The organism is Desulfovibrio sp. X2 (assembly GCF_000422205.1).
Taxonomy (GTDB): Bacteria; Desulfobacterota; Desulfovibrionia; order Desulfovibrionales; family Desulfovibrionaceae; genus Alkalidesulfovibrio.
This window is the reverse complement of the sequence record NZ_ATHV01000013.1, coordinates 1-83,503: the sequence shown is the minus strand read 5'-3', so window position 1 is coordinate 83,503 and position 83,503 is coordinate 1. Positions and strand designations below refer to the sequence as shown.

General features: G+C 68.7%; 76 protein-coding genes. 38 read left to right on the top strand and 38 right to left on the bottom strand.

The window, feature by feature from the left end; all coding sequences use genetic code 11:
* Nucleotides 1-65: 65 nt before the first annotated feature.
* The gene (locus DSX2_RS04890) at nt 66-992 is read right to left on the bottom strand and encodes a LysR family transcriptional regulator (protein ID WP_020880041.1); all 927 of its coding nucleotides are present in this window, start codon (nt 990-992) and stop codon (nt 66-68) included.
* A gap of 93 nt (nt 993-1,085) precedes the next feature.
* Between DSX2_RS04890 and DSX2_RS04885 the strand changes: the two genes are divergently transcribed.
* Nucleotides 1,086-1,487: a CidA/LrgA family protein gene (locus DSX2_RS04885; RefSeq protein WP_020880040.1), complete on the top strand. Its 402-nt coding sequence runs from the start codon at nt 1,086-1,088 to the stop codon at nt 1,485-1,487.
* Nucleotides 1,480-2,181 (top strand): LrgB family protein, encoded by a 702-nt coding sequence (locus DSX2_RS04880; protein ID WP_020880039.1) that lies wholly within the window; start codon nt 1,480-1,482, stop codon nt 2,179-2,181. Before DSX2_RS04885 ends, DSX2_RS04880 begins: the two co-directional genes overlap by 8 nt.
* Nucleotides 2,182-2,340: 159 nt before the next feature.
* On the opposite strand, the gene rfbA is transcribed toward DSX2_RS04880, so the two are convergent.
* Entirely contained in the window at nt 2,341-3,225 is an 885-nt protein-coding gene (gene rfbA, locus DSX2_RS04875) for a glucose-1-phosphate thymidylyltransferase RfbA (RefSeq protein WP_020880038.1), read from the bottom strand.
* A 121-nt stretch (nt 3,226-3,346) separates the two neighbouring features.
* Between rfbA and DSX2_RS04870 the strand changes: the two genes are divergently transcribed.
* From DSX2_RS04870 to DSX2_RS04855, 4 genes are all read left to right on the top strand, one after another.
* The gene (locus tag DSX2_RS04870; RefSeq protein WP_020880037.1) at nt 3,347-4,054 is read left to right on the top strand and encodes a DUF1614 domain-containing protein; all 708 of its coding nucleotides are present in this window, start codon (nt 3,347-3,349) and stop codon (nt 4,052-4,054) included.
* Nucleotides 4,055-4,061: 7 nt separating this feature from the next.
* The gene (locus DSX2_RS04865) at nt 4,062-4,643 is read left to right on the top strand and encodes a DUF523 domain-containing protein (protein WP_020880036.1); all 582 of its coding nucleotides are present in this window, start codon (nt 4,062-4,064) and stop codon (nt 4,641-4,643) included.
* Entirely contained in the window at nt 4,640-5,470 is an 831-nt protein-coding gene (locus tag DSX2_RS04860) for a molybdenum cofactor biosynthesis protein B (protein ID WP_020880035.1), read from the top strand. Before DSX2_RS04865 ends, DSX2_RS04860 begins: the two co-directional genes overlap by 4 nt.
* A gap of 192 nt (nt 5,471-5,662) precedes the next feature.
* The gene (locus DSX2_RS04855) at nt 5,663-8,911 is read left to right on the top strand and encodes a UvrD-helicase domain-containing protein (RefSeq protein WP_020880034.1); all 3,249 of its coding nucleotides are present in this window, start codon (nt 5,663-5,665) and stop codon (nt 8,909-8,911) included.
* Nucleotides 8,912-8,981: 70 nt separating this feature from the next.
* On the opposite strand, the gene DSX2_RS17920 is transcribed toward DSX2_RS04855, so the two are convergent.
* A complete protein-coding gene (locus tag DSX2_RS17920; protein WP_328285324.1) occupies nt 8,982-9,152 on the bottom strand; it encodes a hypothetical protein in 171 nt (56 codons plus the stop codon).
* Between the two features lie 188 nt (nt 9,153-9,340).
* On the opposite strand from DSX2_RS17920, the gene cbiR reads away from it, so the two are divergent.
* From cbiR to DSX2_RS04815, 8 genes are all read left to right on the top strand, one after another.
* A complete protein-coding gene (gene cbiR / locus DSX2_RS04850; protein WP_020880032.1) occupies nt 9,341-10,120 on the top strand; it encodes a cobamide remodeling phosphodiesterase CbiR in 780 nt (259 codons plus the stop codon).
* A gap of 1 nt (nt 10,121) precedes the next feature.
* Nucleotides 10,122-10,628 carry a bifunctional adenosylcobinamide kinase/adenosylcobinamide-phosphate guanylyltransferase gene (locus tag DSX2_RS04845; protein ID WP_020880031.1) on the top strand — a complete coding sequence of 169 codons (507 nt, stop codon included), beginning with the start codon at nt 10,122-10,124 and terminating at the stop codon, nt 10,626-10,628.
* Between the two features lie 15 nt (nt 10,629-10,643).
* Nucleotides 10,644-11,714 (top strand): bifunctional oligoribonuclease/PAP phosphatase NrnA, encoded by a 1,071-nt coding sequence (locus DSX2_RS04840; RefSeq protein WP_020880030.1) that lies wholly within the window; start codon nt 10,644-10,646, stop codon nt 11,712-11,714.
* 25 nt (nt 11,715-11,739) lie between these two features.
* Nucleotides 11,740-14,505, top strand: a complete 2,766-nt coding sequence (polA, locus tag DSX2_RS04835; protein ID WP_020880029.1) for a DNA polymerase I — start codon at nt 11,740-11,742, stop codon at nt 14,503-14,505.
* 177 nt (nt 14,506-14,682) lie between these two features.
* A complete protein-coding gene (gene mscL / locus DSX2_RS04830) occupies nt 14,683-15,090 on the top strand; it encodes a large-conductance mechanosensitive channel protein MscL (RefSeq protein ID WP_020880028.1) in 408 nt (135 codons plus the stop codon).
* Nucleotides 15,091-15,324: 234 nt separating this feature from the next.
* Nucleotides 15,325-15,570, top strand: a complete 246-nt coding sequence (locus DSX2_RS04825; RefSeq protein ID WP_236615082.1) for a DUF1844 domain-containing protein — start codon at nt 15,325-15,327, stop codon at nt 15,568-15,570.
* Between the two features lie 10 nt (nt 15,571-15,580).
* Nucleotides 15,581-16,636 (top strand): N-acetyl-gamma-glutamyl-phosphate reductase, encoded by a 1,056-nt coding sequence (argC, locus tag DSX2_RS04820; RefSeq protein ID WP_020880026.1) that lies wholly within the window; start codon nt 15,581-15,583, stop codon nt 16,634-16,636.
* 248 nt (nt 16,637-16,884) lie between these two features.
* Nucleotides 16,885-17,970: an EAL and HDOD domain-containing protein gene (locus DSX2_RS04815; RefSeq protein ID WP_020880025.1), complete on the top strand. Its 1,086-nt coding sequence runs from the start codon at nt 16,885-16,887 to the stop codon at nt 17,968-17,970.
* A 79-nt stretch (nt 17,971-18,049) separates the two neighbouring features.
* On the opposite strand, the gene DSX2_RS04810 is transcribed toward DSX2_RS04815, so the two are convergent.
* Together DSX2_RS04810 and DSX2_RS04805 are read right to left on the bottom strand one after the other, a co-directional pair.
* Nucleotides 18,050-19,327, bottom strand: a complete 1,278-nt coding sequence (locus tag DSX2_RS04810) for an SO_0444 family Cu/Zn efflux transporter (protein WP_020880024.1) — start codon at nt 19,325-19,327, stop codon at nt 18,050-18,052.
* A gap of 91 nt (nt 19,328-19,418) precedes the next feature.
* On the bottom strand, nt 19,419-19,841 hold the full coding sequence (locus DSX2_RS04805) for a helix-turn-helix transcriptional regulator (protein WP_020880023.1): 423 nt from the start codon (nt 19,839-19,841) through the stop codon (nt 19,419-19,421).
* A gap of 285 nt (nt 19,842-20,126) precedes the next feature.
* Between DSX2_RS04805 and DSX2_RS04800 the strand changes: the two genes are divergently transcribed.
* From DSX2_RS04800 to eat, 3 genes are all read left to right on the top strand, one after another.
* Entirely contained in the window at nt 20,127-21,449 is a 1,323-nt protein-coding gene (locus DSX2_RS04800) for a deoxyguanosinetriphosphate triphosphohydrolase (protein WP_020880022.1), read from the top strand.
* Nucleotides 21,450-21,538: 89 nt separating this feature from the next.
* Nucleotides 21,539-23,017, top strand: coding sequence for a 30S ribosomal protein S1 (locus DSX2_RS04795; RefSeq protein WP_020880021.1), 1,479 nt, complete (start codon nt 21,539-21,541; stop codon nt 23,015-23,017).
* Between the two features lie 485 nt (nt 23,018-23,502).
* Nucleotides 23,503-24,873 (top strand): ethanolamine permease, encoded by a 1,371-nt coding sequence (eat, locus tag DSX2_RS04790; RefSeq protein ID WP_020880020.1) that lies wholly within the window; start codon nt 23,503-23,505, stop codon nt 24,871-24,873.
* Between the two features lie 103 nt (nt 24,874-24,976).
* On the opposite strand, the gene DSX2_RS04785 is transcribed toward eat, so the two are convergent.
* The 4 genes from DSX2_RS04785 to DSX2_RS04770 all read right to left on the bottom strand — a co-directional run bounded on the left by DSX2_RS04785 (nt 24,977) and on the right by DSX2_RS04770 (nt 27,024).
* The gene (locus DSX2_RS04785) at nt 24,977-25,375 is read right to left on the bottom strand and encodes a PA2779 family protein (RefSeq protein WP_035040712.1); all 399 of its coding nucleotides are present in this window, start codon (nt 25,373-25,375) and stop codon (nt 24,977-24,979) included.
* A gap of 158 nt (nt 25,376-25,533) precedes the next feature.
* On the bottom strand, nt 25,534-26,040 hold the full coding sequence (locus DSX2_RS04780) for a tetratricopeptide repeat protein (protein WP_020880018.1): 507 nt from the start codon (nt 26,038-26,040) through the stop codon (nt 25,534-25,536).
* On the bottom strand, nt 26,037-26,615 hold the full coding sequence (locus DSX2_RS04775) for a C39 family peptidase (protein WP_020880017.1): 579 nt from the start codon (nt 26,613-26,615) through the stop codon (nt 26,037-26,039). The genes DSX2_RS04780 and DSX2_RS04775 overlap by 4 nt, the downstream gene beginning before the upstream one ends.
* Before the next feature lie 10 nt (nt 26,616-26,625).
* Nucleotides 26,626-27,024: a PA2779 family protein gene (locus tag DSX2_RS04770; protein WP_020880016.1), complete on the bottom strand. Its 399-nt coding sequence runs from the start codon at nt 27,022-27,024 to the stop codon at nt 26,626-26,628.
* A gap of 284 nt (nt 27,025-27,308) precedes the next feature.
* Between DSX2_RS04770 and DSX2_RS17460 the strand changes: the two genes are divergently transcribed.
* Nucleotides 27,309-29,756, top strand: coding sequence for a PAS domain-containing sensor histidine kinase (locus DSX2_RS17460; RefSeq protein ID WP_020880015.1), 2,448 nt, complete (start codon nt 27,309-27,311; stop codon nt 29,754-29,756).
* A gap of 94 nt (nt 29,757-29,850) precedes the next feature.
* Here the strand turns inward: DSX2_RS17460 and DSX2_RS04760 are convergent, their stop codons facing one another.
* The 4 genes from DSX2_RS04760 to DSX2_RS18520 form a co-directional block, all read right to left on the bottom strand.
* Nucleotides 29,851-30,903: a sulfite exporter TauE/SafE family protein gene (locus DSX2_RS04760; protein WP_020880014.1), complete on the bottom strand. Its 1,053-nt coding sequence runs from the start codon at nt 30,901-30,903 to the stop codon at nt 29,851-29,853.
* A gap of 26 nt (nt 30,904-30,929) precedes the next feature.
* On the bottom strand, nt 30,930-31,226 hold the full coding sequence (locus DSX2_RS04755; protein ID WP_020880013.1) for a hypothetical protein: 297 nt from the start codon (nt 31,224-31,226) through the stop codon (nt 30,930-30,932).
* Nucleotides 31,227-31,296: 70 nt separating this feature from the next.
* Nucleotides 31,297-31,875, bottom strand: a complete 579-nt coding sequence (locus DSX2_RS04750) for a hypothetical protein (protein WP_020880012.1) — start codon at nt 31,873-31,875, stop codon at nt 31,297-31,299.
* A gap of 4 nt (nt 31,876-31,879) precedes the next feature.
* Complete coding sequence (locus DSX2_RS18520; protein ID WP_020880011.1) at nt 31,880-32,050, bottom strand: hypothetical protein; 171 nt, start codon at nt 32,048-32,050, stop codon at nt 31,880-31,882.
* Between the two features lie 125 nt (nt 32,051-32,175).
* Between DSX2_RS18520 and DSX2_RS18515 the strand changes: the two genes are divergently transcribed.
* The 10 genes from DSX2_RS18515 (at nt 32,176) to DSX2_RS04705 (ending at nt 43,233) form a co-directional block, all read left to right on the top strand.
* Nucleotides 32,176-32,340 carry a hypothetical protein gene (locus tag DSX2_RS18515; protein WP_172640007.1) on the top strand — a complete coding sequence of 55 codons (165 nt, stop codon included), beginning with the start codon at nt 32,176-32,178 and terminating at the stop codon, nt 32,338-32,340.
* Nucleotides 32,337-34,397, top strand: coding sequence for a S16 family serine protease (locus tag DSX2_RS04745; RefSeq protein WP_020880010.1), 2,061 nt, complete (start codon nt 32,337-32,339; stop codon nt 34,395-34,397). The genes DSX2_RS18515 and DSX2_RS04745 overlap by 4 nt, the downstream gene beginning before the upstream one ends.
* 3 nt (nt 34,398-34,400) lie before the next feature.
* A complete protein-coding gene (locus DSX2_RS04740) occupies nt 34,401-35,930 on the top strand; it encodes a sensor histidine kinase (RefSeq protein ID WP_020880009.1) in 1,530 nt (509 codons plus the stop codon).
* Entirely contained in the window at nt 35,927-37,348 is a 1,422-nt protein-coding gene (locus DSX2_RS04735) for a sigma-54 dependent transcriptional regulator (protein WP_020880008.1), read from the top strand. Before DSX2_RS04740 ends, DSX2_RS04735 begins: the two co-directional genes overlap by 4 nt.
* A 132-nt stretch (nt 37,349-37,480) precedes the next feature.
* Nucleotides 37,481-38,776: a phosphoribosylamine--glycine ligase gene (gene purD, locus DSX2_RS04730; protein WP_020880007.1), complete on the top strand. Its 1,296-nt coding sequence runs from the start codon at nt 37,481-37,483 to the stop codon at nt 38,774-38,776.
* Nucleotides 38,773-39,273 (top strand): 5-(carboxyamino)imidazole ribonucleotide mutase, encoded by a 501-nt coding sequence (gene purE / locus DSX2_RS04725; protein ID WP_020880006.1) that lies wholly within the window; start codon nt 38,773-38,775, stop codon nt 39,271-39,273. Before purD ends, purE begins: the two co-directional genes overlap by 4 nt.
* Before the next feature lie 87 nt (nt 39,274-39,360).
* On the top strand, nt 39,361-41,304 hold the full coding sequence (locus DSX2_RS04720) for a molybdopterin-dependent oxidoreductase (RefSeq protein WP_020880005.1): 1,944 nt from the start codon (nt 39,361-39,363) through the stop codon (nt 41,302-41,304).
* A 4-nt stretch (nt 41,305-41,308) separates the two neighbouring features.
* Nucleotides 41,309-41,887 (top strand): DUF2914 domain-containing protein, encoded by a 579-nt coding sequence (locus tag DSX2_RS04715; protein ID WP_020880004.1) that lies wholly within the window; start codon nt 41,309-41,311, stop codon nt 41,885-41,887.
* Between the two features lie 147 nt (nt 41,888-42,034).
* Entirely contained in the window at nt 42,035-42,646 is a 612-nt protein-coding gene (locus DSX2_RS04710) for a C-GCAxxG-C-C family protein (RefSeq protein WP_020880003.1), read from the top strand.
* Nucleotides 42,646-43,233, top strand: a complete 588-nt coding sequence (locus DSX2_RS04705) for a rhodanese-like domain-containing protein (RefSeq protein WP_020880002.1) — start codon at nt 42,646-42,648, stop codon at nt 43,231-43,233. The genes DSX2_RS04710 and DSX2_RS04705 overlap by 1 nt, the downstream gene beginning before the upstream one ends.
* Before the next feature lie 119 nt (nt 43,234-43,352).
* Here the strand turns inward: DSX2_RS04705 and DSX2_RS04700 are convergent, their stop codons facing one another.
* From DSX2_RS04700 to DSX2_RS04680, 5 genes are all read right to left on the bottom strand, one after another.
* Nucleotides 43,353-43,601, bottom strand: a complete 249-nt coding sequence (locus tag DSX2_RS04700; protein ID WP_020880001.1) for a phage regulatory CII family protein — start codon at nt 43,599-43,601, stop codon at nt 43,353-43,355.
* A gap of 417 nt (nt 43,602-44,018) precedes the next feature.
* Nucleotides 44,019-45,182: a GNAT family N-acetyltransferase gene (locus DSX2_RS04695; protein ID WP_020880000.1), complete on the bottom strand. Its 1,164-nt coding sequence runs from the start codon at nt 45,180-45,182 to the stop codon at nt 44,019-44,021.
* A 193-nt stretch (nt 45,183-45,375) separates the two neighbouring features.
* Nucleotides 45,376-46,776: a TRAP transporter large permease gene (locus tag DSX2_RS04690; protein ID WP_020879999.1), complete on the bottom strand. Its 1,401-nt coding sequence runs from the start codon at nt 46,774-46,776 to the stop codon at nt 45,376-45,378.
* Entirely contained in the window at nt 46,773-47,381 is a 609-nt protein-coding gene (locus tag DSX2_RS04685; protein ID WP_020879998.1) for a TRAP transporter small permease, read from the bottom strand. Before DSX2_RS04685 ends, DSX2_RS04690 begins: the two co-directional genes overlap by 4 nt.
* Before the next feature lie 19 nt (nt 47,382-47,400).
* A complete protein-coding gene (locus tag DSX2_RS04680; RefSeq protein WP_020879997.1) occupies nt 47,401-48,393 on the bottom strand; it encodes a TRAP transporter substrate-binding protein in 993 nt (330 codons plus the stop codon).
* A gap of 324 nt (nt 48,394-48,717) precedes the next feature.
* Between DSX2_RS04680 and DSX2_RS04675 the strand changes: the two genes are divergently transcribed.
* Both DSX2_RS04675 and DSX2_RS04670 read left to right on the top strand, forming a co-directional pair.
* On the top strand, nt 48,718-49,164 hold the full coding sequence (locus DSX2_RS04675) for a universal stress protein (RefSeq protein WP_020879996.1): 447 nt from the start codon (nt 48,718-48,720) through the stop codon (nt 49,162-49,164).
* 420 nt (nt 49,165-49,584) lie between these two features.
* Nucleotides 49,585-51,096 carry a DASS family sodium-coupled anion symporter gene (locus tag DSX2_RS04670; protein ID WP_020879995.1) on the top strand — a complete coding sequence of 504 codons (1,512 nt, stop codon included), beginning with the start codon at nt 49,585-49,587 and terminating at the stop codon, nt 51,094-51,096.
* A gap of 222 nt (nt 51,097-51,318) precedes the next feature.
* Here the strand turns inward: DSX2_RS04670 and DSX2_RS04665 are convergent, their stop codons facing one another.
* The 5 genes from DSX2_RS04665 to DSX2_RS04645 form a co-directional block, all read right to left on the bottom strand.
* On the bottom strand, nt 51,319-52,557 hold the full coding sequence (locus tag DSX2_RS04665) for an ABC transporter permease (protein ID WP_020879994.1): 1,239 nt from the start codon (nt 52,555-52,557) through the stop codon (nt 51,319-51,321).
* Nucleotides 52,554-53,309 (bottom strand): ABC transporter ATP-binding protein, encoded by a 756-nt coding sequence (locus DSX2_RS04660; protein WP_020879993.1) that lies wholly within the window; start codon nt 53,307-53,309, stop codon nt 52,554-52,556. The genes DSX2_RS04665 and DSX2_RS04660 overlap by 4 nt, the downstream gene beginning before the upstream one ends.
* 16 nt (nt 53,310-53,325) lie before the next feature.
* A complete protein-coding gene (locus tag DSX2_RS04655; protein ID WP_020879992.1) occupies nt 53,326-54,561 on the bottom strand; it encodes an efflux RND transporter periplasmic adaptor subunit in 1,236 nt (411 codons plus the stop codon).
* 29 nt (nt 54,562-54,590) lie between these two features.
* A complete protein-coding gene (gene pgm, locus DSX2_RS04650) occupies nt 54,591-56,243 on the bottom strand; it encodes a phosphoglucomutase (alpha-D-glucose-1,6-bisphosphate-dependent) (protein ID WP_020879991.1) in 1,653 nt (550 codons plus the stop codon).
* Between the two features lie 158 nt (nt 56,244-56,401).
* Entirely contained in the window at nt 56,402-56,671 is a 270-nt protein-coding gene (locus DSX2_RS04645) for a hypothetical protein (RefSeq protein ID WP_020879990.1), read from the bottom strand.
* 448 nt (nt 56,672-57,119) lie between these two features.
* On the opposite strand from DSX2_RS04645, the gene DSX2_RS04640 reads away from it, so the two are divergent.
* Nucleotides 57,120-57,986 (top strand): class I SAM-dependent methyltransferase, encoded by an 867-nt coding sequence (locus DSX2_RS04640; protein WP_020879989.1) that lies wholly within the window; start codon nt 57,120-57,122, stop codon nt 57,984-57,986.
* Between the two features lie 149 nt (nt 57,987-58,135).
* Here DSX2_RS04640 and DSX2_RS04635 read toward each other — a convergent pair whose 3' ends face one another.
* Together DSX2_RS04635 and DSX2_RS04630 are read right to left on the bottom strand one after the other, a co-directional pair.
* Nucleotides 58,136-58,753: a LysE family translocator gene (locus DSX2_RS04635; RefSeq protein ID WP_020879988.1), complete on the bottom strand. Its 618-nt coding sequence runs from the start codon at nt 58,751-58,753 to the stop codon at nt 58,136-58,138.
* A 68-nt stretch (nt 58,754-58,821) separates the two neighbouring features.
* On the bottom strand, nt 58,822-60,216 hold the full coding sequence (locus DSX2_RS04630; RefSeq protein ID WP_020879987.1) for a phosphomannomutase/phosphoglucomutase: 1,395 nt from the start codon (nt 60,214-60,216) through the stop codon (nt 58,822-58,824).
* An 87-nt stretch (nt 60,217-60,303) separates the two neighbouring features.
* Between DSX2_RS04630 and hflK the strand changes: the two genes are divergently transcribed.
* A complete protein-coding gene (hflK, locus tag DSX2_RS04625; RefSeq protein WP_052014688.1) occupies nt 60,304-61,383 on the top strand; it encodes an FtsH protease activity modulator HflK in 1,080 nt (359 codons plus the stop codon).
* Complete coding sequence (gene hflC / locus DSX2_RS04620; RefSeq protein ID WP_020879985.1) at nt 61,380-62,237, top strand: protease modulator HflC; 858 nt, start codon at nt 61,380-61,382, stop codon at nt 62,235-62,237. The genes hflK and hflC overlap by 4 nt, the downstream gene beginning before the upstream one ends.
* A gap of 120 nt (nt 62,238-62,357) precedes the next feature.
* On the opposite strand, the gene DSX2_RS04615 is transcribed toward hflC, so the two are convergent.
* A complete protein-coding gene (locus tag DSX2_RS04615) occupies nt 62,358-63,170 on the bottom strand; it encodes a LexA family transcriptional regulator (RefSeq protein ID WP_268870069.1) in 813 nt (270 codons plus the stop codon).
* 239 nt (nt 63,171-63,409) lie between these two features.
* On the opposite strand from DSX2_RS04615, the gene DSX2_RS04610 reads away from it, so the two are divergent.
* Nucleotides 63,410-64,093, top strand: a complete 684-nt coding sequence (locus tag DSX2_RS04610; protein WP_020879983.1) for a helix-turn-helix domain-containing protein — start codon at nt 63,410-63,412, stop codon at nt 64,091-64,093.
* A 4-nt stretch (nt 64,094-64,097) separates the two neighbouring features.
* Here the strand turns inward: DSX2_RS04610 and DSX2_RS04605 are convergent, their stop codons facing one another.
* Nucleotides 64,098-64,358, bottom strand: coding sequence for a helix-turn-helix transcriptional regulator (locus tag DSX2_RS04605; protein ID WP_020879982.1), 261 nt, complete (start codon nt 64,356-64,358; stop codon nt 64,098-64,100).
* 417 nt (nt 64,359-64,775) lie between these two features.
* Between DSX2_RS04605 and DSX2_RS04600 the strand changes: the two genes are divergently transcribed.
* From DSX2_RS04600 to DSX2_RS04590, 3 genes are all read left to right on the top strand, one after another.
* Nucleotides 64,776-65,459 carry a S24 family peptidase gene (locus DSX2_RS04600; RefSeq protein WP_020879981.1) on the top strand — a complete coding sequence of 228 codons (684 nt, stop codon included), beginning with the start codon at nt 64,776-64,778 and terminating at the stop codon, nt 65,457-65,459.
* Between the two features lie 130 nt (nt 65,460-65,589).
* Nucleotides 65,590-66,438, top strand: a complete 849-nt coding sequence (gene panB / locus DSX2_RS04595; RefSeq protein ID WP_020879980.1) for a 3-methyl-2-oxobutanoate hydroxymethyltransferase — start codon at nt 65,590-65,592, stop codon at nt 66,436-66,438.
* Complete coding sequence (locus DSX2_RS04590; RefSeq protein ID WP_020879979.1) at nt 66,435-67,391, top strand: hypothetical protein; 957 nt, start codon at nt 66,435-66,437, stop codon at nt 67,389-67,391. The genes panB and DSX2_RS04590 overlap by 4 nt, the downstream gene beginning before the upstream one ends.
* Nucleotides 67,392-67,975: 584 nt before the next feature.
* Here the strand turns inward: DSX2_RS04590 and DSX2_RS04585 are convergent.
* The 11 genes from DSX2_RS04585 to DSX2_RS04535 all read right to left on the bottom strand — a co-directional run bounded on the left by DSX2_RS04585 (nt 67,976) and on the right by DSX2_RS04535 (nt 82,426).
* Nucleotides 67,976-70,324 carry a GGDEF domain-containing protein gene (locus DSX2_RS04585; RefSeq protein WP_020879978.1) on the bottom strand — a complete coding sequence of 783 codons (2,349 nt, stop codon included), beginning with the start codon at nt 70,322-70,324 and terminating at the stop codon, nt 67,976-67,978.
* 507 nt (nt 70,325-70,831) lie between these two features.
* Nucleotides 70,832-71,917 (bottom strand): DUF1566 domain-containing protein, encoded by a 1,086-nt coding sequence (locus DSX2_RS04580; protein ID WP_020879977.1) that lies wholly within the window; start codon nt 71,915-71,917, stop codon nt 70,832-70,834.
* A gap of 63 nt (nt 71,918-71,980) precedes the next feature.
* Entirely contained in the window at nt 71,981-73,948 is a 1,968-nt protein-coding gene (locus DSX2_RS04575; protein WP_020879976.1) for a methyl-accepting chemotaxis protein, read from the bottom strand.
* A 552-nt stretch (nt 73,949-74,500) separates the two neighbouring features.
* Nucleotides 74,501-75,604, bottom strand: coding sequence for an acyltransferase (locus DSX2_RS04570; protein ID WP_020879975.1), 1,104 nt, complete (start codon nt 75,602-75,604; stop codon nt 74,501-74,503).
* A gap of 13 nt (nt 75,605-75,617) precedes the next feature.
* A complete protein-coding gene (locus tag DSX2_RS04565; protein WP_020879974.1) occupies nt 75,618-76,109 on the bottom strand; it encodes a GNAT family N-acetyltransferase in 492 nt (163 codons plus the stop codon).
* A 2-nt stretch (nt 76,110-76,111) separates the two neighbouring features.
* Complete coding sequence (locus tag DSX2_RS04560; RefSeq protein ID WP_020879973.1) at nt 76,112-77,140, bottom strand: hypothetical protein; 1,029 nt, start codon at nt 77,138-77,140, stop codon at nt 76,112-76,114.
* A gap of 16 nt (nt 77,141-77,156) precedes the next feature.
* Nucleotides 77,157-78,200, bottom strand: a complete 1,044-nt coding sequence (locus tag DSX2_RS04555) for a hypothetical protein (RefSeq protein ID WP_020879972.1) — start codon at nt 78,198-78,200, stop codon at nt 77,157-77,159.
* A gap of 3 nt (nt 78,201-78,203) precedes the next feature.
* Nucleotides 78,204-79,535, bottom strand: coding sequence for a KamA family radical SAM protein (locus DSX2_RS04550; RefSeq protein WP_020879971.1), 1,332 nt, complete (start codon nt 79,533-79,535; stop codon nt 78,204-78,206).
* A 44-nt stretch (nt 79,536-79,579) separates the two neighbouring features.
* Nucleotides 79,580-80,047: a DUF5818 domain-containing protein gene (locus DSX2_RS04545; protein WP_020879970.1), complete on the bottom strand. Its 468-nt coding sequence runs from the start codon at nt 80,045-80,047 to the stop codon at nt 79,580-79,582.
* Between the two features lie 290 nt (nt 80,048-80,337).
* Nucleotides 80,338-81,786 carry a sigma-54 dependent transcriptional regulator gene (locus DSX2_RS04540; protein WP_020879969.1) on the bottom strand — a complete coding sequence of 483 codons (1,449 nt, stop codon included), beginning with the start codon at nt 81,784-81,786 and terminating at the stop codon, nt 80,338-80,340.
* Nucleotides 81,787-81,889: 103 nt separating this feature from the next.
* Nucleotides 81,890-82,426 (bottom strand): PH domain-containing protein, encoded by a 537-nt coding sequence (locus DSX2_RS04535; RefSeq protein WP_020879968.1) that lies wholly within the window; start codon nt 82,424-82,426, stop codon nt 81,890-81,892.
* A gap of 119 nt (nt 82,427-82,545) precedes the next feature.
* On the opposite strand from DSX2_RS04535, the gene DSX2_RS04530 reads away from it, so the two are divergent.
* Nucleotides 82,546-83,436 (top strand): universal stress protein, encoded by an 891-nt coding sequence (locus DSX2_RS04530; RefSeq protein WP_020879967.1) that lies wholly within the window; start codon nt 82,546-82,548, stop codon nt 83,434-83,436.
* Nucleotides 83,437-83,503 lie beyond the last annotated feature (67 nt).

Sequence of the window (83,503 nt, the reverse complement as noted above, 5' to 3'; positions counted from 1 at the left end):
TACGCGGGGGCCCGATCGTTTCGTGCGCTCTTTGTCGTGCGCCCTGCATGCGGCGCGCTTTTCGATCAATCCGCCGCGCCCGTCGCGTCCGTCGCGTCCGGTCCGGACCGGCCCGTGCCGAAGTGCGCCGCGGCCAGGGCGAGCCAGGCCCGGGCGGGCGGCGAGAGGTGCGCCCCGCGCCGCCAGACGATCACCGCGCACCAGCGCAGGTCGGCCTCGTCCAGCAGCACCGCGCGCACGGGCAGCGCGCCCTGCCGCTCGGTCATGACGCGCGGCATGAGGGCCACGCCCAGACCCGCCGCCACCAGGGCGAAGATGAAGTCCACCTGGCCGCTGCGCGCCACGGCCTGGGGCGAGAAACCCCGGCGCAGGCAGGCGGCCTCGATGCGCGAGGTGAGGGCGAAGCCCTTGTCGTAGAGGATGAAAGGGGTCTCGGCGAGCTCGGCCAGGCGCACCGAGGAGCGCGCGGCCAGGGGATGGTCGCGCCAGAGCACGGCCATCAGAGGGTCGTCGCGCACCTCCAGGCGCGCGAAGTCGTCCGCCACGGGCAGGAGCGAGACGGCAAGCTCGATGTGGCCTTCCAGCACCGCCTCCTCCAGGGCCGCGCTGCCGCGCTCGAGGAGGTCGATCTCCACGCCAGGGTGCAGGCTGCGGTACTCCGCGATGAGCGGCGCGAAGAGCAGGCTGCTGCCGAAGGGAGGCAGCCCCAGGCGCAGCTTGCCCTGGATGAGCCCCTGCAGCTCGGCGAGGTCGGCCAGGAGACGGTCGCGCTCCGCGAGCATGGCCAGGGCCCGGCCGTAGACCACCTCGCCCGCGTCCGTGAGCCGCACCCCTCCGCCCAGCCGCTCCAGAAGCTGCGCGCCGCACTCGTCCTCGAGCTGCTTCACGGCCTTGCTCACGCTCGGCTGGGTCATGAAGGCCGTCTTGGCCGCGGCGGAAAAGCCGCCCTGCCGCACCACCTCGACGAAGACGCGAAGGTTCCGAAGTTCCATGCCCATTCCCATAGGGCATAACTTTCATTCCTACAATTCATTTCACAAATAGTTCAGGCGTGCCTAGCTTCGAGGTGCACAAGGAGAACGAACATGAGTTTCACATCGCTCAAGCTTTCCGGCCGCAGGGCGCTTCATCGCAGCAGATGGCTGCAGATCGGCGTACTCTCGGCCATCTGGTGGCCCTTCGACCGGCTCGCGAGCGCCCTGTCCCTGCCCATGCCCGGCGGCGTGCTCGGCATGGCGGCGCTGCTCATCCTGCTCCTCTCGGGCCGCGTGCCCGCCGGGTGGCTTCGCCGCGGCTCGTCGAGCCTGCTCGACCACATGATCCTCTTCTTCGTCCCCGCCACCCTGGCCGTGCTCGACCACCGCGAGCTGATGAGCCTCGTGGGCCTCAAGGTCCTGCTGGTCATCGTGGCGGGCACGGTGGCGGTCATGACCACCACGGCCCTGGCCGTGGAGTTCTGCTTCCGCCTGGGGAACCGCCATGCATAGCGGGCTCTGGCACGTCGCCCTGCCCGTGTTCTGGGCGCTGGCCACGCCGCTCTTCTATCTCGCGGCGCGCGCCGTGAACCGCCGCACCGGGGCCTGGTGGAGCTCGCCGCTGCTGCTCTCCTGGCTCTTCTGCCTGGTCCCGGCCCTTCTCCTGCACACCAGCTACCGCGAGTACCTGGTGGGCACGCACTGGCTCCTGACCCTGCTCGGCCCGACCACCGTGGCCTTCGCCCTGCCCATCTACGAGCAGCGCGAGCTGATCCGGCGCCACTGGCCTATCCTGGCCGTGGGGCTCGTGGTCGGCTGCTCCGTGGCGCTGGGCAGCTCGTGGCTGCTGGCCACCTGGCTCAGCCTCTCGCCGGAGCTCTGCCGCACCCTGCTGCCGCGCTCCTTCACCACGCCTTTCGCCATGGCCGCGTCCAGCGACGTGGGCGGCAGGCCGGACCTGACCGCGGTCTGCGTGGTCGTCACGGGGATTCTCGGGGGCATGGTGGGGGAGAGCCTGCGCAAGCTGCTGCCCCTGCGCTCGACCCTGGCCCGGGGGATGATGTTCGGCATGGGCGCGCACGGCGTGGGCGTGGCCAAGGCGCGCGAGGTGGGCCGGGAGGAAGGCTCCGTGGCCGGTCTGGTCATGGTCCTGGCCGGGCTCTCCTGCGTCGCCGTTGCCCCCCTGGTCGCCCTCTTCCTGCACTGAAAAAGGCGACCCAAGCGGCCGCCCCCGACACAAACGCCCCAGTCCCTCAGGCCGCTCAAAAAGCGCCGGATGCAAGGCGCAAGAAACGTTCAGACCCTCGCGTAGTCCACCTACGCGAGGGCCTGAACGTTTCGCAGCAACGCCGCGGACGGCGCGTTTTCAGCGCCCTGAACTGCGCTCCTCGCGCACGACGTCGAGGATGTATTGCCCGTAGGTGTTCTTGGACATCTCGCGGCCGAGCTCTTCCAGTTGGTCGAGGCCGATGTAGCCCATGCGGAAGGCGATCTCCTCGATGCAGGCCACCACGAGGTCCTGGCGCTGCTGGATGACCTGCACGAAGCCCGCGGCCTGGTGCAGCGACTCGAAGGTGCCGGTGTCGAGCCAGGCGTAGCCCCGGCCCAGGAACTCCACGCGCAGTTCGCCGCGCGCGAGGTAGGCGTTGTTCACGTCCGTGATCTCGAGCTCGCCGCGCGGGGACGGCGCGAGCCCCTTGGCGATGGAGACGACGGAGTTGTCGTAGAAGTAGAGCCCCGTGACCGCGTAGCGCGACTTGGGGCGCTCGGGCTTCTCCTCGATGCTGATGGCGCGGCCCGCGGCGTCGAACTCCACCACGCCGTAGCGCTCCGGGTCCTTGACCTTGTAGCCGAAGACCAGGCCGCCCTTCTCCAGGCGCGCGCACTCCTGCAGCTTCTTCGAGAGCCCCTGGCCGTAGAAGACGTTGTCCCCGAGCACCAGGCAGACCGGATCGGCCCCGATGAACTCCTCGGCCAGGAGGAAGGCCTGGGCCAGCCCCTCGGGCCGCGGCTGCTCGATGTAGGTGAGCGAGAGGCCGAGGCGCTCGCCCGTGCCGAACATCTGCCGGAAGCGCGGCAGGTCCTGCGGGGTGGAGATGATGCAGATGTCCCGGATGCCCGCGAGCATGAGCACGGACAGGGGGTAGTAGACCATGGGCTTGTCGTAGAGCGGCAGCAGCTGCTTGCACACGCCGCGCGTGATGGGGGAGAGCCGCGTGCCCGACCCGCCTGCCAGGATGATGCCCTTCATGGAATGCTCCTTCGTCCGGAAAATGGTGCGTGAGGCGAACGCAGGGTGCCGGTTTCTTGCCATGCGCGCAAGAGCGATCTATAGATGAAGACTTGATCGCACCCAAACCCCGCGAGGCGACATGCAAAGAGGCCCATCCTTCCATCTCCCGCTCGGCGGCGTCTTCATGGTCGTCCTCTTCCTGGTTCTGGCCTTTCTCTTCGCCTTCGTCCAGGTGGGTGTCATCACCATCGCCTTCGCCAAGCTCGGCCTGACCCCGAACCAGGGCTTCCTGCTGCTCATGGGCACGCTCTTCGGCGCGGCGGTGAACCTGCCGCTGTTCCGCACCGGGCGCCAGGTCAAGGTCTGCAAGCCGGACCTCTCCCTGATGTTCCGCCACCAGCGCGGCCCCTGGATGCGCTGCGAGGAGGGCACGCTCGTGGACCAGACCGTGGCCGTGAACATGGGCGGCTGCATCATCCCCTGCTTCCTCTCGGCCTGGCTCGTCTCGCACATGGGCGTCTCCCTGCCCCTGATCATCGCCGTGGTCGTTGTCAGCGCGGTCTGCTACAAGCTCGCCCGGCCGGTGCAGGGCGTGGGCATCGGCATCCCCATCCTGGTGCCGCCCCTGGTCACGGCGCTGGCGGCCATCACCCTGGCGCCGCCCGCGCAGGCCCCGGCGGTGGCCTACGTCTCCGGCTCGCTCGGCACGCTCATCGGCGCGGACGTGATGCACCTGCTCCGGCCCGCGACCATGAAGGAGTTGGAGGCCCCCATGCTTTCCATCGGCGGCGCGGGAACGTTCGACGGCATCTTCATCACCGGCATCCTGGCCGTGCTCCTGGCCTGAGGCAGCCATGCAGCCGCTTTTGGTCATGAGCGCCTGCCTCGCCGGGCGGAGGACGCGGTACGACGGGCGGCCCGTCTACGCCGCGCGCCTCGTGGAATATCTCGCGCGCGACTTCGAGATCCTGGCGCTCTGCCCCGAGGTGGCGGCGGGCCTGCCCGTGCCCCGCGAGCCCATCAACCTTTCCGGCACGCCCTTCTCGCCCCTGATGATCGGCGTCGCCACCGGCACGGACTACACCTTCCGCGTCACCGGCCGCATCCTGGAGATGGTGGAGGCCCTGGCCGGAAGGAATCCGGCGGCCTTCGTGCTCAAGAGCAGGTCCCCGACCTGCGCCGCGGTCACGCCCATCCCGGTGTACGACCGCGTGGGCCCCTCGCCGGACAAGCGGGAGAGCCGCGAGATCGGACGCTCCCTGGGCCTGTTCGCGCGCCAGGTGCGCCGCCGCTTCCCGGGCGTGCCCGTGGCCGACGAGCGCGTCCTGGCCGATTCCGCGGCGCTCGAATCCTTCGCCCGCGTGGCCCTGGCCCGGGCCCAGGCGCCCGCCGAGACCGCCCCCGCACCGGATTCATCCCCCAAGGAGAGACCATGACATCCCAGATGCGGCCCGCCCTGCTCGCCGTCACCGCGCCCGAGGGGCTGGCCTGCGACGCCGGGGACACCTGCGCCCTGGTCCAGGGTCCCCTGCCCGGCATCACCCTGCCCCTGCTCGCCTGCGCCCCGGGCTCGCCCCGGCCGCGCGCGGGCTGGATACTCTCGCTCGCGGGCGAGGCGGTGTTCCAGGCCACGGGCACGGCCGTGTGGCCCGGCCAGGGCACGGACGCCCCGGCGACGCCCACGCCCCCCGCCTCCCTGGCCACCCTGCTGCGCGCGAAAAAGCCCTGCGCCCTGTCCGTGGAGACGACCTTCACGGTGGAGCGACGCGGCATCTCGCTGGCCTGGATCACCCTCTCGGACAAGGGCAGCCGGGGCGAGCGCACGGACGCCTCGGGCCCGCTCATCGAGGAGCTCTGCGGCTCGGCCATGGAGCTCTCGCTGGCGCGCGGCCTGGTCATCCCGGACGACGAGGGGCTCTTGCGCGGGCTTCTCTCCTCGCTCGCGCTGGTGGAAGGCTTCGACCTCATCCTGACCACCGGCGGAACCGGCCTCGGCCCGCGCGACGTGACGCCCGAGGCGACGCTCGCCGTCATCGACAAGCGGCTGCCCGGCTTCGAGCGGGCCATGACCCTGACCTCGCTGGAGAAGACGCCGCACGCGGCCATCTCCCGCGCCGTGGCCGGGACCATCGGGCAGAGCATCGTGGTCAACATGCCCGGCTCGCCCAAGGCCGTGCGCGAGACGCTCGGGGCCATCCTGCCCGCCCTGCCCCACGCCCTGGACAAGCTCTTCGGCGACCCCACGGACTGCGGCCAGGGATGACATCTTCAAGGCAAATACAACCCATCGAAATAGTTGATGAACAAATAAGCTGACCCGGAGGCCACGCGGCGGTGGTCTTCGCGGCCGAAAACGGGTATGAAGGGACGGCTGCGGCCCGTGTCGACTGACGGCCGGGCGCGCACTTCACCAGGGGCCTTCTTACGACGCGCGAGGGACGCCGACGACGCCTGCATGGAACGGTTCAGAGCCGATTTACACATCCACTCACGGTATTCCCGGGCCACGTCCAAGGCCCTGACCCCCCGCCACCTCTCCGCCTGGGCCCTGGCCAAGGGCCTGGAGGTCATCGGCACGGGGGACTTCACCCATCCCAAATGGCTCGAGGAGATCGCCGAGTCCTGCGTGGACGACGGCTCAGGCCTCCTGACCCTGCGCTCGCCCAAGGGGCTCTCCTCGGAGATCCCGCACCTGGACGGCTGGCTGCCCCAGGGCCGCACGCGCTTCGTGCTCCAGGCGGAGATAAGCTCCATCTACAAGCGCGGCGGACGCGTGCGCAAGGTGCACAACCTGGTCTTCGTGCCCTCCCTGGACAAGGCGCGCGAGCTGAACGCCAGGCTCTCGGCCATCGGCAACCTCGCCTCGGACGGCCGCCCCATCCTGGGGCTCGACTCCAAGAACCTTCTCGAGATGGTCCTCGAGCTCGGCGGCATGTCCTTCCTCGTGCCCGCGCACATCTGGACGCCGTGGTTCTCGCTCTTCGGCTCGGCCTCGGGCTTCGACTCCATGGAGGAGTGCTTCGGCGACCTCTCGTCGGAGATTTTCGCCCTGGAGACCGGCCTGTCCTCCGACCCGGACATGAACCGCCTCATCTCCGGGCTCGACCGCTTCCGCCTGATCTCGAACTCCGACGCCCATTCCGGCGAGAAGCTCGGCCGCGAGGCCAACATCTTTTCCGGCGAGATGACCTACGAGACCATCTACCGCTCCCTCAAGGGCGAGGGGCTGGGCCAGGGATTCCTCGGCACCTACGAGTTCTTCCCCGAGGAGGGCAAGTACCACCTGGACGGCCACCGCAAGTGCGGCGTGGTGCTGGAGCCGCGCGACGCCATGGCCCGGGGCAACATCTGCCCGGTCTGCGGCAAGCCGCTGACGCTCGGCGTGCTGCACCGCGTCATGGAGCTGGCCGACCGCGAGGCGCCCGAGAACCCGCAGGGCCAACCCGCCTTCTCCTCGCTCATCCCGCTGTCCGAGGTCTGCGGCGAGGTCATCGGCGCCGGGCCCGGCACCAAGAAATCCCAGGCCCTCTACACCAAGGCCGTCTCCCGCTTCGGCTCGGAGATGGGCGTGCTCTGCGACGTGCCGCCCGAGGACCTCTCCCGGGTCCACCCCCTGCTCGGCGAGGCCGTGGGCCGCATGCGCCAGGGCAGGGTGCTGCGCGATCCCGGCTTCGACGGCCAGTTCGGCGTCATCTCGGTCTTCTCCCAGGCCGAGAAGCAGGAGATGCGCCAGGGCCGCTTCCTGGCCACGGGCCTTTCCGGCGGCCTGCTTCCGGGCGCGGAGGCCAGGCCCGCCCAGTCCGCCCAAGCTTCGGGCGAAAAGGCCGACACGGCCCGTTCCGAAATCGCTCCGGCAGGCGCGGCTCCCGCGCCCGGGAAATCCGGCGCGGACGCGGACGCGGCCCCGCTGACAGTCTTTCAGCCCGCGCGCCCCGCCGCGCCCGCCTGGAACGAGGCGCAGCAGCAGGCCATGGCGGCCGGGCCGCACCCGGTCCTGGTGCTGGCCGGTCCCGGCACGGGCAAGACCCAGACCCTCATGGGCCGCGCCGAGGCGCTCATGGCCGCGGGCACCCCGGCCTCGGAGATCCTGGCCGTGACCTTCACCCGCCGCGCCGCGGCCGAGATGCGCGAGCGGCTCGCCCGGGGCAAGGAGGAGGGCACGGCGCTTCCGCGCGCCGACACCCTGCACGCCCTGGCCTTCGAGTACTGGGCCGGGGCCTATGCCGAGGCGCCCACGGTCATGGACGAGGACTCGGCGCGCCGCGTCTTCGCCGAGTGCATGCCCGAGCTTTCCGGCGCGCGCCTGAAGCAGGCCTTCGCCGGGTACATGCTGGCCCGCGAGCAGCGGGCGGTGGACGACGCCATGCGCGAGACCTTCCGCCCCTACGTCAAGAAGAAGGAATACTGGAACCTGGTGGACTACGCGGACCTGCTCGAATTCTGGCTGGAGCAGATAGAGTCCGGGATTTACGTACGCCGCCACCGCCACCTGCTGGTGGACGAGGTCCAGGACCTCTCGGCCCTGCAGCTGGCCGTGGTCAAGGCCCTGGCCGGGCCGGAGGGGACCGGGCTCTTCGCCATCGGCGACCCGGACCAGTCCATCTATTCCTTCCGCGGCGCCCTGCCCGCGGTGGAGGCCGACCTGCGCGCGGCCTGGCCGAACCTCGAGGTCGTGCGCCTGACCGAGAACTACCGCAGCGCGCCGCCGGTGCTCACGCTCTCCGCGGCCCTGTTCCCGGGCCGCGCGCCGCTGCGCGCCCATCTTTCCGAGCCCGGCGAGCAGCTCATCTTCACCGCGCCGGACGCGGCCCGCGAGGCCGCCTGGATCGGCGAGCGCGTGCGCGCCCTGCTTGGCGGGTCGAGCGCCACGCTCGACGGCGGCCGAGGCGGGGGCCTTTCGCCCGGGGAGATCGCGATCCTCGTGCGCTTCAAGGCCCTGGCAGGCCCCATCCGCCGCACCCTGGAACGGCTGGGACTGCCCTGCTCCGTGCCCGAGGCCGAGGCCTTCTGGCTCGAGCCGCGCATCGCGGCCATCATGGCCACGGCCAAGGGATTCCTGGGCATGACCGTGCCCGACGAGGTGGCCCTGCAGACCGCAGGGCTTGCCGCCGAGCCCACGGACGAGGGCGCGGCCGAGGAGCCGGAACCGCTTTCCGTGCCGGAGAAAGTCCTGGCCAAGGGGCCGCTCGGCCTGGCCGCCTATTTCCAGGACCTCAAGCCCTTCGACCGCATGTTCTGGAACGGCAGGCCGTTCAAGGAGTTCTCGCGGGCCTTCGAGGTCCAGGGAGGCTGGGCCGGGCTCGTCAACTGGGTGGATCTGCAGAGCGCCACGGAGCAGGTGCGCCAGAAGGCGGAGCGCGTGCAGATCATGACCCTGCACGCGGCCAAGGGGCTCGAGTTCGGCGCGGTCTTCCTGCCCGCCCTGGAGGACGGGCTCCTGCCGTTCGCGGGCATGGGCTTCCTCTCGGGCAAGGCGTCCGACGAGAGGCCGGACGAGGCCGAGGAGAGGCGGCTGTTCTACGTGGGGCTCACGCGCTCCAGGGGCAGGCTCTACCTCTCCCGGGCCCAGAGCCGGATGCTCTACGGCAGGGAGCTCAGGCTTCCGGCCTCGCGCTTCCTGGAGGCGCTGCCGCAGGAACTCCTGCGCGCCTCGGTCATGGTTCCGAAGACCGTGCGCCAGGAGCGCCAGATTCAGCTGATGTAGCGGAATTTCCGGGCGGGGCGGGCAGGCGGGAAGCGCCTGCCCGGGCGGCGCTGCCCGTGACGGGCCGCGTTCAGTCCGAGAGGCCGACGGGCTCCACGGCCTCGGGGCCGGGCACCCGGCCGCGGCAGTAGACGTGGCGCTCGTAGAAGACCGAGACCCTGAGCGCCACCCCGTGGCTGAGCCCGCAGTCCTTGAGACGGCAATAGACATGAAGCGGATTCAAACTGTGTTGCAGGAACATGCGCATTCTTCTCATGGCCGAACCCCCTCGGCGTCTTCCAGCCGGCTGGTGCTGTCCTTGAGCGAAGCAATATCCGTGCCCGGCAGGCCCTCATCCGGCCTGCGCGCGCGGCCCGCGCCCGGGAGCCGCGGCCTTTGCCGGGCCGGGCGCACGACGCATTCCTGACGCCATGGACACGGAATAAAGACATGCCCAAGACCCGCAAACCGAGCAGCAGCCCTTCCCTGCCCCTGTCCGTGGGGCCCACTGACTTTCCTTTCCGCGTGGCCGCCCCCTCCTGGGTCTGGCCCGGCACGGTGGGAGAAAACTGCCGCCGCCTGGGCGAAATCTTCGACGAGATAGGCATCCTGCTCTTCGAGTCCAAGGCCTGCCTGGAATACGGGGAGGAGGACCTGCCCCGGACCCTGGCCGAGCTCTCCCTCAACTACCACCTGCACCTGCCGCTCGACCTGCCCTGGAAGGACGGAATCCTGGCGGTCAGCCACGTCATCACCTCCCTTCTGGACAAGACCGCCTTCCTCGACCCCTGGGGCTTCGTGGTGCACGCCCCGCCCCACGCCAAGCAGCTGGACGAGCTGGCCTTCTGCTTCATCCACAAGGGAATCAAGCCGGATCGGGTGCTGCTCGAGAACACCAAGGAGTTCAACCCCCTCGAATTCTGGTGCGACATCCGCTACCTGGGCCTGAACCTCTGCCTGGACCTCGGCCACCTGATGCTCTACGGCCAGGAGCGCCTGCTCGAACTGCCCAGGCTCTGGCCGCGCGTGAAGCTCGTGCACCTGTGCGCCCCGGCGCCGGACGGCCGCCACCTGCCGCTGACCGAGCTGGACGCCGAGGGCCGCGCGCTCGTGCGCATCATCCTCTCGCGCATGAGCCCGGACACCGTGGTCATGCCCGAGGTCTTCGACCCCGAGGGCCTGGCCGCCTCCATGGCCGTGCTGCACGAGGTCCTGAGCGGCGGGGGCTAGGATGGTCACGCTGGTGCTCGGGGGACAGTCTTCGGGCAAGTCCGACTTCGCCCTCTCGCTCCTCGACGCCGCGCCCGGCCGCCGCGTCATGGTGGCCACGGGACTGGCCGCGGACCAGGACTTCCGGGCCCGGATCATGGCCCACAAGCGCGGCCGGGAAGCCGCGCTGCCCGTGGTCGAGGCGCGCGCGGACCTGCCCGCCGTGCTCGGCGGGCTCCTGCCCGACCACGACGCCGTCCTCGTGGATGCGCTTGATTTCTGGCTGTATTCCTGCATGATGCAAGGTGAGGAAGAGGCCCGGCTCTCGGAACTGGAACAGGTTCTCGGGGCCGCGGGCGGGAAGGTGGTCGTGCTCGTCTCCCAGGAGGCAGGGCTCTGCCCCGTGGCCGGGGATGCGGCCACTCGCGCCTTCATTCGCGCCCAGGGCACCTGCAACAAGCGGCTGGCCGCGCTCGCCGACGCCGTCTGGCTGGTGGCCGCCGGTCTGCCGCTGCAACTCAAGGGTTGAGCCCGAAGGCACCAGATGGCCTATTTCCGCAAGCTCGACGAGGAACTGCGCCGCCTGACCGGCCTGCTGCAGAAGGACCAGCGCTGGCTGATCCTCATGACCGCCGACCCGGACGCCATGGGCTGCGCCATGGCGCTGCGCCGCATCATCGGCCGCAAGGTGGCCAAGGTGGGGCTCGCGCACATCAACGAGATCAGGCGGCCGGACAACCTGGCCATGATCCGCTACCTGCGCATCCCGACCAAGCTGCTCACGCCCCGCATCGCCGCGCGCTACGACCATTTCGCCCTGGTGGACTCCCAGCCGCACCACAATCCGGCTTTCCAGGACTTCACGTTCTCCATCGTCCTGGACCACCACCCCGTGAAGAAGGAGGCCCCGGTCAAGGCGGACTTCGCGGAGATCCGCACCGAGTACGGCGCCTGCTCCACCCTGCTCACCGAGTACCTCTACAACCTGGACATCAAGCCCGCGCCCTTCCTGGCCACGGCGCTGCTCTACGGCATCAAGTCCGACACCCAGAGCTTCGAGCGCGAGTTCTGCGACACGGACGTGCGCGCCTTCCGCTACCTCTCCAAGTTCGCCAACCAGATGGCGCTCAAGAAGATCGTGCGCAGCGAATACCACCTGCGCTGGCTCGACTACTTCCGCAAGGCGCTCGAGCAGCTGGAGATCTGCGACCAGGGCGCCTACGTCTTCATGGGCAAGGTGGAGAACCCGGACATCCTGGTCATCCTGGCCGACTTCTTCCTGCACGTGCACGAGATCGGCTGGACCGCTGTGGCGGGCCAGTGCAAGAACTCCCTGGTGGTCATCTTCCGCGGCGACGGCCTGACGCGCGACGTGGGCCAGATGGCCTCCGACCTCTTCGGGGACCTGGGCAGCGCGGGCGGCCACAGCCAGGCCGCGCGCGCCGAGATCGACCTCGCCAAGCTCACCGTCTCGCCCGAGGACCTGCTCTGCGGCCGCTTCGACGGCAAGAAGCTGCGCTGCTGCAACGGGCACCTGGGCGAGGCGCCGCCGAGCGCCGCCCCCAAAACCGTGCCCGAGGCCGCGCCCGACGGACCATCCGCGAAGAAACCCTGACCCGACCGCCCGTGCGGCCCGCGACATGCCCTTAAAAGACAGACTCAACCTCGCCCAGGACCCCGTCTACCTCGTGGACGGCTCGGCCTTCATCTACCGCGGCTTCTACGCCTTCCGCGACATGAGCACGCACGAGGGCTTTCCCACCAACGCCGTCTACGTGGTCCTGCGCATGATGCTCAAGATCCTGCGCGAGGAGCGGCCCGCGTTCATGGGCTTCTTCCTGGACGGCAAGGGGAAGACGTTCCGCGACGACATCTACGCCGAGTACAAGGCGCAGCGCCAGGCCACGCCCGAGGACCTGATCAGGCAGATCGAGCCCATCAAGCAGGGACTCGCCCTGCTCGGCCTGCCCATCATCGTCTCCGAGGGCTCGGAGGCGGACGACTGCATCGCCTCGGTGGCCGACCGGCTCAAGGGCGAGCGCCCCGTGGTCATCGTGGGCGCGGACAAGGACCTGCGCCAGTGCCTCGATGCGCGCGTCTGGCTCTGGGACCCGTCCGGCAAGCAGGAGAAGCTCGAGGGCGTGGCCGAGTTCACGGCCGCAACCGGGCTTTCGCCCGCCGCCTGGCCGGACTTCCAGGCCCTGACCGGCGACTCGGCGGACAACATCCCGGGCGTGCCCGGCATCGGCCCCAAGTCCGCGACCGAGCTCATGGCGGGCCGCGCGAGCCTCGAGGAGCTGTGGCGCGACCTGGCCGAGGTGCCCGAGAAGTACAGGAAGAAGCTCACCGGCCAGGAGGAGGCCTCGTACCGCTGGCGCGATCTGACGCGGCTGCGCACGGACTTCTGCCAAGACCTCTCCCTGGAGCGCCTCACCCTCGCCGCGCCCGACATCGCCGGACTCAAGGAGTTCATCAGACAGTACGAGTTCGGCTCGCTCGTGCGCGAGCTGCCGAGGGACATGGCCCGGGAGATTTCGCAGGGGCCGGGCACGGGCCAGGCCTCGGGCCCGAGCCATGGCAAGACGGCGGCTCAGGCCGCCTCCGCCGCGCAGGCCGGGTCCAAGGGCGCGAAAGGCGCCAAGGGCAAGGCTGCCGCCGCGCAGGGAAAGAATCTTTTCGACTTCATGCCCCAGGGCGCCGGGCAGACCGCCCCGGCCGCCGAGGCGGCGTCCGCCGTGGCGGGAACGGCCGGGACGGCGGCCGGGCTGCCGCCCCTCTCCGGCCTGGAGACGGGCTGCGTGCCCCCGGGAACGGGCACGGACGCGCACGGCGCGGGCGCCGACGCCGGGGCCTTCGCCCTGGGCCTCGGCGAGGCCGAGTGGCGCTTTGCCGGGAGCGAGGCCGAGCTTGCCGCCGCGCTTTCAGACTGCGCCTCCCTGGCCGTGCCCTCGCTCAAGGAACTGCTCGGCCGCGATGCCGCGTGGCAGAACGTGCCCCTCGCCCGCGTGCGCGACCTGGGCCTCATGGCCTACCTCCTGAACCCGGAGGAGCGCGAATACGGCCTGCCGCACCTGCTGGCCGCGAGCATCGGCGATCCGGACTTCACGCCCGCGCCGCACGGCGCGCCCGGCCTGGCCGCGCTGGAGCTCGGCCGCACCCTGGCCAAGCGGCTCGAGATCTCGGGCATGGGCGACCTCTACGCAACCCTCGAGCTGCCCCTGGTGCCCGTGCTCACGGACATGGAGCGCGCGGGCGTGGCCATCGACCTCACGGCCTTCACGTCCTTCCTGGCCGAGGTCACCGAGGGCATCGACACGCTGACCGCCAAGATCTACGCCGCCGCGGGCGAGGAGTTCAACGTGCGTTCGAGCCAGCAGCTCGGCCGCATCCTCTTCGAGAAGATGGGGCTGAAGCCCCGGGGCAAGACGCCGGGCGGCCAGCCCTCCACCTCCCAGGCGGCGCTGGAGAAGATGGCCGGGGACAGCGAGCTCATCGACCTGGTCCTGGAGTTCCGGGGCCTGGAGAAGATGCGCTCCACCTACCTCGAGCCCCTGCCGCGGCTCGTGGACGGCCAGGGCCGCATCCACACCACCTTCAACAACCTCTCCACGGCCACGGGCAGGCTCTCGAGCTCGGGCCCGAACCTGCAGAACATCCCCATCCGCGGCCCCATGGGCGGCCGCATGCGGGCCTGCTTCACGGCCGCGCCGGGCAAGCTCCTAGCCTCGGCCGACTACTCGCAGATCGAGCTTCGGCTCCTGGCGCACCTGTGCGGCGACCCCGGGCTGACCTCGGCCTTCAGGGCGGGCGAGGACATCCACGCGCGCACCGCGGCCATCTTGCACGGCAAGGAGCCGGACGAGGTCACGCCCGCCGAGCGGCGCGGCGCCAAGACCATCAACTTCGGCCTGCTCTACGGCATGGGGCCGCAGCGCCTCTCGCGCGAGCTGAAGATCACGCTCACCGAGGCCAAGGACTTCATCGCCCGCTACTTCGAGCGCATGCCGAGGGTGAAGGCCTTCTTCGAGGGCGTGGAGCAGGAGGCGCGGCGCGACGGCTTCGTGACCACCATGCTCGGCCGCCGCCGCCTGCTGCCCGGGCTCCGCTCGCGCAACGACAACGAGCAGTCCCAGGCCGTGCGCCAGGCCATCAACACGCGCGTGCAGGGCTCGGCCGCGGACATCATCAAGCTGGCCATGATCCGCGCCCACGAGGACGCGGAGCTGAAAAGGCTCGACGCGCGCCTGATCCTGCAGGTGCACGACGAACTGCTCGTCGAGGCCCCGGCGGCCACCGCGCAGGCCGCGGGCGAACGCCTGGCCGCGATCATGACCCACGTCGCCGACCTCGACGTGCCCCTGGCCGTGGAATGGGGCGTGGGAAAAAACTGGGCCGAGGCGCACTGACCTTTTCCCCGGCCTCTTTCGCCGAGCCTTTGCGGCCCCTTTGCGGTCCCCTTTGCGGCCCCTTTTGCGGAAGACTTCCTCTCCCGCATCTTCGGGCTTTGCCGTATTTGCCGCCTGCCCGATTTGTGGCATGTTCCGCCGCATGGGCCAGTGAAGGCCCAAGAGGAGGAGCACACCATGAAACTGCTCGAGGAATTCAAGACCTTCGCCGTCAAGGGCAACGCCGTGGACATGGCCGTGGGCATCATCGTCGGCGCGGCCTTCGGCAAGATCGTCAGCTCGCTCGTGGCCGACGTGATCATGCCGCCCATCGGGCTCGCGCTCGGCGGGGTGAACTTCACGGGCCTGACCGTGACCCTGCGCCAGGCCGCGGGTGACACCCCCGCGGTGGTCCTGCGCTACGGCGCCTTCATCCAGACCGTGGTGGACTTCGCCATCGTCGCCTTTGCGGTCTTCCTGCTGGTCAAGGGCATCAACTCGCTCAAGCGCAAGGAGGAGGCCGCCCCGGCCGCGCCGCCGGCGCCGACCAAGAGCGAGGTTCTGCTGGGCGAGATCAGGGACCTGCTGAAGGACGGCAACCGCTGATCCCCGGCGTTGCCGCTGCGGGCGCCGCACCGGGCGCGGCCGTCGGCGCCGCGCCTTGGGCGCTCCGGCTTCTTGAGGGCGCTGAGGTATTGCGGTACATGGGGTTGCACGTCTGATCGGCGGTATTATGGTATCGCCGAGTCCGACGTAAGCAAGGAGACGTTCATGACCGCGACCGACACGCCCGAACACGCCGCCGGCCACCCGACCGAAGGATGCGGCTGCGGCGGCCTGATGCCCGAGGTGACCTTCTCCACCTTCGTCCTGTCGCTGGCCTCCTCGGCCCTGGTGCACCTCGGCGAGGTGCCCGCGCCCGAAAGCGGCACGATGCAGGAGGACCTGACCCTGGCCAAGCACACCATCGACATCCTGTGCATGCTGAAGTGCAAGACCGCCAAGTGCCTGGAGCCCGACGAGGCCCGGCTGCTCGAGGACGTGCTCTTCGAGCTGCGCATGAAATACGTCGCCAAGACGAAGTAAAGGACCCGCAATGCCCTCTCTCTTTCGCGCCGGACTGGTCGGAGTGACCGGCTACACCGGCATGGAACTGGCCCGGCTCCTGGCCTCCCACCCGTCCCTCGAACTCGTGCGCGCCACCTCGCGCAGCGAGGCGGGCAGGCGCCTGGCCGACCTCTTCCCCCATCTGGAGAAGACCGCTCCCGGAGACGTGGTCGTGAGCGAGCCCGACGTGGCGGACCTGAAGGCCGCCTGCGACGTGGTCTTCCTGGCCGTGCCCCACGGCACCGCCATGGACATGGCGGGCGAGCTGCTCGACGCGGGCGCCCGCGTGGTGGACCTCTCGGCCGACTTCAGGCTGCACGACAAGGACGTGTACGAGAAGTGGTACGGCCTGGCCCACCGCCGCACCGACCTCCTGGGCGAGGCGGTCTTCGGCCTCGTGGAACTCTACCGCGAGAAGGTGAAGCACGCCCGCCTGGTGGCCAACCCGGGCTGCTACCCGACCTCGGCCATCCTCGGCCTGACCCCGGCGCTGGAATCGGGCATCGCGGAGCCGGACGGCATCGTCATCGACTCCAAGTCCGGAGCCACGGGCGCCGGTCGCGGGGCCAAGGTGCCCATGCTCTTCTGCGAGGTCTCGGACAGCTTCCGTGCCTACGGCATCGGCACGCACCGCCACACGCCGGAGATCGAGCAGGAGCTTTCCAAGGCCGCGGGCGGAGAGCTGACCGTCTCCTTCAACCCGCACCTGCTGCCCCTGAACCGGGGCATCCTCTCGACCATGTACCTGCGGCTCAAAAAGCCCATGACCACGGCCGAGGTGCGCGAGATCTACCTTTCCCGCTACGCTGACGAGCGCTGGGTCAGGGTGCTGCCCGAGGGCAGGTTCCCGGAAACGCGCAGCGTGCGCGGCACCATGTTCTGCGACCTAGGACTCGTGTCCGATCCCCGCACCGGGCGGCTGGTCGTGCTCTCGGCCATAGACAACCTCTGCCGCGGCGCGAGCGGACAGGCGCTGGCCAACGCCAACCTGATGCTCGGCCTGCCGGAGGACGCGGGCCTGACCCTGGCGCCGCTTGCGCCATGAGGTGAACCGACACGCTGCACCCCGACGACCTCACGGCCGAGCCGGTCTTCATCGCGCGGCAGCCCATCTTCGACCGCGCCGAGAACATCTGGGGCTATGAGCTGCTCTTCCGCACGAGCCAGCAGTCGGAGTGCTTCGACCTCGTCGACGGCGACGCGGCCACGAGCCAGGTCATCGCGGAGGGCTTCGTCCTCGCGGGCGACGGCATCCGTCAGGGGTCGCGCCTCCTGATCAACTTCCCGGGGCGCATGCTGCTCGAGGACGCGGCCTTCGCCCTGCCCCCGGACGTCTGCGTCATCGAGGTCCTGGAGACGGTCAGGCCGGAGCCCGACATCCTGCGCGCGCTCAGGCGACTGAAGGACGCCGGCTACATCCTGGCCCTGGACGACTTCGTGGGCGAGCCCGGCTACGAGCCGATCCTCGAGCTCGCGGACATCGTCAAGGTCGACATCCTCGGCCGCTCGCCGGGGGAGGTCATCTCCCTCTACAAGCAGCTGAAGCCTTACGGCTGCAAGCTTTTGGCCGAGAAGATCGAGACCGTGCGCATCTACGAGCTGACGCGCCAGCTCGGCTTCGAGTATTTCCAGGGATTCTTCTTCCACAAGCCGCAGATCCTCACCGGCCGCAAGATCAGCAGCTCGGAGCTCTCCAAGCTCCAGCTCCTGGAGAAGCTCGGCCACCCGGACTACGACGTCAACGACCTGGCCCAGATCATCGCCGTGGACATCTCCCTGTCCTACCGGCTGCTGCGCTACATCAACTCCGCCGCCTTCTCGCTGCGCTCCAAGATCGAATCCGTGCGCCAGGCCATCGTCCTGCTCGGGCAGAAGCAGCTCGCGCAGTGGCTGCGCGTGGTGGTCATGTCCGATTTCAGCCGCAACCAGCGCACCGGCGAGCTGGCCTACATCTCGGCCACGCGCGCCCGCTTCCTCGAGCTCATGGGCGCGGCGACCAAGGCGGGTCAGGCCCCGGAAGCCCTCTTCCTGCTCGGCCTGTTCTCGCTCCTGGACGCCATCATGGGCCAGAGCATGGAGGAGCTGATGGAAAAGCTCCCCCTGGACGACGACATCAGGAACGCCCTCATGGGGCGGGAGTCGCGCGCGGGCCGATGGCTCAGGCTGGTGGACCTCTTCGAGCGCGCCGCGTGGGACGAGCTGCGGGGGCTGCTGGACGAGATGGGGCTCGACCCCGAGATGGTGGCCAGGCTGCACGCCAGGGCCATGGCCTGGGCCGCCCAGATCCTCGGCTTCTCGGGCGTCGGGGAAGAGCCGGTCAAGGGCGACGCGGCTTCGCCCGCCACGCCACCAGCCGCGCCCGCACGCCCCCGCAGATAGCCTGCGGGCCTTTCCGCCCGGCCCCGGGCTCTCCGAAACGACCTGAAATCCCCCGAGTCCCGGCGCTCTCCTCAGCCCGCTATGCCTTGTGCAGCCTCTGGCGCAGCCAGGCAATGGCGAAGAGCAGCAGGAGCAGCCCTGCCGCGAGGTTGCCGAAAAGGCCCGGCCCGCTCTCGCCGCCGAGCGTCACCCAGCTCGAGACGTTCAGGCCGAGGCGGGCGTACAGCTCGTTGGCCACGAGGCCGAGGCCCAGCGAGCAGAGCGCGATGGCCGCGACGTAGAGCGCGGCGGCGCGGCGGCCGAGCATGCTGGCGACCACGGCCACGGTGGCCGCGTTGGTGGCCGGACCGGCGAGCAGGAAGACCAGGGCGGCGCCCGGGGAGAGCCCCTTGAGCGCCAGGGCGGCGACAAGGGGCGTGCTGGCCGTGGCGCAGACGTAGAGCGGCAGGGAGGCGAGGAGCGCCGCGACCATGGACCAGATGCCCGTGCCCAGGGACTGGGCCAGGAAGTGCGGCGGCATGAGCGCGGTGAAGCCGCCCGCCAGCACCGCGCCGCCCAGGAACCACGGGCCGATGTCGCCCGCGAGATCCCACAGGGCGTAGCGCAGCCCCGCGCCCAGGCGGGAGACGCGCGAGCCCTCGGAGTTCACCGTGGTGCAGCAGTGGCCGCAGCCGCAGCTGCCGGTCGCGGCCTCGGCCACCACGCGGTCCCTGATCGTGGCGTCCGGCGCCGCGCACCCGGGCGCGCCTGCGTCCGTCTCCGGCGGCAGGGGGTGGAAGAGGTCTATGGGACCGAGAGGGGCGGCGGCTTCGGAAGGGGCCGCAGAGCCGCCGGATGCCCCGGCCTGGAAGTCAATGTCCTTCCCCCCGGTTTCCGCTGGGGCCGCCTCCTTCTCCGCGGCCCACACGCTCCGGTCACCCTTCTCGCGGCGGTCGAGCCAGGAGACGCCGTAGCCGGTGACCAGGGCCGTGACCAGGGCGGCCAGGGGCCTGAGCAGGGTCATCAGCGGGTCGAGCAGGGCGTAGGTCACGGCGATGGAGTCCACGCCGGTCTCGGGCGTGGCCACCAGGAAGGCGGCCGCCGCCCCCTTGCCCGCACCCTGCTTCCTGAGCCCCGCCGCGGCGGGCAGGACGCCGCAGCTGCACAGGGGGATGGGCACGCCGAGCAGCGCGGCCTTGAGCACCGCGAAGCGGCTCCCGGGCCCCAGGTGGCGGGCCACCATGTCGTCGGGCAGGAGGGTCTTGAGGAGCCCGGCCACGAGGATGCCGAGCAGCATCCAGGGCGCGGCCTCCACGACCACGTCCCAGGAGGCGTAGAGGATCTTCACCAGGGGATCGACTGCGAAGAGCGGGCGCATTCGCTACCTCTCAATATGAACGCATAAGCATATATGCATATGTTTTTTCGCGCCGCGAGCTCGCGCGGGCGGGTGGTTTCTCCGGGTCGCCTCAGCCGTGCCGCACGTGCTCCAGTCCCTGCCTGATGAGGCCGAGGACGTGGTCGTCGTCCAGGGCGTAATAGGCGTTCTTGCCCTCGCGCCGGAAGCGCACCAGCCTGGCCGCGCGCAGGGCGCGCAGCTGGTGCGAGACCGCGGAGTGGGACATGCCGAGCAGCTCCGCGAGGTCGCAGACGCACAGCTCCGCCAGGGCCAAGGCGCTCAGGATGCGCGTGCGCGTGTGGTCGCCCAGGACCTTGAAGAGCTCGGCCAGGTAGAAGAGGTCCGCGTCGGGCGGCATGGCCCCGCGCACCCCGTCCAGGGTCCCGGCGTGGACCTCCCGCGCGTTGCAGACGTCCTCGCAGGCCGCGTCGGCCGATTCGCCGCGGTCATCGGGGCGTGTACGGTCGTTGGGATCGGTACGTGTCGTTTCCATGATCATATGCTCATATGTTTTCAAAACGAGAAAGGCAAGTCCCGATCCGGGATCCTTGCCCGCGTGTCCGCGCGGCCATTCCCCGGTTCTCGCCGGACGCGGCTTCGGGAATCTTCGGTCGCGGGGCCGCTCGGCCGCGCGGCAGCTTCGGGCGGCAGCTTCGGGACGCAGCCTCGGGCGGCCTTGACTTCGCCCCCGGCGCGCGCCACGGTGCAGCCTCGATGCGCGGACAACGGGTCCGGCATCCGGGAACCAAAACCGCGGGTACGACACGCATATATTATGATGGACTGGAAAACACTGCTCACGCCGCGCCGCTTCGAGAGCAAGCCGACGACCCCGGGACACGAGGGCCGCAGCGAGTTCCACCGCGACTACGACCGCATCGTCTTTTCCGGGGCCTTCCGCCGCCTGGGCCGCAAGACCCAGGTGCACCCCATGGCCAGCAACGACCACGTCCACACCCGGCTCACGCACAGCCTGGAGACGGCGAGCGTGGGCCGCTCGCTCGGCCTCTCCGTGGCCGAGGCCCTGGGGGGAGGACTCCCCGAGGGCACGCCGCCCTCGGCCCTGGGCGAGATCGTGCAGGCCGCCTGCCTGGCCCACGACATCGGCAACCCGCCCTTCGGCCACGCGGGCGAGGAGGCGGTGCGCGCCTTCTTCGCAGAGGCTCCCGCCCACCTCATGGATGGACTCGAACCTGCGCAGCGCTCCGACCTGACCACCTTCGAGGGCAACGCCCAGGGATTCCGCATCGTCACGCGCGTCGAGCTCTCGCTGAACGCCGGGGGCATGCGCCTGACCTATCCGACCCTCGGCGCGCTGCTCAAGTATCCCTGGACCTCGGACCATGACGAGGCCGCGAGGCGCCGCAAGTTCTCCTGCTTCCAGAGCGAGCGCGGACAGCTGGACGCAGTGGCCGACGCCCTGGGCCTGGCCGCACGGGAAGACGGCGGTTACCACCGCCACCCCCTGGCCTTCCTGGTCGAGGCCGCGGACGACATCTGCTACTCCCTGCTCGACCTGGAAGACGCCCGCGAGATGGGTCTCTTGCGCTACGACGAGATCGAGGCGGTGCTTCTGCCGCTGGCGGGCAAGGTCTCCGAGGATGCGCTCGCCCCGGACCTGCACGAGCGCAGGCGTCTCTCCTATCTGCGCACGAAGGTCATCGGCCGGGTCGTGGAGGCCGCGTCCGGGGCCTTCGCCGCGAACAACGAGGCCATCCTGGCGGGCGGGATATCCGTCCCCCTGCTCGACCTCTGTCCCGAGGACGTGCGCGCGGGCATAGACGCGGCCAAGGCGCTCGCGCGGCGGCGCATCTACGAGAGCAAGCGCAAGATCGAGCTCGAGATCGGCTCCTTCACGGCCCTCGGCGGGCTGCTCTCCTCCTTCTGCACCGCGGTCTGGGAGCAGGAGGGGCGCGGGCGCCTCTCCGAGCGCGGCAAGCGCCTCTTCGTCATCCTCGGCGAGCACGCGCCGCCCGAGGGCTGCGGCCTCTATGAAGGATACATGCGCGTGCTCGACTACGTGGCGGGCATGACCGACCACTACGCCACCCTGCTCGCCAAGCAGATCGGCGGTCTTGCCGAGAATCTGAGCGTGCGCTAGAAAGCCCCGCATACGCCTCTCATGGCCCTTGTAACCAGCACGGTTCTCGGCTATGGGCTGGCGAACGTTTTCTTTTGGAGTTTTGCAGTATGTCCGACGAGGCAAAAAAGGACGGCGAAAACTTCGCCGCCATGTTCGAGGCCTATGAGGCCGGGATGCAGGATAACGTCCGTGTGGGCGACAAGATCACGGGTACGGTCATCGCCATCGACGGCGCGAGCGTCTTCGTGGGGACCGGCGCCAAGCGCGACGGCGTCATCGAGCGCGAAGAGCTGCTCGACGACAAGGGCGAGCTTACCGTGGCCGTGGGCGACGAGATCGAGCTCTACGTGGTCGGCACGTCCGGCGGCGAGCTCAAGCTGTCCAAGGCCATGAGCGGCCGGGGCGGCTTCGAGATGCTCGAGCAGGCCAAGGCCAACGAGCTGCCCGTGGAGGGCAAGGTCCTGGCGCAGTGCAAGGGCGGCTTCAACGTGCAGGTCATGGGCAAGCGCGCCTTCTGCCCCATGAGCCAGATCGACGACCGCTTCGTCGAGAACGCCGAGGAGTACGTCGGCCAGACCCTGCAGTTCCTGATCATCAAGCTCGAGCAGGGCGGCCGCAACCTGGTCGTCTCCCGCCGCGAGCTGCTCGGCCGCGAGAAGGCCGCCGCCATGGACAAGTTCCAGGAAGAGGTCAAGGCGGGCGACGTGGTCGAGGGCACGGTGAAGCGGCTGGCCGATTTCGGCGCCTTCATCGAGGTCGCTCCCGGCGTCGAGGGCCTGGCCCACATCTCCGAGCTTTCCTGGGGCCGCGTGGACAACCCGGCCGACGCCGTGAAGGTGGGCGACACCCTGCCCGTCAAGCTTCTCGACGTGAGCAAGGGCAAGAAGGGCGGCGTCAAGATCAGCCTCTCGGTCAAGCAGGCCCAGCAGGATCCCTGGGAGACCGCCGGAGACCGCTTCGCCGCGGGCGACAAGGTCGAGGGCAAGGTCATCCGCCTGGCCGACTTCGGCGCCTTCGTGGAGATCGCCCCGGGCCTCGAGGGCCTCGTGCACCTCTCCGAGATGGCCCACGGCCGCCGCATCATGAAGGCCGACGAGGTCGTCACCCCCGGCCAGACCGTGACCGTCTCCATCAAGGACCTCGACCCGGTCAAGCGCCGCATCTCCCTGTCCATCAAGGACGCCGAGGGCGATCCCTGGGGCGGGGTGGTCGAGGGCCTCAGCGTGGGCGCCGAGGTCAAGGGCACCGTGGAGTCCTTCGGCAAGTACGGCCTGTTCGTGACCCTCTTCCCGGGCGTCACCGGCCTGCTGCCCAAGTCCAAGCTGGCCCAGGCCCCCAAGGAGCGCCGCGAGGAGCTCGAAAAGGCCAAGCCCGGCGACGAGGTCAGCGTCTTCGTGGACGAGATCAAGCCCACCGAGCGCAAGATCACCCTGGGCGCAGGCAGGAGCGAGGAATCCGCGGAGCCCAGGGACTGGAAGAAGCACACCTCGGCCGGTCGCGCGCCGTCCCAGAACGGCGGCCACTCCGGCGGCATGGGGCTGCTCGGTGAGAAGCTCGCCGAAGCCATGGCCCGCAAGAAGAAATAGCGCTTTCGCGCTTTTGCGCCAGGGGCCGCCCGGAGACGGGCGGCCCCTGCTTTTTTTGTCTCCCGCCGCTCCCCCCGGTCCGCAGGCCCAAAGCCCCGGCCGCATTCTCGGCATCCTTCGCCCCCCTTCCCTGCCTGCCTCCCTTCCTCTCCCCGGCGCCACCACGCCCCGGCACGGCGTCTGTCCATGTCATTTTTTACATTCTAGTCTTCATTGCTCTTCTGTCCTCGCAATACTTTATCAATAATTTACAATTATGTATTTTGTACCCGCTGTTTTTGCATTTCGGTTACATCCGCCACGTGTCTGGCCCGCAATCAATCCCCGGAGAGCCCTTCGAGAAAATCAAAATTCTTTTCCAATGCTCTAAATTCGTTGACTATTAGCTATCGCAAAAGTTTACGCTCGGTCTTTTTTCCAAAAGAGGCATATTCTATGCTTTTCAGTGGTTGCGGCACACATCGTTCAACATGGAGGAGAAACAAGTGGACGCCAAAACCACCGCGCCGACCCTGCAGCGCAAGCTCGGCCCCTGGATGCTCTGGGGACTGGGAGTGGGCTACGTGATCTCGGGAGAGTACTTCGGATGGAACCTGGGTCTGGCCGAGGGAGGCACGCTCGGCCTCGCCATCGCGACCCTGTTCATCATCCTCATGTACCTGACCTTCACCTTCTGCTACACCGAGCTCGCCTGCGCCATTCCCAAGGCAGGCGGCGCGTTCGACTACGCCACCAAGGGCCTGGGCCGGGACCTCGGCTTCCTGGCGGGCATCGCCCAGGTCATCGAGTTCGTCTTCGCCCCGCCCGCCATCGCCGCGGCCATCGGCGCCTATTTCAGCCTCTTCTTCCCCAACATCCCCGAGGTCGAGATCGCCGTCGCGGCCTACATCCTGTTCACGGCGCTCAACATCTACGGCGTCAAGGCGGCCGCCCAGTTCGAGCTGTTCATCACCGTGCTCGCGGTGGGCGAGCTGCTGCTCTTCTGCGGCGTCACCGCGCCCCACGTCACCTGGGCCAACCTCACCATGGATGCCCTGCCCAACGGCATGAGCGGCGTCTTCGCGGCCATTCCCTTCGCCATCTGGTTCTTCCTGGCCATCGAGGGCGTGGCCAACGTGGCCGAGGAGACCGTGAACCCGCAGAAGAACATCCTCATCGGCTTCGGCTCGGCCATCCTCACCCTGGTCGCGCTGGCCGTCTTCACCTTCGTCTGCTCCGTGGGCGTCGCGGGCTGGCACGCCGTGGTCTACCCCACCCCGGGCGCGGCCCCGTCCGACTCGCCGCTGCCCCTGGCCCTCGGCCACATCGTGGGCGACAACCACCTCCTCTACCACCTGCTCATCTTCGTCGGCCTCTTCGGCCTCGTGGCCTCGTTCCACGGCATCATCCTGGCCGCGGGCCGCGCCGTGCTGGAGATGGGCCGCGTGGGCTACATGGCGCCCGTGCTCGGCAAGGTCAGCAAGCGCTTCAAGACCCCGGCCAACGCGCTCATCGCCAACATGGTCGTGGGCATCGTGGCCCTGCTCACCGGCAAGACCGGCGACATCATCACCCTGTCCTGCTTCGGCGCCCTCACGCTCTACGTCATCTCCCTGGTGACCTACTTCGCCCTGCGCAGGAACGCGCCGGAGATGCACCGGCCCTTCAAGGCCCCGCTCTACCCCCTGTCTCCGGCCGTGGGCCTGATCATCGCCGTGGTCGCCCTGGTCGCGGTGACCGTCTACAACCTGAAGCTGGCCCTCATCTACGGCGCCATCCTGGCCGTGACCTTCGCCTACTTCAAGCTCTTCACCAAGCGCGACGAGGCGGCGGAGGCCCTGGTCTCCCTCGACCCCGTGATGGTGGAGGAAGACTAGCCCCGTCCGATCGACGCCTTGCCGGGACGACACAGGAAAGGCCGCCGGGCGATCGCCCGACGGCCTTTCCGTTCGTCGTGAGCCTCCCGGGGGAGGCGCGCCGCTATTGGACGCTGACCGTTCTGTTGCTCAGGACGTAGATCAGCACCACGAGCGCCGCGATGATCGCGATGACCAGGACGACTCCCCAGAAGTCGCCTGCGGTCTCGACATCCTGGATCTGCGTGGCCACCTTGTGCAGATCCGCGTCAGAAAGCAGCTTGAGCCGTGACTGGATCTCCTGCGGGTTGTAGCCGAAGTCGGCCAGCCGCTGCACCACGATTTTGTTCTCGAGCACCTTCTGCACGGCGGCGAGATCGGCGTCGCGGCTCTGCAGCGAGTCGGACCGGGTCGTGGGCACGAAGCCCGCCTCGACCCGGGGCACGAAGCCCACGACCAGCATGAGACAAGCCAGAAACATCGCCAGGTCCTTGAACCAGGAACGGGAAAGGATGCCTTCCATACACGTCTCCTCCTTGTGAATGGTCATCTTCCCCACCCTCTGGCACCTGTAGCACGGCAGGACCTTTTTTCAACGCCTTTCTTCGCGGTTCGCGGCCCGTCACAGGCCCACTCGGCGCCAAGCGCCCGTCCATCAGCCAGGCAGGCCGATTCCACTTTTTATTGGGCCCGGGCCGCCTCGATGCGGTTCAGGGTGTCCTCGAACTGCGCGCGCTCCTCAGGCGTGCGGCTGAGCTCCACGGCCTTCTTGGCCAGCGCTTCGGCCTCGGCCAGGTCGCCCTGGCGCGTGTAGATCAGCCAGGCCAGGTTGTTGCGCGGCTCGGGGTCGTCCGGCAGCCGCTCGATGGCCTTCTCGTAGTTCTCCCGGGCAAGCTGCCACTTCTCCTCGCCGAAATAAAGGTTGGCCAGGGAGAGGTAGGCCTGCGGCGCGTCCGGCAGGGCCTTGCGGTACTCCTTCTCGGCCAGGTCGAGCTCGCCGTCCTTCTCGTAGGACAGGCCGAGCTTCAAGTGCTCCTCCGGGCTCAGGGCGTCCTCGTGCACGATGATGTGGGGCACGGAGCAGGCCGTGCACAGGGCCAGGGCCAGGGCGAGCAGCAGGGCCGCGAGCGGTCCCGCTCCCGGGCGGCGGGCCGCGCCGGGCGTCCGGGCGGATGAAAGGAGGTTCATTTTGCGTCCTTGGGAAGGATTTCGAGGGTCCAGCGGCCCGCGTCGCTCCAGTCGGCCCAGAAGTCGTCCCAGGGCACGAGGTGGTTCCGGCGGCTGCCGTCGTTGACGATCACGCCGCCCGGCGCATAGCCGGTCACGGCCAGGAAATGGTCGAAAGAGACCTCTCGCAGGCCGTAGTTGACCATGACCACCAGCACCCGTCCCTGGTCCACGGCCGAGACGAGGTCGTGCACGGTTCCGGAGAACCAGCGCGTGGCGTGGCCGCGGGTGCGCGGGTAGAGCGCCATGTCCAGGTTCAGGGTGCCGCGCGCCTCGGGCCTGAAGATGGCCTTGGCGATCTCGTCCGGGGTCACCGGGTCGCCCGCCGTGGCCATGGCCGTGGCCAGGGCCGCGGGGCCGCACTGGTAGTCCTCCTGGGCATAGAAGGGCGCGTCGGCCACGATCCTGCTGCCTCCGGGCGGCGTGAAGTCGGGCGGCAGGGAGTGGGTCGCGCAGGCGCACAGCAGCAGGCACACCGCGAGGAGGATGCCCCCCCGGCCGACCGCGAGGGTCGGCCGGGGGTTCGGGATACGCATGGTTCGTCCGCTACTTGACGGTCACGGTGCGGTTGGTCAGGTGCAGGATGAGCAGCACCAGGACCACGATGACCAGGACCGCGATGACGATGCCGAGCCCGTCGCCCGCGGTGTCCAGGCTCTGGATCTGCGTGGCGAGCTTGTGCAGCTCGTCGTTCGAGACGAGCTTCAGCCGCTGCTGGACCTCCTGCGGGTTGTAGCCGAAGTCGGCCAGGCGCTGGGCCACGACCTTGTTCTCCAGGGCCTTCTGCACCGCGGCCATGTCGGCCTCGCGGGTCTGGAAGGTGTTGGACTGCACGGTGGGCACGAAGCCCGCGTCCACCCGGGGCACGAACCCGATGACGAGCATGAGCGCCGCCATGAACATGGACAGGTTCCTGAACCAGGGCGCTGCAAGAATACGTTCCATCTGCCTCTTCTCCTTCTTGAAGTGCGCTTCCCCTCGGTAGTGGATGATTATAGCCCGAAAGCGTTTTTTTTCAATAGTCCTCTGGCCTTTTGCCGTTTCCGGCCGGGGCTGCCCGCAACTTCGCAAGACCGCCCGGAGCGCGAAAAAATCATCCCGGCGAAGCCGGGGGAGCCCCCCTGCCGCAAGACCGCGCCGGGAACCGCGGGGATTGCCCGCAATCAGCGCTCCGACTGGCATCGTTCTCCGATTTGCGGTAAGCTGTTTCGTAAGGGGAAGTGCGGGACATGAAGCAGGAACAGGCCGACGGGAATTCCGAGCACGAGCGCCTGCGCGACGAATGCGCGGCGCTGCGCGAGGAATGCCGCGCCCTCAGGGAGGCGGCGGAGAAGGATCGCGCGGCCCGGCTCGAGGCCGAGAAGCTCGGCAAAAGCCTGTCCGAGGCCTTCGCCTCCTCTCCCGAGGCCCTGGCCGTGGTCGACGCCGCCGGACGGGTCCTGCTCTCCAATCCTGCGGCCGAACGGCTCCTCGGCCAGGAGCTGGCCCGGACCGGGCAGTGGCCCTTCGCGCTGCCGGTTTCCGGGCAGGACCAGGAGATCGAGGTCCTGACGCCGCTCGGCGGGCTGGTGGTGGCCGAGGTGCGCGCCTGGCCCATCCGCTGGCTGGAGGAGGACGCGCTGCTCGTGTCCCTGCGCGACGTGAGCGAGAGCCACCGCATGGTCCAGGCCCTGCGCGAGGTCCGCGAGGAGCTCGAGGCGCGCGTGCAGGAGCGGACCCGGGAGCTTCGCCGCGCCAACGAGCAGCTCCTCGAGGAGATCGCCGAGCGTGTGCTGACCCAGGAGGAGCTCTCGCACAGCGAGTCGCGCTACCGCGCCATCCTCGAGGACCAGAGCGAGCTCATCTGCCGCTACCTGCCGGACGGGCGCCTGTCCTACGTCAACGAGGCCTACGTCCGCTACTACGGCAAGAGCCGCGCCGACCTCATGGACCGCAACTTCATCCCGGACATCCCGGCCGAGGACCTGGGCACGGTCCTTCCGCTCATTTCCGGCCTCAGCAAGGAGTGGCCGGTGGTGGAGTTCGAGCACCGCATCCGCATGGAGGACGGCTCCATCCGCTGGCAGCGCTGGACGCACCGGGCCATCTTCGGACAGACCGGGGAGCTGGTCGAGTACCAGGCCGTGGGCCGCGACGTGACCAAGCGCAAGCAGGCCGAGGACCAGGCCCAGGAGCAGCGCGCCTTCCTGCGACTGATCATCGACTCCCTGCCCAACCCCATCTTCGTCAAGGACCGCCGGGGCAGCTACGTGCTGGTCAACAAGGCCATGGCCACCCTCTACGGCCAGAGCCCGGACGAGATGATCGGCCGCGTGGGTGCGGACTTCAACCCCGACGGCGAGGAGATCGAGCGCTTCAGGCGCGAGGACGCGGACGTGCTCGACCGGGGCACCATCCTCTACATCCCGCAGAAGACCATCACCGATTCCACGGGAAAGAAACGCTGGTACACCAAGACAAAAGTGCCGCTCGTGGAGCGCGACCTGGTGCTCGGCGTGGCCGTGGACGTGACCGACCTGCTCGAGGCCGAGATGGAGCGGCTGCGCCTGGAGAAGCGCATGCGCCAGACGCAGAAGATGCAGGCCCTGGGCACCCTCGCGGGGGGCATCGCGCACGATTTCAACAACATGATCTACGCCATCCTCGGCTTCACGGACCTCTCGCTCCGCCGCGCCGAGGACGGAAAGCTCAGGGACTACCTGGAGCAGATCAAGTCCGCCGGGCTGCGCGCCTCGGAGCTCGTGCGCCAGATCCTGACCTTCTCGCGCCAGACCGACCAGGGCCGCACGAAGATGCGGGTCTCCCTGCTCTGCAAGGAGATCACCAAGATGCTGACCCCCACCCTCCCGGCCAACGTGGAGGTGGAGCTGAAGATCGAGACCGACCGCGACACGATCCTCGGCGACCCCATCCAGATCCACCAGGTGCTCCTGAACCTGTGCACCAACTCCGTGCACGCCATGCGCGAACGCGGCGGCTACATGGAGATCGTGCTGCGCGACGGCCCGGACGGGTCCCCCCCGGCCTGCGGCGAGGAGGCGCAGGACGGCTGCATCGAGCTGCTGGTCAGCGACACGGGCGTGGGCATGGACCAGGCGACCATGGAGCGCATCTTCGACCCCTTCTTCACCACCAAGGCGCAGGGCGAGGGCACGGGCATGGGGCTCTCCGTGGTCCACGGCATCGTCGAGGCCCACGGCGGGACCATCCGCGTCGAGAGCCAGCCCGGGCACGGCTCCACCTTCCTGGTGCGCCTTCCGCGCCTGCGCGCCGAGGAGGAGTGCGGCAGTCCCGACGACTCGGACATTCCCCGCGGCTGCGAGCGCATCCTCTTCGTGGACGACGAGAACCTGCTGGCCCAGATGGCGGGCGAGATGCTGGCCCACCTCGGCTACGCCGTGACCTCCATGACCTCCGCCGCCGAGGCCCTGGAGCTGTTCAAGACCGCGCCCGACTCCTTCGACCTGGTGATCACGGACCAGACCATGCCCGGCATGACCGGCGCGGAGTTCGCACGCGCCGTGATGGCCGTGCGCCCGGGAATGCCGGTCATCCTGATCACCGGCTTCTCCGAGAAGCTGAGCGAGGAGGAGGCCTGGCGCATGGGCATCAAGTCCTTCCTGCTCAAGCCCGTGTCCGAGTCCCAGCTCGCCCGGGCCATCCGCGAAGCCCTCTGAGCCCCCGGAAAAGAGGTAATGAAAAAGGCGCCGACCGCGTTTGTGCGGTCGGCGCCTTGCGTTTCGGAGGGCGTCCGGGTCGTTGTCCGGGCGCTTAGGCGGCCGCGGCGGCGGATTCCGCCCGCTTGGCCTTCCACATGGCGCCCAGGATGATCACCGAGCCCACGAGCAGGGCCACGCACATGAACACGAAGCTGACCGTGTCCATGATGTCCAGGGTGGACTGGGACACGGAGAAGAGCTCGAGCTTGACCAGGTACTTGGGCACGGCCAGGCCGCGGCTCACGGCGACGATGAGCATGATGGTGCCCATGACCAGCTTGATCATGTGCTCGCGCACGTAGGTGGTGCCGATGGCGCCGAGCTGCACGCCGAGCAGGGAGCCGGAGAGGATGATGAGCACGAGGCGGATGTCGATCATGCCGTGCATGGCCCAGTTGATCGAGCCGAACATGCCCATGACGAAGGCGATGACGAGCTCGGTGGCCGAGGCCACGATGCCCGAGGCGCCCACGACGTAGATCATGCCGGGCACGCCGATGAAGCCGCCGACCGCGATGGTCGCGGCGAGCATGCCGGTGGCGAAGCCGACCGGCACGGTCAGCCACAGCGAGATGCGCACCTTGGCCGTCTTGAAGGTGATCATGGGCGGGATGTTCCACTTGGCCAGACGCTTGGCCAGGGTGTTGCCGCTCTCCTGGCCCTCCTTGCCGGAACTGGACAGGGCGTCGTACATGACGAAGCCGCCCACGACCACGAGCACGGCCACGAAGGACAGGCTGACGTAGAGGTCGGATCCGGCCCGGCCCCAGGTCTCGAGGATGATCTGCTGGATCTTGATGCCGACCTGCACGCCGATGCCTGCGGAGACGGCCATGACCAAGCCGAGCTTCAGGTCCACCTGGCCGTACTTGAAGCGCTTGAGCGCGCCGACCAGGGCCTTGGGGAACTTGTGGCACATGTTGCTGGCCACGGCCACGGTGCCCGGCACGCCGAGGCTCATCATGCCGGGGGTCAGGACGAAGGCGCCGCCCGAGCCGATGAAGCCGCTGACCAGGCCGCCGATGAAGCCCACGGCGAACAGGAAGAGCACGGCCTGGGTCGTCAGTTCGATGAACTTCGTTGGGTCGAGGAATAACTGTTCCATGGTCTGTCCCTTTCCGCTCGGCGGGTTTAGGCGTTGAGGGTGGCGCGGGGCTGCGGCCGGGTCGCGGGACGCTCGGTGCGCGCGGCGACGCGCGTCTGCTTCGCCTCGATGCCGAGACAGCACCACAGGTTGTGGGCGAAGCTGCCGTGCACGTAGGAAAAGACGAAGACCGTGAGGATCGGACCGGCGGCCCAGAGCGAGCCGCGGGCGAAAGCCTCGGTGATGGGGGTGGCGAAGCTGAACACACCGGCGTACAGGGCCAGCGAAGCCACACCGTAAGCGATGGTCTTGCCGACCGGCTTCTTTCTCTTAGCGCTGTCCATATGCTCTCCTCCTTGTTGGACGGCCCGGCTCGGGCCGAACTGTTCCTGATTCATCCGCCTTCGCCCGGCCTCACCGGACGACGAACAGGGGCCGCGTCAGGCGACCCCCAAGACCTTCCCCGTCCGCGGCCGAGCCGAGGACGAATTCCACCCTTCTGAGCGCGGCGCAGACCGCCTCCACGGACGCGGCGGTCTCCCCGAAGCGGACCTCGTGGTCCGCGCGGAGTCCGCGCCCGGCCGCGGCCTTGATCCAGGCCGTTGCGGCCTCGCGGGCGGAGGCCGTAAAGGCCCCGCGCCGCCTGGCCGAGGCGTCGGCGGGACCGACGCTCAGAAAGACGAGATCGCACGACAACCTCTCGGCAAGGCCGAGGGCATATTCTCCGAGCGGCCTGGCGAAACCCGAGCCGGTGCCGAGGACCACGATCTTGCGCGCGCCCTCGCGGCGCATGACCTCCCCGGCGAGCTCCGGCTCTCCGGCCTCGGCCAGGGCCAGGGCCTCGGAGCAGTCGTCGAGCCATTCGCGCAGGGCGGAGCGCCGCGACACGCTGACACCGCCCCGGCCGGACAGCCGGGAGAACCAACTCCCGGTGTCCTGCCTGCGGCCGTCGGCGCAGCTGTCCGCGTTCCGGTCGGGCTTGCGCCTGGCCATTCGCCTACTCCGCCCTGGACTGGGGCCGCTTGGCGGCGGCCTTGCGCTTCTTGGCCGAATCCTGCTTGCGGCCCTCAAGGCGCTGCATCTGCAGGACGGCCTCCTGCGGCTCGTTGCTCTCCGCGAAGCTGACGGCGACGAAAACGGTTTCCAGGTTCTCTCGGATGGTACCCATATGGCTCACCCCGGTTTGGTTGTTGCAATCGACATCACCATAACAAGCGGCGTGCCAAACCCGATGCATTTGTATCATGCTGAAATGAAACGATTTTTTCTGCAACACACGATCCGGGAGCGCAAATGAACATGTTGCACATTGAAACGACGCAGGATACAAGAGGCCTGAAGAAGCCGGAATTGCTGGATTTAGCCGATCCAACCGGGGTGTTCGCATCTGCAACAGCCGTTGCCGTATGTCACGGTCCGGCGAAGACGCCGATGACCGAGGAGGTCGGGACCCGATGATCTTCTTCAAGAAGCCCGAGGACGAGGCCCCGCGCGACGAGCACGCGGAGGAGCTGCGCGCGCGGCTCGCCGCGGCCGACCTGCCCGCCGAGGCGCGGCGCACAGCCGAGAAGGAGCTCGAGCGGCTCTCCCGCACCGACCCCTCCCTGGCCGAGTACAGCATCGCCTCCGCCTATCTCGACTGCATCCTCTCCCTGCCCTGGAACGCGCTCTCGCCCGAGACGCCGGACCCGGCCCGCGCCGAGCGCGTCCTCGAGACGAGCCACGCCGGGCTCGGCCAGGTCAAGGAGCGCGTCCTCGAGCACCTGGCCTCGCGGACCATGCGCGCGCACGCCGTGCCGCTGGTCCTGGTCGTGGACGACGAGACCATCGCACGCGAGAACCTGCGCCACGTGCTCACGCGCGAGGGGTACCGCGTGGAGACCGCGGCCAACGGCCTGGAGGCCCTGGACAAGGTCAGGCGCTGGGAGGTGGACCTCATCGTCACCGACCTCAAGATGGAGCAGATGGACGGGTTGCAGCTCCTGGAGGAGGCGCGCAGGATCTCCCCGACCACGCGCGTGGTCATGGTCACGGGCTTCGCCACCGTGGAAACGGCCGTCTCGGCCATGAAGGCCGGGGCCGTGCACTATCTTTCCAAGCCCATCGAGATCGACGAGCTGCGCACCACGGTGCGCCGCCTGCTCGGCGAGCGCGGCCCGGCCCCGGCCGTGCGCTCGCCCGTCCTGTGCTTCGTGGGTCCTCCGGGCGTGGGCAAGACCTCCGTGGGCATGGCCGTGGCCGAGGCGCTCGGCCGCTCCTTCACGCGCATGTCCCTGGCCGACCTGCACGACGAGGCCGAGCTCAGGGGGCATCGCCGCACCTACGCCGGGGCCATGCCCGGCCGCATCATCCAGGCCCTGCGCTCGCTGTCCGTCAGGAACCCCGTGTTCATGCTCGACGAGGTGGACAAGATCGCCCAGGACGCCAAGGGCGACCCGGCCGCGGCCCTGCTCGAGATCCTCGACCCCGAGCAGAACGCCCGCTTCGTGGACCGCTACCTGGAGATCCCCTTCGACCTCTCGTCCGTGCTCTTCATCGCCACGGCCAACTCCGTGGACCGGCTGGAGGGGCCGGTGCTCGACCGCATGGAGCTGGTGCCCTTCTCCGGCTACTCCGAGGCCGAGAAGCGCGACATCGCGCGGCGCTTCCTGGTGCCGCGCCAGCTGCGCGAGCACGGCCTGACCAAGCCCTGCCCCAGCTTCCCGGACGCGACCCTGTCCGCGATCATCCGCGACTACACGAGCGAGGCGGGCGTGCGCGGGCTCGAGCGCGAGATCGCCCGGCTCTGCCGCAAGCTCGCCCGGCGCTGCCTGCAGCAGGGGGGCGCCTGCTGCGAGGAGATCGGGCCAGGCGAGGTGGCCGGGCTTCTCGGCCCCAGGCGCTACACCCACGGCGCGGCGCTCAACGATCCAGCGCCGGGGCTTGCCGCGGGGCTGGTCTGGTCGTCCACGGGCGGCGAGGTGGTGGTGGTCGAGGCCACGCGCATGCGCGGCTCAGGCCGCCTGCTCATGACCGGCTCGCTCGGCGAGGTGCTGAAGGAGTCCGGGCAGATCGCGCTCTCCCACATCCGCAGCAATGCCGCGCGTCTCGGGCTCGACGAGGAGTTCTTCGCCGGACACGACATCCACATCCACATCCCCGCGGGCGGCGTGACCAAGGACGGCCCCTCGGCCGGGCTGACCATCTGCGTGGCCCTGGTCTCCCTGCTCACCGGACGGGCCGTGCGCTCGGACACCGCGCTCTCGGGCGAGATATCCCTCTCCGGCCGCCTGCTGCCCGTGGGCGGCATCCGCGAGAAGCTCCTGGCCGCCGCGCGCGCGGGCATCTTTACGGTCGTCCTGCCCGAGGCCAACGCGGCCGACGTGGCCGCCCTGACCGAGCCGCCCGAGGAGCTGCCGCGCGTGGTGCTGGCGCGCGACGTGGACGCGGCCCTGTCCGAGGCGCTCACGAAAGCCGGAGCGGCCGCCTCGGCGGCGGCCCCGGACGCCGCGGGCGTGCCGCACGAAGGGAGATAGGCCATGCCCTCCTTCTCCCCCCTGCCGCTGAAGGTCTTCGCCCTGAACATCCGCCAGAAGGTGCTGCTCGGCATGGCCGTGGCCCTCATCGGCTTCAGCCTGCTCGGAGCCATCTCCTACCGCCAGCTCCTGGGCCAGGAGCACGCCCTGCACTTGGCCGAGGTCGTGGACGACATGTTCAACGACATCCTCGAGATCAGGCGCTACGAGAAGAACTACCTGCTCTACGCCATGGAGGAGGACTATCGCGAGAGCCTGCAGTACGCCGACCAGGTGCTCGAGCAGGTGGGGCGCATAGAGCCCGCGGGCGGCCAGGGCACGGGCCGTCCGGACGAGGACGCCCTGGTCCTCAGGCTGCGCGGCATGATCCTCGAGTACCGCGAGGTCTTCGGCAAGCTCGCCCTGGAACACCGTCCCATCGCGGCCCGCGAGAGGCTCAGGAACGAGCTGCGCGAGAAGGGCAAGGAGCTCGTGGACGCGGCGCAGCACATCGCCTCGCTGCAGCGCCAGCGCATCTTCACCGGCGTGCTGCGCCTAAAGCAGCAGCTCCTCCTGACCATCCTGGGGCTGGGCGGGGTGAGCATCATCCTGGCCTGGACCATCGGGCGGCGCATCATCCGCGCCCTGACGCTCATCGACCTCTCCACGCGGCGCATCGCCGAGGGCGACTTCACCCCCCTGGCCGTGCCCGAGAGCCGCGACGAGACGCGCGGCGTGGCCGAGGCCATGAACCGCATGGTGGGCGAACTGGAACGCCGCCAGAACCAGCTGCTGCAGGAAAAGAAGCTGGCCTCGCTCGGCGTGCTCACCTCGGGCATCGCGCACCAGCTGAACAACCCCCTGAACAACATCTCCACCTCCTGCCAGATCCTGCGCGAGGAGGCGGACACCTGCGATCCCGAGTTCTCCCGGCAGATGCTCGACAACATCTACCAGGAGGTCATCCGCTCGCGGAACATCGTCAAGGGACTGCTCGAATTCTCGCGCGAGACGCAGTTCACGCTCCGCCCCGTGCGCCTGGCGGGCCTCGTGGAGCGGGCCACGCTGCTCGTGCAGAGCCAGCTCCCGGCCGGGGTCTCGGTGGTGCGCGACGTGCCGGACGACCTCGTGGTGCCGCTGGACAGCCAGCGCATGCAGGAGGCGCTCCTGAACCTGCTCATCAACGCGGGCCAGGCCATAGAGTCGGCCCAGGGCGCCGGACAGAGCGGCGGCTCGAGCGCCGGACAGAACGGTGCGGCGCCGGGCACCATCACCGTCTCCGCCCAGGCGGAGAACGGGCAGGCCGTGCTCAGGGTGAGCGACACCGGCGTGGGCATCGCGCGCGAGAACCTGGGCCGCATCTTCGACCCCTTCTTCACCCTGAAGGAGGTGGGCAAGGGCACCGGCCTCGGCCTGTCCGTGGTCTTCGGCATCGTCAAGAAGCACGGCGGGTCCATCTCCGTGGAGAGCGAGGAAGGCCGGGGGGCCTCGTTCATCATCCGCCTGCCCCTGCCCAGACCGGAAAACCACGACACCGGCGTGGAGGCCGCATGAGTCCGACGAACACAGGCGACGCCCAGGCGATCGAGCCGCAGCAGAGCCCCATCGTCCTCGTGGTCGAGGACGAGGCCATCGCCCGCAAGAACCTGGTCCACGTGCTGGAGCGCCAGGGGCTGCGCGCCGAGGCCGCCTCCGACGGCGCCCAGGCCCTGTCCATGCTCGAGGGCACCGAGTACGACCTGGTGATCACCGACCTGGTCATGCAGGGCGCGGACGGGCTGGACGTGCTCAGGCGCGCCAAGGAGCTCTGGCCGGACACCGAGGTCATCGTGGTCACCGGCTACCCCACGGTGGAGACGGCCGTGGAGGCCATGCGGCGCGGGGCCTACGACTACATGGTCAAGCCCTACCGCATCGACGAGGCCAGGATGCTGGCGCGCAAGGCCCTGGAGAAGCGCAGCCTGCGCCTGGAGGTCCAGGCCCTGCGCGAGAGCGTGGAATCCCTGGGCGACCCCGTGACACTCATCGGCGCCGCGCCGCCCATGGAGGCGCTTCGCCGCACCATCGACCGCGTGGCGCCCACCGAGTCCACGGTGCTCATCCAGGGCGAGACCGGCACGGGCAAGGAGCTGGTCGCGAGAAGCCTGCACATGGTCAGCCGCCGCGCGGGCAAGCGCTTCCTGGCCATCAACTGCGGCGCCTTCAACGACGAGCTCCTGGAGAACGAGCTCTTCGGCCACGAGCAGGGCGCGTTTTCCGGCGCGAACAGGATGAAGAAGGGGCTCTTCGAGGCCGCGCAGGGCGGCACGCTCTTCCTCGACGAGGTGGGCGAGATGAGCCTGGCCATGCAGGTGAAGCTCCTGCGCGCGCTGCAGGAGCGGACCATCCGCCGCGTGGGCGGCACGCAGGACGTGGAGGTGGACGTGCGCGTCATCGCGGCCACCAACAAGGACCTGAAGGACGAGGTGGAGGCGGGCCGCTTCCGCGCCGACCTCTTCTTCCGGCTGAACGTCATCACCCTCTCGGTGCCGCTGCTCTCCGAGCGGCGCGGCGACATCCCGCTCCTGGCCCACTATTTCCTGGCCCGCATCTCGCGCAGGCTCGGGCGCGCCGCGCCCGTGCTCTCGCCCGAGGTGCTGGACCTGCTCTCGGCCTACGCCTACCCCGGCAACGTGCGCGAGCTGCAGAACATCGTGGAGCGGGCCACGGTCATGGCCGAGGGCGACGTGGTGGAGCCGCGCCACCTGCCGCCGGACCTGGCGCACCCGGCCTTCCGCGTGACCCGCGCGCAGGAGGCCCCGCCGCCGCCCGCCGAGGACGAGGGCGAGCCCGTGAGCCTCGAGGAGAACGAGCGCCGCCACATCTCCCGGGTCATGCGCCACGCCGACGGCAACAAGAGCAAGGCCGCGCGCATCCTCGGCATCGACCGCGTCTCCCTGTGGCGCAAGCTCCGCCGCCTCGGGCTCGAGTAGCCTGCGGGCGGCCCGCCGTCCGAGGAATCCCCGGGCGGCGGATCGCACCGGCGTTCAGGCCCGCGGCCGCGCATTTGCAAGGCCGCGGGCTTTGCTCTATCTTCCGCCCACCACACTATTTGGAGGATCATGGTGAACGTCCTCATCGTCGGCTCCGGCGGCCGGGAACACGCCCTGGCCTGGAAAATCGCCCAAAGCCCCCTGGTCGAGAAGATCTATACAGCCCCCGGCAACGGCGGCACCGCCCTTTTGGGCGAGAACGTCGCCATCGGCGACGACGACGTGAAGGGGCTCGTCTCCTTCGCGAAGAAGCACGATGTCGGCCTGGTCGTGGCCGGGCCCGAGCTGCCCCTGACGCGGGGCCTCGCCAACGCCATGCACGACGCGAAGATCCCCTGCTTCGGCCCCACCGAGTACTGCGCCCAGCTCGAGGGCTCCAAATCCTTCGCCAAGCAGGTCATGCTCGAGACGGGCGTGCCCACGGCCCACTTCGCGGTCTTCGAGGACTTCGCGCAGGCCAAGGACTTCATCGAGGAGACCGGCGCGCCCCTGGTGATCAAGGCCGACGGCCTGGCCGCGGGCAAGGGCGTGGCCGTCTGCCAGAGCGTGCAGGAGGCCCTGTTCGAGCTCGAGCAGAGCATGGTGCACAAGCGCTTCGGCACGGCCGGAGAGAAGATCGTGGTCGAGGAGATGCTCGGCGGCGAGGAGGTCTCGTTCCTGGCGTTCTGCGACGGCGAGCGCATCGCGGCCATGCCGTCGAGCCAGGACCACAAGGCCGTGGGCGAGGGGGACACCGGCCCCAACACCGGCGGCATGGGCGCCTTCTCCCCGGCGCACATCCTGCCCGAGGACGCCTACCAGGACATGGCCGAACTGGTCCTGCTGCCCATCGTGCGCCACATGAAGAACAAGGGCCACCCCTTCGTGGGCGTGCTCTACGCCGGGCTCATGGTCAGCTCCGACGGCCCCAAGGTCCTGGAGTACAACGTGCGCTTCGGCGACCCCGAGTGCCAGCCCCTGCTCATGCGCCTGGACACGGACCTCGTGGAGATCATGCTGGCCTGCTGCAAGGGCCGCCTGGACCAGGTGGACATCCGCTGGAAGCCCCAGACCGCGCTGTGTGTGGTCATGTCCGCCGAGGGCTACCCCGGCGGCTACGCCAAGGGCATGCGCATCACGGGCATCGACGAGGCCGAGGCCGATTCCGCCTGCAAGGTCTTCGTGGCGGGCGCCCAGCGCGACGAGGACGGCTGGCTCGTCTCCACGGGCGGCCGCGTGCTCGGCGTCACGGCGCTGGGCGACGACCTCACCGACGCCCGGGGCCGGGCCTACTCCGCCGTGGGCAAGATATCCTTCGCGCACAGCTACTGCCGCCGCGACATCGGCGAGAAGGGGCTCAAGTGGGAGTCCGAGGGAGAGAATAAATGATCAAGGTCGCCGTGTTCATCGGCTCCATCTCCGACGAGGACAAGATGCGGCCCTGCGCCGAGACGCTCAGGGAACTCGGCATCCCCTGCCGCTTCACCGTGACCTCGGCCCACCGCACGCCCGAGCGCACCGAGGCGCTGATCCGCGAGCTCGAGGCCGACGGCTGCCAGGTCTTCATCTGCGCTGCGGGCATGGCCGCCCACCTGGCCGGGGCCGTGGCCGCCAAGACCACCCGCCCGGTGCTCGGCGTGCCGCTGAACGCCTCCTCCCTCTCGGGCATGGACGCCCTGCTGGCCACGCTGCAGATGCCTCCGGGCTTCCCGGTGGGCACCCTGGCCCTGGACAAGGCCGGGGCCAAGAACGCCGCGTACCTGGCGGCGCAGATCCTGGCCCTGGGCGACCCGGAGCTCGCGAAGAAGCTCGTGGCCCTGCGCGAGAAGTTCAAGCGCGACGTGGAAGCCGCGGCCAAGGACCTGGAAGAGCGCTTCTCCGCCTGACATTGGAATCCCCGCGCGGGCGGCCGGACGATCCCGGCCGCCCGCGCGTTCGCCCGAAACCCCGGCCGGACCACAGGTCAAAGCCCCATGCCCCCGATTCTCACCTCCTGCACCCGCCACTGTCCCAACGGCTGCGCCCTCCTCGTCGAGCGCGACGCGGAAGGCCGGACCATCACCAGCATCAAGGGCCGCGCCGACCACCCCTACACGGCGGGCATCGTCTGCGCCAAGACCGCGCGCTTCATGGAGCGCATCGCCTCCCCGGAGCGCATCCTGGCCCCGCAGATCCGCGACAAGTCCACGGGCCGCGTGCGCGAGGCCTCCTGGGACGAGGCGCTCTCCCTGGTCTGCGAACGCCTGGACGCCCTGCGCGCCACGCCCGGGGACATCCTGCACGTCTTCGGCAACGCCTCCGGCGGCCTCCTCTACCGGGCCTCGGTGCACCTCTTCGACAGGCTCGGCACGGCCCGCATGTCCGGGACCATGTGCCTGGGCGCGGGCAAGGAGGCGCTGGCCGGGGTCTTCGGCGCCATGCACGACCCGGACTACTCCGACCTCGTGAAGGCCAAAAGCGTCGTCAACTGGGGCAGGAACCTGGACGCCCAGAGCCCGCACATCGGCCGCCTGGTGAACGAGGCGCGCAGGAACGGGGCCCGAGCGCTGACCGTCTCGCCCGGCGACGGGAACTACGCCCCGTACAGCGACGCGCAGATCGTGGTGCGGCCGGGCATGGACCGCTTCCTGGCCGCTGCCGCGGCCCGCATCCTGCTCGACTCCGGCCGCCTGCCCGCGGCGGCGCTGGCGCGCGCGAAGAACGCCGAGGCCTTCCTCGGTCTCCTGCGCGGCCAGGACGTGGACGCGCTGTGCGACGCGGCGGGCGTCACGCCGGACGACGCCGCCGCCCTGGCAAAGGCCTATGCCGACGGCCCCACGGCCACCCTGCTCGGCCGGGGGCTGCAGCGCTACGCCTTCGGCGGCGAGAACGCCGCCTTCGTGGCCGCCCTGGTCGCGGTCTCGGGCAACGTGGGCGTGGCGGGCGGAAACGTGCACTACGCCGCGGGCGAGCGCGGCCTCTTGGACGGGAGCTTCGGCAGGCCGCACACGGCCGCGCCGCGCACCTTCTCCTACGCGGACCTCGGCGGCGACCTCGCCCGGGCCCGGGAGGAAGGCGAACCCGTGCGCATGATCTGGGTCGAGGGCACGAACATCGTGACGCAGGGCCAGGACAGCCGCGCCATCCAGGACGAGCTCGCGCGCGCCTTCACCGTGGCCGTGGAGCCGTTTCCCACGGACACCACGCGCTGCGCCGACGTCGTCCTGCCGCCCGCGCTGATGCTCGAGTGCGAGGACGTGGCCGCGCCCTCCATGGCCAGCTTCGTGCACTGGTCCGCGCCCGTGGTGCCTCCGCGCGGCGAGACGCGCGGCAACTTCGAGATCGCCGCGACCGTGGCCGCGCGCCTCTCTCCGCCCGTGCCCTTCCCCGACGCCGAGAAGGTCATCGCGCAGGCGCTTTGCGCCGAGCGCGTGCAGACCACGCCCGGGGAACTGCGCGCCGCGGTCCACCTGGCCGCGCCCTCCCCCGGCGTGCCCTACGAGGGCGGCGTCTACGCCCATCCGGACGGCCTGTGCCGCCTGCCCGAGACGCTGCACGCCGAGCCTGCCGCGCCTGTGCACTCCCCCCTGCGCCTGCTGTCCACGATCCGCAAGAGGTACCTGCTCTCGCAGATCCCCATGGCCGAGCAGCAAGACGACCTCACGGTCTTCCTGGCGCCCGAGCGCCTTCAGGCCGAAGGCTTCGCCCCGGGCGAGACGGCCGAGCTCCACGGACCGCGCGGCATGCTCCGCGTGCGCCTGGAGGCCAAGCCGGGCCTTTCCCCGGACTGCGTGTACGTCCCCCGCGGCGGCTGGCTCTCCTGCGGCCAGGGCGTGAACGCCCTGCTCGTCGGACGCGAGGCCGACATGGGCGGACAGGCCGCCTACTACGATCACTGGTGCCGCCTCGCGCGGCCCGCGGACGACGAGAGGAGATAACCCCGTGCGTGCCCCCTTCCCCCTGGCGAAATCCCCGGCCACCCCCACCTTCTGCCGCACCATCGGCCGCACCATCGGCCGCACCATCGGCCGCACCCTCACCCGCACCGTCGCCGCGACCCTGTGCGCGGGCCTGCTGCTGGCCCTCGCGGCCGCCCCGGCCCGGGCCGCGACGAGCGTGACCGAGATCAAGATCTCGGAGAAGATGGACCTCGATCCGCACTCGGCGAGCTTCCGCGAGCCCGTGGACGGCATCTCCGTGCTGCCGCCCGCCTCCACCGCCCAGCCGAGCTTCGCCGCCTCCGGGCTCGACCGCGTCTACGTCTGGCTCAGGCTCGACTCCGACGAGGCAGTGCACCTGACCGCCACCTGGAACTTCCTGCCCGAAGGCGCCAAGCCCTCGGACATGGGGGCCTGGCAGGAGGCGCAGAAGAGCGGCGTGGACATCCCGGCGGGCGCCAGGGGCTTCCGCATCTGGCTGCTCAAGAACATGGACGGCGAGAAGTCCCGCGGTCGCTGGATCGTGACCCTGGCCGAGGAGAACGGCGAGGTCGTCTGCTCCGTGCCCTTCACCGTGCGCTAGGGCGCTGCGTGAGGTCTGTCCGGAGAGCCGATGAATGCACGCGGCTCCATCAGGACTATCTATTTGACCGCACCGCCCCGCGGCCCTACCTCACAAGGATATGAGCAGAGTCTTCATCCGCGCGTTCGGCCGACCGGGGAGGACGCGATGACCATCCCCGGCACCGAGCTCGCCGCGCCCGCCACCACCCAGGCGGACGGCGAGATCGTGGACGCCGTGCGCCGTCGCGCCCAGGGCCTCTACCACGAGCGCGAGCTGCTCTGCTCCGAGGCCGTGCTCGTGGCCGTGAACGAGATCTTTTCCTGCGGCCTGACGCGCGAGCAGGCCGTGGGCATGAGCGCCGCGCTGCCCGTGGGGCTCGGCGGACAGGGCTGCCTGTGCGGCGCGCTCTCCGGCGCGGCCGTGGCCCTCGGGCTGCTGCTCTCCTCCCCTGGCCCCTCCCTTGCGCGCCCCCTCTCTCGCAAGGCCGTGCGCGAGGCCTCGGCCGCGCTGCACGAGCGCTTCACCAAGAGCCACGGCGCGGCCTGCTGCCGCGTGCTGACGAAGGCGGTGAAGAAGGACAAGCGGGCGCATTTCGAGCAGTGCGAGGGCCTCACGTCCTGGGCCGCGGCAGAGGTCGCGCGCCTCGCCCTGGAGCTTCGCCCCTCCCTGGAGCAGGTGGCCGATCCGGCGGCCGGACGCAAGGCGAAAAAGCCCTTCGGCTTCATCAAGCGGCTCGGCCTGGGACCCGGCCTCCGGCTCGGACCAAGGCCCGGCTGATGGCGCTCGCGGCTTCCGCCACACACCGCAAGCGACTGCGATTCCTGCTGCTGCTCGCGGCCTTCGCCGTGGCGGCTGCCCTGCTCGCGCGCGAGCACCTCTCCCCGGACTACGCGGACCTCGACGACACCAGACGCCTGACCATGGCCATGGCCATGTATCGGGACTACGCCAAGGACTTCCCGGCCGTGCCGGACATCTCGGCCGGGCGGGCCCTGTATCTCCAGGAGGCGGGCAAGGCGGTCTTCGTGGATCTGCGGGAGCCGCGCGAGCGGGAGGTCTCCGTCATTCCCGGCGCGCTCACGCCCCCGGACTTCCTCGCCGCATGGCGGCAGGACCCGGCCCGCTTCGCGGGCAAGACGGTCGTCGCCTACTGCACCATCAGCTACAGAAGCGGCGAATGGATCAGGGATCTCGAGGCCGACGGCGGCAAGGCGCCCGAGGTGGAGAATCTGGCCGGCGGCCTGCTGGCCTGGCTCCATGCGGGAGGCCCGCTGGCCGGGCCCGACGGGCGGCCGACGCGGCGGGTGCACGTCTACGGGGCCAAATGGGACCTGGCCCCGCGCGGCTTCACGACTGTATACTAGAGCGTTCCGAAGAGAATTCCCGGCGGGCGGCCGACGCCTGGGAGGCGAGAACGCCGCCCGAAAGCAAGAGGCCCGCCGAGGCGGGCCTCCCGTTTCCCCACCCTTCTTCCCAATGGTCGCTAGAGCTTCTTCTCACGCGCGGGCGTAAGGCGGTAGCCGAGATCCTCGGCGATGGCGCGCAGGGCCGAGACGTCCCCGCTGGACCTGAGGATGGCCGAGAGGTCGTCCACGCCGATCTTGGCCCCCCTGTCCCAGGGGTTGAGCTCGCGCAGCAGGGTCGAATACGGCTTGCCCAGAGCCTTGGCGACCTGCTTGGCGAGACCCCGGCGCCTGACGATGGATTCGTGGAGAATTTGCGTCACGTTCATGTCGTCCACCTCCTCCCCCTGACGGGGTGAATGCCCCTTCAAACCATGTGGCACCGATGCGGCAAAGATTCCTTTCTCGTCCAGCACCAAGAATTGGACCCGCCGCAGCCTGCCAATCCCCTTCAAGCTGAATGCCTGTTTAACTTGATGCCCTGACTTGGGACAAAAATCAAGCCGCATTTCCCAAAATACACAAAAACCCCCGGGCAAAACATTGGTTGGACGACCAACATGACTGGAAGTACCATTATATTCTTGGATGTTGTCGATTAGACGCTTAGAACTGAACAGCTATTCAATAATTATGGCAAGCGCTGCTCGCGCACTCTGAAATCGCTTCGGCAATGGAGGTGCGTCGCCGGAGAAAATCCGGTCTCGATTCGGGTGCAAGGAGGGAAGAACGGACGGGAGAGGCGGTCAGGCGAACGGCAGGAGCTCGTTCATCTCGGCGATGTGGGCCCGTTCGAGCTCGTTGATCTCGCCGATGTGCGCCTTGAGCAGGCCGCTCATGCGCGGATCCAGGAAGCGGTGCAGGCTCAGGCAGGCCGAGGAGACGAAGCCGCGCCGGGCCTTGTGCACGCCGCCCATGCCGGGGTCGAAGAGCCGCACGCCGCGCTCGATGGCCCAGGTCATGGGCGTGTAGTAGCAGGTCTCGAAGTGCAGGTGGCGGACTTCCTCGAAGCAGCCCCAGTAGCGGCCCCAGAGCCTGTCGCCCTTGCGCACGAAGAGCGCCAGGGCCAGTGGATCGCCCTGCCCGGCGCGGAATGCCGCCCCGAGGACCAGGCGGGAGCCGCAGCGCGCCACGAGTTCCTCGAAGAAGGCCCGGGTCAGGAACTTGCAGCCCCAGGGCCCGAACTTGGCGTTGGTGCGCACGTAGATCTGGTACATGAGGCGCATGAGCCGCGGCGAGATGTCGCCGCCCTCGATCATCTCCACGCGCACGCCCTGCGCGGCCAGCCCCGCGCGCTCGCGCCGCACGTTGCGCGCCTGGCTCGTCCGGAAGCGCGCCAGGAAGTCGTCAAGGCTCGCATAGCCCTGGTCCTCCCAGAGGTAGCCCTGGTGTTCCCAGACGCTGAAGCCGAGCGGGTCGAGCTCGCCGGGCAGCTCCGGATGCACGAAGTTGCAGTTGACCCCGGACAGGCCGAGCGACCAGCAGGTGTGCAGCACCTCGCGTCCCATGCGGAAGACCACGTCGGTGCGGTCCTCCTCGGGGGCCACGAGAAAGGTGTAGCCCGTGGCCGGGGTGAAGGGCACCATGCCCACGAGCTTCGGGTAGTAGGCCAGCCCGAGCCGCCCCGCGACCTCGGCCCAGACGTGGTCGAAGACGAACTCCCCGCCGCTGTGCCCCTTGATGTAGAAGGGCGCGGCGCCCACGAGCCTGTCGCCCCGCCAGGCCAGCAGGTGGCGCGGCAGCCAGCCCGTGGCCGCGCAGGCGCTGCCGGACTCCTCGGTCAGGGCGAGCCAGTCCCATTCCAGGAACGGAAAGGGGCTCGGCTGCGCCAGCTCGTCCCAGGCGGCGCGGGGGACCTGGGCCATGCCTTCGGCCCAGGTCAGGGTCAGTTCGATGCGCGGCTGCGTCATACTTTTACATCTATCCCCAGACCGCGGTCGTGTCACGCCCGGGCGGCTCCGGAAAGACCGGATCGGTCCGGTTTACGGCCCTCGAGGGGCCTTCCCGTTCCCGCCGGGGCGCCCGAGCACGCCCAAGACGCGGGCGGCCGCCTCCCGTTCGGGAGGCGGCCGCCTCTTGTGCGCCGTGCGCCGGGTCCTGCCGCTACTTGAAGCCCTTCAGGGAGTCCAGATAGTCGGGCAGGAAGGTGGACATCTCGGGCACGTAGGTCGTGACGGCCAGGAAGGCCAGCAGGATCAGGAGCCACGGCAGGGCCGCCCTGAGCACCCAGGTCAACGGCTTGCCCGTTATGCCCGCGGTGACGAACAGGTTGAGCCCCACGGGCGGGGTGATCATGCCGATCTCCATGTTGATGACCATGACCACGCCGAGGTGGATGGGGTCGATGTGCAGGCGCATGGCGATGGGGAAGAGGATCGGGGCCATGATCAGCAGGATGGCCGACGGCTCCATGAAGTTGCCCGCCATGAGCAGCAGCAGGTTGACCACGATCAGGAAGCCCCAGGCGGGAAGGCCCCAGCCGGCGATGAGCTCCGCGATGTGGTGCGGGATGCGCTCCGTGGTCAGCACGTGGGCGAAGAGCATGGCGTTGGAGATGATGAACAGGAGCATGATGCTGACCTTGGCTCCGTCCAGCAGGACGCGCTTGACGTCCTTGTCCACCATGCTCTTGGGGAAGGCGGCGAGCATGGCCACGGTGTTGCGGCCCATGGACGCCCCGAGCGACTCGCCCGGAAGCCGCCACGGCACCTCCTTGAGCGGCCCCATGTCCCGGTAGACGAACACGGCCACGAGGTAGGCGTAGATCACCGAGACCGCGGCGGCCTCGGTGGGGCTGGCCACGCCGCCGTAGATGGCGCCGAGCACGATGACGATGAGCATGAGCCCGCCCAGGGCCGAGACGAAGGAGCGCCCGAGCGCGCTGAAGCCGGGCCAGGGCAGGGCCGGATAGTTGCGCACGCGCGAGATGATGTAGATCGCGACCATGATCGTCAGGCCGAGCGCGATGCCGGGGATGAAGCCGGCCATGAACAGCTTGGCCGCCGAGACGTTGGTCGCGGCGCAGTAGACGAGCATGACGATGGAGGGCGGAATGAGGATGCCGAGCGTGCCCGCGTTGCAGATCACGCCCGCGGCCATTTCCTCCGGATAGCCCGCGCGCACCATGGCCCCGATGGCGATGGCGCCGATGGCCGCCACGGTGGCCGGCGAGGAGCCGGAGACCGCGGCGAAGAGCATGCAGGCCAGGACCGAGGCCATGGCCAGGCCGCCGCGGATGTGGCCCACGGAATCGATGGCGAAGCGGATGATGCGGTTGGCCACGCCGCCCGTGGACAGGAAGACGGAGGACAGGATGAAGAAGGGAATGGCCAGCAGCGTGTAGTGCTCCGACAGGGTCGCGAAGTACTTGAGCGCTATGGAGGCCAGCGAATCGTTCGAGAACAGCACGATGGTCGTGATGCTCGAGAAGCCCAGCGCCAGCGCGATGGGCATGCCCGTGGCCAGGCAGAGGAAGAGGATGATGAAGAGCGCGGCGGTGGTCATCGCGTCGCCTCCCCGTTTCCGCCGGGCCCGGCGTCATTCCCTCCCGGCTCGTCGCCTCCGGGCTCGCCCGCGGCGCGCCTGGCCTCCTCCACGAGGCGCATGCTGTCCTTGGCCTCGTCGGTCAGGGCGAAGCTCTCCGCCTCGCCGCGCACGACCTTCCACAAGAGCGCCAGGAGCCGCCAGCCGATGAGCGCGAAGCCGACGATCAGGGGCACGCCGTGGGACAGCCAGCGGGGCACGGGCAGGTCCTGCATCTCCAGGCCGATGCTGTGCATCTTCTGGGCGTAGATGAAGGCCCCGTAGATGATCATCACGCAGTAGGCCAGTCCGCAGCAGATGGCCACGCCGGTGACCACGCGCCGCGCGCCCCTGGGCATGGCCTTGATGGCCGCGTCCACGCCGATGTGCGAGCCGACCTTGATGCCGTAGGAGGCCCCGAAGAGGACCATCCAGGCGGACATGGCCAGGGTCAGTTCCTCGGCCCAGAGCAGCCCGGTGTTGAAGACGAAGCGAAGGATCACCTCGACGAAGACGAGCAGGGTCATGGCAGCCAGGAGGAGGATGATGACACCCTCCTCCAGGCTGTTGAACAGGCGCGCGATCATGCGGTCTCGCCTGCCCGGACTACTTGTTGGACGCAACGGCGGCGTCGACCATGTCCTTGCCGATCTCGGACTCGAACTTCTTCCACACCGGCTTCATGATCTCGACCCACTGCTCGCGCTGCCCGGGCGTGAGGGTGATGATCTGGGAGCGGCCGGAATCGGCGATGTCCTGCCGGGCCTTGACCTGCAGGTCGCTCGAGATCTTGTTGCCATAGGTGATGGCCTCGTCCAGGCACTTCTCGAGCACGGTGCGGACGTCACCCGGCAGGCCGTTCCAGAACTCGGTGGAGGTCACGACCATGTAGTCGAGCAGGCCGTGGTTGGTCACGGTGATGTAGGGCTGCACCTCGTAGAACTTCTGGGTGTACATGTTGGACCAGGTGTTCTCCTGGCCGTCGATGGCCTTGGTCTGCAGCAGGGTGAAGACCTCGGAGAAAGGCTTCTTCACGGGCACGGCGTCCAGGGCGTCGAACTGCGCGGCGAGCACGTCCGAGCTCATGATGCGGAACTTGAGCCCCTTGGCGTCCTCGGGCACGCGCAGGGGCTTGTCCGAGCTCAGCTGCTTGAGGCCGTTGTGGATGTAGCCCAGCCCGAGGATGCCCTTGTCGGTCATGGAGTTCAGCAGCTCCTTGCCCTTGGCGCTCTTCTGGAACCTCTCCACGGCATCCATGTCCTTGAACAGGAAGGGCAGATCGAAGAGTTGCAGCTTCTTGGTGTATTTCTCGAACTTGGACAGGGCCGGAGCCGCCAGCTGGACGTCGCCCAGCAGCATGGCGGACATGACCTTGTCGTCATTGAAAAGCTGGGAGTTGGGGTAGACCTCGACCACGACCTTGCCGCCGAGCCGTTCCTTGACCAGATCCCGGAACTTGTTGGCCATCAGGCCCTTGGGGGTGTCCTCCGCCACGACGTGGGAGAACTTGATGACGATGGGTCCGGCCACGGCCGCGCCGGCCATGGCGCAGACCATGACGACCACGGCCAGCAGCTGCACGACTTTCCTGATGCTCATACTCCAGCCTCTCCTCGTTAAATGGTGAAACACGGATGAGGATTTTGACAGTATTTAAAAATCATAGCATATCTACCAAGTCAACTTGGGCCCGAGGTACTGTTTGATTATCCGAACAGTGTATGGCACTGTGCGCGCAAGATTCGCTCATTTACAGTTAGGCTACCGACATACTGATAAATTTTTAAAGATACAAAATTCACAAGAAGCCGATGTGAGATATTCACGCAACTGATGGACAGGCCACGATACGTTTCACATATGGCATTATACAATCTTAAATTATGTTCATAATAGAGACATGAAACAGAAAGGAACAGGCATATGATCAGCATTGAAAAGCCCCGCACAATCCTCTGCCCCATCGACTTCTCGCCGCCCATGGCCAAGATAGCGGGCTACGCCCGCATGCTGGCCGAGTGCTCGGGCGCCGAGGTCGTGGCCCTGTACGTGGCCCCGGCCATGAACCGCTACGCCAAGCTCTACGTGGCTCCCGACATGATCGGCTCGCTCGAGCAGGAGATCCGCGCGGGCGCCAAGGAGCAGCTGCACAAGGCCCTGGAAGAGCATTTCAAGGGCGTGTCCGCCACCGGCAGGGTGGTCATCGGCTATCCGCCCGAGGCCATCCTGGACGAGGCCGAGAAGTCCGGCGCGGACCTGATCGTCATGGGCACCCACGGACGCAAGGGCGCGGACCGCATCCTCTTCGGCTCCGTGGCCGAGAAGGTGGTCAAGACCTCGCCCGTCCCGGTCCTGACCGTGCGTCCCTAGCGCCCGGCCCCATTCCGGCACGACGACGCCCGGCCGCGCAGCTTGCGCGGCCGGGCGTTCTTTTTCTTATTATCCCCTCCGCCCCCCGGCGCTCTCCACAGACCGCCTTCCGGCAGCCTCCCACCCCCATGCCGCCACGGCCGACCGGGCGTCGCCCCCCTTCCAACCGCTTCTCTTCAGCCCTGTGCGGGGCATGCCGGAGACATGGTTCCGGGCACCGCCGGGGTGCGGACAAAATCGTATCTTTTTGACTGTTCGTGTCTGAAAATTAATTCACATTTTTTCAACACACACCCGCAAATCGCCGTACGGCGCGGCTATCCGGATGCATTGACCGGTACCTGACCACAGCGTAAGGCGCAAACATCCCGGAGTTATCCGGGGGCGTCGCCCCCAACAACCTTCACCAAGGAGTCGTTTATGGAAGGGTTTCCTCTCCAGAAACGGATAGGTCTGTTCCTGGGACCTGTCCTGTTCCTGCTGGTTCTCGCCCTGCCGTTACCGCAGGGCATGAGCCCGGCAGCGCTCAAGGTGGCAGCGACAACGCTTCTCATGGCCACGTGGTGGATAACCGAGGCGATCCCGATCCCGGCGACCGCCCTCATCCCCATCGTCCTCTTCCCGGCGCTCGGAGTCATGAAATCGAGCGCCTCGACGACTCCGTACGCCAACCATCTGATCTTCCTCTTCATGGGCGGCTTCTTCATCGCCGTGACCATGGAGAAATGGAACCTGCACCGCCGCGTGGCGCTGCACACCATCCAGCTCGTGGGCACCACGCCCTCGCGCGTGGTCCTCGGCTTCATGCTGGCCACCGGCTTCCTCTCCATGTGGGTCTCCAACACCGCAACGGCGATGATGATGGTGCCCATCGGCATCGCGGTCATCCAGCAGGTCACCGGCTTCTCGACGCACGACCTCCTGCAGGCCTGCCCCACCGAGTCGGCCGAGGCCAACTTCGGCAAGTGCCTGATGCTCGGCATCGCTTACGCGGCCAGCATCGGCGGCGTGGCCACGATCATCGGCACGCCTCCGAACACCGTCATGGTCGGCGTGGTGGACAAGGTCTACCACCAGAGCATCGGCTTCGCGCAGTGGATGTTCGTGGGCGTGCCGCTGGCCGCGATCATGATGGTCGCCACCTGGTGGCTGATGACCAGCTTCCTCTTCCCCATGCGCGGGCAGACGCTCGGCAAGGGCGAGGACGTCATCCGCGAGGAGATCTCCAAGCTCGGGCCCATGTCCAAGGCCGAGAAGTGGATCGTGGCCGTGGGCCTGACCGTGTGTACGATCTGGGTGACCATGGGCTTCATCAAGATCCCGCTCTTCAAGACCGTGTCCGACACCACCGTGGGCATGGCGGGCGCCCTGCTCCTGTTCTGCATCCCCATCGACACCAAGAAGGGCGTCTTCCTGCTCGACTGGAAGACGGCCGTGAAGATTCCCTGGGACGTGATCCTGCTCTTCGGCGGCGGCTTCGCCCTGGCGGGCGGCTTCGAGACCTCGGGCCTGGACAAGTTCGTGGGCGAGTTCCTGGTCGGCTTCAGCAGCCTCGGCCTGGTGGGCTTCTCCGCCCTGGTCATCGCCTGCGTCATCGCGCTCACCGAGGTCACCTCCAACACCGCGGTGGCCACCCTGATGATGCCCATCATGGCCAGCGCGGCCGTGGCCATCAAGGTCCACCCCTACGGTCCCATGTTCGCCGCCTGCCTTGCCTCCTCCATGGCCTTCATGCTGCCCGTGTCCACGCCGCCCAACGCCGTCGTCTTCGGCTCCGGCTGCGTGTCCATCCCGCAGATGGCCAAGACCGGCATGTGGATGAACCTCATCGCCATCATCCTGCTGACCGTCTTCACCGTGGCCGTCATGCCTCTGGTCTGGGGCATCGACATCCACAGCGTGCCCTCCTGGGCCGCCGGCATGACTCCCTAGAAGCGAGATTTTGCGCTCCCTTCCCCGTGGCGGCGGAAGACGAGACGCGAACGACATCCCAAGGGGGCCTTCGGGCCCCCTTTTTTTGGGTTGGGCGCCCAACCAAAAAGGGCGCCGACAGCCCACCGACGGCTGGTCGGAAGGACGGGTCGGGAAAACGGGCCGGAAGGACGGGTCGGAAAGACGGGTCGGAAAGACGGCCAGAAAGGGCGGACCGGGAGTTCAGCCCCGCAGGGCCTCGATGGGGTCGAGGGCGGCGGCGCGGCGCGCCGGGCGCAGGCCGAAGACGAGCCCGATGGCCACGGCCGAGCCGAGGGAGAGGACGAAGATCTTCCAGGACATGCGGATCTCGAGGATGTCCAGCCGCGCCAGGAGCTGGCCGAGAAGCAGCCCGAGCAGCTGGCCGAGGAGCGCGCCGATCACGGTCAGGATCACGGCCTCGCACAGGAACTGCAGCATGATGGCCCTGGCGGGCGCGCCGAAGGCCCGGCGGATGCCGATCTCCTGCGCGCGCTCGCTGACGCTCAGGTAGAAGAGGTTGGCCAGCACGAAGCCGCCCACGAGGATGGCCACGGCCGCGGTCACCCCGAGGAAGGCCACGAGCCCGCCGGTGATCACGGAGAGGAACTTCAGCACCTCGTCCGCGGTCAGGATGGTGAAGTCGTCCTTCTCGCCGGGGCCGAGGCGGTGGAGCTTGCGCAGGAAGGCGCGCAGGTTCTCCTTGTTGGCCTGCATGTCGCGCACGTCGAGGAACTTGATGCGGATGGCGCGGAAGAACTTGCGCTCCATGTCGAAGCGCTGCGCCAGGGTGGTCACCGGGGCCACCACGCGGTTGTCGATGTTCCGGCCCTGGCCCGTGGAGAAGCCCCGCTCCGCGAGCCTGCCCACGACCTGGAACGGCACGTCCCCGACCAGGATGGTGCGGCCGACGGGCGAGGCGTCGCCGAAGAGCAGGCGCGAGGCGTCCGTGCCGATGATCGCCACCTTGGCCGCCTCGTCCACGTCCTGGCGCGTCAGGTCCCGGCCCTCGGCCAGGGGCCAGTTCCAGGCGTGGGCGTAGTCCTCGGTGGAGCCCACGAGGAGGTCCGTGGTCGTGTTCCGGCTGCCCGCGCGAAGCGGCATGTTGCTGAGCGCCCGCAGCGGCACCACCAGATAGGCCCCGGGCAGGGACTGGCGCAGGCGGCGCACGTCCTCCCAGGTCATGGTGTACACGCGCTGCCCCACGGCACGGGTGAAGATGTCGCCGCCGAGCACGAAGGCCGCGTCCGGGCCGAAGGAATCGGTGATCTCCACGGCCTTGCGCTGCGCGCCGTCCACCGAGGCCACGATGATGGTCAGGGAGGCGATGCCGAGCCCGGTGGCCGCGATGACGAAGCAGGAGCGCAGGCGGAAGGCCCACAGGGCGTGCAGCGCCATGCCCGCCAGGCGCAGCAGGCGTCTGAGCCGGGCCGGGGCGGTCATGGGGATTCCCGCGCGGACGTCCCGTCCGGTTCTCGGGCGATGCGGCCGTCCACGACCACCACGCGGCGGCGGGCGTAGGCCGCGGTGGCCTCGTCGTGGGTCACCACGACCACGGTCTTGCCCTGGCCGTTGATGGCGGAGAGGAGCTCCATGATCTCCACGCTGGTGGCCGAGTCGAGCTGTCCGGTGGGTTCGTCCGCGAGCAGCAGCTCCGGGTCGTTGATCAGGGCGCGGGCCAGGGCCACGCGCTGCTGCTGCCCGCCCGAGAGCTGCGTGGGGCGGAAGTCCATGCGCTCGGCGAGCCCCACCTGGGCCAGCAGGGAGGCGGCCCGCTCGCGCACGGCGTGGGCCGGGGCCTCGGTGTAGAGGCCGGGGAGCATGACGTTGTCCAGGGCGCTGATGTACGGGATGAGGTAGAAGCTCTGGAAGACGAAGCCGATGAGCCTGCCGCGCGCCTCGCTCTGCGCGTCGTCGTCGAGCGCCGCCACGTCGCGCCCGGCAAGCTCGTAGCCGCCCGAGGTCGGCCGGTCGAGGAGCCCCAGGATGTGCAGCAGCGTGGACTTGCCCGAGCCGGACGGCCCCTGCAGGGCCACGAACTCGCCGCGCCCGATGGCCAGCGAGACGCCGCGCAGGACCTCGATGGCCAGGTCCGCCTGGCGGAAGGTCTTGCGCACGTCGGAAAGGCGCAGCAGCGCGGCGTCCGCCGCAGTCCTCGCCTGTCCGCTTTCCTGTACGCCCGCCTGTCCGCTCATGGGGCCTCCCGCCGCCCTACTTCGCCGTCCCGGAGAGCGCCGTGGAGGGCAGGACGATCTGCGTGGCCACCTTGTCGCCTTCCGAAAGGCCGGAGAGCACCTCGCTCGTCTCGATGCCCTGCAGCCCGAGCTCGGGCTGCACGCGGCGCACACCGCCGCCCGGCTCCTCGACGTAGACGTACTGCCTGTCGCCCACCCACTTGAGCGCGGTGTTGGGCAGGGCCAGCACGTCCTTCTTGACCTCGACGATGATCCGGCACTGCGTGGTCATCTCGGGCCTGAGCTTCTCCGCCTGCTCCGGGTCGAGCTTCACGATGGCCAGGTAGTAGACGATGTTGTCGCGCACCTCGGGCTCCGGGTAGACGCGGTCGATATTGCCGCGGAACACGGTCCCCGGGTAGGCGTCCACGGTGAATTCCACGGGCAGCCCCGGCTTCACGTGGCCCACGTCGGTCTCGTCCACGTAGATCCACATCTCCAGGCGCGTGGGGTCGAGCACGGTGATGATGTTCGAGACCTGAAGGCCCGAGACCACGGTCTCGCCCTCCTGGGCCGTGACCTGGGAGACGATGCCGGTGATGGGCGAGACGATGCGCTTGTAGGAGAGGCGGATGTCCACGGCCTCGAGCGCGGCCTGGTCCTGGCTCACGGCCTTGTGCGCCTTGATGAGCTCCTGGGTGAACTCCTCCTTGAGCCTGGCCGCCGTGGCCACGCGCGCGGCCACGCGGCTTCGCGCCGTGAGCGAGTTCTGCCGCGCCTGGTCGAGCACGTCCTGGGCCTGCAGCTCCTGCGCCACGAGCTTTTCCTGGCGCTCGAAGTTCTTGTCCGCGTAGTCCTGCTCGGCCTGGGCCTCGCGCAGCTGCGCCTCGGCCTCGGCAATCTGCAGCGGGTAGACCGTGCGCACCCGTTTCAGCTCGGCCTCGTCGCGCGCGAGCTTGGCCTCGGCCTCTATCTTCTCGGCCTTCTCCTCGCGCGAGTCGATGGAGGCGATGAGGTCGCCCTTGTTCACGTGGTCGCCGATCTTGACCAGCATGCTCTCGATGACGCCCGAGGAGCGCGCGCCGATCTTGACCTGCGCGCCGACCATGGCCTTGACGATGCCCGTGGCCTCCAGGACCTTGCGCACCGTGCCCCGGCCAAGCGTCTGCGTGGAGACGATCCTGACCGCGCCCTTGTCCCGCCCCCCGCGCAGGAGCAGCCAGGCGCCCCCGGCCAGGAGCAGGACGACGATGACCCAGACGAGCTTCTTCATGGCCCGCTTCCGCGCGGCAGGGCCGCGCCTCAGAGCCCCGCCGCGGCGAAGACGCCGGAGACCAGGGTCTGCGCCTCTTGCTGCAGCAGCTTCAGGTGGTCGGCCCCTTTGAAGCTCTCCGCGTATATCTTGTAGATGTCCTCGGTGCCCGAGGGGCGCGCCGCGAACCAGCCGTTCTCCGTGACCACCTTGAGCCCGCCGATGGGCGCGTCGCCCTCGGGCGAGCGGGTCAGCACCCGCATGATGGGCTCGCCCGCGAGCTCCCTGGCCGTGACGCTCTCGGGCGACATGGCAGTGAGCGCCTTCTTCTGGGCCAGGTTGGCCGGGGCCTGGATGCGCTCGTACAGCGGCGCGCCGAACATCCCCGTCAGCCGCGCGTAGTGCTCGGCCGGGTCGCGCCCGGTGACCGCCATGATCTCCATGGCCAGCAGGCAGAGCAGCGGGCCGTCCTTGTCCGTGGTCCAGACCGTGCCGTCGCGGCGCAGGAACGAGGCGCCAGCGCTCTCCTCGCCGCCGAAGCCGTAGCCGCCGGAAAGCAGCCCGTCCACGAACCACTTGAAGCCCACCGGCACCTCGGCCAGCCCGCGGCCGAGGTGCGCGGCCACGCGGTCGATCATGGACGAGGAGACAAGGGTCTTGCCGATCCTGGCCGCCGGGCTCCAGCCCGGGCGGTGGCCGAAGAGGTAGTCGATGGCCACGGCCAGATAGTGGTTGGGGTTCATGAGCCCGGCCCCGCGCGTGACGATGCCGTGGCGGTCCGCGTCCGGGTCGTTGCCGAGCGCCAGGTCGAAGTGCTCCTTCATCTCCAGCAGCCCGGCCATGGCGTAGGGCGAGGAGCAGTCCATGCGCAGCTTGCCGTCGCCGTCCACGCGCATGAAGCCGAAGGTCGGGTCCACGGCGGTGTTCACGATCTCGAGGTCAAGGCCGTAGAATTCGGACACGGCCAGCCAGTGCTCGATGGACGAGCCGCCGAGCGGGTCCACGCCGACCTTGAGCTTCGCGCCCTTGACCGCGTCCATGTCGATGGCCGAGGCCAAGTCGCGCACGTAGGGCATGACCAGGTCCCCGGGATGGGTGGTCGCGGCCGAAAGCGCCTTGGCCCAGGGCACGCGCTTCACGTCCTTGCAGCCCGCGGCCAGCAGCTCGTTGGCCCGGGCCTCGATCCACTTGGTCACGCCGGTGTCCGCCGGGCCGCCCTCGGGCGGATTGTACTTGAAGCCGCCGTCCTCGGGCGGGTTGTGCGAGGGCGTGATGACCACGCCGTCCGCCCTGGCCTTGGCGGCGTCGCTGTTGTGCGTGAGGATGGCGTGGGAGACCACGGGCGTGGGCGTGAAGCCGAGCCCCTCCTGGATGACGGTCTGCACGCCGTTGGCCGCGAAGACTTCCAGGGCGGTCATGCGCGCGGGCTCGGACAGGGCGTGGGTGTCCGCGCCCATGTAGAGCGGCCCGGCGATGCCCTTGGAGGCGCGGTAGTCGCACACGGCCTGGGCCACGGCCAGGATGTGCCGCTCGTTGAAGGAGCGGGAGAACGCGGAGCCGCGGTGCCCCGAAGTGCCGAAGGCGACGCGCTGCTCCACCTCGCCCGGGTCAGGGGTCTCCTCGTAATAGGCCGCGATCAGGCGCGGAACGTTGACCAGTATATCGCGCGGCGCGGGCTTGCCGGCCAGGGCATCGACAGGCATGGGGGCTCCTTGTGGTTGGCACGAAACGGGTTCATGCAGTGTACCAGCCCCGGCCCATTTGGCAAGGTGTCGAAGCGTCCCCGTGTTGCCGGCCTTTCACGCCGGTAACACGGGGGCGCTTCGAGGAAAGCCTAGTCCGAAAGCTGCCCCCTCCCGCGCTACTTTTCGCTGACCGCCAGCATGCCCGCGGCGCAGGCGAGGATGGCTGAGGTGACGCGGCCCTGGACGTGGGCGAGGCCGCGCTTGCGCAGCCAACGGAAGGCTTTGGCGCCGAACAGGGCGTAGGCGGTGGCGCTGCTGCCCTGGATGACGAAGAAGCTCGCGGCCAGGATCAGGAAGTCGCGCGTGTAGTGCGCGGGACTGTCGAAGCCTCTTCGCGGTCGGCAATGCGGGCTTTCCCCGCCGATCAGCCCCGGCCCGTTCTGCAAGGTTGCAGCGCGGCCCCCTGCTGCCGGTGCGAAAGCGGCGGCGCGAGCGGTATTCCCGCAGTCTCTCCTCCAAGACGCAGAATTTCCGCGTGCCGGGGCGGGGCGTGATGCGCCGATATATTCGGGTCTTGCAGCAGGCGTGCTCTTGCGCCCATCCTTCCGTTTTTCGCGGCTTTCAACACGACTTCCGCACAACGGCGCACACGACAAGCGCGGACATCCTCCGTCGCCCTGGAATCTTTCCTTCCCCTGGCCTCACGGGCCGGAAGGCGCCCACCACGATGTGGACAGCCCCACGGCCAGCATGTAGTCATCCCTTAATAATCACGGCGCGCAGCACCGTGCGGACTCTGCCCGGCTCGGAACGCACGCCTGCTGGGGCAGGCTTCATCCCCGGGCCTGTCCGTTCCGGCCCAAGGCGTTTCACGCAGGAGACAAGCCAGGTATCATGAAAGATCTCCCCCTTGAAAAAATCGCCGCCCTCCAGCAACGCGGTGCGCTGCTTTTCATCGACGACCCGTACCCCTTCCAGCCGACGCAGCGCTGGGGATACGGCAAGCCTGCCCACCCCGAGCTCACGAGCCTCCTGCGCGCGCAGCACGAAAACTACCTGTCGTTCCTCGACATGCTCGTCTCCCTGGCGCCGCATTTCGCCGCCATACCGCTCGATGCGCCCGAGGAATCCGCCGAGCCGCGCTGGAACAACACCTGGCTACCGATCCTGGACGGCATGAGCATCTACACGACCGTGGCGACGCACAAGCCGCGCCGGTTCATCGAAGTGGGGTCGGGAAACTCCACGAAATTCGCCGCCAGAGCCATCCGCGACCACGGCCTGCAGACGCAGATATTTTCCATCGACCCCACTCCGCGAAGCGAGATCGACGGGCTTTGCCACCGCAGCCTGCGGCTTTCCCTCGAAACGCTGGACAGCTCGTTCTTCAGGCAGACAACGGCGGAGGACGTCGTCTTCGTGGACTGCAGCCATCGCGCAATGCAGAACTCCGACGCCACGGTCTTCTTTCTCGAGGTGCTCCCCAAGCTGCCGGTCGGCTGCCGCATCGGCATCCACGACATCTTCCTGCCCTGGGACTATCCCCCCGGGTGGGAGAAGCGGTACTACAATGAGCAGTACCTCCTGGCCTGCGCCCTGCTCTTCGGTTCAGGCGCCTTCGAGGTCCAGCTGCCCTCCTACTACGTCTCGATCACGCCCGAGTTCGACGCGCCCCTGGCCCCGCTTCGGAAGCTGCCCTGGATGCAGGAGGGCCGCCCGGTGATGGGCGGCATCTTCTGGATGCGAAAACGCTCGGCGTGACGGATCTCCGCCGGCGGGAAGGCCGGGGCGAACCCCTCGCATGTCTTCCCCGGCCTCTCTCCCGATACCGGGGCCAGAGGACGACGCTCCAGGACCGCGTTTCGCGCTGAACGCGCGCCGGTAGCCCCTGTCCTCTGCCCGCGCCCGCGCTACTTCTCGCTGACCGCCAGCATGCCCGCGGCGCAGGCGAGGATGGCCGAGGTGACGCGGCCCTGGACGTGGGCGAGGCCGCGCTCGCGCAGCCAACGGAAGGCTTTGGCGCCGAACAGGGCGTAGGCGGTGGCGCTGCTGCCCTGGATGACGAAGAAGCTCGCGGCCAGGATCAGGAAGTCGCGCGTGTAGTGCGCGGGGTCGATGAAGTGGGGGAAGAGGACCGTGAAGACCAGCACGGACTTGGGGTTGGACATGCCGGTGGCGTAGCCGAGGCAGAACTGCCTGAAGAGCGGTGTCCTGCGCCGCTCCCCGGCCGCGCAGGCGGAAAGCGGCGGCTTGCGCCAGTTCTTGACCGCCAGCACCACCAGATAGACCACGCCGATCCACTTGACGGCGTTGAAGACCAGGCTCGAGCCCTGCACGACGACGCCGAGCCCGAGATAGACGACGGCCATCTGCGTCAGGTAGGCGCACGACCCGCCCGCGATGGCGGGCACGGTGCGCGCGAAGCCGTTGCGCAGGCTCGAGGACATGGAGAACATGGTCATGGGCCCCGGCGTGTACGCGATGGCCGTCATGATGAGAAGATAGGCGAACCACGTATCGGACGGCATCCTCTGCCCTCGTGAAAGACGTTCGGGGTGGAATGTTCCCCGCAAAATGGGCGCGCTTCGCGCCGCGCCTACTGCGCCGCCGTCCCCGCGGCCATCGCGGCCTTCATTTCCTCGAGCCAGGAAAGCACCGCGCCCTCGACCTCGGCGCGGATGCGGGCAAGTCCCGCCTCGCTCTCGGACTCGAAGCGCATGACCAGCACGTCCTGGGTGTTGGAGGCGCGCACCAGGGCCCAGCCGTCCGGGAAGTCGATGCGGATGCCGTCGAGGTCCGTGGCCGGGTACTTCTCGCGGAAATGGGCCACGGCGCGGGCGACGAGGGGGAACTTCACCGGCTCCGGCACCTGCATGCGGATCTCCGGCGTGGAGAAGGTCTGCGGCCAGTCGGCCAGGAATTGCGAGACCGGAACCTCGGCCGCGGAGAGTATCTCGCAGAAGCGGGCCGCGGAGTAGAGCGCGTCGTCGAAGCCGAAGAAGCGCTGGCGATAGAACATGTGCCCGCTCATCTCGCCCGCGAAGGCCGCGCCGGTCTCGGCCAGCTTGGCCTTCATCAGCGAGTGGCCCGTGGCCGACATGAGCGGCTCGCCGCCGTGGGCCGCGACGTCGCGGAAGAGGCGGTGCGAGCACTTCACGTCGCCGATGATCATGGCGCCCGGCTCCTCGGCCAGGATCTGGCGCGAGAGGACGGCGGCCAGCTCGTCGCCGGGCATGAGGCGGCCCTGCTCGTCCGCCACCGCGATGCGGTCGCCGTCGCCGTCCAGGCCGATGCCCGCCGCGGCGCCCGTCTCGCGCACCCTGGCGGCGCAGTCCGCCATGTTCTCGGGCAGGGTCGGGTCCGGATGGTGGTTCGGGAAGTCGCCGTCCGGCTCGGTGTAGAGCTCCACCACCTCGGCCCCGAGCTCGCGCAGCAGGCGCGCGGCCACGAGGCCGCCCGCGCCGTTGCCGCCGTCGAGCACGACCTTCACCGGCCGCGCAAGACGGCAGAGCCCGGCCAGGGTCTCCACGTAGGCGGGCACGATGTCGTGGCGCGAGACCACGCCCCGGCCGTCGACGAAGGCCTCCTCCTCCATGAGGCGTCGGATCTCCTGGATCTCGCCGCCGTAGATGGTGGAGGCACCGGCCCAGACCTTGAAGCCGTTGTACTCGGGCGGGTTGTGGCTGGCCGTGACCATGATCCCGGCGGGTATCTTCAGATGCACGCAGGCGAAGTAGAAGACCGGCGTGGGCACCATGTCCAGGACCACGACGTCCACGCCCGAGGCCGAAAGGCCGCGCGCGCAGGCCGCCATGTAGGCGGGCGAGGAGTGGCGGGCGTCGTGGCCGAGGCAGGCGCGGGAGAGGCCGCGGGCGCGGAAATAGGCGCCGCAGGCACGGGCGAGCCCCTCGACCCGGGCTTCGTCGAAATCCCTGTCCACCACGCCGCGGATGTCGTAGGCCTTGAACACGTCCGGATTGATGCGAGGCATGAACGCTCCTTCTGAATGCCGACGCCCCGGAAGCGTTCCGGGGCGGATGTCCTTGACCTGCGGGGCCAAGGCGCTTATGCGGGTACCATGAATTGGGACTGGGATAAACTGCAAGAAAAGCGCCGCCGTACCCAGGGACCGTCCATGCCGGACATGGACAACCTTGGAGAAAAATTCAAGAAATTTCAAAACATGCACTTCGCCGGGGGGGGCGGGAAGTGGATCGTCCTGGCCGTGGTCCTGTTGTGGCTGGCCAGCGGCATCTACATCGTCGAGCCCGACGAAGTCGGCGTGGTGCAACGCTTCGGCGCTTTCGAGCGCATCACCACCGCCGGCCCCCATTACCACCTGCCCTTTCCGATCGAATCCGTGCAGACGCCCAAGGTCACCGAGATCAGGCGCATGGAGATCGGCTTCCGCTCCTCCGCGAGCGGGATCATGGATTCCAGCTCGGTGCGCTCCATCCCCGAGGAATCGCTGATGCTCACGGGCGACGAGAACATCGTCAACGTGCAGTTCATCGTGCAGTACCAGATCAAGGATCCGGTCGATTTCCTCTTCAACCTCACGCAGCAGTCCGACACCGTGAAGAACGCGGCCGAGGCGGCCATGCGCGAGGTCATCGGCAAGAACACCATCGACAGCGTGCTGACCACGGACAAGCTGGAGATCCAGCAGAGCGCCATGACGCTCCTGCAGGAGACCCTCGACCGCTACGTGGCGGGCATCCGCATCATCGCCGTGCAGCTGCAGGACGTCTACCCGCCCGACGAGGTGGTGGACGCCTTCAAGGACGTGGCCTCGGCGCGCGAGGACAAGAGCCGCTTCATCAACGAGGCGGACGCCTACCGCAACGACGTCATGCCCAAGGCGCGCGGCCGGGCCGCGGCCATCATCAACGAGGCCCAGGCCTACAAGCAGTCCAAGATCCTGAAGTCCCAGGGCGACGCGTCGCGCTTCACGGCCATCCTCGGCGAGTACCAGAAGGCCAAGGACATCACCAAAAAGCGCCTCTACCTGGAGACCATGGAAGAGATACTGAGCAACCCGGACGTGGAGAAGACCATCCTGCCCGAGCAGACGGCGTCGCGGACCCTGCCCTTCCTGCCGCTCACGGAATCCGGCCGGGCCAAGGCCCGCGCCAAGACCGGGGAGGCCGGAAAATGAACCGCAAGCCCATGATCCTCATCGTCGCCCTGGCGGCCGTCTTCATCCTCGCGCAGCAGTGCCTCTACGAGGTCAACCAGACCGAGAAGGCCATCGTGCTGCAGCTCGGCAAGCCCCTGCCCGGGGTGCGCGGCCCGGGGCTGCACGTCAAGCTGCCCTTCGTCCAGAACGTGGTCTTCTTCGACACGCGCCTGCTCGACTACGATTCCAAGCCCTCCGAGGTCATCACCAAGGACAAGAAGGCCCTGGTGCTGGACAACTACACCAAGTGGCGCATCGTGGAGCCCCTGCAGTTCTACCGCACGGTGCGCACCATCCCGCGCGCCCTGTCCAGGCTCGACGACATCGTCTACTCCGAGATGCGCCAGGCGCTCGGCCAGTACGAGCTCGGCGACATCGTCTCGCAGAAGCGGGCCGACATCATGCACCAGGTGACCGAGTCGTCCAACAAGCTGGTCCACGAGTACGGCATCGAGGTCCTGGACGTGCGTATCAAGGGCACGGACCTGCCGCCCGAGAACGAGCGGGCCATCTTCGGCCGCATGCGCGCCGAGCGTGAGCGCCAGGCCAAGCAGTACCGCTCCGAGGGCATGGAGGAATCGACCAAGATCAAGGCCGCCACGGACAAGGAGAAGGCCATCATCCTGGCCGAGGCCGAGAAGCAGGGCGAGATCCTGCGCGGCGAGGGCGACGCCGAGGCCACGCGCATCTACGCCGAGGCCCTTTCCAAGGGGCCGGACTTCTACGAGTTCCAGCGCAGCCTCGAGGCCTACCGCAACAGCTTCAAGTCCGACACGCGCGTGGTCCTCACGCCGGACAGCCCCTTCCTGAAATACATGGCCCAGCCGCGCTAGCCCGGCGGGCGGGCACGATAAACGACGAAGCCCCGGGACCTCACGGTCCCGGGGCTTCGTCGTCTCCGGCCCCTGCGGCGGGGTCCGGTGTGCCGCGGGAAGCAGCCTGCGGGGTGCGGGTCAGGCGATCTCGCGGCCGGTCCACAGGACGCGCGCCAGGATGCGGACCTCCTTGCAGGGCCAGCCCACCTCGCGCGCGGGGAAGGAAGGATTCTCGGAGAGCAGGAGCAGTTTGCCGGGCAACCGGTCCAGCCGTTTGACCACTATCTCCTCGCCGAAGGCCAGGGCATAGACGTTGCCGGGCACGATCTCGACCTGCGAGCGGTCGAGCAGCAGCAGGCTGCGCTGGGCGATGAGCGGCTCCATGTGGGTGCCGTGCATCTCCATGACCGCCATGGAGAGGATGTCCCCCTTGGCCGCGAGCCAGAAGTGCTGGAACGCGATGCCGGGCCGGACCTCGTCCTGCTCGAAGAGGGCCGAACCCGGGAGCAGGCGGGGCCGCACGCGGGGCAGGATCACGAGCTGCCCGGCCTCGTGCTCGGTCTCGGGCTTGAAGCCGCCGTACTCCTGGGCCTCGCGGCCGCAGTCGCCGTTGCCGCCCAGGGGCTTGGCGTATCCGTCCAATCCGATGATGGTCGGCGGCGCAGCCAGGGGCTCCTCGCCGGGCAGACGCATCTCTCCCTGACCGAAGAGCAGCCAGTCCAGCGAGACGCAGCGCGCCTCGGAGACGTGCATGAGCCAGTTGAGCGGGACCTGACGGCGCTTGCGCGCAGCCGATACTGCCTGGTGCTTGATGCCGAGCGCCTTGGCCAGTTCGGACGCGTTGTCCACCTCAAGGGCATGCATGAGCCTCTTGAGGCGCTCCTCGAAATTCGCGTCTCCCTGCGCCCCATATGGGAAGAATGGTTCCTTCAACGACACCGTCCGCGTCATGCTGTTGGTTTCGGGCATGCCCAATCTCTCCGTTTACCAGCCGGATCGAAGTATAATCAACAGAATAATACTATTTTGAGCATATTCAAAGCTCTTTTGCCTGACTTATCCTTGGCGTTCCCCGGCACCCAACCCGCCGTGTTGTGGCGGACAATTTATGAAAATTCAAGTTGCATAGGACTTCATATCTCATTACGATATGTTGACTTGTTTTGATGGATACCCGCGGAGGATCAGGGATGAATTTACCACGCGAGGCCTTACGGGACGCCGGGCAGTTCGAGGAAGTCTATGCTCGGGTCATGCAGGCCGCCGGGGCCGAAACCCAGATGGATCTGGCCAGACGCCTCGGAATCAGGCAATCCAGCGTTTCGGACGCCAAGAAGAAACGCCGAGTCCCCTCGTCCTGGGTTCTCTCCCTGTGCATCGAGTCGGGCTGGAATCCGCGCTGGCTGCTGACCGGCGAGCCGCCCCGGCGCCTGGTGGCCGGAGGCAAGGTGAGTCGCGAGAAGATCGCCGAGGAATCCGGAGAACTGATGATCGTGGCGGTGCATTCGCCCGAGATCTGCAGGATAGGGCAGGAATGGGTCTCGCCCGAGATATCCCGCATCTGCATCCCCGTGGGCTACGACTGCCCGGGGCTCCTGGTCCTTCCCGCGGGCGAGGGGGGGTTCGAGCCGCACATCAGGCGTGGCGCCTACGTGGGCATAGAGACGGCGCGGGCGAGCGTGGCGGACGGCGACATCTACGCCGTGCTCCTACCCGAGGCCGGGCTGGTCTTCCGCCGCGTCTTCCTGGACATAGGCCGCGAGGCCCTGCAACTGCGGGGGGAGGACAAGGACGCCCCCCTGCTGACCATCCCCCTGGGACAGAAGGACGCGCGGCTCGTGGGCCGCGTGGCCTGGACGCTGCAGCGGCTCTAGCCGCCTAGTTCCTGTTCTTGGCCGGCCTGCCCGGACCGCGCGTGCCCGGAGGAGGAAGCAGATGGGGCGGCACCCCGAGTTCGACGAGCTGCCGGATGCGCTCTCCGGGCTTGCGCTGTCCTTTGAAAATGCGCGTGATCATGGAAGGATGTATCTCCAGGGCGTCGGCCAGATCGCGCTGGCTGAGCCCCCGCATGGCAAGCCACGTCTTCAGCCTGCGGATCCTCTCTATCTCCTCTCTCGCCAATTTCACTCGACGCGCCATGTTCGGCCCTCCCGGACAAGGTTGCGATTTGTCCCGGTAATCTATGCTCTGCAGCCAAACAAGTAAACCTATAGGTCCACTTTTTCGACTTATCCTGCAAAATTATAATCCGGCGACACACTCTGAAACGATTTGCGCGTTGCAACATTCTTTGAATTCGCTTAGGGGCTATAGAAGAGGAAAAGGATTTCGCCCGCGCCAGGCCGGACACCGTGCGCAGGCATTTCCAGCGGCCCCGGACAGCACCCAAAAGGGGAGTGGCCATTTCCATACAAATTTAGTAGGAGTTCCCTCCGGCAATGGGAAACCCGTGCCTGCAGACAGGAATTGACTGAAAGTCTGTTCAGGTGATACGGTCATAACCTGCTTGCCAAACAGAAGAAATAGATTATAGTTTTTGTAAATGCGAGGACACATATGAACTTCGACGACGTTCTTGAACGGATCAAGAAGGCCACCGGCGCGCGGACCCAGGTGGAGCTGGCCAACATCCTGGCCATCCGCCAGTCCAGCATCTCCGACGCCAAGCGCCGCAATTCCGTGCCTGCCGACTGGTACCTCAAGCTCTACCGCAGCCACGGCCTGAACCCCGATTGGCTGGCGGACGGCATCGACCCCATGTACCTCAAGCCCGGCATGGCCGAATCCTCGGCCAACTTCCAGGGCGTGACCGAGACCAGCGCCACCTACGGCAAGACGCCGTCGCGCTCCCGCGTGGTCAACGTCTCCAGCATGGCCGGAATCGTCACCGAGAAGGGCGCCTGGCAGCCCGACTACGTGAGCCAGCTGGCCATCCCCGAGACTTTCTACAAGCCCACCATCCTGGTCGTGCGCGTGGACGGGGCGGGCATGGAGCCGCTCATCCGCCGCGCCGGCTACGTGGGCATGGACACGGAAAAGACCCGCGTCCGCTCCGGCGAGGTCTACGGCATCCACGTGCCGCACGAGGGCCTGGTGCTCAAGCGCGTCTACTTCGACGCCGACAACAACCGCTTCCTGCTGCGCAGCGAGAACGCCGAGCACCCGGAGCAGACCATCCCGGCCAAGAACGCCGAGGACAAGATCCTCGGCCGCGTGGTCTGGGTGCTCCAGGAGTTCTAGGCCTCCTTCACTCCCCGCGCCCCTTCCGGGCGGTCCGGCGACAGCCGGGCCGCCCGTTTTTCGTGCGCACTTTTCATGCGCCCGAAGCTGGGGTAGAAGGACCCTCCCCATCCACCACAGGAGGATCGCCATGCCGGGCAGACTGACCGCCCCCGACATCCGGGCCATGAAAGGCCGCGCGCGCATCGTCGTGCTCACCGCGTACGACGCCTGCTCCGCCCAGCTCGCCGAGCGCGGCGGGGCCGACGTGCTGCTCGTGGGAGACTCGCTGGGCATGGTCGTGCTCGGCCACGACGACACCCTCTCCGTGACCATGGACGACATGGTCCTGCACAGCCGCTCCGTCTCCCGCGCGGCCACCCGCGCCCTGGTCGTGGCGGATATGCCCTTCGGCTCCTACCACGAGGACGTCCCCCAGGCCGTGCGCAACGCCGTGCGCCTGATGGCAGAGGGCGGAGCCCGCGCCGTCAAGGTCGAAGGCGCCGCCCACCTGCCCGCCGTCAAGGCCATGATCGCCGCGGGCGTGCCGGTCATGGGGCACCTCGGCCTCACGCCGCAGCGCGTGGCCGAGCTCGGCGGCTACAAGGTCCAGGGCCGCACCGCCGACGCCGCGGACGCCATCCTCAGGGAGGCGGCGAGCCTGGCCGAGGCGGGCTGCTTCGCCCTGGTCCTGGAATGCGTCCCCTCGCCCGTGGCCGAACGCATAAGCGCCGCCCTGCCCATCCCCACCATCGGCATCGGCGCGGGACCCTCCTGCGACGGGCAGGTCCTCGTCTTCCACGACGTGCTCGGCCTCTACGACCGCTTCACGCCCCGCTTCGTCAAACGCTACGCCGAGCTCGGCACGCTCGCCGCAAACGCCCTCTCGGCCTACGCCGCCGACGTGCGCAGCGGCGCCTTCCCCGCGCCCGAGCACGGCTACGACATGTCCGAGGAGGAGCTGGACCGCCTCTACGGCGGCTCCACGCGCGGCAAATGAACCCGCACATTCTCTGGGAGGCCCTCGTCTGGCCGCTCGTCCGCCTGGTGGCGGCCATCTCCGCGGGCCTCATCGTGGGCAACCTCATCGAGGCCCTCAACTGGACCCGGGCCATGGCCCGCGTCGCCTCCCCGCTCATCCGCATGGCCAGGCTCAAGGACATCGCGGGCGCGAGCTTCTCCATGGCCTTCTTCTCCGGCATCACCGCCAACACCATGCTCGCCGAGGCCCACGAGCGGGGCGAGCTCTCACGCCACGAGCTCATCCTGGCCAACCTCTTCAACGCCCTGCCCACCTACCTGCTGCACCTGCCCACAGTCTATTTCCTGACCCTGCCCTACATAGGCAACGCAGCCGCGGTCTACGTCGGCCTCTCCGTGGGCTCGGCCGCCCTGCGCACCATCTTCATCATCGCCCTGGGCCGGGCCACCCTGCCCCCCCTGGACGAGGGCTGCGTGGTCTGCCGCCTGGAGCAGGGAGGGTTCAAGGGCTTCGGCAAGGCCTTCGCCCTGGCCGTCAAACGCTTCAAGCGCCGCCTGCCCCAGGTCGTGTACATCACCGTGCCGGTCTACGTGGCCTTCCACTACGCCGCCCAGTACGGCTTCTTCACCTGGCTCGAGAACTACCTCTCCGTGAACGCCTCGTTCCTCTCCTGGCTGCCGCCCAAGGCCGTCTCCATCATCGTCTTCCAGATGGCCTCCCAGTTCACCGCGGGCCTCGCGGCCGCGGGCGCGCTGCTGCAGTCCCACAGCCTGCCGCCCCACGACGTGGTCATGGCGCTCCTCGTGGGCAACATCCTCTCCTCTCCCGTGCGCGCCATACGCCACCAGTTCCCGTACTACGCGGGCATCTTCAAGCCTGGCATGGCCATGCGCCTCATCGTCTACAACCAGCTCCTGCGCGTCCTCGGACTCGTCATCGTCACCGTGGGCTACTGGTTCTGGATCCACTAGACCCGAGCCCAGGAAGCGAAGATGCCTCCGGCGGCCAGAGGGGGGCTGCGCGCCCCCCTCTGGACTCCCCCTGCGCCAGGCTGAGCCTGGACCCCTTTCGCGACAGACCCGCGGATCATTCGACGAGACGCCGCCTGGGCGTGCCTGGCCGCAAAAACGAATCGGGCGGTATTTCGTCTTCGCGCGCCAAGGCGCGCGAAGACGAAATACCGCCCGAAGTTGCCGTCGGGGAGTGACCTCCCCGACCCCCTCCGTCTTCACACGAAAAATCTTCCTTGAACCTCTTCCTCTCTCCTTTGCCGGGGGCCTTCAGAGGCGCTCGCCGTTCTCGGCGCGGGCAAAGGAGATGGTGGAGGACCGGATTTTTCGCCGTCCGGCGAAAAATCCGGTCCGGTCTTCCGACCGCGCCGCGCGCACGAGACCCACATCACGGCCCCTCACGCCCAGGCCGCCCGTGTCCTTTCCCGGGCGTACCGCGTGCGAAGGGGTCCAGGCTCAGCCTGGCGCAGGAGAGTCCAGAGAGGGGCGCGTAGCCCCTCTCTGGCCGCCGGAGGCTCTTGTTTTTCCTTTCCCGTCCGCCTCGTCTACGCGCAGGCGCAGCCGCAGTCGGCCTCGCCGTCGCCCACGGGACCGCGGCGGTCGCGGGCGAAGGAGTTGCCGGGCAGGGATTTGACGTATTTCTTCATTTCGGCGGCGCGGTTGCCGATGGCGGAGAGGGTGCAGGCCCCGGCGCAGTCGACCACGGCCAGGGAGACGGAGACGAGGGGGAAGGAGGCGATTTCGCCGTTGCGGTCCTTGGCGATGATGGAGCCGCGATTGCGGACCTCCTCGCAGTAGCAGCCGCGCACCTGGCGGCCGAAGCAGCGGACGATGCCGCGGCAGATGCGCTCGGCACGTTCCTGGGAGCAGATGAGCACGAAGTCGTCGCCGCCCACGTGTCCCACGAAGTCCTCGCCGGGCACGCCGTGGCGCTTGACGGCCCAGGACATGATCTTGGCCAGGAGCAGGAGCACGTTGTCGCCGTCCTTGAAGCCGTAGGTGTCGTTGTAGACCTTGAAGTTGTCGAGGTCGGCGTAGACGATGCTGAAGGGCAGGCCCGCCTGGCTGCGGCGTTCGAGCTCGGTCTCGATGGCCACGTTGCCGGGGAACCCGGTGAGGGGGTTGGCGCCCTTGGCCATCTCGACCTGGACGGCGGCCAGGGTGTCGAGGATCTTCTGCACGGAGACGATGCCCGCGAGGCGTCCGGCCTCGGTGACCACGATGTGGTCGTAGATCTTGTACTTGTCGCGGTTCATGGAGGCCTTGGCGACGTTCTCCACGGGCTCTCCGCCCTCCACGATCATGGCCGAGGCGTCCATGATGCGGGTGATCTCGCGGTGGAAATAGAGCGACATGCCGTAGCGCGTGGACAGGGCGCGGTCGAGGTGGTGGCTCATGACCAGGCCCACGGGGCGGCCCTCCTCGGCCACGACCACGGCGCTGATCGGCTCCTTGCCCTGGAGCAGCTCCTTGACCTCGCTGACCTTGGTGGCGGCGGGCACGTCGTAGGCCTTCTCGGCCAGCTCGCGCACGGGGATGGAGCATTTGAGCTCCTTCCTGATGGTCTCGCCGATGGAGGCGCGCCCCGCGGGCAGGGGGTTCTCCGGGACGGGCTTGGGGAAGGCGGGCACGTGGAGGAAGTAGCCCTGGCCGTAGTGCACGCCGAGTCCCATGAGGCAGCGCAGTTCGGTCTCGGTCTCGATGCCTTCGGCGATGAGGCGGCAGCCGATCTTCTCGGCGAAGGCGACGAAGGTCTCGATGAGGGCGCGCTTGACCGGGTTCTTGTCGATCTCCCGGATGAGGGACATGTCCACCTTGATGTAGTCGGGTCGGAGCTCGGCGATGGTCCACAGGCCGGAGTAGCCGGTGCCCACGTCGTCCACGGCCACCTGGAAGCCCTGGTTGCGGTAGTGCTCCAGGGTGCGGTGGAAGAGGGTGAAGTCGCGGATGGAGTGGCGCTCGGTGATCTCGAAGACCACGTTGGAGGGGCCGAGGCCGCACTGGCTCAGGAGCTTCAGGGTCTCGCCGGTGGAGAAGCTCGGGTCGACCAGGGTGCGGGGGTGGATGTTGAGGAAGATCTTCTGTCCGGGCGCGACCGGGCCGATCTTGGTGATGGCGGCCTCGCGGCAGACCTTTTCCAGGGCGAAGAGCTGGCCGACCTCCTCGGCGAAGTCGAAGAGCACGGAGGGGCTCTGGAAGTAGGTGTCGGCCGGGCCGCGCGTCAGGGCCTCCCAGGCCAGGATCTCGCTGGTGCGGAAGTCGACGATGGGCTGGTAGACCACGCGCAGCATGGAGGAGCCGAGTATCTCGCGGAACTCGGCGAGGAGCGAGAGGGTGCTCGTGTCGAGCTCGCCCCGGGCCACGTGCTGGGCGTCGCACAGGGCGCTGTACAGGGAGTGCTCGAGCGGGTGCATGCCGAGCTGGCAGATGAGGGCGCAGCCCGCGGCCACGTCCAGGGTCTGTCCGGTGAGCTTGAGGGAGGTGCCCTTGAGTCCGGCCTTGAGCTTCAGGCGGATGCCCGCGGTGATGTCCTGCAGTTCGGGCACGGGGTTGTCGGTCCGCGCGCACAGGACCATGACCTTGCCCTCGGAGAGGCGCTCCACGTAGGTGAAGGCGCAGGGGCAGTACTCGCGGGTCAGGGTGCTCACCTCGCGGCTCATGGCCTCGAGGATGACGGCGGTGATGTCGCTGCCGAAGAGGTTGGAGAAGACGAGGAAGTTCTTGATCTCGAAGAGGAGCAGGCAGAGGCTGCCGCCCTGTCCCAGGTGCTCCTCTATCCGGTTGCGTTCGGAGAGGCTCAGGAAACCGAAGGAATAGGGCAACTCCCCCTGCTGGCGCCCGTTGCGTCTGAGCCTGCTCGTGGCCGCAAATCCCTGGAAGATGTCCATGACCATGCGACTCTCGTTGGCGTCCCGGTTCCGAGCCGGACGGTGGCGGTGAAAAATGGACAGTGAATTCCCCCTCATGCGATTCGGACCGAGTCCGGAGACTTTTGTGGGTATGCGCGCGAGGTCACACATCCGTGGGAGGTCGGTGACGATTCCGTGACGAATCCGGCGCGTGGTGGAGACGCCGCCCCGGCGCGGCGCCGGGGCCGGTCCCGCGCGCGGCAGAGTCCGGAAAAACGTGCGTCCGTCTTTCGTCCCCCTCCCGATCCGGCGCGCGGCCGCATGCGCAATACAGAATTGATATAAATGCAAACATAATTTTATAAAAAACCTCTGCCTATTTGCGTAATATGGCATATGTTGCTCACATATGCCACATCAGACATAAGAAGCCGGTGGCACGGCGTTCGGCCGGGAGATGCCTGCCTGCACGGGCCGGTCGGGCCGGTCGGGCCGGTCGGACGGAACGGGCGGAAAGGGTTGAACGGGGGCGGGATCTCCGCCGGACCGGGCTCAGGCCGGGGACGGGAGGCTGCGCACGAGCCAGACGAGGAATTCCGGCCCGGGCTTGTAGCCCACGCCCACGGCTCCCTTGTGCAGGTAGAGGCAGTAGGCCCAGTCCGGGCCGTAGTAGCTGCTCGTGGCGGACCAGTAGGCCTCGCCGGGGTGGGCGAAGGGATGGCCCCCGGGCAGGGCGGGTTCGGCGCGCGAGCAGTCCACCAGGGATTCGAGCTCCGTTATCGCGGGCAGGCGCCAGGGCAGGCCGCTCCGCTCCCGCGCCTCTGCGGCCAGGGCCAGGGCCCCTGCCCAGTCCGTGAGGCCGGGGGCGTCGCCGCTGCGCGCCTGGTCCGCCAGGCGGGCCCAGACGAGGCCGGTCAGCCTGTCCAGCACGCCCTCGCCGCCGTCTTCCGGCTCCGCGAAGCGGGGCTTTGGCCATGCCCCGCCCAGGCCCAGCCCGCCGTCCTGCCCGGCCGCGAGCGCGGTGCAGGCGATCTCGCCGCCCTTGGCGTCGTAGCAGAGCGTCTGGCCGCTTCGCGGCAGCACGGCCGAGGTCCCGGCCACGGGCCAGACCAGGCTCTCCTCCACCTTGCGGCCGTAGAAGGTGCGGCCGCCCTCCAGGTGCACGCGCCAGGCGTGCGTGGGCGCGATGGCCGCGCTGGTCGAGCTCCAGACCCAGCCCAGAAAGACGTCCCGGAAGGGGTGGCCCTTCGGCAGGGCGGGCTTGCGCGCGCCGTGGGAGACGATGCTGCGCAGCTCCACGCGGTTGGGCATGCGCCAGTCCGTGCGGCCCAAGTGGGCGTGCGCGTTCCACGCGGCCACGGAGCGCAGCCCCTCCTCCCAGGTCATGGGAAAGGAGAAGGGGTTGGCCGAGCTGGACCAGCAAAGGCCGGTCAGGCGGTCGAGGACGATGCCGTCGCCCGCGGGCTCGAAGCGCGGCTCGGGCCAGGCGAGGCCCGGGCGCAGGTCCGCGTCCTGCCAGGTTCCGCGGCAGTCGATCGCCAGGCCCTCGGGATCGTAGCAGCCGTCGAGCCCGCTCCACAGGGGGGGCAGCACGGTCGGGACGGAGAGGGGATCGGAGGGAGGGAAGGAAGAGTCCATTTCCAAGCATAGCACGGCGCGGCCCGGGCGTCACGCCCGGGCCGTCCGCGCGCGCATGTCGCACTACCGGGCCAGCATGCGGGCCATCATGTCCTTCAGCCGCTCGGCCAGCTCGGCCAGGTTGGCCACGGCCTCGCGGGACACGGCCATGCCTTCCGAGGTCTCGGAGGCGATGCGGCCCACCTGCTCCACGGCGCGGTTGATCTCCTCGCTGGCCGCGGACTGCTGCTCGGCCGCCGAGGCGATGCTCTCGGCCTGCAGGCTGTTGTTCTCCATGAGGGCCAGGATCTCCTCCTGGGCCTTGCCCGAGGAGTCGGCCAGCCCGGCGCTCTGCTCCACTGCCTGGGCCGCGCTGTTCATCTTGCGGATGTTGTCGCGCGCCGCGCCCTGGATGGAGGTGATGGAGGACTCCACCTCGCGCGTGGCCTGCATGGTCTTCTCGGCCAGCTTGCGCACCTCGTCCGCGACCACGGCGAAGCCCCGGCCCGCGTCGCCCGCGCGCGCGGCCTCGATGGCGGCGTTCAGGGCCAGCAGGTTGGTCTGGTCCGCGATGTCGTTGATCACGCCTATGATGCGGCCGATGGACTCCACCTGGGAGCCCAGCGCGTCCATGCCCTGGCGCGTCTCCTCGGTCAGGTCGCTGACCTGGCCGATGGCGGCCACGGCCTGCTTGACCATGTCCGCGCCGGTGAGCGCCTTGTCCTTGGCCCGGCGCGCCGTGTCCGAGGCGCTGCCCGCGTTCCTGGCGACCTCGGTGACCGTGGCGTTCATCTCCTCCATGGCCGTGGCGGTCTCGGCCATGCGCTCGTTCTGGGCCTCGGCCCCGCGGCTGACCTGGGAGATCATGGCCGCCAGCTGCTCGGCCGCGGCCGCCACCTGGGTGGCCACCTCGTCGGCCTCGCGCGCCGAGACCTCGAGCCGGTCGCGCGCGGCGCGGGCCGCCTCCTCCATGCGCGCGGCCTCGGCCCGCGCCTCCTCGGCGCGCTGCGCCTGCTCCAGGGCCTGGCGCTCCTTCTGCCCCACCTCGAGCAGCCTGTCCTTCAGCTGGCCCACCATGCGGCCGATGTCGTCCTTGAGGCTCGCGAACTCGGCGGCGAAGCGGCCTTCGAGCCGGGCGTCCAGGTCGCCGTCCGCGACCTTGGACGAGAAGGCCCTGAGGGCGGTGAGCGGCAGGCTCACGGAGCGCATGATCCACAGGATGGTCAGGAAGAGGACCACGCCCGCGACCACCTCGATGCCGAGCACCATGAGTTCCATCTGGCGGTTCATGCGCTCGCCCGCGGCCTGGTACTGCTCGCGCAGCCCGGTCAGCACCGGCTCGAGCTCGTCCGTGGTCGTCTTGAGGGTCTGCTCCGCCTTCTCGGCCTGGGCCTCGCTCCCGATGACCGAGGTGAAGGCCTCGTTGAACTTCGTGAGCGATCCGAGCAGGGAGGCGCGCCTGGCGTCGTCGAGCCAGGAGGCGTCGGCGATGAGCTTCTCCAGGCGCTGGCGCTCCTTGCCCATCTTGTCCAGGGCGCCCTGGTCGCGGCGCATGAGGAAGTTCTTCTCCTGGCGCCGCATCTGGAGCAGGGCGATGAGCACGTCCTTGTCCTGATTGTCCTTGAGCCCGGCCTCCAGGTTGCGCGCGGCGTAGACGAACTCGCCGCGCAGCCCTTCGAGGTCGGTGAGGCCGATGTGCAGATGGATGTCGCTCATGGCCTGGAAGTTCTTGCGGTAGGTGGCCAGCAGGCCGAGCGCCTTGTCGCAGGCCTCGGCCTGGTCCGGGTCGCGCAGGCGCAGGGTCTGCAGCGCCTCCGTCGCCTTGTCCGCGTGCGCGTACGTCTGGGCGACGTAGTCCTTCTCCTTGCGCATCAGGAAGTTCTTCTCCTGGCGCCTGGCCTGCAGGGCCGCGAGATACCCGTCCAGGGCCAGACTGCGCAGGGAGTCCACCCGGCTCGTGAGCCGGTCCCCGGCCAGCGAGGCCGCGAAGATCAGGGCGCCCGCCAGCAGGGCGACGCCCAAAAGCACGAAAAGCCTGTTCCTGACCGACATGACTTACCTCCCCCTATGCTGCGCGCACGGCGCGCATGGTCCCGTGAAGCCCGTGAAAGCGGCTGATCCCGATGATCCCGATGATCCTGATGATCCTGACGATCCTGATGATCTTGATGATCCCGATGACCACGAAGCCTGGAACGGCGAGCCCTCGCGGGCCTTCGGCCCCCGGATGCGCGGACGGACATGGGAAACGAAACGCTTGGGATGGATGGTGCGTCCCCCGGATTTCCCGGGGAGAGCGAAAGGCGGGCGGACCGAAGGCACGATGCGGATGCGCATGACCTGGAACCTCTGCGTGGGTGCTCCGGGCGGGTGCTCCTGACATCAATTCCGGCAGCGGGCGTCGGCGTCTGAGTGGACGTTCACTCAGGTGCGCGGGCGCACGCCCGGCCGGCAGATTTTCTCTAGCAAGCTGGACAGATGGAGTAAATGGGAATTTTTTCTCAAACTCCGGGTCAGTCCCCTGGGGCAGGGGGCTTCCCTCCCCTCCTGCGCCCGGAGGCCGCAGAATCACGGCACTTCAAGGCATATAGGCGGCACGGGAAACTACCCGGCAGGCGCGGCGGCGACAGCGGCCGCGGCAGGCGCCTTCCTGCCGCCGTTCCCGTCGCCCGGGCGGCCCAGGCGGCGCTGCCGCCACCTGTCCACGGGCCGGTCGAGGCAGAAGTGCAGGGCCAGGGCCGCGCCCAGGGTCAGCAGGAGCGCGGCCGCAGTGGCGGGCGGGTCCGCGAAGTGGTCGAGGAGGCTCAGGATGAGGAAGTGGACGATGTAGAAGGGGTAGGAGAGATCGCCCAGGAAGCGATCGAGGCGGCTTTGCCGGGTCAGGCGGAAGAGGCAGGGCACGGCCAGGGCCAGAAAGCCCGCGCACAGCGGCGTGCGCAGGGAGAGCGGCAGGCCGGAGAGGTAGGTCCCGCCCGCGAGCAGGAGCCAGAAGAGCGCCGGGGCCAGGGCCTGGCCGCGCGGCCGGTTGCGGCTGGCGGAATAGAGCCCGTAGGCCAGGATGCCGAGCAGGAAGAGCCAGAGCTCGGCCGGGAAGATCTTGCGCGCCAGCAGGTCGCTGCCCGGGGTGGCGTGCAGCAGGGCGAAGCGAAGCGCCAGGCTGCACGCGGCCAGGGCCGCCAGGGCGCGGGGGCTTTTGCGCACCAGGAAGGGTGCGGCGAGGTAGAAGAGCGCCTCCACGGACAGCGACCAGGCCTGGGGCAGGAGGAGATAGACGTAGGCCCCGGTGAAGCCGTCGCGGCCCGCGGTCCAGGCCAGGCGGCCGGTGTCCGGGTCCAGCCTGAAGAGGAAGAGCAGCTCGTCGCCGACCACGCCGAGGTTGTTCCAGAGGACCACCGGCCCGGCCGGTCCGTGCAGCGTCCGCGCCAGCTCGGCCCGGCCCACGAAGGGCGCGGCGTCGAACAGGACGAGCGCGGCGAAGGAGAGGAGCAGCACCGCCCAGTAGGCGGGCGCGAGGCGCAGGAAGCGGTTGGAGTAGAACAGGGAGAGCGGCGCGCCCGCGTACTTCTCGCGCAGGATGAGGGCCATGTAGAAGCCCGAGACCACGAAGAAGGCCTGCACCGCGGCCTCGCCCGTGAGCAGCGTCACGCCCGAGTAGCCCTCGTGCGAGAAGAACACGGACAGGGCGAGGAACATGCGCAGCAGGCCCACGAAACGCGCTCCCTTAGGTCTTGGACAGCTTCAGCGTGTAGATCAGCTTGTCGTCGCCGGGCTTGTAGAAGTCGCGCACCCGCGCCTCGAGGAAGAAGCCCGTGTGCTCGTAGAAGCCGCGCGCGTCCGCGTAGGGCGGCGTGGACGAGGTCTCGGCGTACATGGCGCGGCCGCCCGCGGCCAGGGCCCTGTCCCGCGCCGCGTCGAGCAGCGCCCGGGCCAGGCCCAGGCCGCGCGCTCCCGCGTGCACCGCGATCCAGTAGAGGTGGTAGGCCCCGCCGTCCGAGCAGGCGTCCGGGCCGTAGCAGATGTAGCCCTGCGTCCGCCCGTCCGCGTCGGCGAGCAGGAAGTGGTAGCCGGACTCCGTGCCCTTGGCGGCGTGCTCGAGCACGAGCTCCTTGGCCACGTCTATCTCGCCCGGTGTGAAGGCCTCGGCCGAGAGGAGGATGTCCTCCACGGCGGGCAGGTCGCCGACTCGCGCGGCGTCGCGAAGGCGAAGGCTCATGCTCATGCTCCGAAAGTTTTCCGCATGATCGCGGCCGCGACGATGCGCGCCACGGTCTGCTCGTAGGTGAGCCCCGCCTCGGCGCAGGCCGCGGCGAATCCGGCGTCCGGGGCCAGGCAGGGGTTGGCGTTGACGTCTATGACCAGGGGGCGGCCCTGTCCGTCCACGCGGAAGTCCACGCGGGCGTATCCGGCAAGGCCGAAGGCCTGCCAGCAGGCCCGGGCCGCGTTTGCGAGCTTCGCGCGCAGGTCGTTTTCTGCCGGATCGTCCGAAATCTCGAAGCTCCGCCGCGAGGCCTCGTACTCCGGGCTCTCGGGGTCCCACTTGGCCGCGTAGGTCAGGAGGGGACGCTCCCACTTTCCATGGAAGATCATCTCCGCGGGCGGCAGGACCTCGACCTCGCCGCCACCCTGCTCACCTTCCGCCTCGCCCGCTTCCGCGGCCAGCAGGGAGACGGCGAACTCGCGCCCCGCGACGTAGGCCTCGGCGAAGCAGGGACGGCCCAGCCGCTCCGAGGCCCTGCGCGCCGCGAGCGCCGCGTTCCCGGGCGTGGCCGCGAGGACCACGGAGTCCGCGTCGATGCCCTTGGAGGCATGCTCGCGGCAGGGCTTGAGGATGAACTCGCCCGGGGCGAACTCCCCGCCCGCGCTTCCGTCCGCCTCCACCCAGGCCGGTGTGGCCACGCCGCGCGCGACGAGCAGCCGCTTGCACAGGGGCTTGTCGTTGGTCAGCACCAGGGAGGGGCCGTCCGAGCCGGTGAAGGGGATGCCCAGGTGGGCCAGGAGGTCGGGCGCGAAGTGCGCCAGGCCGTCCGCCCCGCCGATGGTCTCCACCAGGTTGACCGCCACGTCCGGCCGCAGACGCGCCAGCGTCCAGGCCGCGGGGCCGAGGTCGAGGTCCACGGCCACGCTCACGGCCGAGTGGCCGAGGGAGCGCAACGCGCGGCGCACGGCCGCGGCCTGGGCCAGGGTGTCCTGGTCGTCGGCTCCGGCCGCGGGACCGACGCGGCTGTGAAGCAGGGCTACGCGCATGGGAGGCGCCCGGCGCTCAAGAGGCGGCCCGGCGCAGGGGCCGCACGGGACGCAGCGGCCTGCTCGCGCGGGCGTCGGGCAGGGCGAGGCCCGAGCGCTCGGCCGCCGAGCGGACGATGCCGCCGATGAGGTCCACGTAGGGCATGCCCGCCAGACGGCAGAGGATGGGCAGGTCGGAATAGCTCGGGTTCAGGCCGGGCAGCGGGTTCAGCTCGATGACCTGGGCCTGGCCGTGCTCGTCCAGGCGCACGTCCACGCGTCCGCCGTCGCGGCAGCCCATGGCCCGCCAGGCCATGAGCGCGACCCCGGCGGACGCGGCCGCGTCGAGATCGTCCACGAGGCGGTATTCCACCCGCTCCTCGTAGTTCCACTTGTTCTCGAGCGAATAGGAGCCGGACTCGGCGCCGTCCCGCAGCAGGACCTCCATGACGCCGAGCGAGCGGGCGTGGTCGCCCGTGCCCAGGATGCCCACGGTGAACTCGCGGCCGGGCAGGTAGCGCTCCACCAGCACGGGCTGACGGAAGGCGTCCAGGAGCTCGGCGCAGACCTCGGCCAGCTCCGCGGGCGTGCGGCACAGCGAGCGCGCCGAGACGCCCTTGCTCGTGCCCTCGGCCACGGGCTTGGCGAACAGGGGGTAGGCCAGATCCACGCGGGCCGCGTCCTCGGGCCGCTCGACGACCGCGAAGGCGGGCGTGGGCACGCGGCGGTCGCGCAGCACGTGCTTGGTCATGCCCTTGTGCAGGCACAGCGAGAGTACCAGGGGGTCGGAGAAGGTGCAGGGAATCCTGTAGGCCTCGAGCAGGGCCGGGACCTGGGACTCGCGGCCGAAGCCCGAGAGCCCCTCCGCGATGTTGAAGACCATGTCCCAGCGCTCGCCCAGCGCCAGGCGGCGCACCAGCTCCCGCACGTTGCCTACGGGGTCGGTGTCGCAGCCGAGCGCCCAGAGCGCCTCCTCGATGCCCTGGACGGTCTCCGGGCAGTCGAACTCGGCGACCTCCTCGGGGCTGTAGCCCTCCTGGAGGTAGACCTCTTTCAGGTCGTAGGTGATGCCGATCTTCATGGCTCAGGCCTCCGCCGGGAGCTGGTCGCGCATGAGCGCGGCCGTGACCGGGTCGTGGCTCGTGAAGGTGCGGCCCTCGTAGTTCACGAAGGTCAGCTCGTCGCCCGAGACGCCGGAGAGGTATTCGGGCAGCACGGGCGCCTTGCCGCCGCCGCCCGGCAGGTCCACCACCAGATGCGGCACGGCGTAGCCCGAGGTGTGGCCGCGAAGGGACTTGATGATCTCGATGCCGCGCGAGAGCGGGGCGCGGAAGTGGCCGGTGCCGGGCACCTGGTCGCACTGGTAGAGGTAGTAGGGCCGCACGCGCCGCTTCATGAGGCCGCGCATGAGCTCGCCCATGACCTCGGGAGAGTCGTTGACGCCCTCGAGCAGCACGGTCTGGCTGCCGAGCGGCAGCCCCGCGTCGGCCAGCCGCTCCAGCGCCTGGGAGGACTCGGGCGTGAACTCGCTCGGGTGCGTGCAGTGGATGCTCGCCCACAGGGGGTGGAAGCGGCGCAGCATCTTGACCAGCGAGGGGGTGATGCGCTGCGGCAGGACCATGGGCGTCTTGGTGCCCAGGCGGATGACCTCCACGTGCGGGATGGCGCGAAGCCTCGTCAGCAGGTACTCCAGGGCGCGGTCGGACAGGGTCAGCGGATCGCCGCCGGAGACGATGACGTCGCGGATCGCCGGGGTGCGGGCGATGTAGCCGAGCGCCTGCTCCCAGACGTGGGTGGCCGGGGCGCGCGAGGGCCCCTTGCCCACGCGGCGCGAGCGCGTGCAGTAGCGGCAGTAGGCCGAGCAGAAGTCCGTGGCCAGGAACAGGGCGCGGTCCGGATAGCGGTGGACCAGCCCGGGCACCGGGCTGTCGTCCTCCTCGGCCAGGGGGTCGGCGGTCTCGCAGGTGCTGAGCGAAAGCTCCGCCGTGGACGGGATCATGGTGCGGCGCAGGGGGTGCGCTGCGTCCGCCGCCGCGTTCCCGTCCGCGGCGAAATTCGGGGCGAAGAGGGAAAGATAGTAGGGCGTGACCGCAAAGGGCAGGCGCCCGCCGCGCGCGGAGAGCGCCAGGGCCTCGTCGGCGGAGAGCGGCAGGATGCGGGAGAGCGCTGCGGCCGTGGTCAGGCGGTTCTTGATCTGCCAGCGCCAGTCGCTCCACTGCTCGCGGGTGGCAAGGGGGAAGTGGGTGGCGCAAAACGCGTCGCGCGCCTCGTCCACGACGAAGGCGGGAGTCTTGCCGTGGTGCCTGGCGCCGGACAGGCCGAAGCCCCCGCGCAGGCTTTTCAGGGCGGGTACGGAAGACGACGGAGGCTCCATGACGGCGGCCGTGCTTTCGACCGCTTTCCTCGCGTGTTTCACGATTTCTCCTCGCAAGTGCCGCAGGGTCTTCCCGCGGTCTTCGGTTATTGTCCGCCCTGGGCCGGCTGGTCCTCCATGGGACCGCCCGCCGGGGGTTTCATGGCCTTGATGGATTTCACGGTGAGCACGTTCTCGCCGTGCTCGTTGACCCGGACCTCGCCTGCGGCCTCGACGTACTTGTCGAAGTACTTGGAGAAGTCCGCGCCCTTGAGCACGTAGATGTTGCCGTCGTCGGTCTCGAGGAAGATGGCGTTCTCCGCCTCGAAGACGTAGCCGCGGCAGGTCGTGGCCGCGGCCGACGTGGCGCTCATGCCCTCCACGGTCAGGACCACGGCCGAGAGCGCGGCCAGGAGCAGGGTCAGCCACGCGGCCAGCCGGACGCGTCGGCCCGTCAGGAAATAAAAGCGGCGCCGCGAAGGCGCCTGGCTGGATGCAGGAACGGAAGAGGACGCGTCACGCGCATCCGGGATCCCTCGTTTGGGCACGAAAGAAAAATGGCCGACGGTTTCCATCGCTTCGTTCCTGGTGTTGTGCGGGTGGCAGCCCCTGGCCGCACCATGCGGCCGGGAGTCAAATGAGCAACCATTATGCCATGTTACAACATGCTGTATTTACTGAATTTCTCAGAAATCGCGCACGACGCTGCCGGAAATGTGATTTCCGATCGTTTTTCAACAGGCGGAGGAAAACAGGCGGGGGAGAAGTGACGAAGACAGCAAAAGCGGGCCCGGAGAGGCCTCGCCTTTTTTCATAACATTTTAAAATAAAACGTTATTTACATAAGCCAACGGGTATCGGAAATCTAGCTTCTGCTCCTTTGGCGAGCGGAAATCTCGTTTCCGCTTTCCGGCTTGAAATCTTCCTTGTGCAGGGAGTGCTTCTGCATCAGGTTGTGCAGCTGCCGCTCCGTGACCCCTGCGGCCCGTGCAGTGCGCGATACACCTCCTTGATTTTTCTGGAGAAGTTCCGTGAGGTATGCGCGCTCGAGATTGTTCACGGCCAGCCGCCTGGCCTCGGACAGGGGCAGGCTGGTGTCCAGGGGGATGGCCGCGGCCACCTGCCCCCGCTCGAAGAGCTCGGCGGGAAAGCTCGCGGGCGTCAGGATGTGCGAGGTCTCGAGGATGAAGGCCCGCTCCACGAGGTTCTCGAGCTCGCGCACGTTGCCCGGCCAGTCGTAGCGGTTGAAGGCCTCGATGACCATGGGGTGGTAGCCCTGCACGTCCTTGAGATACGTGCGCGAGAGGCGCTCCAGGAAGTGCTCGGCCAACGGCACGATGTCTTCCTCGCGCTCCCTGAGCGGCGGGATCTCGATGGGGAAGACGTTCAGCCGGTAGTAGAGGTCCTTGCGGAACTCCCCGCCCTCGGCCAGCGCCTTGATGTCGATGTTCGTGGCCGCCACCACGCGCGCCTCGGCCTTGACCTCGGTCTCGCCGCCCAGCCGCGTGAAGGTCCGCTCCTGCAGCACCTGCAGCATCTTGATCTGCACGGCCGCCCCGATGGTCCCGATCTCGTCCAGGAAGATGGTCCCGCCCGCGGCCAGCTCGAACTTGCCCAGGCGCCTGCGCGACGCGCCCGTGAAGGCGCCCTTCTCGTGGCCGAAGAGCTCGGACTCGATGAGCGTGTCCGGGATGGCGCCGCAGTGCACGCTGATGAACGGCCCCTCGCGCCGCTCGGACAGGGAGTGGATGAGCCGCGCGATGACGCCCTTGCCCGTGCCGGTCTCGCCCATGAGCAGCACCGTGGTGCCCGTCGGGGCCACGAGCTTGACCTTCTCGTAGACCGCCTGCATCACCGGGCTTTCCATGCGGGCCACGCGGCGCGTGTCGCCGACCACGAACTGGTCGCGGAAATAGGACAGCTCGCTCTCCACCTTGCGCGAGAGCGAAAGGCTCTCGAGCACGTAGACCAGCTCGTCCTTGTTCAGCGGATAGGTCAGGTAGTTGCCCGCACCGGCCTTGACCAGGCCCACGGCCTCGCGCACCTGGTCGGTGCGCGCCAGGACGATGATCTCGGCCTGGGGGTTGCGCGTCCACAGCGTGCGCAGAAGCTCGCGGTACTCGCTGGTCAGCTTGCCCGGCACGGCGCCGAACAGGCCCAGGTCCGCCAGGATGACGTCGAAGACGCTGTGCGCGGCCTTCTCCCGCAGGGAGGGCCAGTCGTGCGCCAGGGAGAGCGAGAGCTCCCCTCCGAAGGCCTCGCGCACCGTGCGCACGGCGTCGCTCTCGGGCGTGGCCAGCAGGAAGCGTTTCATGCGCCCGCCTTTAGCACGTTCGCAAGGGAATGGGGAGTGTCCGCGAAAGCGGCCCCGGCCGTCGACCGCACGACCGACCGCACCGCCGCCCGAAGCCCTTGGATCAGGCCACGGAGAGGCCCAGGCGGCGCTCCAGCGCGGCCGCCAGGCCGGAAAGGTCGCGCGGCCCGAGCGCCACGAGCCGCTCGTCCGTGACCAGGCAGATCACGTCGCGCCGCCTGGAGACGATGACCGCCTCGCGCCCCTCGGCCTTGAAGATGCCCGCCTTGTAGCCGCCCACGGAGGTGCCCGTGTCGCGCGCAAGCCCCTGCAGATGGGACTCCTTGCGCATGTCGCAGCGGTACGCCTTGCGGATGCTGTCCGCGCTCACGCGGACCGTGCAGTAGGGCGGCACCTCGATGACCAGGCCGTCCTCGCCCACCAGGATGCGCGTGTCCGACGGCTTCATGTAGAGGATGAACCAGAGCAGGTAGAGCATGGGCACGAAGACCACAAGCATCACCGTGCCGGCCGTGTACATGCCGCCGCGGTAGAACCAGGCCGTGAGCCAGGCCGCTCCGCAGGCCAGGAGCAGCACGCCGCCTATCACGCCGAGGGTCTGAGGCACCGTGAAGACATCGGGATTGTTCTGTTCCGTCATGGGCGGGAACTATTGGCACAAGGCCCGGCAAAGTCAACCGTTGCCCGGCGCGGCCTTGAAAAATGCCCGGCGGCCTGCCATAGGGAAGATAGCGGCAGAACCTCCCACGGAGCATCCCGATGGAAAAGCACTTCCTGCTGGCCGTCTCGGGCGACCGGACCGCCTCCTACAACCTTCGCTTCATCAAGAGCTTCTTCAAGACATACGACGACATCCGCGTCACCCTGCTCTACGTGGCCCCGCGCCCCCCGACCTGGGAGCCCGCCGAGGTCGTGGCGCCCGGGCCGCAGGCCCTGGCCGAGCTCGAGGCGACCAAGAAGGCCCACGGCAACGAGGCCCTGGACAAGGCCTACGACTGGATCACCTACCACGCCCTGCCCCCGGAGCGGGTGGACAAGAAGATCGTCTACTCCACCCTCGGCACCGTGGGTGAGATCATAGCCGAGGCCCAAAAAGGCCTCTACGACGCCGTGGTCCTCGGACGGCGCGGCCTCTCCTGGTTCGAGGAGCTGATCGCGGACAGCGTGAGCCACCGCATCCTCTGGAAGGACATCGACTTCCCCATCTGGATCTGCGGCCGCCCCTCCTCCCCCACGGAGGACGACGACCTCTGCGGCGTGCTCCTGTGCGTGGACGAGTCCGCGCCCGCAAAGCGCGTGGCCGACCACGTGGGCTTCATCCTCGCGGGCCGCGCACGCCACAAGGTGACCCTGTTCCACGTCAAGCCGGACAACGTGCGCATCACCCCCAAGGTGCAGCGCATCCTGGACGACGCAGGCGCCGCCCTGCTGGACAACGGCTTCCACGAGAAGGGCATCGAGATCAAGATCGTGGAGGGCAAGGACGTGGCCCAGGCCATCGTGGACGAGGCGCACGGCCACGGATACGCGGCCGTGGCCTGCGGCCGCACCGCCAACGAGCCGAGCGCCATGGGCGCCCTGCTCCCCACCTCGGTGACCACAAAGCTCCTGCGCAAGCTGACCCACAGCGCCCTGTGGATCAGCAAGTAGGCACGGGAAATATGCATGCCTCCGGCGGGCAGGGAGGGGGCTACGCGCCCCCTCCCTGCACCCTCCC

What these genes read in the sequence shown, in the direction of transcription:
- DSX2_RS04890 (WP_020880041.1), bottom strand. Translation starts at nt 992, where the DNA reads ATGGAACTTCGGAACCTTCGCGTCTTCGTCGAGGTGGTGCGGCAGGGC.
- DSX2_RS04885 (WP_020880040.1), top strand. Translation starts at nt 1,086, where the DNA reads ATGAGTTTCACATCGCTCAAGCTTTCCGGCCGCAGGGCGCTTCATCGC.
- DSX2_RS04880 (WP_020880039.1), top strand. Translation starts at nt 1,480, where the DNA reads ATGCATAGCGGGCTCTGGCACGTCGCCCTGCCCGTGTTCTGGGCGCTG.
- rfbA (WP_020880038.1), bottom strand. Translation starts at nt 3,225, where the DNA reads ATGAAGGGCATCATCCTGGCAGGCGGGTCGGGCACGCGGCTCTCCCCC.
- DSX2_RS04870 (WP_020880037.1), top strand. Translation starts at nt 3,347, where the DNA reads ATGCAAAGAGGCCCATCCTTCCATCTCCCGCTCGGCGGCGTCTTCATG.
- DSX2_RS04865 (WP_020880036.1), top strand. Translation starts at nt 4,062, where the DNA reads ATGCAGCCGCTTTTGGTCATGAGCGCCTGCCTCGCCGGGCGGAGGACG.
- DSX2_RS04860 (WP_020880035.1), top strand. Translation starts at nt 4,640, where the DNA reads ATGACATCCCAGATGCGGCCCGCCCTGCTCGCCGTCACCGCGCCCGAG.
- DSX2_RS04855 (WP_020880034.1), top strand. Translation starts at nt 5,663, where the DNA reads ATGGAACGGTTCAGAGCCGATTTACACATCCACTCACGGTATTCCCGG.
- DSX2_RS17920 (WP_328285324.1), bottom strand. Translation starts at nt 9,152, where the DNA reads ATGTTCCTGCAACACAGTTTGAATCCGCTTCATGTCTATTGCCGTCTC.
- cbiR (WP_020880032.1), top strand. Translation starts at nt 9,341, where the DNA reads ATGCCCAAGACCCGCAAACCGAGCAGCAGCCCTTCCCTGCCCCTGTCC.
- DSX2_RS04845 (WP_020880031.1), top strand. Translation starts at nt 10,122, where the DNA reads ATGGTCACGCTGGTGCTCGGGGGACAGTCTTCGGGCAAGTCCGACTTC.
- DSX2_RS04840 (WP_020880030.1), top strand. Translation starts at nt 10,644, where the DNA reads ATGGCCTATTTCCGCAAGCTCGACGAGGAACTGCGCCGCCTGACCGGC.
- polA (WP_020880029.1), top strand. Translation starts at nt 11,740, where the DNA reads ATGCCCTTAAAAGACAGACTCAACCTCGCCCAGGACCCCGTCTACCTC.
- mscL (WP_020880028.1), top strand. Translation starts at nt 14,683, where the DNA reads ATGAAACTGCTCGAGGAATTCAAGACCTTCGCCGTCAAGGGCAACGCC.
- DSX2_RS04825 (WP_236615082.1), top strand. Translation starts at nt 15,325, where the DNA reads ATGCCCGAGGTGACCTTCTCCACCTTCGTCCTGTCGCTGGCCTCCTCG.
- argC (WP_020880026.1), top strand. Translation starts at nt 15,581, where the DNA reads ATGCCCTCTCTCTTTCGCGCCGGACTGGTCGGAGTGACCGGCTACACC.
- DSX2_RS04815 (WP_020880025.1), top strand. Translation starts at nt 16,885, where the DNA reads ATGCTGCTCGAGGACGCGGCCTTCGCCCTGCCCCCGGACGTCTGCGTC.
- DSX2_RS04810 (WP_020880024.1), bottom strand. Translation starts at nt 19,327, where the DNA reads ATGCGCCCGCTCTTCGCAGTCGATCCCCTGGTGAAGATCCTCTACGCC.
- DSX2_RS04805 (WP_020880023.1), bottom strand. Translation starts at nt 19,841, where the DNA reads ATGGAAACGACACGTACCGATCCCAACGACCGTACACGCCCCGATGAC.
- DSX2_RS04800 (WP_020880022.1), top strand. Translation starts at nt 20,127, where the DNA reads ATGGACTGGAAAACACTGCTCACGCCGCGCCGCTTCGAGAGCAAGCCG.
- DSX2_RS04795 (WP_020880021.1), top strand. Translation starts at nt 21,539, where the DNA reads ATGTCCGACGAGGCAAAAAAGGACGGCGAAAACTTCGCCGCCATGTTC.
- DSX2_RS04785 (WP_035040712.1), bottom strand. Translation starts at nt 25,375, where the DNA reads ATGGAAGGCATCCTTTCCCGTTCCTGGTTCAAGGACCTGGCGATGTTT.
- DSX2_RS04780 (WP_020880018.1), bottom strand. Translation starts at nt 26,040, where the DNA reads ATGAACCTCCTTTCATCCGCCCGGACGCCCGGCGCGGCCCGCCGCCCG.
- DSX2_RS04775 (WP_020880017.1), bottom strand. Translation starts at nt 26,615, where the DNA reads ATGCGTATCCCGAACCCCCGGCCGACCCTCGCGGTCGGCCGGGGGGGC.
- DSX2_RS04770 (WP_020880016.1), bottom strand. Translation starts at nt 27,024, where the DNA reads ATGGAACGTATTCTTGCAGCGCCCTGGTTCAGGAACCTGTCCATGTTC.
- DSX2_RS17460 (WP_020880015.1), top strand. Translation starts at nt 27,309, where the DNA reads ATGAAGCAGGAACAGGCCGACGGGAATTCCGAGCACGAGCGCCTGCGC.
- DSX2_RS04760 (WP_020880014.1), bottom strand. Translation starts at nt 30,903, where the DNA reads ATGGAACAGTTATTCCTCGACCCAACGAAGTTCATCGAACTGACGACC.
- DSX2_RS04755 (WP_020880013.1), bottom strand. Translation starts at nt 31,226, where the DNA reads ATGGACAGCGCTAAGAGAAAGAAGCCGGTCGGCAAGACCATCGCTTAC.
- DSX2_RS04750 (WP_020880012.1), bottom strand. Translation starts at nt 31,875, where the DNA reads ATGGCCAGGCGCAAGCCCGACCGGAACGCGGACAGCTGCGCCGACGGC.
- DSX2_RS18520 (WP_020880011.1), bottom strand. Translation starts at nt 32,050, where the DNA reads ATGGGTACCATCCGAGAGAACCTGGAAACCGTTTTCGTCGCCGTCAGC.
- DSX2_RS18515 (WP_172640007.1), top strand. Translation starts at nt 32,176, where the DNA reads ATGAACATGTTGCACATTGAAACGACGCAGGATACAAGAGGCCTGAAG.
- DSX2_RS04745 (WP_020880010.1), top strand. Translation starts at nt 32,337, where the DNA reads ATGATCTTCTTCAAGAAGCCCGAGGACGAGGCCCCGCGCGACGAGCAC.
- DSX2_RS04740 (WP_020880009.1), top strand. Translation starts at nt 34,401, where the DNA reads ATGCCCTCCTTCTCCCCCCTGCCGCTGAAGGTCTTCGCCCTGAACATC.
- DSX2_RS04735 (WP_020880008.1), top strand. Translation starts at nt 35,927, where the DNA reads ATGAGTCCGACGAACACAGGCGACGCCCAGGCGATCGAGCCGCAGCAG.
- purE (WP_020880006.1), top strand. Translation starts at nt 38,773, where the DNA reads ATGATCAAGGTCGCCGTGTTCATCGGCTCCATCTCCGACGAGGACAAG.
- DSX2_RS04720 (WP_020880005.1), top strand. Translation starts at nt 39,361, where the DNA reads ATGCCCCCGATTCTCACCTCCTGCACCCGCCACTGTCCCAACGGCTGC.
- DSX2_RS04710 (WP_020880003.1), top strand. Translation starts at nt 42,035, where the DNA reads ATGACCATCCCCGGCACCGAGCTCGCCGCGCCCGCCACCACCCAGGCG.
- DSX2_RS04705 (WP_020880002.1), top strand. Translation starts at nt 42,646, where the DNA reads ATGGCGCTCGCGGCTTCCGCCACACACCGCAAGCGACTGCGATTCCTG.
- DSX2_RS04700 (WP_020880001.1), bottom strand. Translation starts at nt 43,601, where the DNA reads ATGAACGTGACGCAAATTCTCCACGAATCCATCGTCAGGCGCCGGGGT.
- DSX2_RS04695 (WP_020880000.1), bottom strand. Translation starts at nt 45,182, where the DNA reads ATGACGCAGCCGCGCATCGAACTGACCCTGACCTGGGCCGAAGGCATG.
- DSX2_RS04690 (WP_020879999.1), bottom strand. Translation starts at nt 46,776, where the DNA reads ATGACCACCGCCGCGCTCTTCATCATCCTCTTCCTCTGCCTGGCCACG.
- DSX2_RS04685 (WP_020879998.1), bottom strand. Translation starts at nt 47,381, where the DNA reads ATGATCGCGCGCCTGTTCAACAGCCTGGAGGAGGGTGTCATCATCCTC.
- DSX2_RS04680 (WP_020879997.1), bottom strand. Translation starts at nt 48,393, where the DNA reads ATGAGCATCAGGAAAGTCGTGCAGCTGCTGGCCGTGGTCGTCATGGTC.
- DSX2_RS04675 (WP_020879996.1), top strand. Translation starts at nt 48,718, where the DNA reads ATGATCAGCATTGAAAAGCCCCGCACAATCCTCTGCCCCATCGACTTC.
- DSX2_RS04670 (WP_020879995.1), top strand. Translation starts at nt 49,585, where the DNA reads ATGGAAGGGTTTCCTCTCCAGAAACGGATAGGTCTGTTCCTGGGACCT.
- DSX2_RS04665 (WP_020879994.1), bottom strand. Translation starts at nt 52,557, where the DNA reads ATGACCGCCCCGGCCCGGCTCAGACGCCTGCTGCGCCTGGCGGGCATG.
- DSX2_RS04660 (WP_020879993.1), bottom strand. Translation starts at nt 53,309, where the DNA reads ATGAGCGGACAGGCGGGCGTACAGGAAAGCGGACAGGCGAGGACTGCG.
- DSX2_RS04655 (WP_020879992.1), bottom strand. Translation starts at nt 54,561, where the DNA reads ATGAAGAAGCTCGTCTGGGTCATCGTCGTCCTGCTCCTGGCCGGGGGC.
- pgm (WP_020879991.1), bottom strand. Translation starts at nt 56,243, where the DNA reads ATGCCTGTCGATGCCCTGGCCGGCAAGCCCGCGCCGCGCGATATACTG.
- DSX2_RS04640 (WP_020879989.1), top strand. Translation starts at nt 57,120, where the DNA reads ATGAAAGATCTCCCCCTTGAAAAAATCGCCGCCCTCCAGCAACGCGGT.
- DSX2_RS04635 (WP_020879988.1), bottom strand. Translation starts at nt 58,753, where the DNA reads ATGCCGTCCGATACGTGGTTCGCCTATCTTCTCATCATGACGGCCATC.
- DSX2_RS04630 (WP_020879987.1), bottom strand. Translation starts at nt 60,216, where the DNA reads ATGCCTCGCATCAATCCGGACGTGTTCAAGGCCTACGACATCCGCGGC.
- hflK (WP_052014688.1), top strand. Translation starts at nt 60,304, where the DNA reads ATGAATTGGGACTGGGATAAACTGCAAGAAAAGCGCCGCCGTACCCAG.
- hflC (WP_020879985.1), top strand. Translation starts at nt 61,380, where the DNA reads ATGAACCGCAAGCCCATGATCCTCATCGTCGCCCTGGCGGCCGTCTTC.
- DSX2_RS04615 (WP_268870069.1), bottom strand. Translation starts at nt 63,170, where the DNA reads ATGACGCGGACGGTGTCGTTGAAGGAACCATTCTTCCCATATGGGGCG.
- DSX2_RS04610 (WP_020879983.1), top strand. Translation starts at nt 63,410, where the DNA reads ATGAATTTACCACGCGAGGCCTTACGGGACGCCGGGCAGTTCGAGGAA.
- DSX2_RS04605 (WP_020879982.1), bottom strand. Translation starts at nt 64,358, where the DNA reads ATGGCGCGTCGAGTGAAATTGGCGAGAGAGGAGATAGAGAGGATCCGC.
- DSX2_RS04600 (WP_020879981.1), top strand. Translation starts at nt 64,776, where the DNA reads ATGAACTTCGACGACGTTCTTGAACGGATCAAGAAGGCCACCGGCGCG.
- panB (WP_020879980.1), top strand. Translation starts at nt 65,590, where the DNA reads ATGCCGGGCAGACTGACCGCCCCCGACATCCGGGCCATGAAAGGCCGC.
- DSX2_RS04590 (WP_020879979.1), top strand. Translation starts at nt 66,435, where the DNA reads ATGAACCCGCACATTCTCTGGGAGGCCCTCGTCTGGCCGCTCGTCCGC.
- DSX2_RS04585 (WP_020879978.1), bottom strand. Translation starts at nt 70,324, where the DNA reads ATGGTCATGGACATCTTCCAGGGATTTGCGGCCACGAGCAGGCTCAGA.
- DSX2_RS04580 (WP_020879977.1), bottom strand. Translation starts at nt 71,917, where the DNA reads ATGGACTCTTCCTTCCCTCCCTCCGATCCCCTCTCCGTCCCGACCGTG.
- DSX2_RS04575 (WP_020879976.1), bottom strand. Translation starts at nt 73,948, where the DNA reads ATGTCGGTCAGGAACAGGCTTTTCGTGCTTTTGGGCGTCGCCCTGCTG.
- DSX2_RS04565 (WP_020879974.1), bottom strand. Translation starts at nt 76,109, where the DNA reads ATGAGCCTTCGCCTTCGCGACGCCGCGCGAGTCGGCGACCTGCCCGCC.
- DSX2_RS04560 (WP_020879973.1), bottom strand. Translation starts at nt 77,140, where the DNA reads ATGCGCGTAGCCCTGCTTCACAGCCGCGTCGGTCCCGCGGCCGGAGCC.
- DSX2_RS04555 (WP_020879972.1), bottom strand. Translation starts at nt 78,200, where the DNA reads ATGAAGATCGGCATCACCTACGACCTGAAAGAGGTCTACCTCCAGGAG.
- DSX2_RS04545 (WP_020879970.1), bottom strand. Translation starts at nt 80,047, where the DNA reads ATGGAAACCGTCGGCCATTTTTCTTTCGTGCCCAAACGAGGGATCCCG.
- DSX2_RS04540 (WP_020879969.1), bottom strand. Translation starts at nt 81,786, where the DNA reads ATGAAACGCTTCCTGCTGGCCACGCCCGAGAGCGACGCCGTGCGCACG.
- DSX2_RS04535 (WP_020879968.1), bottom strand. Translation starts at nt 82,426, where the DNA reads ATGACGGAACAGAACAATCCCGATGTCTTCACGGTGCCTCAGACCCTC.
- DSX2_RS04530 (WP_020879967.1), top strand. Translation starts at nt 82,546, where the DNA reads ATGGAAAAGCACTTCCTGCTGGCCGTCTCGGGCGACCGGACCGCCTCC.